The following is a 115,343-nucleotide window of genomic DNA, read 5'->3' on the forward strand; positions in this document are numbered from 1 at the left end:
ATGATGATGCAGGTGATCGAAGGGCATTTAACCGATCATGTGGTGAAAGAGCCTGAAGAAGCGCAGCGTGAAGCCGATCTTGGCGTGGTGTTGCGGGTGATGAAATCCTATCTTAAGTAGAGTGCATGCCGAGGTTATTTTCTGCCCAAAGAATAAATTCCGTCTTTGGCAGCGCTTTACTGTAAAACCATCCCTGACCGTACTGCACGCCGTGGCGGTGTAGCCAGGCGAGCTGTCCTGCGGTTTCGACGCCCTCCGCTACCATCGCCAGCTTCAGCGACTTCGCTATTTCAATGATGTGCGGCGTCACGTTTTTATACTCCAGCGCATCCACGAAAGATTTATCAATTTTTAGCGTGTCGACGTCCAGATCCTGCAGATAGCTCAGGCTGGAATAGCCCGTGCCAAAATCATCAATATAGACAGGGTGGCCCGAACGACGGAATGCGGCGATAGCCGGTGCGCTAATTTTGGGATCGGCAAAGCCGCGCTCGGTGAGCTCCAGGGCGATTTGCCGGGGGTGGATCTGCCACTTGTTCAGGAGCTGACTCAGCAGAGGCGGCAGGATGCCGGAGGTTAAATCGGCAGGGGCGAGGTTTATGGAGATATGCTGATCCGGATGACGCTGCAGCCAGTGTCCCATATCTTCAAACACCTTTTCGATGACGAGCTGCGTCAGCTGCGAGATGAGCCCCGTTTGCTCGGCAAGGGGGACAAAAATATCCGGCGAGAGGCTACTTCCGTCCGGCTGGGGCCAGCGCGTCAGCGCTTCTGCGCCCACGATTTTTCCGCTACAGAGTGCCACGATGGGCTGATAGTGAACCACAAAATCCCGGCTGTGAATGGCATCCAGCAGGCGATTGCGCGGCGACTGGATACGCCGCAGGATCCGCAGGACAAACAGTGCGGCGAGCAGGCTTATCAACATGCCGAACGGTAACCAGAAAAGAAGCTGCCGGTGCCAGGTTTCAGCCAGCGGTTTGAGCGTTGCCCATGCGACGACGGTAAATCCAAGCTCAGGTACAGACTTCATAACGTACATTGAACCGTTGTACTGCACGCTTTTCACACCCCGCTCCTGAACCATGTCGCGGATGTGAGAATCAAGCTTGCTGCTGCTGGCGAATATGCGGTGCGTTGTGCTTCCTACCAGGGCGGCATCAATCGCTATCTCGCCGAAAGGGATCACGTCCACCAGCGAGGCAGGATCGATCATGACAAGGTAGTGGCCTTTTCCCAGCACCGTCATGTAGCGGTTAAACCCAAGATCGTTTTGCGTGGTCAGCCACGCGCTGTAACCATCTTCGGTAATGCGCATTGGAGGGGGAAAAGGGGGCGCATGACTGGTCTGCTCCAGGGAGGAGCAGAGCGGTCGAAGGTTGTCGATATAAATTACTTCCTGGACATATCGCCACGAGAAAGCGACCCGGCGCATTTCCCTCAATTGCAAGGGGCTACATGGCACTCCCTCAAAAGCCTGCAGGTGATCGAGTGCTTCCTTTGCCTGGTCTACAACCCTGTCGGTGCGTACCAGCACGCGGGAGGCATAGTTATCCAGCGCATCGGCGAATTTATCTTCCGCCTGGCGGTGGGCCAGCCAGATGCTCAGGCAAATGGGGACCAGCACTGAAAAGATAAGTACGCCAGTCACCAGACTGACCAGATGTCGGGTTTTCATGCTGTCGTGTCCTTCCTCGTACACCCGTTCCTGGGCATTGAGTTCCCTGCCTGAAGAGAAAGATTTTACCGCGAAATGATATAGTTATAGCACGTGGTTGGCATGGTTTTCATTTTATCTCAGGCAAATGAGAAAATATCGCCAGGCGAGAGGGGGTTGTTTTTTCAAACTGGCCTGGATATTATTTTGTAATGTTATAACAAAACATAAAGGATTTACGATGAAACCCGATATCCACCCAGCCTATCGCACCGTGGTATTCCACGACACCAGTGCCAATGAATACTTTAAAGTAGGCTCAACCATTAAAACCGACCGCGAAATTGAACTCGACGGTGAAACGTATCCGTACATCACCATCGAGGTTTCTTCAAAATCGCACCCGTTTTATACCGGTAAGCAGAAAACGTTCTCCACGGACGGCAGCGCAGCGCGCTTCCGCAAGCGTTTTGGCGGTTTTCTCAATGCGAAGCGGGGCTAACCATGCAGGTACTTAACTCATTACGCAGTGCAAAGCAGCGTCACCCGGATTGCCAGATAGTCAAACGCAAGGGACGCTTATATGTGATTTGCAAATCCAATCCGCGCTTTAAGGCGGTTCAGGGACGTAAAAAAAGACGTTAAACGCGCGTTTCTCGCCAGCTTTCCAGGGATCTTTTCTGTTTGCCATCGGCAGTAAAATTGTCGGTGGCAAGCCAGCTTTCAAAGGCGTTAGCCAGCGCCGGCCACTCTTTGTCGAGAATCGAAAACCAGTCGGTATCCCGGTTACGGCCTTTTATGACCAGTGCCTGACGAAAGCGTCCCTCAAACTGAAAGCCCAGACGCAGCGCCGCTTTGCGGGAAGGCTCGTTCAGGCTATTGCACTTCCACTCATAGCGCCGGTACCCCAGGGTATCGAACACGTACCGCATCAGCAGATACTGCGCTTCTGTCGACCCTGGCGTGCGGCTTAACAGAGGAGAGAAGTGAACGTGCCCCACTTCCACGACCCCGTTTTTAGGATCGATCCGCATCAGGGAAAGCGTACCGACAGGAGACTGGGTCCGGTTATCCATAACGGTAAAGTGGATGGGATCGGATAACTCACTTACGCTCGCCACCCATTCGGCAAACTCCTCTGCGGTGGCATCGGGTTCACGCAGCAGCCACGTCCAGCTGCGGGTATCTTCGGCCAGGGAATAGGCGGAGAACAACGCGTGGGCATGCTCCACGCGCAGCGGCTCAAGCCGACAATAGTGACCCTGAAGGACCACTCGGGACGGGTGCTGACGAGGCTGCCAGTCGATAAGGGCTTCACCTACGGGCTGCCCAAACGCATTGAATGTATTCATCTTTATTTCCGTGACGTTGAAAAGATCTCCAGATTAGTGAATTGCTGGTTCCTTAAAAAGAACCACCAGGCTATGTTTTTCTGGTACCACAAGGAGGGAAGATGAATATACCGGGTGATGAGCTTTACGCTTTGCTCCATGCTGCGCTGAAAAAGCGTGGGCAAGAGACGCTCCAGCGCGCGCTCTATCTCGCTTTGCGGGAGGCCATACTGGGCGGAAGGCTTCGGTCCGGCAGCCAGCTGCCCGGTTCGCGAACGCTGGCGCAGCAGATCTCGGTTTCCCGAAACACCGTCAATGCGGCGCTGGATCAGCTCGCGCTCGAAGGCTATTTGCTGCGTAACCGTCAGGGTACGCGGGTGGGGCAATTCGCTCATCGTACGATTGCCCGGGCATTGCCGGATCCTGACGTCAGGCTGACAAAACGGGTTGCCCTGCTGTCCGCGCCCGTGCCGCGCGACACCCCGGTGATGGCGTTTACGCCGGGAACGCCTGCTATTAACTATTTCCCCTTGCCGCTGTGGCGGCGATTGTACGATCGCGTCCTGCGCGAGGAGGGGAGTGCCCTGTTAGGCTATGGCGACCCGACCGGCGAGCCGTCGCTGCGGGCCGCGATTGCCCGGCATCTCGCCCTGTCTCGCGGTATCGACTGCGACGCCAGCCAGATAGTGATAACCGAAGGAGCGCTTGAGGGCGTCAATCTCTGCACAATTCTGTTAAGCGAGTCTGGCGATGTCGCCTGGGTAGAAAACCCCGGCTATAGCGGGGCAAAGAGTGCGTTTGTTAAAACCGGCCTGTCAATGACGGGAATACCGGTAGATGACGAGGGAATGTGCTGGGAAGGGCTGGATGCGCCTGCTCCTTCACTGATTTTTACCTCACCTTCGCATCAGTTCCCTTACGGGAGCGTGCTCAGCGCGCGGCGGCGGCTGGCGCTGCTGGAGCTGGCCCGGCAGCACAACGCGTGGATCATTGAAGACGATTACGACAGCGAGTTCCGCTATGCCGGTGAGCCCGTACCGGCGATGCTGGGAATGGTCAATAATGCGCCCGTTGTATATCTGGGTACGTTCAGTAAAACGCTTTTTCCCTCGCTCAGAATGGGGTTCATGGTGTTACCGCCAGCGCTGGCGAAAGCGGCTCGCCCGGCCATCGGCTCGCTGCTGCGCGGGGGACATCGTGCGGAGCAGCGTACCCTGGCGCTGTTTATTGAAGAAGGTCATTACGCCCGTCATCTTGCCGCCATGCGTAGGCTCTACCGTAAGCGCTACCGCCAGCTGCGTGAGGTGCTGTGCGCAGAGCTTTATTCTCCGCACCGCATTCTGGCAGGCGAAGGGGGAATGCATCTGACGCTGGCGATAGACGGTATTGACGACCAGAGGCTGGTAGAGCAGGCGAGGGCGTTTCAGCTGGCACCCGCTGCGCTGAGCGGGTACTACCTGGAGGCGAAGCAGGGGCAAACCGGTCTGGTTTTAGGTTACGGCAATACCTCTGCTTCTCAGTTTGCGCCGGGGATCCGACGCCTGCAGACGTTAATTACGCAGCAGCAGGGCGGGAAAGGGTAAAGACATCATAGAAAGAGAGCTGACCTTTGGTGGAGACCATTTTCTGCAGTTTCTCTTTTTGCCCGGCTTCTACCGCCGGAGAGTGCATAATGTTTTCGATCAGCTCCTCTGGCACGTAACGCGTGTTGTACCATTCGCCGTTATAGCAGACCCGGAAATCGAGCACGTCGATATCTTCGTAACGGTAGCGCGGATTCACGTCGAAAAAGAAAAAGGCGTTAAAGACGACAAACAGTACAACCAGCAGCCAGACGGAGTCCACCAGCGTTTCGGACTTCAGCATCACAACAAGCGTCGCCAGCCAGGCGGCATACATGGCGACAAACAGTCCAGGATGTTTGCGAATAAAGCTAATGCTAAAGCGCGGGCGATTGTCGCGCTTTTCGCGGAGGTTAAGATCGTCGATGGTGGCGGTAAGCAGGCGCTGTATCTCGGTCATTTTTTGCCTTCATGAGAGTTGACAATACAGGGTATCTGCCAATTTTAGGGGAGCCATCAGGCTGAAAAAAGTAACAGTCTGGCGCTAAAAGACTATAACAGTTGACTCCCCGTAACCTCACAGCGTTTTGATGATTTTTGCCGGGTTGCCGCCAACGACGACGTTAGCCGGGACGTCTTTCGTCACGACGGCGCCGGAGGCCACGACCACATTATCACCAATGGTGACGCCAGGGTTAATGACCGCCCGGCCACCAATCCAGACGTTATTGCCAATATTGACAGGTTTTCCAAATTCCACGCCGCTGTTTCGTTCTTCCGCGTCCAGGGGATGGGTAGCCGTATAAATATGAACACCCGGCGCGAGCATGCAGTTATCGCCAATATGAACAGGGCAGACATCCAGCATCACGCAGTCGAAGTTTGCATAAAAGTTTTTGCCCAGATAAATGTTATATCCGTAGTCGCAGCGGAAGCTAGGCTCAATATAAGCTCCTGCGCTTTGTCCCAGAAGTTCCGCCAGAGTGTTCTGTCGTTCTGTTTTTTCATCAGGCGCGGTGTGGTTATAGCGGTAAACCAGATGGCGGGCCCGCAGTCGGTCAGCCCGTAACGTCTCATCGCCGGGGCGGTAATGTTCACCGGCAATCATTTTCTGTTTTTCTAAGCTCATTGGAAACCTCTCTGGATGTTATTACCGCAGGGTAATCGGAACCGGCCAGAAGGGGAACGTTCCCGAAAAGCCGTTGTGACTGTCGTCACAACATTGCTGCTGATGAACACGTTTTATACGGAGACCTGGCTTACGCACAGGGAGCATAACGGGACAGGTAAATACTCAGAACGAGGCGTAGAACTCTACAGACACCCTTCAAAGATTAACGGACAAATTTCCACACAGAAGTAGGGATTTTGTCATACAGCTTATTCATTGTCAGTTCAGCAAGACGATGGTCAGCGGCTGAATAAAATACCGCCAGTTCATTATCAGAAAGCTCGTATTTATTCTTTTCAATGACGCGCTCGAGCGTGTCAATTGACTGACAACGTCGTAAGCGCATCAAATAATCGATTTTTGTGAGTGGTTTATCAGACATAAATTCACCTTAGTAATTGTAATAATTTTAACAGGAAAGACTCACCGGGTTAGCTCTGCTCACGTTGACGAAACAGCGGAATAGCCGATTTCCCGATTTACGCCATTTTTGCAAATCCTGAGCGTTAATGCCGTAACTGCTGAACAACATAAAGGTGTCGTCCAGGTATTCATCAATTTGCTCAATGAGCTTATTATCTTCATTGTACTTAATTTTATAATTAAGTGCGAAGGTTGCGATATGCTCTATCAGCTCATTCAACTGTAAATTGATGGCAGACGTTGGGTCGTTTACCCAGCCATGGTTGCTTTCATCAAGATTGGCAAGGCAGTCATGGTACAAGGATTCGCAGAGAAATTTCAACTGCGCGATATCATGCCTTTTTGGCGAGTACTCGTCCATAGCGCATCCCCTTCTGAGTGATTTCTTACTCACCGAACATCATTGTCGGGATGGATACAACTGACTTAGCTACATGAGTGCTGTGTTCCTGATAACCTAACTATAAGCCACTCCTTCCTGGATTTCACCGCGCTATTACGAAAAATTACAAATAAAAACCGCAGGCTGGGAGCGTGTACGCAAATGGTCACCCTGGACTCAACGTTTTTATCCAAATTAACGACGGGGTTTTATCGCTTCCTTACGTTTCATCAGCTTAGCAAAAATGATAAGAAAAGTTCAGATTCAGACTTATCTTTGTAAGAACTTCTTATTAGGAATATTCCTAATACCTTAAGCGGGGAAATGAAATTAAAAAAATCCTGAATTCACCGATTAAGGTATCAGTTAATTATGATATGTCTATTTAAGATGGCAGAAAATAAATAGAGCCACAATAAGCGTAATTTATGATTTTTTCTGAAAATGAAAAAGGCCGCTAATGCGGCCTTTTTATCATGTGGAACCGGTATCAGTTAGGTTCTACCGAATGACTGTGCTCAATATCTTCATTTTTACGGCTGAAGCGGCGGCGAACCACCACGAAGAACACCGGTACGAAGAAGATAGCCAGTACGGTCGCGGTGATCATCCCACCCATAACGCCTGTACCTACCGCATTCTGCGCGCCGGAACCCGCACCGGAGCTGATAACCAGCGGCAGTACGCCGAGGATAAACGCCAGCGACGTCATCAGGATTGGGCGCAGACGCATACGAACCGCCTCAAGCGTCGCCTCAATAAGGCCTTTGCCTTCTTTCTCCATCAGATCTTTGGCGAATTCAACGATAAGTATCGCGTTCTTCGCCGACAAGCCAATGGTTGTCAGCAGGCCTACCTGGAAGTAAACGTCGTTGGTCAGTCCACGGAACGTTGCTGCAAGCAGCGCACCGATAACCCCGAGTGGAACCACCAGCATAACGGAGAACGGAATCGACCAGCTCTCGTACAGTGCCGCCAGACACAGGAAGACCACAATCAGTGAAATGGCGTACAGGGCAGGGGCCTGGTTACCGGACAGACGTTCCTGATAGGACATACCGGTCCAGTCGTAGCCGATACCCGCAGGCAGCTTGCTTGCCAGTTCTTCCATGAGGTTCATGGCTTCCCCGGTGCTTCGGCCCGGCGCTGCCTGACCCAGGATCTCCATTGATGGCAGACCGTTATAGCGTTCCAGACGCGGTGAACCGTATTCCCAGCGTGAGGTTGAGAACGCCGAGAATGGTACCATCTGACCATTGCTGCCGCGCACGAACCAGCTGTTGATATCGTTCGGCAACATACGGTACTGCGCCTCGGACATCACGTACACTTTCTTCACACGACCGCGGTCGATGAAGTCGTTAACGTAGCTACCGCCCCAGGCTGCGCCCAGCGTGGTGTTGATGTCACTGATGGATACGCCCAGCGCCTGGGCTTTCTCCTGGTCGATATCGATCTTGTACTGTGGCGTATCTTCCAGGCCGTTTGGACGCACGCCGACCAGCAGGTCAGGGTGTTTAGCGACTTCACCAAACAGCTGGTTACGCGCCTGCGTCAGTTTTTCGTGACCCAGACCGCCCTGGTCGATCAGCTGGAAGTCGAAGCCGGTTGCGGTACCCAGTTCAACAATCGCTGGCAGGTTAAAGGCGAATACCATCGCATCTTTAATCTGCGAGAAGGTGCCCATTGCACGGCCGGTGATGGCTTCAACCTTGTTCTCTTTGCCCGGACGTTCAGACCAGTCCTTCAGAGAGACGAAGGCAATACCGGTGTTCTGACCGCGACCCGCAAAGCCAAAGCCGTTAACCGCAAACACGGATTCAACGTTGGCTTTCTCTTTGGTGAGGTAGTAATCGGTCATCTCATCCAGCACTTTCTGGGTACGCTCTTGCGACGCACCCGCCGGAAGCTGAGCCATACTCAGGAACACGCCCTGATCTTCGTCCGGCAGGAAGGAGCTTGGCAGACGAACAAACAGGTAGGCCATGCCCACCACGATGATGATATAGAGCAGCAGGTAACGACCGGTGCTGCGCAGGATGTTGCCCACGCTGTCGGTGTAGTGGTGCGTGCTCTTGTCAAACATGCGGTTAAACCAGCCGAAGAAGCCTTTATGCTCGCCGTGACCGCCTTTCTGAATCGGCTTCAGCATGGTGGCACACAGGGCTGGCGTCAGGATCAACGCCACCAGTACCGACAGGGCCATCGCGGAAACGATGGTAATGGAGAACTGACGGTAAATCGCACCGGTAGAGCCTCCGAAGAAGGCCATCGGGATAAATACCGCAGACAGCACCATCGCGATACCGACCAGCGCGCCCTGGATCTGACCCATGGATTTACGGGTAGCTTCCTTCGGCGGCAGACCTTCCTCCGCCATCACACGCTCGACGTTCTCGACCACGACGATGGCGTCATCCACCAGCAGGCCGATGGCGAGCACCATCCCGAACATCGTCAGGGTGTTTATCGAGTAGCCAAATATCGACAGGATCGCAAAGGTCCCGAGCAGAACAACCGGCACGGCAATCGTTGGGATAAGCGTCGCGCGGAAGTTTTGCAGGAACAGGTACATCACCAGGAATACCAGGATGATGGCTTCGATCAGCGTCTTAACCACTTCATGAATCGAGATTTTGACGAACGGCGTGGTGTCGTACGGGTAAACGATTTTCAGACCTGACGGGAAGAACGGTTCCATTCTCTTCAGCTCTGCGCGGATCGCCGTGGCGGTGTCCAGGGCGTTAGCGCCTGTCGCCAGTTTGATACCCAGACCGGAAGCCGGCTTGCCGTTGTACTTCGCGATGATGTCGTAGTTCTCACCGCCCAGCTCAACTTTTGCCACGTCACGCAGGCGAACCTGCGAACCGTCCTGATTCACTTTCAGCAGAATTTTGCTGAACTCATCGGCTGAGGTCAGACGGGTCTGCGCGATGATCGAGGCGTTAAGCTGCTGGCCTTTCACCGGCGGTGTACCGCCTAACTGACCGGCCGCCACCTGGGCGTTCTGCGCTTTAATCGCACTGATCACGTCAACCGGTGTAAGCTGGAAGTTGTTCAGCTTGTTCGGATCCATCCAGATACGCATCGCGTACTGGGAACCGAACAGCTGCACGTCACCCACACCGGAAGTACGGCTAATAGCGTCCTTCATGTTGGCGCCCACGTAGTCAGAAATATCTTCCTGCGTCATGGTGCCGTTGGTGTTGATAACGCCGACAACCATCAGGAAGCTACTGGACGATTTCTCGACGCTCACACCCTGCTGTTGTACTTCCTGCGGCAGCAAAGGCATTGCCAGCTGCAGTTTGTTCTGCACCTGAACCTGCGCAATGTCAGCATCCGTACCTGACTGGAAGGTCAGGGTGATCTGAACCGTACCGGTGGAGTCACTGTTTGAGGACATGTACATCAGGTTATCGATACCGTTCATGTTCTGTTCGATAACCTGGGTAACGGTGTCCTGCACCGTTTTCGCATCAGCCCCCGGGTAGGTTGCGGAAATTGTCACCGCCGGTGGCGCAATCGTTGGATATTGCGCGACAGGCAGCTTCAGGATCGCAAGTCCCCCGGCCAGCATGATGATAATGGCGATCACCCACGCAAATATGGGGCGATCGATAAAGAAATTAGGCATGTCTTAACGGCTCCTGTTTAAGTTAAGACTTGGTTTGTTCTGACTGGCCAGCGGCCGAAGCTTGTTGTTTATCGTCAGATTTCACTTCCTGTGCTTTAACCTGCGCGCCAGGACGAACTTTTTGCAAACCAGTAACAATCACGCGATCGCCATCTTTCAGACCTTCCGTCACCAGCCATTTATCGCCAATCGCCTGGGTGGCGGTGATATTGCGCGTTTCGACTTTGTCGTCAGCCCCAACAACCAGCGCGCTCGCATCGCCGCGTGGCGTACGGGTGACACCCTGCTGTGGAACCAGAAGTGCGGTTGGATTCGTTCCTTCTTCCAGACGCGCGCGAACGAACATACCTGGCAGCAGATTTTTGTCAGGGTTCGGGAAAATCGCACGTAAGGTGATGGAACCGGTAGTCTGGTCGACCGTCACGTCAGAGAATTCCAGGGTACCTTCCTGCGGGAACTTGATACCGTCGTTGGTAATCAGCTCCACTTTGGCTTTGCCGTTTTCCTGTTTCAGGGTGCCGTTAGCCAGCTCCTGTTTCAGGCGCAGGAAATCGTTGCTGGACTGCGTCACGTCAACGTAGATCGGATCGAGCTGCTGCACGGTCGCCAGCGCAGTAGTTTGCCCGTTTTGCACCAGTGCCCCTTCCGTGACGGAAGATTTACCAATACGACCACTAATAGGGGAGGTCACTTTGGTATAGGCCAGGTTAATGCGCGCGGTTTCGACGGCCGCTTTGGCTGCCACCACGGCCGCGTTAGCCTGCTGTGCATCCGCCAGGGCAGTATCGTAATCCTGTTGGCTGATGTACTTCGTACCGAGCAGTTTTTGGTAACGGTTCAACGTCAGCTGAGCAATTTTGGCCGCTGCCTGTGCTTTCGCCAGGTCGCCTTTCGCACTTTCATAAGAGGCCTGATAGGTTGCTGGATCAATCTGATACAGAGACTCACCGGCCTTCACATCACCGCCTTCGGTGAAGTTACGCTTCAGGATAATGCCGCTAACCTGAGGACGCACTTCCGCAATGCGGTAAGCATTGGTACGGCCTGGTAATTCGGTGGTGATTTGTAGAGGTTCAGATTTGAGCGTCACGACGCCTACTTCTGGCGCCTGCTGAGCTCCTTGTTGAGCTGGTTTGTCGTCACATCCTGTTAGCGCTAAGCTGCCTGAGAGCATCAGAACGACCGCCAGAGGCGTTAACCCTCTGTTTTTGTTCATATGTAAACCTCGAGTGTCCGATTTCAAATTGATCAAGGGTCCTGAGTCTAAAAACCCATTGCTGCGTTTATATTATCGTCATGCTATGGTACATACATTCACAAATGTATGTAAATCTGACTCCTGTAAATTCACCCACCTATGGCACGAAAAACTAAACAACAAGCGCTGGAAACCCGACAACACATTCTGGATGTGGCAATACGTTTGTTCTCGCAGCAGGGTGTTTCATCCACCTCGCTGGCGCAGATTGCTCAGGCTGCCGGTGTGACGCGAGGAGCGATTTACTGGCATTTTAAAGATAAGTCAGATCTGTTCAGTGAAATCTGGGAGCTTTCAGAGTCCAGCATTAGCGATCTCGAGAGTGAGTATCGGGCAAAATTCCCTGACGATCCACTCTCAGTATTGAGAGAAATATTAGTATATATCCTTGAAGCAACGGTAGTTGAAGAACGTCGCAGATTAATGATGGAGATTATTTTTCATAAATGCGAGTTTGTGGGCGAGATGGCGGTGGTGCAGCAGGCGCAACGCAGCCTTAGCCTGGAGAGCTATGATCGTATTGAACAGAATCTTAACCTCTGTATGCAGGCAAAACTGTTACCGGCCAATCTCTTGACCCGACGGGCGGCAATCCTGATGCGCAGCTACATTTCAGGTCTGATGGAAAACTGGCTTTTCGCGCCGCAATCCTTTGATCTCAAAGAGGAAGCCCGCAGCTACGTGGCGATTTTACTGGAAATGCTACAGCTCTGCCCCACGCTGCGCAGCGACGCGCCTTCGCTAACGGCCTGATCCCTTTCCAGGATTTATCTCAGAGGATAATGTTCGCGCTATTCTGCTTTCAGCGAGCGTGATATTCTTCACGCCGGACTATTTTCGGTCATCTTCTGACATCATTCACAACTATGCTGCCCATCAATCGCTCGCAACATCCTGTTTTTGCATTGCTCTTTGCGATGCTGTTTTTCTTCGCTACGGCGCCGCTGACCTGGGCCCGCGCCGATAACAGCAACGATATTCCCTCGCGCGGCGATGTTCAGTCGCAGCTCGACACGCTGAACAAACAAAAAGATCTCTCCCCTCAGGAGAAACTCGTCCAGCAGGATCTGACGGAAACGCTGGAAACGCTGGATAAAATTGAACGCATCAAAGCGGAAACCGTCCAGCTTCGCCAGAAGGTGGCGCAGGCCCCTGAAAATATGCGTAAGGCCACCGACGCGCTGAATGCTCTCAGCGATGTGGATAACGACGACGAGACGCGTAAGACGCTCTCGACGCTCTCCTTACGTCAGCTGGAGTCCCGCGTCGCACAACTGCTCGACGACCTGCAAACCGCGCAGTCGGATCTTGCAACGTATAACAGCCAGCTTGTTTCTTTGCAGACCCAGCCCGAGCGCGTGCAAAACGCGATGTACGCCGCGTCTCAGCAGCTGCAGCAGATCCGCAACCGTCTGAACGGCACGACGGTAGGCGAGGGTACGCTGCGCCCGACGCAGCAAACGCTGCTGCTGGTTCAGCAGACCTTGCTCAATGCGCAAATCGAACAGCAGCGTAAAAGCCTGGAAGGGAATACGGTGCTGCAGGACACGCTTCAGAAACAGCGTGATTACGTCACCGCGAATATTAATCGCCTGGAACACCAGCTTCAGCTGTTGCAGGAGGCGGTAAACAGCAAACGCCTGACCCTGACGGAAAAAACCGCCCAGGAGGCCGTATCGCCTGACGAAACCGCCCGCATTCAGGCAAATCCTCTGGTGAAACAGGAGCTCGAGGCCAACCACCAGCTTAGCCAGCGCCTGATACTGGCGACGGAAAACGGCAACTCGCTGGTTCAGCAAAATATCAAAGTGAAGAACTGGCTGGATCGCGCGCTGCAGGCTGAGCGCAACATCAAAGAGCAGATTGCGGTCCTGAAGGGCAGCCTCCTGCTGTCGCGTATTCTCTACCAGCAGCAGCAGACGCTCCCTTCCGCCGATGAGCTGGAAGACATGACCAACCGCATTGCGGATTTACGTCTGGAACAGTTTGACGTCAACCAGCAGCGCGATGCCCTTTTCCAGAGCGATGCCTTTGTCGCCAAAATTGAAGAGGGGCATTCCAGCGACGTGAACCCTGAAGTGCACGACGCGCTGCTCCAGGTCGTCGATATGCGTCGCGAGCTGCTGGACCAGCTCAACAAACAGCTGGGCAACCAGCTGATGATGGCCATTAACCTGCAAATCAACCAGCAGCAGCTGGTGAGCGTCTCGAAAAGTCTGCAGGAGATCCTGACCCAGCAGATTTTCTGGGTAAACAGCAACAAGCCGATGGACTGGGACTGGGTCAAATCCTTCCCGGAGACGCTGAAAACGCAGATTAAGAGCATGAAGATCACCGTAAACTGGGAGAAAGCCTGGCCTGCGGTCATGATTGCTTTCCTGGCCGGTTTACCGCTGCTGCTGATTGCCGGTCTGATCCGCTGGCGTCTGGGCTGGCTGAAAAAATACCAGGCGAAGCTGGCCTCCGAAGTGGGGCAGCTGCGCAACGATAGCCAGCTCCATACGCCAAAAGCGATTCTCATCGATCTCATCCGCGCCCTGCCGGTGTGCCTGATTATTCTGGCTGTGGGCCTGATTCTGCTCACCATGCAGCTCAACGTCAGCGATCTGCTGTGGGCGTTCAGTAAAAAGCTGGCGCTGTTCTGGCTGGTGTTTGGCGTGTGCTGGAAGGTGCTGGAAAAAGACGGCGTGGCGGTGCGTCATTTCAACATGCCAGCGCAGCTGACCAGCCACTGGCGTCGTCAGATTGTGCGCATTAGCCTGGCGCTCCTGCCGCTGCACTTCTGGTCGGTTGTCTCTGAGCTTTCTCCGCTGCATCTGATGGATGACGTGTTGGGCCAGCTGGTCATCCTGCTGAACCTGCTGCTGATTGCGATCCTGATGTGGCCGATGTGCCGCGATAGCTGGCGTGATAAAGAGTCCCACAATATTCGTCTGGCCACCGTGACGGTGCTGGCGATCATTCCGCTGGCGCTGATGGTGCTGACGGCAACGGGCTACTTCTATACCACGCTGCGCCTGTCCGGGCGCTGGATTGAAACGGTCTATCTGGTGATCGTCTGGAACCTGCTCTATCAGACCGTGCTGCGCGGCCTGAGCGTGGCGGCTCGCCGCATTGCCTATCGCCGTGCCATCGCGCGTCGTCAGCATCAGGTGAAAGAAGGAGCCGAGGGCGCGGAGCCGCAGGAAGAGCCGACCATCGCGCTGGAGCAGGTTAACCAGCAGACGCTGCGCATCACCATGCTGGTGATGATCGCCCTGTTTGCGGTGATGTTCTGGGCTATCTGGTCCGATCTTATTACCGTTTTCGCCTATCTCGACAGTATTACCCTCTGGCAATACAACGGTACCGAAGCGGGCGCTGCGGTCATGAAAAGCGTGACCATGGGCAGCCTGCTGTTTGCGCTGGTGTCGTCGGTGGTTGCCTGGGCGCTGATTCGCAACCTGCCAGGCCTGCTTGAAGTGCTGCTCCTGTCACGTCTGAATCTCCGCCAGGGGGCGTCCTACGCCATTACTACGATCCTCAACTACGTGATCATTATTGTCGGGGCGATGACGGTCTTTGGCTCGCTTGGCGTCTCGTGGGATAAACTGCAGTGGCTGGCGGCCGCCCTCTCGGTCGGTCTTGGTTTTGGCCTGCAGGAGATCTTCGGTAACTTTGTGTCCGGCCTGATCATCCTGTTCGAACGTCCGGTACGAATCGGCGATACGGTTACCATCGGCACCTTCTCCGGTACGGTCAGTAAGATCCGTATCCGTGCCACCACCATCACCGACTTCGATCGCAAAGAGGTGATCATCCCGAACAAAGCGTTCGTGACCGAGCGCCTGATCAACTGGTCGCTCTCCGATACGGTGACGCGCGTGGTGATCCGCCTGGGCGTAGCCTATGGATCGGATCTGGAGAAGGTGAAAGAGGTGCTGCTGAAGGCGGCGTCAGAACATCCGAAAGTGATGCACGATCCGGCTCCGGCAGTCTTCTTCACCACCTTTGGGCCGAGCACGCTGGATCACGAGCTGCGTTTATACGTGCGCGAGCTGCGCGACCGCAGCTATACGGTGGATGAACTTAACCGCTCTATCGATCGTCTGTGTCGTGAAAACGATATTAATATCGCCTTCAACCAGCTTGAGGTTCACCTGCGCAACGAGAAGGGTGATGAGCATACGGAAGTGAAGCGCGACATTAAGGGTGACGATCCTACGCCTGCATAATCTATTTTCCCTCTGCCCTCAGGGGCGAGGGAACGATTTTCCCCCTCTCCCTCAGGGAGAGGGCCGGGGTGAGGGTAATTTACCTTCAAAATCCCGCCGTACAATCTCCAGCGCCTTAAGCACCGTTTCGGCGGGGATCTCATGATTCTCCAGCAGCATAATCAAATCGACGGCCAGCTTGACCTCATCGGGTGCATTTTCCAGCGACATGGGTGTGGCTCCTGTTAACGGGTCAAACGTTCAATGACGCGCTCAATCTCATCCAGCGCCTGACGGCAGCGGACGATGCGTCCTTCCAGCGCGCTAATCTCGCGCATCAATAGCTGCTGCTCTTCCAGCGTTTCGCTGTTGTTCAGCCGCGTCTCGCGCTCGCGCTTCATCTCAAACAGCCGGCGCTCAAACTCCTGATTCTCCAGCCGCTTGCGCTGCCATTTACCGAGCCCCGGCGAGGCGCTGTCCCAGGCGCGCAGCGGCCAGGCGGCGATTTCGCGATGCAGAGCGGTGATCTGCTCTGTGAGATGCTCCGCAAGCCACGCCACCTGTTCCTGCTGTTCACTCTCAACCGCATGGCGAAGCTCGTCGAGGTTGGTCTGCGCTTCTGCCAGATAATCCTGAATGACGGTGCTGCGGGTACGAAAAAGCTGCCGGTCAAAGCGCGGTTTCAGCGTGGCGTGGCCCATCAGCGGTGTAGCCTGCTCCCGCAGAGCAATGAGCTGATTTTGCAGCCTCTCAAGAAGCAGTGCTGTTTTCAAGGCGCTCTCCAGTGGTAAAGTAGCCGTTCAGTTTGATAACGATTCGCATTATGAAGCGTACTATTTTAATCATCATTGGCTGGCTCGCGGTAGTGCTTGGCACGCTGGGCGTGTTTTTACCCTTGCTGCCGACCACGCCGTTTATCCTGCTGGCGGCCTGGTGCTTCGCCCGCTCGTCGCCGCGTTTTCACCACTGGCTGCTCTATCGCTCATGGTTTGGCGGCTATCTGCGGCACTGGCAAAAACACCGGGCCATGCCGCCCGGCGCGAAGCCGCGCGCGATCGCTGCGATCCTCATTACCTTCGCTATTTCATTATGGCTGGTGAAAATGATGTGGGTACGTATTCTTCTGCTGGCGATCCTCTCCTGCCTGCTTATCTTCATGTGGCGGATCCCCGTGGTTGATGAAAAGCAACAAAAGCACTGAAGCCTTATCATGACTGTTGCAATTATTGCGCACAGCCAGTAAATTCGACCGTTTTCGAGCACAGGTGCGCCTGGTCAAAGGTTAAACAATTGTTGCCTTGGCCGACTCGTTGCGCGCTGTGAGTAACACTGTTTCATTTAGGCAAAACCGATGACCGCAACTGCACAGCAGCTTGAATATCTGAAAAACAGCATCAAAAGCATCCAGGACTATCCAAAGCCTGGCATTCTTTTCCGTGATGTCACCAGCTTGCTGGAAGACCCGAAAGCGTACGCGCTCAGCATTGAACTGCTGGTCGAGCGTTATAAAAACGCCGGGATCACCAAAGTAGTAGGTACCGAAGCCCGTGGCTTCCTGTTTGGCGCACCGGTTGCGCTGGCGATGGGCGTGGGTTTTGTGCCGGTGCGTAAGCCGCGCAAACTGCCGCGTGAAACCATTGCTGAGAGCTATGAACTGGAGTACGGCACCGATCAGCTGGAGATCCACGTTGATGCGATCAAGCCTGGCGACAAGGTGCTGGTGGTCGACGATCTGCTGGCAACCGGTGGTACCATCGAAGCGACCGTGAAGCTGATCCGTCGTCTGGGTGGTGAAGTGACCGACGCGGCATTCATCATCAACCTGTTCGATCTCGGCGGTGAACAGCGCCTGGAAAAACAGGGCATCACCAGCTACAGCCTGGTGCCTTTCCCGGGTCATTAATCCCGGTTTTCACAACCTCGCTCAATGGGTGAGGTTGTGATAGCATTCCCCTCCATAAATTCACCTTCCAGCGTTGCAGAGCCTGCCCATGAGTTATCAGGTGTTAGCCCGTAAATGGCGACCACAAACCTTTGCTGACGTTGTCGGTCAGGAACATGTGCTGACGGCCCTGGCGAACGGCTTGTCGCTAGGTCGCATCCATCACGCCTATCTTTTTTCCGGCACCCGCGGCGTCGGTAAGACCTCTATTGCCCGTTTGCTGGCAAAAGGTCTCAACTGCGAAACCGGGATCACCGCCACGCCGTGCGGCGTGTGTGATAACTGCCGGGAGATCGAGCAGGGGCGTTTTGTCGATCTGATCGAGATCGACGCCGCCTCGCGCACCAAAGTGGAAGATACCCGCGATCTGCTCGATAACGTACAGTACGCCCCGGCGCGCGGCCGCTTCAAGGTCTACCTGATCGATGAAGTGCACATGCTGTCACGCCACAGCTTCAACGCCCTGCTGAAAACGCTGGAAGAGCCGCCCGCGCACGTGAAGTTCCTGCTGGCGACCACCGATCCGCAAAAGCTGCCGGTCACGATCCTGTCGCGCTGCCTGCAGTTCCACCTTAAGGCGCTGGACGTTGAGCAGATCCGCGCGCAGCTTGAGCACATTCTTGATGAAGAGAAAATTGTCCACGAACCGCGCGCCCTGCAGCTGCTGGCCCGCGCGGCGGACGGCAGCCTGCGTGATGCGCTCAGCCTGACCGACCAGGCGATTGCCAGCGGTGACGGCAAGCTCTCCACCGAGGCGGTCAGCACCATGCTCGGCACGCTGGATGACGATCAGGCGCTGTCGCTTATCGAAGCGATGATCGCCGCCAACGGCGAACGCGTGATGTCGCAGGTGAACGCGGCCGCTGCCCGGGGTATCGAATGGGAAGGACTGCTGGTTGAGATGCTCAGCCTGCTGCACCGCGTGGCGATGCTGCAGCTTTCTCCGTCCGCCATCGGTGCGGATATGGCCGCTATTGAACAGCGGATGCGTGAGCTTGCCCGCACCGTGCCGCCTGCCGACGTGCAGCTGTATTACCAGACGCTGCTGATTGGCCGCAAAGAATTACCGTTCGCGCCGGATCCACGGATGGGCGTTGAAATGACGCTGCTGCGCGCGCTGGCATTCCATCCGCGCATGCCATTGCCGGAGCCGGAAGCGCCGCGGCAGTCTTTCGCGCCGGTCGCCCCTACGGCGGTGATGTCGCCGCAGCAGGTGCCGCCGCAGCCGACGCCGCCGCCACAGCAGAACGTTCCGCTGTCGGATGCCACCAGTTCGGTGCTTGCCGCACGCAGCCAGCTGCAGCGTGCGCAGGGAGTAACCAAACCAAAAAAGAGTGAACCGGCAGCGCCAGGAAGAGCGCGGCCGGTGAACAACGCCGCGCTTGAACGTCTGGCCTCGGTAACGGAGCGCGTACAGTCGCGTCCTGCACCGTCCGCGCTCGAGCAGAAAGCCCCGGTGAAAGAAGAGGCTTACCGCTGGAAGGCAACCACCATCACCGAAGCGGTGAAGGAAGAGGTCGCCACGCCGAAAGCGCTGAAAAAGGCGCTGGAGCATGAGAAAACGCCGGAGCTTTCCGCGAAGCTTGCCGAAGAGTCCATTGCGCGCGACGCCTGGGCCGCCGAGGTCAGCAAACTCCAGCTGCCGAAGCTGGTCGAGCAGGTCGCGCTGAATGCCTGGAAAGAGCAGGACGGCAATCAGGTGCGTTTGCACCTGCGTCCGGGTCAGCGGCACCTCAATTCCCCTGGCGCGCAAAAGGCGCTGGCGGAGGCGCTCACCGCATTACAGGGCGCACCGGTTGAATTGACTATCATTGAAGATGATAATCCGGCAGTGAAAACGCCGCTCGAGTGGCGCCAGGCCATTTATGAAGAAAAGCTCGCGCAGGCGCGCGAGGCGATTATTGCGGATAACAACATTCAGACCCTGCGCCGGTTCTTCGACGCCGATCTGGATGAAGAGAGTATTCGCCCCATTTGATCGTGAGTCTGACTTACGGTTGTAATCCTTAAACGTGAAAAAGAGAGAAGCCTATGTTTGGTGGAAAAGGCGGTCTGGGTGGCCTGATGAAGCAGGCTCAGCAGATGCAGGAAAAAATGCAGAAGATGCAGGAAGAGATCGCTCAGCTGGAAGTCACGGGTGAGTCCGGTGCCGGGCTGGTCAAAGTGACCATCAACGGTGCGCACAACTGCCGTCGCGTGGAAATCGACCCGAGCCTGCTCGAAGACGACAAAGAGATGCTGGAAGATCTGGTTGCAGCCGCGTTTAACGATGCCGCTCGCCGTATCGACGAAACTCAGAAAGAGAAAATGGCCTCTGTTTCCAGCGGTATGCAGCTGCCGCCTGGCTTCAAGATGCCATTCTGATGCAAACCAGTCCGCTGCTCACGCAGTTAATGGAAGCACTGCGCTGCCTGCCGGGCGTTGGCCCGAAGTCGGCGCAGCGCATGGCGTTTACGCTATTGCAGCGCGACCGCAGCGGCGGGATGCGCCTGGCGCAGGCTTTAACCCGCGCCATGTCAGAAATTGGTCACTGTGCGGATTGCCGCACTTTTACCGAGCAGGAGGTGTGTAACATCTGTACGAACCCGCGTCGTCAGGAAAACGGTCAGATTTGCGTGGTGGAGAGTCCGGCGGACATCTACGCCATCGAACAAACCGGGCAGTTTTCCGGCCGCTACTTCGTGCTGATGGGGCATCTTTCCCCGCTGGACGGTATTGGCCCGGATGATATCGGTCTTGACCGCCTTGAACAGCGTCTTGAGTCCGAAACCATCAAAGAGGTGATCCTCGCCACCAACCCAACGGTGGAAGGGGAGGCAACCGCCAACTACATCGCTGAACTGTGCTCGCAGTACGGCGTTGACGCCAGCCGCATTGCCCACGGCGTGCCGGTGGGCGGCGAGCTGGAAATGGTCGACGGCACCACGCTGTCGCACTCTCTGGCCGGGCGTCACAAGATTATTTTCTGACCAAACGGAGGCTGCGCGCGCGGCCTCCGCTTGAAAATTCCCCCCCTTATCCCCATCTCTCACTCAACGTTTTAAAACCCCATTAAATGGCATTGTTGAGGTCGACATAGATGAAAGGACAAGAAACCCGTGGTTTCCAGTCAGAAGTAAAACAGCTTCTGCACCTGATGATCCATTCCCTGTATTCCAACAAAGAAATTTTCCTGCGTGAGCTGATTTCCAACGCCTCGGACGCGGCGGACAAGCTGCGCTTCCGCGCGCTGTCTAACCCGGACCTGTACGAAGGCGACGGCGAGCTGCGCGTGCGCGTCTCGTTCAATAAAGAGAACCGCACCCTGACCATCGCCGATAACGGCATCGGGATGAACCGCGACGAGGTGATCGACCACCTCGGCACCATCGCCAAATCCGGCACCAAAGCGTTCCTCGAGTCCATGGGCTCTGACCAGGCGAAAGACAGCCAGCTCATCGGCCAGTTCGGCGTGGGCTTCTACTCGGCGTTTATCGTGGCCGACAAAGTCACCGTGCGCACCCGTGCGGCAGGCGACAGCGCCGAGAACGGCGTGCTGTGGGAATCCAAAGGGGAAGGCGAGTACACCGTTGATGACATCACCAAGGCGGATCGCGGGACCGAAATCACCCTGCACCTGCGCGAAGGGGAAGACGATTTCCTGAACGACTGGCGCGTGCGCTCCATCATCAGCAAATATTCCGATCACATCGCCCTGCCGGTAGAGATTGAAAAACAGGAAGAGAAAGACGGTGAAACCGTGGTCTCCTGGGAGAAGATCAACAAGGCGCAGGCGCTGTGGACGCGCAATAAGTCTGAAATTAAAGACGACGAATACAACGAGTTCTACAAGCACATCGCCCACGACTTTACCGACCCGCTGACATGGAGCCACAACCGCGTGGAAGGTAAGCAGGAGTACACCAGCCTGCTGTACATTCCGGCACAGGCGCCGTGGGACATGTGGAACCGCGATCACAAGCACGGCCTGAAGCTGTACGTGCAGCGCGTATTCATCATGGACGACGCCGAGCAGTTCATGCCGAACTACCTGCGCTTCGTGCGCGGTCTGATAGATTCCAACGATCTGCCGCTGAACGTCTCCCGTGAAATTCTGCAGGACAGCACCGTCACCCGTAACCTGCGCAACGCCCTGACCAAACGTGCGCTGCAGATGCTGGAAAAACTGGCGAAAGACGATGCGGAAAAATATCAGACCTTCTGGAAACAGTTCGGCCTGGTGCTGAAAGAAGGCCCGGCAGAAGACACCGCGAACGTTGAAACGATCGCCAAACTGCTGCGCTTCGCCTCTACGCATACCGACTCCTCCGCGCAGACCGTGTCGCTGGAAGAGTACATCTCCCGCATGAAAGAAGGGCAGGAAAAGATCTACTACATCACCGCCGACAGCTACGCGGCGGCGAAGAGCAGCCCGCACCTGGAGCTGCTGCGTAAGAAAGGCATCGAAGTGCTGCTGCTCTCTGACCGCATCGACGAGTGGATGATGAACTACCTGACCGAGTTCGACGGTAAGGCGTTCCAGTCCGTAGCCAAAGCCGACGAGTCCATCGACAAGCTGGCGGATGAAGTGGACGAAAGCGCGAAAGAAGCCGAGAAGGCGCTGGAGCCGTTCGTTGAGCGCGTGAAAACCCTGCTGGGCGAGCGCGTGAAAGAGGTGCGCTTCACGCACCGTCTGACCGACACTCCGGCCATTGTCACCACCGATGCGGACGAAATGAGCACCCAGATGGCGAAGCTGTTCGCTGCGGCGGGCCAGGCGGTACCGGAAGTGAAATATATCTTTGAGCTTAATCCGGATCATCCTCTGGTGAAACGCGCGGCGGATACCCAGGACGACGCCCGCTTTGCCGAGTGGGTTGAGCTGCTGCTGGATCAGTCCCTGCTGGCCGAGCGCGGCACGCTGGAAGATCCTAACCTCTTCATTAAACGTGTGAATGCGCTGCTGCTGGCGTAATTGACCACGCCTCCCCTGGTCTTCTCCCTCTCCCGTGGGAGAGGGCCGGGGTGAGGGCTCCAGACCGCACTAACCCAAATAATCTCCCTCCGTTAACCGTTTCAGCCTTCCCGCCTTCCTTGAGCGATGTCCGTTCTGGTGGTATTGTTTAGCGCTTTTGAAAAATTGAAACGACTTTTGAGGGGATTTTCGCAATGCGTATTATTCTGCTTGGCGCTCCGGGCGCGGGTAAAGGAACTCAGGCTCAGTTCATCATGGAGAAATACGGTATTCCGCAAATCTCCACCGGTGACATGCTGCGCGCCGCTGTAAAATCTGGCTCCGAGCTGGGTAAACAAGCGAAAGACATCATGGACGCAGGCAAGCTGGTGACCGACGAGCTGGTGATTGCTCTGGTCAAAGAGCGCATTGCTCAGGAAGACTGCCGTAACGGTTTCCTGCTGGACGGCTTCCCACGCACCATTCCTCAGGCTGACGCCATGAAAGAAGCGGGCATCAACGTGGACTACGTTCTGGAGTTCGACGTACCGGACGAGCTGATCGTTGACCGTATCGTTGGCCGTCGCGTACACGCTGCTTCTGGCCGCGTTTACCACATCAAATTCAACCCACCTAAGGTTGAAGGCAAAGACGATGTGACCGGCGAAGAGCTGACCACCCGTAAAGACGATCAGGAAGAGACCGTGCGTAAACGCCTGGTGGAATACCATCAGATGACCGCGCCGCTGATCGGCTACTACACCAAAGAAGCGCAGGCGGGTAACACCAAATACGCCAAAGTTGACGGCACCAAAGCCGTGGCTGACGTACGTGCAGAGCTGGAAAAAATCCTCGGCTAATCGCGCGCCTCTCACCCGGGCTCCCGGGTGAGAAATATTCTCATCTTACCTATTACAGCAATGGGTTTCGTTTAAACGCATTTCCGCTACAATTGACAACCTATCAAATGGTTAAGAGGCGTGAATGAGTCAGGCGAAAACCGGCATCCTGCTTGCCAATCTGGGCACTCCAGAAGCACCTACATCAGACGCGGTAAAACGCTACCTGCGACAATTTTTAAGCGACACGCGCGTCGTGGATTTCCCGAGACTGCTGTGGTGGCCGCTGCTGCGTGGCGTCATTCTGCCGATTCGTTCTCCGCGCGTCGCCAAACTCTATCAGTCCGTCTGGATGGAAGAGGGCTCGCCGCTGATGGTTTACAGCCGTCGCCAGGAAAAAGCGCTGGCCGCCCGCCTGCCGGATATGCCCGTCGCGCTCGGCATGAGCTACGGAAAACCGTCCCTGCAAAGCGCGGTGGAATCACTGCTGGCGCAGGGCGTGGACCATATCGTCGTGCTGGCGCTCTACCCGCAATACTCCTGCTCGACGGTGGCCGCCGTCTGGGACGAGCTGGCCCGCATTCTGGCGACCCGCCGCCGCATTCCGGGCGTGACCTTTATTCGCGACTATGCGGATAACGATCTCTACATCAAGGCGCTTGCCAACAGCGCGCGCGCGTCGTTTGAAAAGCACGGCGAGCCGGATCTGCTGCTCCTTTCCTATCACGGGATCCCGCAGCGTTTCGCCAATGAAGGGGATGATTATCCGCAGCGCTGCCGCGATACCACGCGCGAGCTGGTCTCCGCCCTTGGCCTGCCGCCGGAGAAGGTGATGATGACCTTCCAGTCGCGTTTCGGCCGCGAGCCGTGGCTGACGCCTTATACCGATGAAACCCTCAAAATGCTGGGTGAGAAGGGCGTGAAGCACATTCAGGTGATGTCGCCGGGCTTCTCGGCCGACTGTCTGGAAACGCTGGAGGAGATCGCGGTGCAAAACCGGGAATTTTTCCTTGAGGCTGGCGGCGAAAAGTACGAGTACATTCCGGCGCTTAACGACTCGCCTGAGCATATCGACATGATGGTCTCGCTGGTAACGAACAGCCGCTGATCGCACTCCGGGCCGGGTTTGTGCTACCATTCCCGGCCCATATTCTTCGTACAGTTCAGACCATGAAATTTCCCGGTAAACGCAAATCCAAACACTACTTCCCCGTCGATGCCCGCGATCCGCTCCTGCAGCAAATCCAGCCTGAAAACGAAACCAGCGCGGCATGGGTCGTCGGTATCGATCAGACGCTGGTGGACATTGAAGCGAAAGTGGATGATGCGTTTGTCGCCCGTTACGGTCTGAGCGCCGGTCACTCGCTGGTGATTGAGGACGACGTTGCCGAAGCGCTGTACCAGGAGCTGGTGCGCGAAAACCTGATTACCCATCAGTTCGCCGGTGGCACCATCGGCAATACCATGCATAACTACTCCGTGCTGGCCGACGACCGCTCGGTGCTGCTCGGCGTGATGTGCAGCAATATTGAAATCGGTGGCTATGCCTACCGCTATCTCTGCAACACCTCCAGCCGTACCGATCTGAACTACCTTCAGGGCGTCGACGGGCCTATTGGCCGTTGCTTTACGCTGATTAGCGATTCCGGCGAGCGTACTTTTGCCATCAGCCCGGGTCATATGAATAAGCTGCGCGCCGAGAGTATTCCGGAAGAGGTGATCGCGGGCGCCTCGGCGCTGGTGCTGACCTCCTACCTGGTGCGCTGTAAGCCGGGCGAGCCGATGCCGGAAGCGACCATGAAAGCGATTGAGTACGCGAAGAAATACAACGTGCCTGTCGTTCTGACGCTGGGCACGAAATTTGTTATCGCCGATAACCCGGAGTGGTGGCAGGCGTTTCTGAAAGAGCACGTCTCGATTCTGGCGATGAACGAAGAAGAGGCCGAAGCGTTGACCGGCGAAAGCGATCCGCTGCTGGCGTCTGACAAAGCGCTGGACTGGGTGGATCTGGTGCTCTGCACCGCGGGTCCAGTTGGGCTGTACATGGCGGGCTTCACGGAAGAAGAGAGCAAGCGCAAAACCCAGCACCCGCTGCTGCCCGGTGCGATTGCCGAGTTCAACCAGTACGAGTTCAGCCGCGGCATGCGCTACAAAGATTGTGTGAATCCGCTGCGTATCTACTCCCATATCGCGCCATACATGGGCGGACCGGAGAAGATCATGAACACCAACGGTGCGGGCGACGGCGCGCTGGCCGCACTGCTGCACGACATCACCGCTAACGCCTACCACAAAACCAACGTGCCGAACTCCAGCAAGCACAAGTTCAGCTGGCTGACCTATTCCTCACTGGCGCAGGTGTGTAAATATGCCAACCGCGTGAGCTATCAGGTGCTGAACCAGCACTCCCCACGCTTAACACGTGGCCTGCCGGAACGGGAAGACAGCCTCGAAGAGGCCTACTGGGACAGATAAAAGCAAAACGGTAACCCTGGTTGCCGTTTTTAGTGTTTGTTCCCTCTCCCCGAGGGAGAGTGCCTGGGTGAGGGCATCAGGCCGCACAAGGTAAAAGCAAAACGGCAACCTGTGGTTGCCGTTTTTAGTGTTTGTTCCCTCTCCCCGAGGGAGAGTGCCAGGGTGAGGGCATCAGGCCGCACAAGATAAAAGCAAAACGGCAACCTGTGGTTGCCGTTTTTAGTGTTTGTTCCCTCTCCCCGTGGGAGAGGGTCAGGGTGAGGGCATCAGGCCGCACCAACTTACCCCGTCACAGCCTCTTCAACCGGCGGTTTCTCCAGCAGCGTCAGCATGGTGTTGGCAATCTCGCGCTCGCCCATCACCACCTTATCTGCCCCGCGCTCGGTAATGTACTCCACCTCGTCGTCATAGTGCGCCCGGGCGATAATCTCAATCGTTGGGCACTTCGCGCGCGCGGAAGCCACAATCTCGCCCGCTTCATAGCCGTTAGGTATGGTCAGCAGCAGCCAGCGCGCGCAGTCCAGATGCGCCAGATTCATTATCTCTTCGTTTGCCGCATTGCCCAGCACCGCACGAATCCCGCGCTCGCGCAGCTCGTCGACGCGGGTGCGTGAGGTTTCAATCACCACCAGCGGAATGCCCTGCGCCATTAGTTTCTCACCGAGCAGGCTGCCCACGCGGCCAAAGCCGACCAGCAGGGCGTGATTGCAAATATCCACCGGGATCTGCTTCTCTTCTTCGATGGCCTCTTCGAGCGTCTGTTCTTCCAGCGTTTCGGTTTTATCGAGGTATTTTTCCAGCAGGGCAAACAGCACCGGGTTCAGCATAATCGACAGGATTGCCCCCGCCAGCACCAGGTTTTGTCCCGCCTGCGGCAGCAGGTTCAGGGCCATGCCCAGACCGGCCAGAATAAAGGCGAACTCACCGATCTGCGCCAGGCTGGCGGCGATGGTCAACGCCGTACGAGGGGAGTGGCCGAACATTCTCACCAGGAAGAAGGCGGCGAGCGACTTACCAAAGATGATGATCGCCAGCGTACCCAGCACGGCCAGCGGCTGGTGAATCAGGACCATCGGGTCAAACAGCATCCCGACGGAGACGAAGAACAGCACGGCGAAGGCATCGCGCAGCGGCAGCGTGTCGTGCGCCGCACGGTGGCTCAGCTCGGACTCGTTCAGCACCATCCCGGCGAAGAACGCGCCCAGGGCAAAGGAGACATCAAACAGCTCTACGGCACCAAAAGCGATACCCAGCGCCAGCGCCAGCACGGAGAGGGTAAACAGCTCGCGTGAGCCGGTTGCCGCGCTGCGGGACATGATCCACGGCACCAGACGGCGTCCCACCAGCATCATGATGGCGATAAACGCCACTACCTTACCGATGGTGATACTCATATCCAGCGCCAGCGAGGCCAGGCCGACGTTGTCTTTTTCCATCATCCCGGCGACGGCTGGCAGCAGCACCAGCGTCAGGACCATGACCAGGTCTTCCACAATCAGCCAGCCTATCGCGATTTGCCCGCGCTGGCTGTCTATCAGCTGTCTCTCTTCAAGCGCGCGCAGCAGCACCACGGTGCTGGCGGTTGAGAGACACAGCCCAAATACGATACCGGTCATTAACGACCAGCCCAGCACCGCCGAAAGCGCCATCCCCAGCAGCGTCGCCACCCCAATCTGGGCGATCGCTCCCGGTATGGCGATCGACTTTACCGCCATCAGATCCTTCAGGGAGAAGTGCAGGCCGACGCCAAACATCAGCAGAATCACGCCCAATTCCGCCAGCTCAGGGGCCAGCTTGGTATCCGCCACGAAGCCTGGCGTAAACGGTCCCGCCAGTACACCCGCTAACAGATAGCCGACAAGAGGAGAAATACGCAGCTTATTGGCAATCATGCCGAGGATAAAAGCGAGCACAAGTCCACCAACAATGGTGGTGATAAGCGGTGTGGCGTGGTGCATTCCGTCTCCTTTCGTTGTGGGTGTTCCTTTTTGGCGAAAACCAAAAAACCGAGTAATAGTTTATGACAATTTTTACCCTTATGTTTATGAATTATTGTTGAAGTTTGAATAAAACAGCAATATGTACGTAAAAAAGCGCGTTTTGATAAATTCAGCGAGGGGATGAAGAAGAAACCCTTATGGCATCAGGGTATCAGGTAGCCAAAGTTAAACTTTGGCTACCCGTAATTTACGCTTTGTGACGGTTATCAGGCAGGAATATGGTCAACATCCCAAGAAGCGGCAGGAAAGCGCAGATTTTATAAACCAGGAAGATGCTGGTGTGATCCGCCACCATCCCCAACACCGCCGCGCCCAGCCCGCCCATGCCGAAGGCGAAACCGAAAAAGAGCCCGGAAACCATACCGATACGGCCAGGCAGCAGCTCCTGGGCATAGACCAGAATGGCGGAAAAGGCGGATGCGAGGATAAAACCAATGATCACGGTTAAAATCCCCGTCCATTCAAGGCTGGCGTACGGCAAAATAAGGGTAAACGGCGCCACGCCGAGGATAGAGCCCCAAATGACATATTTACGCCCAATCTTATCACCCACAGGCCCGCCAATAAACGTACCGGCCGCGACGGCGAACAGGAAGGCAAACAGGTGGATCTGCGCATTCTGTACCGATAATCCGAATTTTTGCATCAGATAAAAGGTGTAATAGCTGCTGATGCTCGCCATATAGAAGTATTTCGAGAAAATCAGTACCAGCAGCACGGAAACCGCCAGGATAACCTTGTTGCGCGGCAGGGGATTGATAACCTTCGCTTTAGGTTTACCTTTATTCACGCGATGCTGAGCGGCATACCAGCGGCTTATCTGCGCCAGCACGATGATCGCCAGCAGCGCGGCCAGTACAAACCAGGCCACGTTGCCTTTACCATAAGGGGCAATAATCACCGCGGCCAGCAGCGGGCCGAGAGAGCTACCAAAGTTGCCGCCTACCTGGAAGAGAGACTGCGCCAGCCCGTGACGTCCCCCGGAGGCCATGCGCGCCACGCGGGAAGACTCCGGATGGAAAACGGACGAGCCGGTACCCACCAGCGCGGCGGCAATCAGCACGGCTTCAAAGCTCCCCGCCATGGCCAGCAGCACCAGCCCGCTTAGGGTGAAGCACATGCCTATCGGCAGCGACCACGGCATCGGGTATTTATCCGTCCAGTAGCCGACCACCGGCTGCAGCAGTGAGGAAGCCAGCTGAAAGGTCAGGGTGATCATCCCGATCTGCACGAAGGTGAGTGAGAACTCGGACTGCAGCAGCGGATAAATGGCCAGAATCAACGACTGGATCATGTCGTTGAGCAGGTGCGAGAGACTGATTGCGCCTAAGACTTTAAAGGAGGTGCGCGACGCCGGCGCGCCCGAAATGGGCTGGGTTGATTCACTGATTGCCATAGAGAGAAGTACCACGTTTTTCGTTATTAGAGATGCAGGGTGTAATTATTATCCGACTAACATACCCGCCCGGGACATTTGAAGAAAGTCGCAATTCTGAAAACTTATTTGTCTATTCTTGTTAGTCACTGTAATTTTTGCCTTTGTCTATTGGTCAGGGAGAGAGAAGATGAAGTTAATGAAGCGGGGCGTCGCGCTGGCGCTCATCGCCGCATGGGGCCTGGTAAGCCTGCCCGCGCAGGCGTATGAAAAAGACAAAACCTATAAAATCACCATTCTGCATACCAACGATCACCACGGTCATTTCTGGCGCAGCGAATACGGCGAATATGGCCTGTCGGCACAAAAAACGCTGGTGGACGGCATTCGTAAAGAGGTGGCGGCCCAGGGCGGCAGCGTGCTGCTGCTGTCGGGGGGGGATATCAATACCGGCGTGCCGGAATCCGATTTACAGGACGCGGAACCTGATTTTCGCGGCATGAACCTGATTGGCTACGACGCGATGGCCGTGGGTAACCACGAGTTCGATAATCCGCTGACCGTGCTGCGTCAGCAGGAAAAATGGGCCAAATTTCCCTTCCTCTCCGCCAATATTTACCAGAAAAGCACCGGCGAACGTCTGTTTAAGCCGTGGGCGCTGTTTAAGCGCCAGGATCTGAAAATTGCGGTCATCGGCTTAACCACTGACGATACGGCGAAAATTGGCAACCCCGAGTTCTTTACCGATATCGAATTCCGCAAACCGGCAGACGAAGCGAAGCTGGTAATTCAGGAGCTGCAGCAAAACGAGAAGCCGGACGTGATTATCGCCACCACGCACATGGGGCACTACGACAACGGCGAGCACGGCTCTAACGCGCCCGGCGACGTGGAAATGGCGCGCAGCCTGCCCGCGGGCTCGCTGGCAATGATTGTGGGCGGTCACTCACAGGATCCGGTGTGCATGGCCTCGGAGAACAAAAAGCAGGTGGACTACGTGCCGGGCACGCCGTGCGCGCCGGACCGTCAGAACGGTATCTGGATTGTTCAGGCGCACGAGTGGGGCAAATACGTCGGCCGGGCGGATTTCGAGTTCCGTAACGGCGAAATGAAGCTGGTTCATTATCAGCTCATCCCGGTCAACCTGAAGAAGAAAGTCACCTACCCGGACGGGAAAAGTGAGCGCGTACTCTTCACGCCAGAGATCGCTGAAAACCAGCAGATGCTCTCCCTGCTGACGCCGTTCCAGAACAAAGGCAAGGCGCAGCTGGACGTGAAAATCGGCACGCTGAACGGTCGTCTGGAGGGGGACCGCAGTAAAGTTCGCTTCGTGCAGACCAACATGGGGCACCTGGTGCTGGCGGCGCAAATGGCGCGTACCGGCGCTGACTTCGGCGTGATGAGCGGCGGCGGTATTCGTGATTCCATCGAGGGCGGAAACATTACCTATAAAGACGTCCTGAAGGTGCAGCCGTTCGGCAACGTGGTGGTCTATGCGGACATGAGCGGGAAAGAGGTGATTGACTACCTGACCGCCGTGGCGCAGATGAAGCCGGATTCCGGGGCCTATCCGCAGTTTGCTAACGTCAGCTTCGTCGCGAAAGACGGCAAGCTTAATGACCTGAAGATCAAAGGCGAACCGGTTGACCCGGCCAAGACTTACCGTCTGGCGACGTTAAGCTTTAACGCCACCGGCGGCGACGGCTATCCGCACATTGATAACAAACCGGGCTACGTAAATACCGGCTTTATTGATGCGGAAGTGCTGAAGCAGTTCATCGAGCAGAATTCGCCGATTGACGTGAATGCCTACGAGCCGAAAGGTGAGGTGAGCTGGCAGTAGTGGTGTGCGGCCTGATGCCCTCACCCCAACCCTCTCCCACCGGGAGAGGGTGCGAACACAAAAAACGGTAACGCCTGTTACCGTTTTGCTTTTACCTCGCAGCCGCTACCGGGCAATTTTCTCAATCCCGCCGCGCAATATCCGCAAACTTCGCGTCCAGCATTTTCGCCAGGTCGCCCGCCGCCAGCTCGATATCCAGCCCGCGTTTGCCGCCGGATATAAAGATGGTTTCAAACTCTTGTGAAGGGGCATCAATCAGCGTCGGCAGGCGTTTTTTCTGCCCGAGCGGACTGATCCCGCCCACCAGATAGCCCGTAGTGCGCTGCGCCACCATCGGATCCGCCATATCCACCTTCTTCGCCCCCAGCGCTTTGGCGACTTTCTTCAGATCCAGCTGCCCCGCCACCGGAGTAACCGCGACGGCGAGGTGTTTCATATCGCCATTCACCGCCACCAGCAGCGTTTTATAAACCTGGTCAGCATTCAGCCCCAGCTTGCGCACCACTTCATCACCAAAGTTAGTTTCATTCGGATCGTGATCGTAAGTGTGGATCCGGAAAGAAATGTTGTTTTTTTCGAGTAATTTAACGGCGGGAGTCATAGCTATCCTTCTTACGACAGACAAATCATGCCCACAGCATACGCCTGACGTTTGTCTAAAAAATAGCACCATCTTGCGCAATAGTATTGGCAGTGATGGTCACTTTGAGCGACAATCGGCTCAACCGAAGGTCTCCTTCGGCATAATAAAAACGATGAAATTCCTCTTTGACGGGCCAATAGAAATATTGGCCATTTTTTTATTTCAACAGTGACGGCAAATTCCCTTCCCCGTACAAATGTAACGCCCCAACCGCCACCACGTAATGCCCCGCGGGCAAAGCATGCAGCGTCTGCCGCCAGGCTTTGTTGCGCGCGTTCATCAGCACATCATACAGCGATTCGCTGAACGTCGACGGTAACGCCAGCTTGCCGTCCGCAGGCGGCGCGTCCAGCCACCAGCCAATCATGGTCTGCAGCAGGCGCGCGTTGGTGTGCCAGTGGGTCAACGTATCATCCAGCAGCATCAGGCCGTCGTCGGGAAGCTGTCGCAGAAGCGCAATCTGGCTGTCCGTCCCTTCCAGCTCGATGACGGGCAGGCTGCGCGCCCTTGCCGCGTTCAGCAGCTGATAATCAATGCCGTAGTCACCGCGCAGTCCCAGACGCTGCGCCTGCGTGGCCTGCAGCACCATCGCAATTTGCCAGAGCGGCAGGGTGTCAATCATGGAGAGCGACACGCCCGTCTCATCGGCGACGCGCGTAAGTTCCGCAAGCTGGGTTTCATTCAGGCGTTCCGCCAGACTGAGATCGCTTTCCAGCCCGGCAAACGGCGACTCCTGACCCGAAATGTCCGCCTCAACGACCAGCGCGTCGGCGCGTTTCAGCAGTTTAATCAGCCCGGGTGGCAGGGGAGACATATCCTGTGTACCCATATGGATGCTGCCGACCAGATGCAGGTGCTGCCCGCCGGGGAGAGAGATATCCAGACCGGGCCAGGCGTAACGGCGAGGAAAGAGGGCGCGAAACGATGCTTTTATACGATTAAACAGACCCATACGCGCTCCATGAATGGAAAGGTTCATGCTAGCGCGTACGGGTACAAGGTTCAATCCTTCGGTTTAAAGCGCAGCAGACGGTTGGCGTTGCTCACCACGGTAATGGAGGAGAGCGCCATCGCCGCGCCCGCGACCACCGGATTAAGCAGCGTGCCGGTCAGCGGCCATAAAATCCCGGCCGCGATTGGGATACCGAGGGTGTTATAGACGAACGCTCCCAGTAAGTTCTGCTTCATGTTGCGCAGCGTGGCTTTTGAAATGGCCAGCGCGTCGGCAACGCCCATCAGGCTATGGCGCATCAGCGTAATCGCAGCGGTTTCGATGGCGACATCGCTCCCGCCACCCATGGCAATCCCCACGTCCGCCTGGGCCAGCGCCGGGGCATCGTTGATGCCGTCGCCGACCATCGCCACCTGACGACCCTGACTTTGCAGCTTCTTGATGGCGTCCGCTTTACCGTCCGGCAGCACGCCTGCAATGACCTCATCAATTCCGGCTTCTTTCGCGATGGCGTTGGCCGTTGTCGGATTGTCCCCGGTCAGCATCACCAGACGATAGCCCGCACGGTGCAGACGCTGCAGGGCGTCCACGCTGTCCTGGCGAAGCGGATCGCGCACGGCCAGCAGCGCGGCGGCTTTGCCATCTATCGCCAGCAGAACCGGCGTGGCGCCCTGAGACGCCTGCGCCTTCAGCTCGCTTTCCAGCTCGGCGGTATCAATACCGTTTTCATTGAGCAATGCCTGGTTACCCAGCAGCAGCGCGTGGCCTTCTGCTTCACCGCTGACGCCGAGCCCGCGCAGGGTGCGGAAATTGCTCACCTGCGGCAGGGCAGATGCATTGGCTTTATCGAGAATGGCGCGCGCCAGAGGATGGCTGGAGCCTTGCTCCAGCGCGGCGGCGAGGCGCAGCGCCTCCTCTTTCGTAATGCCTGCGGTAGTGACGGCCACCACCTGCGGTTTGCCTTCGGTCAGCGTGCCGGTTTTATCAAACACCAGCGTGTCCAGGGTGCTGGCCCGCTGCAGCGCGTCCGCGTCCCGCACCAGTACGCCAAATTCGGCCGCGCGGCCTACGCCGGAGATAATTGACATCGGCGTCGCCAGGCCAAGGGCGCAAGGACAGGCGATGATCAGCACCGTGGTGGCGATCACCAGGGTGTAAACAATCTGCGGTGCCGGGCCGAAGAAATACCAGATCGCCGCGCTCAGCAGGGCAATGCCGACCACCACCGGCACAAAAATGGCCGAGATTTTGTCTGCAAGCTGGCCAATTTCCGGCTTGCTGCTCTGGGCCTGACGCACCATGCGGATAATACGCGACAGCGTCGTGTGGCTGCCGACGGCGCTGGCGGTAAACAGCACGCTGCCGTCCTGCACCACCGTACCCGCATGAACGGCGTCGCCGTCTGATTTCTGCTGGGGGATGGGCTCGCCGGTCAGCATCGCTTCATCCAGCCAGGCTTCGCCCTGGGTTATCTTGCCGTCAACGGGAACCCGGTCGCCGGTGGTCAGGCGCAGCGTCATGCCGGGCTGAACTTCCGCCAGCGGGACGCTTTTCTCCCCCTCGTCCGTGACCACGCGAGCCGTCGGCGGGGTTAAATCAAGCAATCTTTCCAGCGCTTTCGAGGAGCGCTGACGGGCGCGGGCTTCCAGCATATGGCCCAGGTTAATCAGGCCGATAATCATCGCGCTCGCTTCATAGTAGAGATGGCGCGCCTCCATTGGGAACCACTGGGGCCAGACGTTCACGCTCATCGAATAGAGCCACGCCGCGCCGGTACCGAGCGCCACCAGCGTATCCATCGTCGCGGTGCGGTTTTTCAGGCTCTTCCAGGCGCTAGTGTAAAAATGCCAGCCTGCAAACACCATCACCGCAAGGGTAATCAGGCCAATCACCAGCCACAGCGTGCGGTTGTCGTCGGTGACCATCATGTTGTCACCCATCATGCCCCACACCATCACCGGAATACCCACCAGCAGGGCGACAATCGCCTGCCAGCGGAAGCGCTTCATGGTGGCGATAGCCGTTTCCTGCTGGCGCTCGCGGCGTTCGGCATCATCTTCGATGGCCTCTGCGCCATAGCCCGCTTTCTCAACGGCCTGCACTAAATCTGCGGCGGAGGCGCTGCCCATCACCAGCGCAGTGCGCTCCGCGAGGTTTACCCGTGCCTGCGCGACGCCCGGTACCGCCTGCAAGGCGTTTTGTACCCGGGAGACGCAGCTGGCGCAGCTCATGCCGTTGATTAGCAGCTGTTGGCTGTCATCAATATCATCAGCTGCCGGAAGCTCAGGAGTGGCCGCTGTCAGCGCTTCCGACGGGGATGATGACTCTGCCAGCGGTTTAGCCTTTGGGTGGCTTAACTCCGCCCCGTAACCGGCCTGCTTGATGGTATCAATCAGCGCATCCGCGCTGGCGCTGCCGGTGACGGCTGCATGATCGATAGTCACGTCAGCGCTTTCAACGTCAGGGCGCTGTTCCAGGCTTTCTTTAACGCGTTTGACGCAGTGGCCGCATGAGAGGCCGTCCAGTGTCAGGTCGATAGTGTGAGACATAACAAAACTCCCGTATAATGATCTGGTCAGTTGTTGACCGATACAGTGCTTTTCACTGACTGTTATAAAGGTTAAACCTTCCATCAAGGGGAAGGTCAAGGGGGAAATGTGAATATCAGTGACGTGGCAAAAAAAACCGGCTTAACCAGCAAGGCAATCCGCTTTTATGAAGAGAAGGGGCTGGTGACGCCACCGCTGCGCAGCGAAAACGGCTACCGCAGCTACACGCAGCTGCATCTGGATGAACTGACGCTGCTGCGCCAGGCAAGACAGGTCGGTTTTAATCTGGAAGAGTGCGGCGAGCTGGTAAACCTGTTCAACGATCCGAAGCGTCACAGCGCCGACGTGAAAAAACGCACGCTGGAAAAAGTGGCCGAGATTGAACGCCACATCATTGAGCTGCAGGCGATGCGCGAACAGCTGCTGCAGCTCGCGGAATCCTGTCCGGGGGATGACAGCGCCGACTGCCCGATTATCGACAATCTTGCCGGCTGCTGTCATCGTAAGGCTTCTGCTTAGCAGGCTTTCACCCGCAGGGTAATGCCTTCCACAGCAATGACCTCAACCCGCGTGCCGGCGCTGAGGTCGTCGTCGGCGACCACCGGCCACGAGCTGTCGCCCACGCGCATATGCCCGCGCCCGTTTACCAGCGCGGTGTCGAGCGTAAAACGCTTGCCGACAATCTGCTGTCCGCGCTGGTTGAGGTGCGCGTCCAGCGGTTTTTGCTCGTTAACCCGCCGGTTTAGCCAGCGCCACCACAGCCACGCGGCCACCAGCGTGAGCACGGCAAACAGTGCGCCCTGCCACGCCCAGTCCAGGGGAAGGATCCAGACCAGAAGGCCCGTAATGACGGCGGCAACACCGCTCCAGAGCAGGTAGCCGTTGCCGCCCAGCATCTCCGCCGCCAGCAATAAGCCACCGAGGCTTAGCCAGAAGGCGTGAGGATGTGCAACAATCAGCTCAATCATTTTTTACGCTCGTTTCCGCTGTCTTTAATCAGCTCGGCAATACCGGCGATAGAGCCCATCAGGCTGCTGGCTTCCAGCGGCATCATCACCACTTTGCTGTTGTTCGCGGAGCCTATCTCTTTCAGCGCATCGGTATATTTTTGCGCGACAAAGTAGTTCACGGCCTGGATGTCACCTGCGGCAATCGCCTCAGACACCATCTGAGTGGCGCGGGCTTCCGCTTCGGCTGAACGTTCACGCGCTTCTGCCTGTAAGAACGCGGACTGACGATCGCCTTCCGCTTTCAGGATCTGCGACTGCTTTTCCCCTTCCGCTTTGAGGATCTCCGCCTGACGCACCCCTTCGGCTTCCAGAATATAGGCGCGCTTGGTTCGCTCGGCCTTCATCTGGGCGTTCATGGAGGCGATCAGCTCAGCCGGCGGACGCACGTCGCGGATCTCGATACGGGTGACTTTGATCCCCCACGGGTTGGTTGCCTCATCGACAATGTGCAGCAGGCGGGTATTGATGCTGTCGCGCTGGGAAAGCATCTCGTCCAGCTCCATCGAGCCGAGCACGGTACGGATGTTGGTCATCGTCAGGTTGACGATCGCCAGCTCAAGGTTGCTGACCTCATAGGCCGCTTTCGGCGCATCAATCACCTGAATAAAGCAGACGGCGTCGATGGTGACGTTGGCGTTATCCTTGGAGATGATCTCCTGAGACGGAATGTCCAGTACCTGTTCCATCATGTTGATCTTGCGACCAATCCGGTCCATGAACGGAACAATCAGGCTTAAGCCCGGCTGGAGGGTATTGGTGTAGCGACCGAAACGCTCGACGGTCCACTGATAACCCTGAGGGACAATTTTGACGCCTGCGCCCACGATAACCAGCGCAACGAAAATAAGGACAGGAACAACGATAAGCATAAAAACCTCCTGTTTTGCATGCTGTGACGAGTGAAAGTGTGTATTTATTGCTCGTAAGTATAGGTAAAGTCAGAGATGAATCCATCACCCGCTTCGGCAATGGCTTTCGATAATCCCTGGTAGTACTTCTCCAGCCCCAGCGCTTCGATACGCTGGATCTGTTCGCGGATAGGGGCGCAGAACAGAACGGCATTCCCCGCTTCTACGCGTTTGTTATTCGGTGGAAGATCGCCCGCGATGGCCTTGAACCACGTCCTGATACCCTGCTTTAAATTATGCGGCGCTTTAGTCAGGTTATCCATGCCCGTCAGGACCTGCAGAGTAGGAAACTCATCGGCCAGCACGGCGGTTTTCATGCGCGCAAAGAACTGGCTGAACAATTCAAACGATCCCAGATCGGTCACGCGCGGTTTGGTCGTTTTGCCGTTTTTATTGCCGATTTTCCCTGCGGCTGATGCTGCGGCCGGAACCGCATTCACCTTTTCCAGCTCCAGTCCGAATAACAAATTACAGTGCGCGCGGCGCTCTTTCAGCGGGTAGGACATCAGCACGTCAATGAATTGGGTGGCCTTTACATCCGCAAGATCGTGGTTGATAAGCCACTGGGTACGAGAAAATTCAGCCGGAGAGACGAACCAGTCGGGTACTTCATTGAAACGTTTTGATTTTCCCTTGCCGTCAAATTCCAGGAAGTGTGTCCCGTTGCCGAAGGCGAAATAGCAATTTTTGAAACTGCCAATCGTGGTGTTCACGATGAGCGCCTTCTTAACAAAATCCACCACCTCTGCACCAATGACAAAACGCGTGAGTTCCGAAGATTTGATGACTTCCATTAATGTTTCGACATCAGGAACACCAGGCTTCAGGGAAGGAAACTCATAAAAGATATGTGCCATGCTGCTTACTTCCTGTAGTGATGGTGGAGACAAATGACAAACAAAAAGTTTAACACTTGCTTTAGCGTGAGGCTATTCGCTCTGTGCGCACGAAAGGATTATGCTACAGGCGGTTATTACACGAAGCGGTTAACGGAAGCGTAATGAACGATAAAAAAGAACTATTACATCTCAGGGATATTGGATTTCGTGCCGGAGAAAACATTATTCTTCAGCACGTCGGGTTTAGCCTGTCGCCGGGCGAGTTTAAATTAATCACGGGCCCTTCAGGCTGCGGTAAAAGCACGCTGCTGAAAATTGTGGCCTCACTCCTCAGCCCGACGGAGGGCACCCTTCTGTTTGAAGGACAGGATATCGCAACACTGTCCCCGGAAAACTATCGCCAGCAGGTCTCCTACTGCGTGCAAACCCCCGCGCTTTTTGGCGATACGGTTTATGACAACCTGATTTTCCCGTGGCAAATCCGCAATAAAACGCCGGAGCCGGAAAAGTTTATCAGCGATCTTGCCCGCTTTGGTCTGGCGCAGGAGACGTTAACCAAATCCATCTCTGCGCTGTCGGGCGGAGAAAAGCAGCGCGTCTCGCTGATCCGCAACCTGCAGTTTTTACCGAAGGTGCTTTTGCTGGACGAAATTACCAGCGCGCTCGATGACGTCAACAAACGCAACGTTAACGAGATTATTCATCGCTACGCCCGGGAGCAGAATATTGCCGTGCTGTGGGTGACGCACGACGCTAATGAAATAACCCATGCGGATGATGTGATTACGCTTCAGCCGCACGGCGGGAAAATGCAGGAGGCTAACCGTGGGTGAGCATAACATTACCAATGAATCACTGGCGTTTTCGATGGTGCTGGTGCTGATTGCGATTGTAGTCAGCTACCGGGAAAAGCTGGGGCTGGAAAAAGATATTGTGTGGAGTATCTGCCGCGCGGTGGTTCAGCTCATCATCGTCGGCTATGTGCTGAAGTATATTTTCAACGTCAACCACGCTGTGCTGACGCTGCTGATGGTGCTCTTTATCTGTTTCAACGCGGCGTGGAATGCGAAAAAACGCAGTAAATATATAGATAAGGCGTTTATCTCTTCGTTTATCGCTATTACCACCGGGACGGCGCTCACGCTGGCGGTGCTGGTGCTCTCCGGCTCGATTGCCTTTACGCCGATGCAGGTTATCCCTATCTCAGGGATGATCGCGGGGAACGCCATGGTGGCCGTTGGGCTGTGTTATAACAATCTCGGCCAGCGCTTCAGCAGTGAACAGCAGCAGCTTCAGGAGAAGTTAAGCCTGGGAGCGACGCCTAAAGTGGCCTCGGCGCGGCTGATTCGTGAGAGCATTCGCTCATCGCTGATCCCAACGGTCGATTCAGCCAAAACGGTGGGGCTGGTGAGCCTGCCGGGCATGATGTCGGGGCTGATTTTTGCAGGTATCGATCCGGTAAAAGCGATTAAGTATCAGATCATGGTGACGTTTATGCTGCTTTCCACGGCAAGCCTGTCAACCATCATTGCCTGCTACCTGACCTATCGGAAGTTCTACAACGCGCGTCACCAGCTGGTGGTGACGCAATTAAAGAAAACGGATTAAGCCTGTTTTGTAGGCCCGGTAAGCGTTAGCGCCACCGGGCATTTTTTTGTTAGTACAGCAGCGCGTAAAGCTGACGGCGATACTTCGACGCCAGCGCGTCTCCGGTGCCCAGCGCGGCCAGAATTTCCTGGAACATCTTACGCACCTGACCGTCTGCGGCTGCCAGGTCTTTTTGCAGGTGGCTGAACAGCAGCTCCAGCGCCTCTTCGTTACGCCCGACCTGGTGCAGCTGCAGCGCCAGCTGGCTTGCCAGCGCAGCGTCGGCCGGGTTGTCGGCAACCTGCTGCTGCAGCTGCTGAATTTCCGGGGTGTCCGCGGCCTGTTTCAGCAGCTCAATCTGCGCGACCAGACCCTGATAGCGGGTGTCCTGATCCTGCAGCGGAACCGTCTTGAGTACGGCTTCCGCGTCTTCTGAACGGTGCAGGGCGATCTGCGTTTCCGCAAGCAGCAGGCCGATCTGGCTATTCTGATTCGACAGCTGCCACGCCTCTTTGAGCAGCGGCAGCGCTTCGTCGTATTTACCTTCCTGCATCAGCGCCATGCCTTCCTGCGCTTTCAGCTCTTCTTCGCGCGGCAGCACTTTATCCAGCAGGGCGCGAATCGCCTCTTCCGGCTGCGGCCCCTGGAAGCCATCAACGGGCTGACCGTTCTGGAACAGATAGACGGTAGGAATGGCGCGCAGACCAAACTGAGACGCCACCATCGGCTCGGCGTCACAGTCCAGCTTGGCGAGAATGAACTGACCGTTGTACTGGGCAGCAAGGCTTTCCAGCACCGGCGTCAGCTGCAGGCAGTGTTGGCTGCGTTCAGACCAGAAGTAGAACAGGATCGGTTTGGTCATCGACTGTTCAAGGGTCTGTTGCAGGTTAGCTTCTGTAATATTGACGATATTCTGTACGGACATGCGGCTTTCTCTTTTGTCGGTTTGTTCTTTACATGGGGATGAGCGTCGTCGCTTCAACTCAACCGTGCAAAATTTTGTCCATCATCCGGCCCGGCAGCAGGCGCTTTAACCAGCCTACGGCGTGGGTGACCAGCGTTACCGGATAGCGCATTTTGGGATGTTCGCTCTCAAAAGCATGGCGCACTTTGGCCACCACCGCCTCTGGCCCGAGGGTAAAACGTGCGGCGATGCCGGGGTTTTCGACCGGCTTATCTGCCTGCGTCTGGTTCACGTTTTCGGTAAAGCGGGTGCGGATCGGGCCGGGTTCAATCAGGCTGACCTTGATGCCGCTGTGGCGCAGCTCCATGCGCAGGGCGTCGGACCAGGCCTCCAGCGCATATTTGCTGGCGGCGTAGGCGCCGCGGCCGGGGGTGGAAATCAGCCCCATCACTGACGATGTCATCACGATGCGCCCTTCACCGTGCGGCAGCATCGCGGGGAGCAGACGCATGGTGAGCTGATGCACGCCGAAGAAGTTGGTCGAAAACTGTTTCTCCAGCGTTTCGCGGGAGAGCGTATCCAGCGGGCCATACACGCCGTAGCCGGCATTGTTAAAGAGCCCGTACAGACGATTGTCGGTCAGCGCGATCACTTCATCGGCGGCGCGTTCAACGCTCTCCGGCGAGTCCATATCCAGCAGCACGCCGGTAAAGCCCAGCCCGTTCATGCGTTCGACATCGTCGGGTTTGCGACAGGCCGCCAGCACCCGAAACCCCTGGCGCTTCAGTTCGAGCGCGCTTTCCAGGCCGATTCCACTGGAACATCCTGTAATTAAGACCGATTTTTGCATAACTTTACCTGTCAGGATCTCCGCTTAATCAGGAGTCATGTTTAACTAAAGGAGCCAGCCGCGTTGCCATCCAGTCGGCAATAAACGGCTGAGCATCGCGATTGGGGTGGATCCCGTCGTCTTGCATCCACTGGGGTTTGAGATACACCTCTTCCATGAAAAATGGCAGCAGCGGAATATCAAACTCTTTGGCAAGCTTAGGGTAGATCGCGCTAAAGGCTTCATTATACCGACGACCGTAGTTGGCCGGCAGGCGAATTTGCATCAGCAGCGGCTGGGCGTTTGCCGCCTTAATGTCCTGTAAAATGGTGCGCAGCGTTTGCTCGGTTTGCTGAGGCTGAAAACCGCGCAATCCATCGTTACCGCCAAGCTCCACCAGCACCCAGCGAGGCTGATGCTGTTTGAGCAGCGCAGGCAGGCGCGACAGGCCCTGCTGCGAGGTATCGCCGCTGATGCTGGCGTTGATTACCGACGTCTTGCTCTGCCATTTGTCGTTGAGCAGCGCGGGCCAGGCCGCGCTGGCCGCCATGCGATAGCCTGCGCTCAGGCTGTCGCCGAGAACCAGTAACGTGTCCGCTGCCGCCGCGCGGAAGGTCATCAGAATCAAAAACAGGAAGGGCAAATGCCAGCGGAAAACAGTGTTGAAGTTCATCATCTTAAGAAGTCCGTCGGTCAGGGGGAACACGAGCTTTCCATCCTTACTGGAGTTGAACTCGTTGTCAAACGCGCTGAAACCATCGCGCTGATTGGCGAATCCGGCTCCGGTAAGTCCACGCTGCTGGCGATTTTGGCCGGTCTGGACGACGGCAGCAGCGGCGAGGTCCATCTTGTCGGGCAACCGCTGCATCAGCTTGATGAAGAGGCGCGGGCCGCGCTGCGCGCGCGTCACGTTGGTTTTGTCTTCCAGTCCTTCATGCTGATCCCGACCCTGAACGCGCTGGAAAACGTCGAACTCCCGGCGCTGCTTCGCGGTGAAAACAGCCGTGAAAGCCGGGCGCACGCGAAGGCGCTGCTGGAGCAGCTCGGTCTGGGCAAGCGTCTCGACCATCTTCCCGCACAGCTTTCCGGCGGCGAGCAGCAGCGCGTGGCGCTGGCGCGGGCGTTTAACGGTCGTCCCGAAGTCCTGTTTGCCGATGAGCCCACCGGTAACCTTGACCGTAAAACCGGAGACCGGATTGCCGACCTGCTGTTTTCGCTCAACCGCGAGCACGGCACCACGCTGATCCTCGTGACCCACGATCCTCAGCTCGCCGCCCGCTGCGATCGCCGCCTGCGGCTGGTGAACGGTATTCTTCAGGAGGAGGCATGATTACCCGCTGGTTCTGGCGCGAGTGGCGTTCCCCCTCGCTGCTGATTGTCTGGCTGGCGCTAAGCCTGGCGGTGGCCTGCGTGCTGGCGCTCGGCAGCGTCAGCGACCGCATGGAAAAAGGGCTCAGCCAGCAGAGCCGGGAGTTTATGGCGGGGGACCGGGCGCTGCAAAGCTCCCGCCCGGTGCCGTCGGGCTGGATTGCAGAGGCGCGTAAAGAAGGGCTGAAGGTGGGGGAGCAGATAAGCTTCCAGACCATGACCTTTGCGGGCGACACGCCGCAGCTCGCCAGCGTTAAAGCCGTCGATGATATCTACCCGATGTACGGCGAACTGCAGACCAGCCCGCCCGGGCTGAAGCCCAAGCCCGGCACGGTGCTGCTGGCATCACGTCTGATGGCGCTTCTGAACCTGAAACCCGGCGACAGTATCGACGTCGGTGACGCCACGCTGAAAATCGCCGGGGAAGTGGTGCAGGAGCCTGACTCCGGCTTTAACCCCTTCCAGCTTGCGCCGCGCCTGCTGATGAACACCGCGGATGTTGCGGCAACCCATGCTGTTCAGCCGGGCAGCCGCGTCACCTGGCGCTATAAGTTTGGCGGCACGCCTGCCCAGCTTGACGCGTACGAAAAATGGCTTCTGCCGCAGCTCAAACCAGAGCACCGCTGGTACGGGCTGGAGCAGGACGAAGGGGCGCTCGGTAAATCTCTTGAGCGTTCTCAGCAGTTCCTGCTGCTTTCGGCACTGTTGACCCTGCTGCTGGCGGTGGCGGCGGTTGCCGTGGCGATGGGGCATTACTGCCGCAGCCGTTACGACCTGGTGGCGATCCTCAAAACCCTGGGGGCGGGCAGGGCGCAGCTGCGCAAGCTGATTGTCGGCCAGTGGCTGATGCTGCTGATTCTGTCCGCGCTGACCGGCGGAATAATGGGGCTGCTGTTTGAAAAACTGCTGATGGTGATGCTGAAGCCGGTGCTCCCGGCCGCCTTGCCGCCGGCCAGCCTCTGGCCGTGGCTGTGGGCAATGGGTGCAATGACGGTGATTTCTCTGCTGGTGGGGCTACGCCCCTACCGCCTGCTGCTCGCGACGCAGCCGCTACGCGTGCTTCGCAACGATGTTGTGGCGAACGTCTGGCCGCTGAAGTTCTACCTTCCGGTAATTATTGCCGTGGCGGTGGGGCTGCTGGCGTGGCTGATGGGGGGCAGCACGCTGCTGTGGGCGGTACTGGCCGGGGCGGTTGTGCTGGCGCTGCTGTGCGGCGTGCTGGGCTGGATACTGCTCAACGTCCTGAAGCGGCTCACGGTAAAATCGCTGCCCGTGCGCCTGGCGGTCAACCGCCTGCTGCATCAGCCGTGGTCAACGCTCAGCCAGCTGTCGGCGTTTTCGCTGTCGTTTATGCTGCTGGCGCTGCTGTTAGTGCTGCGCGGCGATCTGCTGGATCGCTGGCAGCAGCAGCTTCCCCCGGAAAGCCCGAACTATTTCCTGATCAACATTGCCCCTGAGCAGGTCACGCCGCTGAAGGGCTTCCTGTCGGAGCATCACATTATCCCTGAGTCGTTCTATCCCATCGTGCGCGCGCGTCTGACGCAGATCAACGGTCAGCCAACGGAGGGGAATAAGGACGAGTCGCTGAACCGCGAGCTGAACCTGACCTGGCAGGAGAAACGCCCTGACCATAACCCGATAACCGCCGGCACCTGGCCGCCGAAAGCGGGAGAAGTCTCGATGGAAGAGGGGCTGGCGACGCGGCTGAACGTGAAGCTCGGGGACAGCGTCACCTTTACCGGCGATACCCAGGATTTTACCGCGAAAGTCACCAGCCTGCGTAAAGTGGACTGGGAAAGCCTGCGGCCAAACTTCTTCTTTATCTTCCCGCCGGGCGCGCTGGACGGGCAGCCGCAGAGCTGGCTGACCAGCTTCCGCTGGGAAAACGGCAACGGCATGCTGACCCAGCTCAACCGGGAGTTTCCAACGGTCAGCCTGCTGGATATCGGGGCGATCCTGAAGCAGGTAGGGCAGGTGCTGGAGCAGGTGAGCCGCGCGCTGGAGGTCATGGTGGTGCTGGTGACGATCTGCGGCGTGCTGTTGCTGCTGGCTCAGGTACAGGTGGGCATGCGCCAGCGCCATCAGGAGCTGGTTGTCTACCGCACGCTAGGGGCCGGTAAGCGGCTGCTGCGAATGACGCTCTGGAGCGAGTTTGCGCTGCTGGGGCTGGTGGCGGGTCTGGTAGCGGCCATTGGCGCGGAAACGGCGCAGGCGGTGCTGCAGACAAAGGTCTTCGACTTCCCGTGGGAGCCTGACTGGCGTCTCTGGTTGACCCTGCCTCTGTGCGGCGCTGCGCTGCTTTCCCTCTGCGGCGGCTGGCTCGGCACGCGGCTGCTAAAGGGCAAAGCCCTGTTCCGTCAGTTTGCGAGTTGATTTAGAACTGTGATAGTTGCGCACCGGGTTTTAATGCCGGTGCGCAATGTTTAAATAGCACAAAGTGATAATACCCACTCATTTAGTAGCACAAAACATTAAAAACCCGACCCCACAGCCCGATTATTTCCAGTTAATATTCACCCGCTAAATATTTAGCAGCGTGTCTATTAAGGAAAAATAATGACTATAAAAAAATCAGCGCTGGCGGCAACGATCGGCGCGGCAGTGGCATTGACTACCTTCGCTTCTCAGGCGGAAATCACCGTTCTTAAGCAGGATCCTCAGGCGGGTAACCCGCTGAGCCGCCTGAACTTTACCGTTGGCGGCAGTATTCGTCCTCAGTTCCAGAACATGACCGGCGACGATGGTAAAAACAGCTACAAGCGTAACGGCTTTGACGGCGGCACCCGTTTCCGTTTCGCGGCTGATTACTATCTGTTTGATGACATCAGCTGGATCAGCTACTACGAGCTGGGTGTCAATATTCCTGCGCAGTTTAACTGGGATCATCACTACGCCGACGGCGCACACGACACCACGCGTCGTATGCTCTATACCGGTCTGAAGAGCGACACCTGGGGTACGCTGACCTTCGGTCAACAGAACAGCGTTTACTATGATGTGGTGGGCGCGAAAACCGATATCTGGGACTACGACATGATCGGCCAGGCTCCGGGTAACGGGATCAACGGCGATTACGACGGTTCTTACCGTTCACGCCAGATGCTGAAATATAAGAAAACCGTGGGTGATGCCGATATTTATGCATCCTACCTGTTTGAAGACAGCGAATACCTGCCGGGCAACGGCCTGCGCTACAAGCGTAAAGGCGGCGGCTCGCTGGGTCTGGATTACCACCTGACCACCGACCTGACCTGGGGCGCGGCGTGGAACTACACCCGCGCGGACATGCGTAACCCGGACAACGGCGACAGCAAAACCTACGACCAGAACATCCTCGGTACCGCGCTGAGCTGGACGCCGGACAACTGGACCTTCTCCGCTGGCGGCGGCTGGTACCAGAACTTCCTGACCACCAAAAAAGTGTCTGTTAACGACTACTTCGCCGGTGATGCATGGGGTATTGAATACTTTGCGGGCTACAAGTTCCCAATCGGTCAGTACGCGGTCAAATCCATCCAGCCTTACTTCATGGGTGACCGTATTGAGTACGTGAACGGCCGTAACTACCAGCGCATCGACAACGGCGTGGGTATCAGCTTCCAGCTGGATTACGGCTTCCGCGTGGATTACGAACACGTGTTCACATCCAGCACCGACAACCTGGGCGATATGAACCTGGTGCGTCTGCGTTACGACTTCTAAGTCGTTTTGTAGGGGGCGGCCTGATGCCCTCACCCTGACCCTCTCCCACGGGGAGAGGGAACAAACATTAAAAACGGCAACCCTGGTTGCCGTTTTGCTTTTACCTCGCCATCCGACTTTATTTTAGCGATCAAGCCATTCGGCAACGTCTTCAAACGTCCCGCGATACACAATCTTCTCCGCCTTTTTCTCCAGCTGATAGCCGTACATCGGGTCGTAATAGTCCTTCAGCAGCGGCGCAAGCCAGCTGAAGTGCGCCTCTGTGCTGCCGGAGCGTTGCTGTTCCAGCAGCGCGGAATCTAACAGCGCGGTGAATTCTGCATACCGCTGCAGCCCCAGACGGCGGCGAATGGCGAACAGGCCATGGTGCAAATACTCGCTGTATTCTTTCCAGCCCGCGTCTTCACCGTAGGCAGCCGAAAAATCCGCCCACATGTGATCGAAATACTCTTCGCGCAGGCGCTCAAGACGGACGTCAAACGGGTCTTCGACGACAACGATAGGGGCTTCAACCATGCGGTCGCGCAGGCACTCCGGCAGATGGTTGGAGCCAATCATCCGGCCTTCATCTTCCAGCACCCAGCGCGCGGCGTCTTTTTTCAGGAGCTCAGCCGCAAGGTGATTTTCAAAGCTCGCCTGGGAAAGCTGCGGCGTGAGCGTGCGGCCAAACGACGAACCGCGATGGTGCGCCAGCCCTTCCAGATCGATCCCCTGCGCGTGCTGCTTCACCAGCAGGGTTTTACCGTTTCCGGTACAGCCGCCAATAAGCACCATCGGCTTTTGTGACTGCTCGATGGTCACCTGAATCGCCGTCTGACGCAGGGCCTTATAGCCGCCGCGGATCAGCGGGTAGTCGATGCCCGCCTCTTTCAGCCAGGCCTGAGAGATATGCGAGCGCTGGCCGCCGCGCGCGCAGCAGAGAAAGCCCTCAGGATGGGCAAGGCTGGCCTCGCGCCAGGCGTTGATGCGTGCCTCACGCGTCTCGCCGCTCACCAGCTGATGGCCGAGCGCCAGCGCGGCTTCGGGGCCCTGGCGCTTATAGCAGGTGCCGACGGCGGCGCGCTCGTCGTCGTTCATTAAGGGCAGGTTGATCGCCGCAGGCATCGCGCCCTGGGCAAATTCGATCGGCGCGCGAACGTCGATTAAAGGGGTATCAGACGCGAGGATCGCGCGATAGTCCGTTCCATCGTTCATGGTTATTCCAGAAGAAAACTCAGCAGCAATGGGCGGGGATTGTACGCCGGGGAAGGGGAAGGTCAACTCCCCGGCGCAGATGTCTTACTTGAGCTTTGACTGTGCCCAGACAATACCGCTCGCATATTCCGGCGGCAGGAGCGGGATCATGGCTTCCAGGGTGGCGCTCAGGCGACCCGTGTCGCTGTCGTTCAGGTTCAGGTGACCGACCTTACGACCCGCGCGGACCTCTTTGTCATACCAGTGCAGATGCACGAGCGGCAGCTTCAGCCAGTCGTAGTTCAGATCGGTGCCGATCAGGTTGATCATCACCGACGGGCTGTTCACCACCGGCTGCGGCAGCGGCAGGTCGACGATCGCGCGCAGGTGCAGCTCGAACTGGCTGATGGACGCGCCGTTTTGCGTCCAGTGCCCGCTGTTGTGCACGCGCGGCGCAAGTTCGTTGATCAGCAGACCGGACGGGGTGATAAAGCACTCCATCGCCATGACGCCTACATACCCGAGTTCGTGCATGATGGCAGAGAGCATATCTTCCGCCTGCGCCTGCTGGTCAGCATTGGCGTGCGGGAAGGCGACGCTGGTGCGCAGAATGCCGTCCTGATGCAGGTTATGCGTCAGCGGATAAAAGACGGTATGCCCGTCTTGCCCGCGCGCGCCAACCAGCGACACTTCACCGCTGAAGTTAATGCCCTGCTCAACGATGCACTCGCCGTAGCAGTCGTCCGGCAGTTCTGCCGTTTCATCTGCACGCAGGCGCCACTGGCCGCGGCCGTCGTAACCGCCCACGCGGCGCTTCACGATTGCCAGCTCGCCCAGCATCGCGAAAACGTCATTCCACTCGCTTTTATCGGACAGGAGCTGCCACGGCGCGGTCGGCAGACCGAGCTTGTCGAACAGCTGCTTTTGCGTCAGACGGTCGGCGATGATCGGGAACACGTCGCGGTTAACGAAGGCGTTATGACGCGCCAGCTCGCGGGTCAGAGCCGTTTCCGGCCAGCGTTCGATCTCGGCGGTGATCACGCTCTGGTGGAACGGTACGGCTTCCGGTTCGGCGTCCAGCCCGACGGGCCAGACGGCAATACCCAGCGGCTCACCGGCCTGACGCAGCATGCGGCCTAGCTGGCCGTTACCGAGGACGCAAACCTGCTTCATGCCGCACCCCGCGGGTCCGGATTGTCCAGCACCTCGTCGGTCTGGGCTTTACGCCACTCCGCCAGACGCTGGTGTAATGCTTTATCGTGCGTCGCAAGAATTTGCGCCGCCAGCAGGGCGGCATTGGCAGCACCCGCTTTACCAATCGCCAGCGTGCCGACAGGAATACCGCGCGGCATCTGGACGATGGAGTAGAGGCTATCCACACCGCTTAACGCGGCGCTTTGGACCGGAACGCCCAGTACCGGCACCAGGGTTTTGGCGGCAATCATGCCTGGCAGATGTGCTGCGCCGCCCGCACCGGCAACGATCACCTCATAACCGTTCTCTTCGGCGCTTTCGGCGAAGCTGAACAGTTTGTCCGGTGTACGGTGCGCGGAGACCACTTCAACGTGGTGCGGAACATTCAGGATTTCAAAGATTTCGGCGGCGAACTGCATGGTAGCCCAGTCGCTTTTGGACCCCATCACGATGGCGACACGCGCCGGATTATTGCGGGAAGACATGCGTCTTAAAACTCCTGTGGTGCGAAACACACTGCTTTCGAGGGCACAGAGAATAGCATGTTATACGGGCAAGGAAAACGGTTGCGCGGTTAAAAGGTGAGCAGTTATGGCGAGAAAGCGATAACAAAAAAGACCGCACGATGGCGGTCTTTTGTGTGATGTTACTGAAGATCCCCTGCGGACAGGTTCTCGTTGTCGAACGCGCGGCTGACATCGATATGATTTACCATGCTGGTGTCGGCATTCGAGCCTGATTTTGGCACGGAGAAGCGATTCTCCGCGGCCTGTGCGCCTGTGGACACCACGACTGCCAGCAGCAGGGTACTTACGATGCTGATGTTTTTCATTCTCTGTTCCTTCCTCATCGTATTGTCGCTGTCGCACGTCGTAGCTGGCGGCACGGCAATCAGGGTTTTTATTTAGTCAGTTCTGCGGTCATGTACACGCGGTTGTTGACCTTCGCGCTCGTGATTTTATAAGAGGCATTCTGCTCGGCGGCCTGCGCGGCAATTTTCGCTTCTGCGCGGTCAAGGGTAGAGGCGGTTGCGCTCACGCTTTGAGCGAAAGAACCGAAAGAAACCAGGGAAAGAGCGGCAACTGCAACGAAAGTTTTGATGGATTTCATGGTCGTATTCCTTAAGTATTTTATCTGGGATAGGGCGTGTTGCCCTGATGTGATAAATAATAAGCCGACCACGGGCTGATTAAAATCGAAACAATTTGCCGATATTGTTCAAAAAAATAGAATGATAGTGTGAGGGGTTAGAACGGAAACGCGATCAGCTCCACGCCCTCTGGCGTGACTTTGACCATGGAGCCTTCGGTGTGCCAGGCACCCAACACCACGCGATGGGCCGCTTCGCCGTTGGCGATAAGGGAATGGACGTCAGGACGGTGCGTATGACCGTGGATCAACCACTGAACGCCATGCTTTTCCATCACGCTCACCACGGCCTGCGGGTTCACGTCCATGATGGTCATGGATTTGCTGCTGTTGGCGGCTTTACTGCCCGCGCGCATTCTGGCTGCGATGCGGTTGCGGATAAACAGCGGCAGCGCAAGGAACACCTTTTGGATCCACGGGGTGTGGACTTTGGCGCGAAACGCCAGGTAGCCGGTATCGTCGGTGCAGAGCGTGTCGCCGTGCATGATCAGGACCCTGCGGCCATAGAGATCGAGCACCTGCTCTTCCGGCAGCAGCGTCATGCCGCTTTCGCGGGCGTAGCGCTTGCCGATCAGGAAATCACGGTTGCCGTGAATGAAGTAGCAGGGAACGCCGGAATCCACGAGGGCGTGAATGGCGGCTGCCATTTCACGGTGCAGCGGGTTAGGGTCGTCGTCGCCAATCCAGGCTTCAAAGAGGTCGCCCAGGATGTACAGCGCATCGGCGCTTTTCGCTTCACCGCGTAAAAAACGCAGAAAACCGGCGGTTATCGCCGGTTCTTCTGTTTGCAGATGCAGATCCGCAATAAAGAGTGTCGCCACGAATTACTCGCTGACGGTCACGCTTGTAATCACAACGTCTTCTTTAGGAACGTCCTGGTGCATACCGCTGCGGCCAGTAGCGACGGCTTTGATCTTGTCAACCACGTCCATACCTTCAACCACTTCTGCGAATACGCAGTAGCCCCAACCCTGCAGGCTTTCGCCCGAGAAGTTCAGGAAGTCGTTATCAGCCACGTTGATGAAGAACTGCGCGGTGGCAGAGTGCGGAGCCTGAGTACGGGCCATTGCCAGCGTACCGCGGGTGTTTTTCAGACCGTTGTTCGCTTCGTTTTTGATCGCTTCTTTGGTCTCTTTCTGGTTCATGCCAGGTTCAAAACCGCCGCCCTGGATCATAAAGCCGTTGATCACGCGGTGGAAAATGGTGTTGTTGTAGAAACCTTCGCGGCAGTAGTCCAGGAAGTTTTTAACTGTTTCAGGCGCTTTGTCATCAAAGGTTTTGATTACGATATCGCCATGATTAGTGTGGAAAGTAACCATTTTTGCATCCTGTTCCGTTATTGTGGTACGTCGACCCGCGTTCGGGTCATCTATAGGGGCTTGTTATAGCATAACCACAGGATGCGATCACCTTGCATTGTGTGCTGCTTCGGGTTTGAATTACGGGTAGAATAGCCGGTTTTCAACCACACACGTGTTTACATGGAATCTTCGATGTTAAAAATCTTTAATACAATGACGCGCCAGAAAGAGGAATTTAAACCTATCCATGCCGGGGAAGTCGGCATGTACGTGTGTGGTATTACGGTTTACGATCTCTGTCACATTGGCCATGGCCGTACCTTTGTCGCTTTTGACGTGGTGTCACGCTACCTGCGTTTTCTGGGCTATACCCTTAAATACGTGCGTAACATCACCGACATCGACGACAAAATCATCAAGCGCGCAAATGAAAACGGCGAAAGCTTCGTTGCGCTGGTCGATCGCATGATCGTCGAGATGCATAAAGATTTTGACGCCCTGAATATTCAGCGCCCGGACAGCGAGCCGCGCGCGACCCACCACATTCACGAAATTATTGAGATCACCGAAAAGCTGATCGCACGCGGCCACGCGTACGTTGCGGACAACGGTGACGTGATGTTCTCCGTGCCGACGGACCCAACCTACGGTGCGCTTTCCCGTCAGGATCTGGATCAGCTGCAGGCCGGGGCGCGCGTTGACGTAGTTGACGTGAAGCGTAACCCGATGGACTTCGTACTGTGGAAAATGTCCAAAGAGGGCGAGCCAAGCTGGCCATCCCCGTGGGGCGAAGGCCGTCCGGGCTGGCACATTGAATGTTCCGCGATGAACTGCAAGCAGCTGGGCAAGCACTTCGATATTCACGGCGGCGGTTCGGACCTGATGTTCCCGCACCATGAAAATGAAATCGCGCAGTCCACCTGCGCCCACGGCGGCGAGTACGTTAACTACTGGATGCACTCCGGGATGGTAATGGTTGACCGCGAGAAAATGTCTAAATCGCTGGGTAACTTCTTCACCGTGCGCGACGTGCTGAAGTATTACGATGCGGAAACCGTGCGCTACTTCCTGATGTCCGGCCACTATCGCAGCCAGCTGAACTACAGCGAAGAGAACCTGAAACAGGCACGCTCGGCGCTGGAGCGTCTGTATACCGCGCTGCGCGGTACCGACAGGTCTGTTCCTGCTGCTGGCGGCGAAGCGTTCGAAGCCCGCTTTGTTGAGGTGATGAACGACGACTTCAACACCCCGGAAGCGTACTCCGTGCTGTTCGACATGGCGCGCGAAGTAAACCGCCTGAAGTCAGAAGATATGGCCGCGGCGAATGCGCTGGCATCCCATCTGCGTAAGCTCTCCTCCGTGCTCGGCCTGCTGGAGCAGGATCCGGACGCGTTCCTGCAGAGCGGTGCGCAGGCGGACGACGGTGAAGTGGCGGAAATTGAAGCGTTGATCAAAGCGCGTCTGGAAGCGCGTCAGGCAAAAGACTGGGCGGCGGCAGATGCGGCGCGCAACCGTCTGACCGAGATGGGCATCATTCTGGAAGATGGCCCGCAGGGCACCACCTGGCGCCGTAAGTAATTTTCCCCTCACCCTAACCCTCTCCCGCAGGGAGAGGGAATTGTTAGGTTTTCTCCCTCTCCCCGTGGGAGAGGGCCGGGGTGAGGGCATCAGCGCGCACGTTTCCTCCACCACAGCAACCCCATCAGCACGACTCCCGGCAGCCACACCCACAGCAGTTCTGACACGATCACCTGATGCCCGTACGGCGTGGTATAGCGCGACAGCGCAAACGGCGCGACCTTAATGACCTGCCACGGCGCAAAGAAGCGTTCATCTGACCACGGCCACAGCCAGCCGACGCCTTTCCCGCCCGTGGTAATCGAATCCAGCAGGCTGTGCGACAGCAAAGACACGGTTAAAAACAGCCAGCACCGCGCCAGGCTGGCCCGGAACCATCGTCGGCCAATCAGCACGCAGAGTATCGGCACCACAAAGGCGAACAGCAGGGAGTGGGTAAAGCCGCGATGGCCGAAAACATTGCCGTACGCGACGCCGAACTTGAACGCCAGCACGTCGGCATCCGGCAGCATGGCGAGGACAATCCCGGCAAACAGCAGGCGGGGAGGAATCACTTTGGTTCCGAGGCCTAAGCCCAGACAAAGCGGAACAGCAGCGTGCGTAATAACGGTAGGCATTGCGATTATCCATGGCAAATCATGGAAATATAGCAGCAATCCCGCGCCGGCAGATCCGCGTCAAATTCTTATTTTTACGCCGACTCGCGTGCGATAAGCTGCCCGGAAAGCGTAATGCGCTGGGTTTGCAGCGTCGGCTCCTTCAGCGTACGAATAATCAGCCCGGCAGCCTGACGCCCGGTCTCTTCGCTGGCGGACGACACGTAGGTGAATGACGGCGAGGTGAGGTTAACGTGGAGCATATCTTCGAAACCGACCAGCGCGACCTGCTGCGTCAGAAACACATCTTTACCCACCGTTCGTCCCACCTGATGAATACCGGAGATGGAGCCGATCATGGCATCCGGAGAGTGGCAGAGCAGGGCGGTGATGGTGTTGTTTTTTTCCAGCAGCTGGCGGGTGGCGAAACCCGCAGCCAGGGTGTCATCGCTGCAGGACGGAGAATATTCATCGCGCCAGACCAGCCCGTTCTGCGTCATCGCGCTGCGAAAACCGAGCAGGCGCTGTTCGCGAATAAGGCAGCCTTCACGTCCGCCTATGTAGGCGATATTGCGATGGCCGCGCTCGATAAGATAACGCACCGCCAGATTTGCCGCCTGACGGTTATCGCGCATCACCAGATTGCATTTTTCATCCAGCAGCGACTGCGAGACCACCACCAGCGGCAGCGGGCAGCGGCGAATCTGCTCCGGCAGGGTAGACGTGCGGGTATCGGAGGCCAGATAGATAACCCCGGCGACGCCCTGCTGCTTAAACGACAGCAGGCAGCGCTCAAGATGGTCATGGTCGTTCTGGGGCTGGCCGAGAAAAACCATATACCCCTGTTTTTCAAGATCCTGGACGATGCTCGCCATCACCTTGATGGAGAAACTGTCGCTAAAGTCACGGAGGATCAGGCCAATCAGATTGGACGTATTGGCGCGGAGATTGGCAGCGGCAACGTTATGAACATAGCCCAGGGTATTGATGGCAGCGTTGACCTTCTCGATCGTTGCCTCTGAGATTTTCCCTTTCTGGCGCAAAACCAGCGAGACGGTTGAGACCGACACGCCCGCGTGCTTTGCGACATCAATAATGCTGACTTTCTTCAAAACCGCTCCCTGAAATTCACCGATTATCAGTCAGATACGACAATGCGTCTCCCAGACTACAGGAGACGCGTCGTTCAGGCATCTTATTATTTGCCGATCATGGTGGACATGGTCTGGGCGATAAACTGTGCTCTGGCACCGAAAATCACCTGAATACCGTTGTCGCCGACGAAGACCACGCCGCGCGCGCCGAGTCCGTTCAGGCCGTCTCTGTCTACCACCTCGCTTTTTGCGACTTCCAGGCGCAGGCGGGTGATACACGAGCCGACGGAGTCGATGTTATGCGCCCCGCCCAGCAGGGTAATGATCTCGGTCGCGAGTTCTGAATCAGACTTATCATCCGCGTTGGCGGTCACTTCAGTGCGGCCCGGCGTTTTCACGTCGAAACGACGGATCACAAAGCGGAACGTGAAGTAATAAATCAGGCCCATTGGAATGCCGATGATAATCGCATTCAGGAAGTTGGTCTGATAACCGTTAAAGGACGGCAGGATCCCGAATGACAGATAGTCGATAAAGCCCGCGGAGAAGGACTTGGCGATATGCGCATGCAGCAGATACATGGTCATGTAGGCCAGGCCCGCCATGATGGCGTTAAAGACGTACAGAATCGGCGCCACGAAGATAAAGGTAAACTCGACCGGTTCGGTGATCCCCGTCAGGAAGCAGGTCAGCGCCGCAGAGAACAGAATACCGGCGGCGATTTTCTTATTCTTCGTATGGGCTTCGTGATACATCGCCAGGCACGCGGCGGGCAGCGCGAACAGCATCAGCGGGAATTCGCCCTGCATGAATTTACCGGCATTCTGGTAGGTGTCGCTGCTGAAGGATTTCACTCCTTCTTCCAGCATCTTGAACCAGATGGTCTGGTCGCCGTGGATCACCTGTCCTGCCTGGGTGGTGTAATCCCCGAACGAATACCAGAAGGACGGATACCAGATGTGGTGCAGGCCGAGCGGGATCAGCGCGCGCTCAACCAGACCGAAGATAAAGGTCGATGCCGCCTGATTATCGCCGTTAACCACCACGGAGAGCGCGTCGATACCGGCCTGGATATGCTGCCACACGTATGGTAGCAGCAGCCCCATCAGGAACGACAGAAACGCCGTTGCAATGGCCACGAAGCGCTTGCCGGAGAAAAAGCCCAGGAACTCCGGCAGCTGCATGGTGTGGAAACGGTTATAGCACCAGGCCGCGAGAATACCGCAGATCAGGCCGCCGAAGACGCCCATCTGCAGCGTCGGGATGCCGACGACCATGGCGTATTTCCCTCCCTGGGAGGCCATTTCCGGCGTGATGCTCAGCACGGTGCTGATGGTGATATTCGTGACAAACACCGACACCGCCGCAGACAGCGCGGCGATACCGGATTCTGACGCCAGACCCACGGCGGAGCCAATGGCAAACAGCATCGGCAGGTTATCAAAGATAACCCCGCCCGCGTTCATCATCAGCGGCAGATGGAACTTATCGCCGAAGGCCAGCAGCAGGCCCGCAGCGGGAAGCAGTGAAATTGGCAGCATTAAGGCGCGACCAATCATCGATAACTTAGACAGCGATTTAACAAACCCTGATATCAGACTCATGCTGATTTCCCCCGAGTAGCGCTTTTTTGGCGCTGTTATTGTAAGTATAACGTTTTAGTAGAACGTTATACTTATCGTGGGCAAAGAGTGAAAAACGCGCAACAGAATTTTCATATTTCAACAGATGAAATAGTGATTATTTGAAGTTGATCGATAAATAACCGTGATGGGTGTGAGGGGATTTAATATTCCCTCTCCCTGTGGGAGAGGGTTGGGATGAGGGCATCAGACGGCTCAGGCCGTAACGGTTACGCTCTGTCCTTCAAAGCTCACGGTCTGACCCGCGACAATCTTGCAGCGCTTGCGCGTTTCTACCACGCCGTCGACTAAAACCCGCCCGTCGGCGATAACGATTTTCGCCTGCGCGCCGCTTTCGCTCCAGCCTTCCAGCTTCAGCAGATCGCACAGCTCAACGTGCGGGTGTTTACCTAATGAAAATGTGGTCATCTTATGCTTCCTCTACGTCGTGGTACTCTTCGCACGCCTGCAGCGTGTTCTGAATCAGCGTTGCTACGGTCATCGGGCCCACGCCGCCCGGGACTGGCGTAATGTATGAGGCGCGCGCCGCGGCATCTTCGTACACCACGTCGCCGACCACTTTTCCGTTTTCCAGACGGTTAATCCCGACGTCCACGACAATCGCGCCCTCTTTGATCCACTCGCCCGGAATAAAGCCCGGCTTGCCGACCGCGACGATCAGCAGATCGGCGTTCTCGACGTGGTGACGCAGGTTTTTGGTGAAGCGGTGGGTCACGGTGGTGGTGCAGCCCGCCAGCAGCAGCTCCATGCTCATCGGGCGGCCCACGATGTTGGACGCACCGATAACCACGGCGTTCAGACCGTAGGTGTCGATGTTATAGCGCTCCAGCAGCGTCACAATGCCGCGCGGCGTGCACGGGCGCAGACGCGGCGCGCGCTGGCACAGACGGCCAACGTTGTACGGATGGAAACCGTCCACGTCTTTATCCGGTGCGATACGCTCCAGCACCTTCACGTTGTCGATACCCGCCGGCAGCGGCAGCTGAACCAGAATACCGTCGATCTCTTTGTCGGCATTCAGGGTGTCAATAAGTTCCAGCAGCTCTGCTTCGCTGGTGGTTTCCGGCAAATCGTAAGAGCGGGAGACGAAGCCCACCTCTTCACACGCTTTGCGCTTGCTGCCGACATAAATCTGCGATGCCGGGTTGCTGCCAACCAGCACAACGGCCAGCCCGGGGGCGCGTTTTCCGGCAGCTTTACGCGCCTTCACTTTTTCCGCGACCTCAGAGCGCACCTGCTGCGCAATCGTTTTACCGTCAATAATCTTTGCTGCCATCAGAGAGAAGATTCCGTCTGTAACGTTTGAAAGGGGGGATGGCGTGTATTTTGTCAGAAGCGAGCGTCGCTGTCAGTCACCCTTTACGCGTTTTTATCAGGGAGACGCAAAAACCCTTCTTAGGGGATGGTCAATTTCTTAGGCGGTATTAGGATGTGACCTGGCGAAATGGCAGCGTTTTGACATATTTAAAAAACGCGTCCTGAGCTACTTTGTCTCCTCCGAAATAAGCTTTCAATTAATCAATTGAACGTATTTCTTATTCCCGATTATTCGCGGGAAGGGTTATTTACATTTTAAAGGAATAGACATGAAACTCAGCAACATTGCTTCTACTGTTATTGCTACTTTGGCCCTGGTTGCAGGTGCCGCAAATGCAGCAGATCCTGCTGCGCCGGTTTCCGTTAATGGCGGTACCGTACATTTTAAAGGTGAGCTGGTTAATGCGGCTTGTTCAGTAAATACTGATTCTTCCGAGCAGACCGTTAATCTGGGCCAGTATCGTACCGCGAAATTTACCAAAGTGGGCGACACCACCTCTAATATTCCATTCAACATTGAACTGAATGATTGCGATCCGCTGGTTGCCAAAACTGCCGCTGTTGCGTTCACCGGTCAGATCGACCCAACCGACAAAACCCTGCTGGCCGTGACCTCCGGTAACAACGACAACACCGCGAAAGGCGTGGGTATCGAGATCCTCGACAGCAAATCCAGCGTTCTGACCCCAGACGGCGCGACCTTCTCTGCTGCGCAGACGCTGATCGAAGGGACCAACACCCTGAAGTTCACCGCGCGTTACAAATCAACGGCTGCCACCACTGAGCCAGGCCAGGCGAACGCTGACGCCACCTTCGTAATGAAATACGAGTAATTCCTCCGCACAGGGATGTTCAGGCCTCAGGGACGAGGCCCGTCATACGCAAATGCCAGGAACGAAGGATGACAAGGACTGGAACACTACTGCTGTTAACCCTTGCGATGGCTTGCCCGGCATCGGCGCATACCGTGGTGATCGAAGGTGGCAAGGTTCATCTCCGGGGTGAACTGGTGAACGGCGGCTGTGCCGTGGCGCCCGACAGCCAGAATATGCGCATCGACATGGGGCAGTACCGAACCAATTCATTTTCCGGTGTGGGCAGTTTTTCCACGGTTAACGTGCCTTTTACCGTGCGGCTGCTGGACTGCAGCGTTGATGTTTCGCGCACCGTGGGGATCCAGTTTCAGGGCGTGACGCCCGCAGAAGATCCGCAGGTCTTTCTGGCGACATCGCGGCCGGGGGAAACGCCTGTCAGCAGCGGCGTGGGGCTGGCGCTCTTTGACGAACAGCAGCGTCAGATTATCCCAAACGCCACGGCCGTCAGCTGGCTGCCGATCGATACCCGCGAGCTCGCGTTCCATTTTAGCGCCCGCTATCGGGCTATTTCCGAACACCTCGAGCCAGGCAAAATTCAGTCGGATGTCTGGTTTACGTTGATTTATCCATAACACCTGCGAACACATTATTAAAGGTACGGTTGTGATGAATACCCTAATTAAACCAGGACTTTTTTTATCGTTTATTTTGATGATGGTTTCTGCCTGCGCAAATGCTTCCGGCGGTATTGCGCTGGGGGCCACGCGCGTTATTTATCCCGCAGAGGCGAAGCAAACGTCGCTGGCGATCACCAACAGCAACAAACAGGAACGCTATTTAATTAACGCGTGGATCGAAAATGCGAGCGGGCAAAAAGAAAAAACCTTTGCCGTCACTCCCCCCCTGTTTGTCAGCGAGCCGAACAGTGAAAACACGCTGCGTATTATTTACGCCGGGCCAGCGCTGCCAGCCGATCGTGAATCGCTCTTTTACATGAACGTGAAGGCGATCCCGTCGGTGAACAAAGCGAAAACGGAAAACAATAACGTGCTGCAGCTGGCGATCCTCTCACGCATCAAGCTGTTTGTGCGCCCGAACAACCTGGCGATGCAGCCGGAAGAGGCGCTTTCCCAGCTGCGGTTTGAGCGCGCGGGCAGCCATCTCAAGGTCAGCAACGCATCCCCGTATTACATCACCCTCGTCAATCTGAAGATGGGCGGGCAGACGCTGGAAAACCTGATGGTTGCGCCGAAAAGCTCGGCACAGCAGGTGCTGCCAGCCGGTGCCAGCGGCACGCTTTCCTGGCAGAGCGTGAATGACTACGGTGCCATCACTCCGGCGCGTAGCGTTAACCTGTGAGCAGAGTCAGGGCGATGAAAAACCACCAGGGACGTTACTGCCCGGTTGCGCTGGCGTTGATGGCTGCGCTCTGGCCGCAGGCTGGCTGGAGCGAAAGTTATTTCAACCCGGCCTTCTTGTCCGACGACACCGCCAGCGTGGCGGATTTGTCGCGTTTTGAACAAGGACACCAGCAGGCACCCGGCGTTTATCGCGTGGATATCTGGCGTAACGATGAGTTTATCGGTACCCAGGACGTGCGTTTTGAGCAGGCCGAGAACACGCCGCCGGTGGCGGGCGGTTTGTCGGCCTGCATTACGCGCGCGATGCTCGATCGCTTTGGCGTCAACGTCGCGGCGTTTCCCGAGCTGGCTAAGGTACAGGGCGACACCTGCGTTCCGTTGACCACGGCCATACCCGGCAGCGAAACGGTATTCAACTTTGCCTCCCAGCGTCTGGACGTCAGCCTGCCGCAGGTGGCGTTGCAAAACAGCGCCCGGGGCTACATTCCGCCTGAACAGTGGGATGAAGGCATTCCCGCCGCGCTGGTGAACTACAGCTTCACCGGTAACCGGGGAAGCGAAGACGACAGCTATTATCTGAACCTGCAGAGCGGGTTGAACTATGGCGCCTGGCGTTTACGTAACAACGGCGCATGGCGGTACACGCAGAATAACGGGCAGCGGCACAGCGAGTGGCAGAATATCGGCACCTGGGCGCAGCGCACCGTCATCCCGCTTAAAAGCGAACTGGTGCTGGGCGACAGCAATACCGGGAATGACGTCTTCGACAGCATGGGTTTTCGCGGCGGGCGGCTCTTCTCGTCTGACAGCATGTACCCGGACAGCCTGCAGGGCTACGCGCCGACCGTGCGCGGGATTGCCCGTACGCCAGCAAAAGTGGTAGTTCGCCAGAACGGCTACGTTATCTATCAAAGCTATGTGCAGCCGGGCGCATTTGCGATTACCGATCTTAACCCGACCTCCTCAAGCGGTGACCTGGAAGTCACGGTCGAAGAGAAAGACGGTACCCAGCAGCGCTATACCGTGCCGTACTCCACCGTCCCGCTTCTGCAGCGTGAAGGGCGCTGGAAGTATGATCTCGTTGCCGGGGATTACCGCAGCGGTAACAGCGAGCAGGATACGCCGTTCTTCACTCAGGGCACCCTGATTACCGGTCTTGCCAACGGTTACACGCTCTACGGCGGTACGCAGCTGGCGTCACGCTATACCGCGGTGGCCGTAGGGGCCGGAAAAAACCTGGGCGACTGGGGCGCGGTCTCGCTCGATATCACCCACGCCCGCAGCCAGCTCGCGGACGACAGCAAGCATGAAGGCCAGTCTCTGCGCTTCCTCTACGCGAAATCCCTTAACGGCTTCGGCACCAACTTCCAGCTGCTGGGCTACCGCTACTCCACAAAAGGGTTTTACACCCTCGACGATGTCGCCTGGCGCTCAATGGAGGGCTATCAGTATGCCGATAGCCAGAACGATAACGATGTGCCGGACGTGCAGAGCTATCACAACCTGACGTGGAATAAAAAAGGCCGTTTCCAGCTCAACGTTTCTCAGTCTCTCGGGGACTACGGCTCGGTCTATATCTCCGGCAGCGAGCAGACCTACTGGGGAACAGACGAGACGAACCTCTGGTACCAGCTGGGCTACGCGGGCGGCGTGAAGGGGATCAACTACTCCGTCTCGTGGTCGTGGAACAAATCCGTGGGGATAGACGGTACCGATCGGATCGCGTCGTTTAACGTCTCCGTGCCGTTCAGCCTCTTTACCCGCCAGGGCTATCGCCGGGACAGCGCGATTGACCGCGCCTACGCTACGGCATCCGCCAGTCGAAACAGCGATGGCGACACAAGTTGGCAAACCGGCGTCAGCGGAACGCTGCTGGAGGACCGCAACCTGAACTACAGCGTGACCCAGGGACACGCCAGCACCAACGGCGCAAGCGGAAGCGCCAGCGCCAACTGGCAGGCGACCTACGGCACGCTGGGCGTGGGCTACAACTATTCCCGCGACCAGCACGATCTCAACTGGCAGCTCTCCGGCGGGGTGGTCGGCCACGCCGACGGCGTGACCTTCAGCCAGCCGCTGGGCGACACCAACGTGCTGATCAAAGCGCCGGGGGCATCGGGCGTCAGTATTGAAAACCAGACCGGCGTGAAAACCGACTGGCGAGGCTACGCGGTGATGCCGTATGCCACCGTCTATCGCTACAACCGCGTGGCGCTGGATACCAACACCATGAGCAACAACACCGATATCGAAAACAACGTGAGCAGCGTGGTGCCGACTAAAGGCGCGCTGGTACGCGCCAGCTTTGATACCCGCATTGGCGTGCGCGCCCTGCTGACGGTAACGCGCGGCAACCAGCCCGTGCCGTTCGGCGCGGTGGTGCGTGAGACCAAAAGCGGCGTCACCAGCATGGTGGGGGATGACGGGCAAATTTACCTGAGTGGGCTGCCGCTGGAAGGTGAACTGCTGATCCAGTGGGGCGACGGGGCGCAGTCCCAGTGTCGCGCACCTTACAGCTTGTCTGAACAGAGCCTGCAACAGGCAATCACACTGAAGGGGATTCGCTGTGAATAAAACCCAACTCTTTGCCTTGTCGCTTCTGGCGTTACTGCCCGCGACAAACGCGTTAGCCACCGTGTGCGTCAATGAAAAAGGCGTACCGACGGAGGTGCATTACGACCTGACGGATAAATTCAACAGCTCGAACAATCACATTGGGCAAGTGGTGACGCTCAACGAGAAGACGCAGTGGGTCGGGGTGAATGCCGTCTGCCCGAAGGGGACGACCGGAAATACCACCAAGCGCAGCTATGTCACCGATTATCCGGTAACGGGAACGAGCGATGGCTATCAATATCTGAAGCTTAACGACTATCTGGACGGGGCGATGAAAATCACCGACAGCTATGCTGGCGCGTTTTATCCGCCCAAAAGCTATATCCAGATGGGGAGCCATCCTAACGTTTCAAAAAACAAACCGTTTGGCGTTCAGGACTCCAGCCTGGTCTTCCGTCTTAAGGTTACCCGGCGTTTTATCAACATGGTGGTGATCCCGCGTGCCACCATGTTCCGCGTTTACGTCACCACGACTTCTTCCGATCCGCTCACCACGCCGGTCTATACCATTAGCTACAGCGGAACCATTCAGGTGCCGCAAAGCTGCGCCATTAATGCCGGTAACGTGGTGGAGTTTGATTTCGGCGACATCGGCGCCTCTTTGTTCAGCAAGGCGGGCGTGGGTAACAAGCCGGAAGGCGTCTCATCGCAAAGCAAAACCATCGCCATCAAATGCACCAACGTGGAGGCGAACGCCATGCTGACGATGCGCGTCGAGGCGGAAAAAGTCTCTGATAATGTGCTGGTGTCGGATAACCCGGACGTGGGGTTCATCATTGCCAACGAGAGCGGGGTGCCGCTGACGCCCAACAACCTGACGAGCAAAATTCCGTTCCGCCTTGACGACAGCGCGCAGGCGCAGGTGGGGATCCGGGTATGGCCGGTGAGCGTGACGGGCAATAAGCCAGCGGAAGGGCGCTTCACCTCGCGCGGGTATTTGCGCGTGGATTACGACTAAGGAGCCGATATGCGAAACGGGATCCGTTTTATCACCGTGGCGCTCTTTGCGCTTTGCACACAGGCTCAGGCGGACACCGCCCTGGGCGAGATTAACATTCGGCTTTACGGCAATATCGTCGATTTTACCTGCGTTGCCGAGGGCAGCGACAGCGACAAGGCCGTCCCGCTGGGCACCTGGCCCACGAAACAGCTCAGCACCACCGGGAGCCGCACGCAGCCTATGCCGTTTACGCTGAAGCTGACCGGCTGCCCGCCGGGCGCGGCGTCCATTACGTTTTCGGGTAAAGCAGACGGGAGCAATAGCGGCCTGCTGGCGCTGAATGACGCCAGTACAGCAAGCCATGTCGCCGTTGAGATCAGGGATGCGGATAAAACTCGCCTGGCGCTTCAGCAGGCCAGCCAGCCGGTCTCGGTTGATGCGCAGGGAAATGCGATTCTGTCATTTTATGCCAATTATATTGCCACTGCCGATAACCCTCAGCCCGGACGGGCCGATGCGGATGCCACCTTCATGATTAATTATAATTAGCACTGACCGCACTCCCTGCAGCTCAGATAAGCTGCGGGGAGTGAATTCAGGTTATAGCAGCTCGTGGGCTTTAGCGTAATCAATTAATTCCACGATGCTTTGTACACCCAGCTTGGAATAAATATTGGATTTATGTGCGCTAATGGTCTTGTTGCTTAATAGCAGCTGTTCAGCAATTTCCTTGTTGGATAATCCATTCGCCAGATACCGTAATACCGTGACCTCGCGATTCGATAATGGCATATCTACTGCCATCCCTTTCCCGGAACCCAGGTGGTTTATAAAGTTCAGGGTTTCTGACGGGAAAAAGGAATAGCCCATCAGGATCATTTCTACGGCGTTGTAGATCTCACCCAAATCTTTTCGTTTACTGACGAAGCCATTTGCCCCGGCGCGAATGGCGCGACCCGCGTAAAATAACTCTGATTTAGACGAGAGGAACAAAACCTTAATGTTCTTGTTTAAGTTTCTGATTCTCTTAAGTAAAGCGAAAGCATCCGTGCCCGTGAGTTCAATGTCAAGGATCACCAGATCGATAGGGTGATTGCGGATACAGTCAAGGACTTCATGGCTATCGCCAGACTTGAGCTTGACTGTGATATTCTTATTTTTCTGTAGCAGGACTTCTATCGACATTCTGACGATAGGATGTTCGTCCATAATGATAACGGATGCCGGTTTCATTTTTAATGCCTCAGATTGTTAAAAGCGTTATGCAGAGTTTGTTAAAACTCTCGAAATGCCGGAAGGATATAATGTGCAGATCCCTATACCGTAGTATTTCCCTGGAAAGAGCGAAAGCATCCTTGTTTACGTAATGAAAAGAACTATGCCTCAGCGCGGTCATCTCATTAGGCTGGTGTTGGCAAAAAGGTTTTTCTTATTCATATTTGATACGCATCTTATTATACAGGGTAAGTTTTTTCCGAAAACCCTGTAAATTAATATGAGGGTATTGGTTTGTATTATCTTCTGGATCTGAATCGCTATTTTTTTAAAATTAGCGGAAATGTCCTGTTATCTCATTTACCGCATATTTTCATCTTTATGTAATAACAAAAAATAACAGATATCTCTGTATGTTGATTAATTGTTAACAAAAATACACCTCTTTTAAAGGGACAAACCCGCAAAGGTGAGGTTAAAAATTGCCCTCGCAGGCCGTCAGACCTTCATCTGAAAGCGCCCAGGTTTACCCGAAGGCCCGCATCTCCTGTACAGGAGAACATGCTATCCGCTTCGCTTTTTACTCCTGGCAGTTGTCGTTAAGCTGCTTGTTTTTACATCATTATCATCTTGTTAACGCCTTCTGCATTCGCTTAACGGATGGAGGAAAGTGCTGCCGTTCCGCTAATTTGTGGCATTTCACAAGGTTCGCGCCCATAAATTAGGAATAGTTATAAATTCGATTTTATTGTTAAAAATTAACATTTTCGCAACGCAAGTGGTAAGTAAATTCTTAAACCGCTTTAGGAAATAAGGGGTTAGGTGGTGAGTGAAAACGTGCAGTCTGAGAGGTTATTAAGAAGATGGAGCAATTCCTGGCGATGGCTTAGCCCCAGCTTTAAGAGGATGCAGCTGAGACGATAGATAATGCGGCTATAGGGGCGATTCTGCATAAGGGCAATTTGACGCAATGTCTTGCCCCGGGAAAGCTCCTGCAGGATGGGCCATTCGTTGCGCGAGAACCAGTCTTTCTCGGTACCCAGCTGAGGTAGGGTATCCAACAGGCTGTGCTGGAGCGCAGCGGCGCTCAGCTGACGTTCGAGCACATGAAAGGGACCCGCCGCTTTGCAGAAGAGGCGGGTATCGTAATTATCGGCCCGGACCAGCAGCCAGGGCGTCAGGAACGGAGGAAACAGGCTATGCCGTCTCAACTGATCCAGTTTCTCCAGAAGCCCCGTGGACCGGCTTTCAATATCCACGACCAGGCGAGCTGAAGGCCACTGCGTTTGAGCGATAAGGGCGTCGTCCAGCGTGGCGTAGTCGCAGCAGCTGCTCAGGGGAAACTGGGCGTTGAGAAAACCGGTGCGCAGGTAGTGATCCTCCGTCACCAGAAGGATAAACGGGGCGTCGGTTTTGCGGGGCTGGCTGATAGACTGGCTCAAAAATTCGAGCCGGTCGAAAAAGGGGGGGGCAAAAGGTGAGCGCGTAAATCCCAGTGCATCACTTCCTGTACGCCGCCGCCGGTAACGGCGCACTGTCATTCGCATGGTCTCCCTCCTGGAAATGGCTTTTTAATCCTCCGGCCATGTCCAGGACGGCCAGTAATATCCCTGGCCGAGGTCTGCGCCTGCCTGCAGTGCCCAGGTACGATCGCGTTCAGTCTCAATACCTTCAATAAGCACTTTCCCGGCAAGCTGAAAGCAAAGGGAAACCAGTTGCCTCAACTCAGGGGTGTCGCGTAAACGCCAGAATGCTTCCTTATCTATTTTGATGCCGCTTAACGGGAGTCGAAAGGATAAAAACGACTGCACTAAGACGTCATCGATGTCGTCCAGCCAGATTGCGTGCCCTCGTCTGCTCAACTGATGGAGATTCTGAACCACGAACTGCTTCTGTGCGACGGAAAGCGCCAAAATGGACGCGGGGTCGACAAACTCAATATTGAGCGGCACGCAGGATAATCTTATAAGTCGCTGAAAAGACGTGGGCTCTGTCAGAACGGTTATCGGCAGATTAATAAAAAGGTTATGACCGTGCGGCGTATTTTTTAACGTGGCAAGCTGCGCTTCAAGCAGCGTTATCGACCAGTCTGCGGGCCGATCGCAAAAAAAGTCCTCACTGTGCCGCGTGTCGGCCAGAACGCTAAGTACCTCGACGCCAACCTGACGCAATGAGGTAAGGGCGACGATGGGCTCAAGCTTAATGCCGACGATGTCCTGAGATATGTACTGTAACCGGGGGGGCGTATCGATCAGGTTTTGCTCTGTCACTCCATTGTCCTGTTGTCTGTCAGCCTCCAGGCGGCCGGGATACCTGACTCTAGTGTGACGAGCTGACGTTCGGGAAAACAGCAGGCGTTACTTAAATGCAACTAAGCCTTTTCGCAGCGCTAAATTTTACGGTGAAACAGGACAAAATGTTGAGAAAATAGCCGTATTTACAATCGACTAGCGGTAATTGACTCTGAAAACGGAAAAGGCATTGACTCACCTGCCATTGACCGTATAATTCTTCGCGTTTCACCACCGCGAAGTACACACTTCTCAGTGCGCCCTTAGCTCAGTTGGATAGAGCAACGGCCTTCTAAGCCGTAGGTCGTAGGTTCGAATCCTACAGGGCGTGCCATTTAATTTCATAGAGTTATGCCTCCTTCACATCCTCCTGATTTCCATTGTGGGACATATTTGGGACATCACCCCTAAAATTTACCGGTCATGAAGGACATTTATGTGGTATCTACTCGCAACTTCGCTTGCCGCACTCTCTCTTAATAAAAGCCTGGCTTACCTGATGCTGGGATTAACGGCATTTCTCGGCTGGAAACAGAGTATTCTTGACGCCCCGGCGCTGCTGGTTATTGCAACCATCGTTGTTGGCTGGTCTGCTGTTGAATGGCTACGGAATAAAAATAATAAATATACATATTTGGTCGAAGGCCTGTGCGTGGCCATCGCCGTTGCGCTGGTTTTACATGTGATCCCGGGTTTTCATAACCCCAGGGTGCTGGATGCTGTCGTCGTTGGTCCGCAAAGCATACCGTTCAGTATGTACTTTAATATGGACAAGGCAGTGGTGCCGTTCTTTTTAATCACGTGCATGCCAACGTTATTCGTAGCAAAACCCCTCTATAAAGCGGGCAAGGTTGGATGGGGAATATTGATTCTTGCGATACCCGCGCTGTTACTTCTGGCTGTTGCATTAGGTGGGCTGAGAATTGAGCCGCATGCGCCAGAATGGTTCGCTCAATTTGCCCTTGCGAATATTTTTTTCGTCTCTTTGGCCGAGGAAGCCTTGTTCAGAGGCTACCTGCAGCAACGCTTGTCCCGGATCGTTCATCCTGTTGTAGCGCTGTTGATTGCCTCAGTCATCTTTGGGCTGATGCATTATAGCGGCGGTTTACTACTGATTATTTTTGCCAGCCTCTCCGGCATTATTTACGGCCTGGCGTGGATGTGGAGCGGCAGGCTCTGGGTTGCAACGTTATTCCATTTTGGGCTGAACTGCGTGCATTTATTGTTCTTCACCTATCCGATGTATGCCTCTCACGCAGCGATGTGATGCGTTTTAAAATAGTAGCCTTATAAATTGGGCTACTTCCGGATAAGCATAAAAAGCCCCGAAATACTGGGGCTTTTTATATATAACGGGCGCATGAATAACTGATTTACCTTCGCGTCATAATGAATAGAAGGCTAATGAATTTCATTACAGGCAGGCTTAAGGTTTTCTTAATCTAAAAATTATCTCTCATTAAAATTTGGATTTTTATCATTCTAAAATCTTCTAAAAAGAAATTTTACACTTTTACGCCTAAACTGGATTGATACTAATTATCATTAGCGTTGTTGTATGCTTTAATCCTGTCCCACAAAGCTATGAGTCGTTAATCCCGTTGGTCTATTAAGGATGTGTTCATGAATTCTCGCCTGCTGTCCTGCTTCTCGCTTGCCTTGTTGTCTTCATCCCTTTTCCTTTCCACACAAGCGGTTGCCGCCGATAACAACGAAGGTATCGTTGTTTATAACGCGCAGCACGAAAACCTGGTGAAGTCGTGGGTGGACGGTTTTACTAAAGAAACCGGCATTAAAGTCACTCTGCGTAATGGCGATGACAGCGAGCTGGGTAACCAGCTGGTTCAGGAAGGCAGCGCGTCACCGGCAGACGTGTTCCTGACGGAGAACTCGCCTTCAATGGTGCTGGTGGATAATGCCAACCTGTTTGCGCCGCTGGATGCAGACACCCTGAAGCAGGTACCGGCAGAATATCGTCCGGCGCACGGCCGCTGGATTGGCATCGCGGCCCGCAGCACGGTGTTTGTGTATAACCCGGAAAAACTGAACGAACAGCAGCTGCCTGAATCGTTGATGGATCTGGCAAAGCCCGAGTGGAAAGGCCGCTGGGCGGCATCACCGTCAGGCGCGGATTTCCAGGCCATCGTGAGCGCGATGCTGGCGCTGAAAGGCGAGAAGGCCACGCTGGAATGGCTCAAGGCGATGAAAGCCAATTTCGTTGCCTATAAAGGCAACAGCACCGTGATGAAAGCGGTCAATGCCGGTCAGATTGATGGCGGCGTGATTTATCACTACTACCGTTTTGTCGATCAGTCCAAAACCGGTGAAAACAGCAAAAACACCCAGCTCTACTACTTCAAACACCAGGATCCGGGCGCGTTTGTGAGCCTCTCCGGCGGCGGCGTGCTGGCATCCAGCAAGCATAAAGCGCAGGCGCAGGCCTTCATCAAATACATTACCGGTAAAGAAGGTCAGGAAAGCCTGCGTACCAACAACGCCTTTGAGTATGCGGTGGGCGTGAACGCGGCCTCAAACCCAAAACTGGTCCCGCTAAAAGATCTTGATGCACCGAAAGTTGAACCTTCGACGCTTAACAGTAAAAAAGTTATCGAGCTGATGACGCAAGCCGGCCTGCTGTGATCCTGAGAGTAAAGTGAACGTCTTATGTCTGGTCTGAGTCTCGACATCGGAAAAAACAGAGTGCAGGAGCCTGCCCGCAGGCGTCCTGCACTGCCGATGGTGGCGTTAGCTGTGTTGTTTTCATTAATGGCGCTTCTGCCTCTGGGTTTTATCATTGCCATTGGCATTGAGACCGGCTGGGAAACCATTAAGGCGCTGGTGTTTCGCCAGCATGTTGCTGAGCTGCTCAGCAACACGCTGTGGCTGACGGCTTTAGCGGTTCCGCTGTGTATCGTGACGGGCGTGGCAATCGCCTGGCTCACGGAGCGCACGCAGCTTGCCGGGCGAGGGATCTGGTCCGCACTGGCGGTCGCCCCGCTGGCGATCCCCGCGTTTGTGCAAAGCTATGCCTGGGTGAGCGCTGTCCCGTCCATGCACGGGCTCTCCGCGGGCGTGTTCCTCTCCGTACTTGCCTACTATCCGTTTATCTATATGCCGGTTGCGGCGGTGCTGCGTCGCCTTGACCCGACGCTTGAAGATGTCGCCGCTTCGCTGGGTACGCCGCCGTGGCGGGTCTTTTTCCGCGTGGTGCTGCCCCAGCTCAAGCTGGCTATCTGCGGCGGCGCGCTGCTGGTGGCGCTGCACCTGCTGGCGGAATATGGCCTGTACGTGATGATCCGCTTTGATACCTTCACCACGGCAATTTATGACCAGTTCCAGTCTACCTTCAGCGGCCCGGCGGCGAACATGCTGGCGGGCGTGCTGGCCTTGTGCTGTCTGGCTATATTAATGCTGGAGGGCGTGACGCGCGGAAAAGCACGCTACGCGCGCATTGGCGCCGGGGCAGCGCGTGAACAGAAACGCTGGCCGCTTACGCCTGCGGCTGCCGCGCTGGGCCAGCTGTTCTTCATCGTGCTAATCGTTCTGGCGCTGGGCGTGCCGCTAGTTGTCCTGTGTCGCTGGATTTGGCTCGGCGGCGTACAAAACTGGATGAGTGCCGATCTCTGGCATTCGCTGCGCCAGACGCTGATGCTCGGCGTGGGCGGTGCGCTTCTGACGACCGCGTGCGTGATCCCCATCGCTTGGCTGGGTATCCGCTATCCGCACCGCATCTTCCGGATGCTGGAAGGGTGCATCTATATCACCAGCTCGCTGCCGGGTATCGTCACGGCGCTGGCGCTGGTCACCGTCACCATTCATTACGCTCGTCCCATTTACCAGACGGAAATTACCCTGTTCCTTGCCTACCTGCTGATGTTTATGCCCCGCGCGCTCATCAACCTGCGGGCGGGGATTGCGCAGGCGCCGGTTGAGCTGGAAAACGTGGCGCGCAGCCTGGGCAGCACGCCCGCGAAGGCGCTCTGGAGCGTGACGATGCGGCTGGCCGCGCCGGGCGCGGCGGCGGGTGCCGCGCTGGTTTTCCTCGGCGTCAGCAACGAGTTGACCGCCACGCTGCTGCTCTCTCCGCTGGGCACGCGCACGCTCTCCACTGGATTCTGGGCGCTGACCAGTGAAATTGACTATGTTGCCGCCGCGCCTTACGCGATGCTGATGATCCTAATTTCACTCCCGCTGACCGCCATTCTCTATATGCAGTCGAAAAAAATTGCAGGGCTATGACATGCTTGAATTAACCGCCATTTCTAAATCGTTTTCTGATGTGCAGGTGCTCGACAGCTTAAACCTGAGCGTGGCGCCGGGGAGCAGGACGGCGATTGTCGGGCCGTCCGGGTCGGGGAAAACCACGCTGCTGCGTATTCTTGCCGGGTTCGAAACGCCTGACACCGGGCGCATTGTCATGCAGGGGAGAACGCTGTTCGATGAAAACAGTTTTGTTCCCGCCCACCTGCGCCGGATTGGTTTTGTGCCTCAGGAGGGTGCGCTGTTCCCGCACCTCAATGTGGCAGACAACATCGCCTGGGGGCTGGACGGCACCCGGCACGAGAAACGCCAGCGCGTTGAGGCGCTGATGGAGATGGTTTCTCTGGACAGGCAGCTCGCAACGCACTGGCCCCACGAGATTTCCGGCGGACAGCAGCAGCGCGTGTCCCTTGCCCGTGCGCTGGCCCAGCGGCCTTCACTGATGCTGCTGGATGAACCGTTCTCGGCTCTGGATACCGGCCTGCGCGCCACGACGCGTAAGGCAACGGCCGATCTGCTGGCCGAAGCGGGCGTGGCCTCGATTCTGGTCACCCACGATCAGAACGAAGCGTTGTCCTTTGCCACGCAGGTTGCCGTCATGCGCTCCGGGCGCTTCACGCAGGTCGGTACGCCTTATGACGTTTACACCCGTCCCGTTGACGAAGAGACGGCGCTGTTTCTTGGCGATGCCGTGATCCTGCCTGCTCAGCTCGCTGCCGGGTATGCCGTGTGCGCGCTGGGTGAAGTGCCGACGGACAACGCGCATGCGACAGGAAAGGGCAGGGTAATGATGCGCCCTGAACAATTACGCGTGACGGCATGTGCAGCGCATGAAAGTCCGATCTCGATTCTCGACGTGGACTTCACCGGCCAGCTGTCGACGCTCACCCTGGGATTGGCCGGACAGCAGCAGCCGGTGATTCTGAAGACCGTAAGCCAGCCAGGATGGAACCCGGGCACGGCGGTACGCGTTGATATTGCTGGCACCGCGCGGGTATTCGAATATTCTTAATATTCGTTAGTAATTTCATGCAACGGGTTGTTATAAAAGATTTTTCCCGAACGTATGGCAATTCCTGAGATTCTCTACCATGCTCATAAAACCTCACCACACTGCGTGAGGTTTTTCGTAATTGCTGATTAATCTCAAGGAAAAAGGTTATGAAAAAGACGACTGCTATTTTGTTGGGAACGGCGTTACTGTTTACGACCAATGCTTTTGCTGCACAGCTACTTACTAAAAGCGAGTTCAAAAAAGTTGCATCTCAATATAAAAAAATCGGTACGGTAAACACCTCGAATGAAGTTTCGGTGGATGATGCGAAAAAAGAACTGATTGAGAAAGCCGATAAGAAAGGCGCGGATGTTCTGGTGCTCACGTCAGGGAACACCAACAATAAAATTCACGGCACGGCCAATATCTACAAGAAAAAATAACGTCATTGCAGCCACCCCCGAAGCGGGGTGGCCGTTCCCCCTCTTATCTCGCCAATTCTCCTCATGAACGCGGTTACACTTGCTAATGCATGGATAATGCGTATAGTTCTCATTTGCATTGCATTCAACATATTCTAAGGCCCGACAACGGGTCATTTTTGCGCGCACTTTAAAATGAGTTAACGATGAACAACACCATCATGCACAAAACGCTGCTGGCGCTCGCCGTTGGCGCGGCGACACATTCCGCCATTGCGGCGGACGATCAAAAAGAGGACACCCTCGTTGTCCAGGCTGCACCAGCCAGCGATTTCAAACCCGGCGGCGACCAGCTGGTACCGGCCTTCCTTGACGGACAGGTGGCGAACGGCGGGCGCATGGGGATGCTGGGCCAGCAGAACGCCATGGACGTGCCGTTCAACATCATCAGCTACACCTCGAAGCTGGTGGAAGATCAGCAGGCGAAAACCATTGCGGATGTCGTCGCGAACGACGCGGGCGTGCAGTTCGTTCAGGGATACGGCAACAGCGCGGAGACCTACCGCATCCGCGGCCTGAAGTTCGACGGCGACGACATGACATTTGGCGGTCTGTCCGGCGTGCTGCCGCGCCAGGTGGTGGATACCCAGATGGTTGACCGCATCGAGATCTTCAAAGGGGCCAACTCGCTGATGAACGGCGCGGCAAGCTCCGGCGTGGGCGGGATGATCAACCTTGAGCCAAAACACGCGGGCGAACTCCCGCAGGCCAAAGTCGGCATGGACTACACCTCGGATTCCCAGATTGGAACTACGCTTGATGCGGGCCGTCGCTACGGCGACAGCGACCAGTTCGGCGCGCGGGTGAACCTGGTTCATCGCGAAGGGGAAACCGGCATACCGAATGACCGCCGCCGCACCACGCTGCTCTCTACGGGCCTGGATTACGCTGGCGACCGCTTCCGCACCTCGCTGGATCTGGGCTATCAGAAGAAAACCTTCCACGGCAGCCCGACCAGCGTCAATATTTCCGCGGTGGATTTCGTTCCCGAGCCGCCGAAAAACGATCGTAACTTCTCGCAGAAGTGGGCCTACAGCAATATCGAAAACGAATTTGGGATGTGGCGCAGCGAGTACGACATCACCGACGGCTGGACGGCCTATACCGGTCTTGGCGCGCAGCACGCGCACGAGGAAGGCATCTACAGCGCGCCGAAGCTGGTGGATAAAAGCGGCAAGGCAACGGTCAGCCGTCTTGATACCAACCGCATCAGCGATTCCGTCAGCGGCATGGCGGGCGTTCGCGGTAACTTCACTACGGGCTTCGTCTCGCACAAGGTCAACGTTGGCTATTCGGCGATGACCAAAAACGAAAAAATCGCGTGGAAAATGTCGGCGGCGAAGGATAATCCGACCACCAACATCTACCACAACACCGGCGTCGATATGCCGGACAGCACCAACCTGAACGGCTCTGGCGGGAAGTACAGCGATCCGCTGACCAGCGGACGCACGCGTACCCAGGGCTGGCTGCTTAGCGATACGCTGGGCGTGCTGGACGACAAGCTGCTGTTCACCGCAGGCGCCCGCCATCAGAAAGTGGTCGTTCGCGGATATAACAAAGTTACCGGTGCGGAAAACGCGGCGGACGGCTTCGACGGCAGCCGCTGGATGCCCACCTACGGCGTGGTCTACAAGCCGTGGGAGGAGATTTCCCTCTATGCAAACCACACCGAAGCGCTGCAGCCGGGCAAAACTGCACCTAACACCGCCACCAACTACGGCCAGAGCACCGGTATCATTCACTCTAAGCAGAACGAAGTGGGCGTGAAGGCGGACTTCGGCCGCGTGGGCGGATCGCTTGCGCTGTTTGAGATCAAAATGCCGTCGGCGATCCTCGACGACAGCGGCCATTACGGCCTGGATGCCGAGCAGCGAAACCGTGGCGTGGAGCTGAACGTCTTCGGCGAGCCCGCGCTGGGGATGCGCCTGAACGCCAGCGCCACCTGGCTGCAGGCCGAGCTGACCAAAACCAAAAATGGCGTGAATCAGGGTAACGATGCGATCGGGATTCCGAACTTTTACGCCGTGCTGGGTGCAGAGTACGATATCAAGCCGGTTGACGGCCTGACCGCCACCGCCCGCGTGAACCATTCCGGCGCGCAGTACGCTGACCTGGCAAACACCAAAAAGCTGGACAGCTACACCACGCTGGATCTGGGAGTGCGCTATCGCTTCGCGGTGAACCGCAATGAAAACCAGATGACGGTTCGCGCGGGCATCGACAACGTCACCAATGAAAACTACTGGGCCAGCGTGGACGATTCCGGTACCTATATTACGCAGGGCGAACCGCGCACCTTTAAGGTCTCGGTTGGCTACGCGTTTTAAGCGTTCCATCTCGTTATCCGGGGCAGGGATGCCCCAATCCCTTGCTACCTCCAGCATGAAGTGTTAAAACGTGCCCCTTCTAAAAAAGAGACAGGGGTAGGACGTGAAAGACGCGTCATCCGCTTCAGGCCATGGTAGCGCTGAAGCCTCGTCGGATCAGAATCCGACGCTGCAACGTGGTTTGCAAAATCGACATATTCAGTTAATTGCCCTTGGCGGCGCGATCGGTACCGGGCTGTTTCTCGGCATCGGCCCCGCTATTCAGATGGCTGGCCCGGCGGTGCTGCTGGGTTACGGTATCGCCGGGGTTATCGCCTTCCTGATCATGCGCCAGCTTGGCGAGATGGTTGTTGAAGAGCCGGTTTCAGGCTCCTTCGCGCACTTTGCTTATAAATACTGGGGCCCGTTTGCAGGATTCCTCTCCGGCTGGAACTACTGGGTGATGTTCGTGCTGGTGGGGATGGCAGAGCTGACCGCCGCAGGCATTTACATGCAGTACTGGCTGCCGGACGTCCCGACGTGGATCTGGGCGGCGGCCTTCTTCATCATTATTAACGCCGTTAACCTCGTCAACGTGCGCCTGTATGGCGAAACCGAGTTCTGGTTTGCGCTGATCAAGGTGCTGGCGATTATCGGGATGATCGGCTTTGGCCTGTGGCTGCTGTTCTCCGGCCACGGCGGCGAGCGCGCCACGATCGACAACCTGTGGCAGCACGGCGGCTTCCTCGCCACCGGCTGGAAAGGGCTGATTCTCTCCCTGGCGGTGATCATGTTCTCCTTCGGAGGATTAGAGCTGATTGGCATTACCGCCGCGGAAGCGCGCGACCCGCATAAAAGCATTCCAAAAGCGGTCAACCAGGTGGTATACCGTATTCTGCTGTTCTACATCGGCTCGCTGGTGGTGCTGCTGGCGCTCTATCCGTGGGTGGAAGTGAAGTCCGACAGCAGCCCGTTCGTGATGATTTTCCACGATCTGAACAGCAACGTGGTGGCCTCGGCGCTGAACTTCGTCATTCTGGTGGCGTCTCTGTCGGTCTATAACAGCGGCGTTTACTCCAACAGCCGCATGCTGTTCGGCCTCTCCGTGCAGGGCAACGCGCCGAAGTTCCTCACCCGCGTCAGCCGTCGCGGCGTACCGGTGAATTCCTTGTTCCTTTCTGGTGCTATCACCTCGCTGGTGGTGCTGATTAACTATCTGCTGCCGAAAGAGGCCTTTGGCCTGCTGATGGCGCTGGTTGTCGCTACGCTGCTGCTGAACTGGATCATGATTTGCCTGGCGCACCTGCGCTTTCGCGCCGCGATGCGCCGCAAGGGACGCGATACGCAGTTCAAAGCGCTGCTCTATCCGGCGGGGAACTATATCTGTATCGCTTTCCTGGGGCTGATTCTGGTGCTGATGTGCACCATGGATGAGATGCGCCTTTCGGCGATGCTGCTGCCGGTGTGGGTTATCTTCCTCTTTGTGGCGTTTAAGCTTTCCCGCAAAAAGTAGCGCGGTTTTCTCCCTCTCCCTGTGGGAGAGGACCGGGGTGAGGGCACCAGACTGCACCTGCCTTCACGCCCGGCAACCCACCTTACCGATGCTGTAGGGTCAACGAGCGAATATCGTTCCCGGTCGGGGACTGGTGAATACGCAGCCCAAATTCATCCACCACCGCGAAAATATGGTCGAAGATGTCGGCCTGAATCTCCTCATATTCTGCCCAGACCACCGTGTTGGTGAAGGCGTATATTTCAATCGGCAAACCATTCGCATCAGGCGCTAGCTGGCGCACCATCAGCGTCATATCTTTGCGAATACGCGGATGGTTGCGCAGATATTCATTCAGGTAGGCGCGGAAGGTACCAATATTGGTCATCTTACGCAGGTTTAATACCGACTCCCCTTCACCGTTCTTCTGATTCCACAGACTAATTTCCTCATGTCGCGCGGCCAGATAGGGCTTCAGCAGCTTCGCCTGAATGAGTTTCTGCTGTTCCTGCTCGTCGAGAAAATGAATGCTGGTGGTATCAATATTCAGGCTGCGCTTAATGCGTCGCCCGCCGGAGGCCGACATGCCGCTCCAGTTGATAAAGGCGTCGGAGACCAGGGCCCACGTCGGAATGGTTGTAATCGTATTATCGAAATTGCGTACTTTAACGGTGGTCAGACCGATGTCCGTCACCGTGCCGTTGGCACCGTATTTCGGCATCTCCAGCCAGTCGCCGAGCTTGAGCATATCGTTGGCGGAAAGCTGAATCCCTGCCACAAGACCGAGTATCGGGTCTTTAAACACCAGCATCAGAACGGCGGCCATGGCGCCCAGACCGCTGATCAGAATCGCCGGGGACTGGCCGATCAGCAGAGAGATAATCAGTATTCCCACCAGGATGGCGCTCACCAGCTTGATGCCCTGGAAGATCCCCTTCAGCGGCAGCTGTGATGCGGTGGCCATTTTCTGCGACAGATTAAAAATCACGTCCAGCAGCGAGAAGAAGGAGAGCAGGGCATACACCATGACCCACAGCTTTGCGCAAGTTGTGAGAATTTCCGCCGCTTCGCTGCCTTTTTGCAGCCACAGTACCGCCTGGACGTTGACGATTATCCCCTGAAGGGTGAAGGCCAGACGGTGAAATAATTTATTCTGGGTAATGATCTGCAGCCACAAATGGCTGCTGGCCTGCGCGCGTTTTTCGAAAGCGCGAAGCACCACTTTGTGCAGAATAAAATGAACGATGATGGCGGTAAGAAAAATAATACCAAAGATAATCACTAAAGAGGTGGTGTGATTAATTTCAATGCCTAACTCTTCAACCTGAGCAATTAATTCCTGCATAACGTCTCCTGTATTGATGCAGCCCCATAATGGCGGCTGCGGATCTATTATGCAAATTCACTGGCTTATTTGGTGGCCTGGCAGACCTTTACCACCGGCAGGCACAGGCGGTGGCGGATGCACAGCGTCGCCAGGGCGAGCACCACCATCATCGCCGTTTCCACCATCAGGAAGACGTTCACCGCCTGGGTGTAATCCCCGTGATGGTTCTGCAGCGCGTGGAGCAAAATCGCGCCGAAAATGGCCGGGCCAAGCCCCAGCGCGGCCTGCTGCAGCGTGCTGAGAATGGCGCTCGCGGCCCCCGCGTCGTCAGGCTGAATATCGCGCATCCCGATGCGGTAGAAGCTGTTCACAATCAGCGCCTGCCCGTAGCCGACCAGCCCGGTCGCGGGCGCCAGCGTCAGGGCGGTATTCTCCATTCCCCAGACGCGGAACGTGGCGATCAGCGCCAGCAGGCCGGCAATCTGGATCGCCAGACCCGTCAGCAGAATGGTACTGGTGCTGTAGCGAGCAATCAGCCTCGGCGCGAACCACGCCGAAATAAAGTAGGTAACGCCCAGCGCGATAAAACTGTTTCCGGACTGCCATGGGGCCATCCCCAGACCGGTTTGCATGGTGAGCGCCATACAGAACATAAACCCGGACCAGACGCTGAAAAAGAGCATCGCAATCAGAATGCCAAAGCGAACGCTGCGAAGCTGCAGCAGGCGCGGCGGGATCAGCGGATGGGCATTCTCACGCTCCTTTTTGCGCGCATTCAGCGCCGTCAGCCAGCCCAGCGGAATAATGGCGAGAAGCATAACCTTCAGCGGCCACGACCAGTCCCACTGTGGGCCGAGCGCCATCGGGAACAGCAGGCAGCAAAGAATGATCGCCAGCAGCACGGTTCCGGTCCAGTCGATGCGTGACGGCGTCTCGCGACGGGTTTCGGGTACGAAATGGCGACTTAGCGCCAGCACCACCAGACAGATCGGCACGTTGATAAAGAAGGCGTTACGCCAGCCCAGCCCGGCGATATCCGCCGACACCAGCCAGCCGCCGCCCATCTGGCCGACGATAAACGCAATCCCGCCGATGCCGCCAAACAGGCTGATGGCCTTAGCGTGCGCCGTACCTTTCAGCGTCACGTGCAGGGTGGCAAGAATCTGCGGCACGATCAGTGCGGCTCCCGCCCCCTGAACGATGCGCGCGGCCAGCAGTTGTTCAATGTTCCCCGCCATCCCGCAGAGCAGCGAGGCCAGGCCAAAGCTCGCGACGCCCCACATGAACAAACGCCGGCGGCCAAAGTTGTCCCCCAGCTTGCTGCCGAGCGCGAGGCAGACGGCGAAGGCCACGCCATAAAGCGCGACGATGAGCTCCAGTTCGGTAGCGGTAGCGTGCAGCGAATGGGTGATGGCGTCCAGCGCGACGTTGGTGATTGAGGTATCAATCATCGGCAGCATCTGGCCGGTTAGCAGCAATATCAGGCCAGCGCGGCCCGGTGAAACAACTGACGTATTCATGGTAACTCCATTGCGTCATTCAACAGATGGTCGTAGCATCAACCATCTGATAAACGGGTACCAGTTCTTGCTTATACTGGTACTGGCACTACCATGCAGGGGGATTTATGGCCTTGATGTCTGAACCCGTCGTCTCACTTCAGGATGACACCCGAAAACAGCTGGGGGCATTTTTGCGCGCACGACGTGAAAGCCTCGATCCGCAGCGTCTCGGCCTGCCGCGCAGCGGTCGCCGCCGCACGCCGGGTCTGCGCCGGGAAGAGGTGGCGATGCTCGCGGACGTGGGCGTGACCTGGTACACCTGGCTGGAGCAGGGCAGGGACGTCAATCCGTCCAGCGCGGTGATGGCCGCTGTGGCAAAAGCGCTGCAGTGCACCCCTACCGAGGCCCGACACCTGTTTCTGCTAGCGGGGTTACCGCCGGGCGAAGCGCCGCAGGCGGTCTGCTGCGAGGGCATCAGCGAAGGCACGCGCCGCCTGCTGGATACGCTGATGCCGAAACCCGCCAGCATTCAGAAACCGAACTTCGATATCGTGGCCTGGAACGACAGCTTCGGGCATCTGATGGGCGTCGATTTCAATGACATTCCTCCCGAAGACCGCAACTGTATTTATTTGTTCCTCACGCATCCTGCGTGGCGCGCGCGCCTCGGCAGGCGCGACGACGTGCTGCCCATCTTTGTCTCCTATTTCCGGGCGGCGATGGCCGAACACCGGGGCGACCCGCTGTGGGAGGCCAAACTGGCGCGCTTCTTTGCGGTATCCGAAGAGTTTAAAACCCTGTGGCACCAGCGCAACGACGTGCGCGGCGTGGAGAACCAGCTCAAGCTGTTTACCCATCCCGAGCTGGGGGATTTTACGCTGCAGCAGATGTACTGGTATTCCGCGCCGCGAAACGGCTCGCGGCTGCTGGTGTATCTCCCGGTGGATGAAGCGGGGGAGCGGGCGATGGCGTGGCTGGCAGAGAAAAGTCGGTCATAATACTCATCGCCCGAGGGGGACTATTTCACTGTGCTCTTAGTACTGCCATTGTACCGAAAACCCAAGCGTGACGGGACTGGTATGCATCTCATCCGGTTTTACCAATGGCACACCTGCAAAAAGGTCATATCCCACGTGTCCTTTCACCCCGCGCACGCCTGCGGCCGCACCGAGAATGTGGGCCCCGCTCCAGTAATCATTTTCTGAGCCGCTGACTTCGCCGTAGTCTGCGCCAATATACGGCTGCATTCCCCATACCGGCAGATTCAGATTGATATCATTACGTAGATACCAGCCTTTGTCGGCATACAATGAGGACTCTCCGTCAAAGCCGCGTACCGTCCAGCGGTTGCCGATGGTGAACTTATCGGGCTGGGTAAGCCTGTCCGGAGTGGTCTGTTGTTTGAAATGCGGTTCATAGCTGAGGGCGAACTTGCCCAGTTTGAAAGGGAAACTACCGTCTGCGCTCAGCGTAATGATGCGCGCCTGCGCGTCGGCATTGCCCACTACCTCTTCAGCATCGGCTTCTTCACCAAACCACGGTGCGGCATGTTGATAACCTAAGCTTGCCGTAAGTTGACCAAATGGAAGATAGGCTAAGTGTTCCAGGCTAAGCAGCCAACTGCTGGTGTCCCGGTGCTGAACCTCCACTTCCATGTCGTTAAGATCGTAGCGGGTATCACGCTTGATCCCTTTAAAGCCCAGCGTGGTTTTCTGGCTCGCGCTGCGGTAAACCACGCGGTTAAGCGCGGCGGTCATTAACTTTTGATCGCTACTGTACCGGTAATCAAAATCACCGCTATGGATAGTCTGCGTCGTTCTGTACTGGCTGGCATAAAGTTCCAGCGCCCAGTATCCCCAGGGAACGGAGTAAAACGCCGAGGTATTATCGTTACGCTTGCCGTTTTCATTTTTGAAACCGCCGCCATACGCTACATAAAACATATCGTTGAGCGAGGTGGGGTTATCCAAATACAGTACCAGTCCGCCCTGATACCGTCCGGTATATTTACTACCAGAATCATCAAACCAGCTGCCCAGTCGCCAGACTTTACGCTGGTCGCGCTTGATCTCTACGCGGCTATCGCCGGGATTTTCCCCCGGCACCAGACGAATACTCGCCTGCGAACCGGGAATACGCTGCAGGTTTTCCAGCCCCTGTTCCAGACCGCGTAAATCGAGGAGGTCGCCCGCCCCTTGCGGGATGTTATTCCAGCGATGAACGGGGAGCCCACTTTGATCCTGAATAATGACATCACTGACACGTCCAGGCAGAATTCGCAGGGTTAACGTTCCCTTAAGCAAATTTTGCTCCGGTATTAATACACGGGTAGTAATAAATCCGTGGGATATTAATCGATTCTGCACGGCTGTATATATGGCTTTAATTCCTTTCACGCCGATACAGTTATTCTCAGCCTGACGAATAAAATCGCGAAAGGTGAGCCAGTTTGGAAGCGACTCCGTATTGTCGATCCTCACATGGAGAATGTCGTAGCAAACAGACTCTTTCGGAAGAACAAGAGCGTCGCCATGAGATGTACTTTCAGCTGTAAGCAGCAGCTTACCCGGAGGGGCGAGTTGTTCGTGTCGGGCTTGGTCCTGCTGCTGTATTGTTGCTGGTTCGGCATGAAGTAGAGAGGATTGCATTAAGCATAAGGACAAAAAAAGGAAGCTGAGAGCCGCTTGATAAATTTTCATTATAATTTAAAATTTCCGGAAATACCCATCACAGAAACATAGTTTGGGAATAAAGCCTCACGAAGGTGTGAGGCTTTATTATTTAAATGGAATTACGCTGCGATAGTGATGAAATAGCCGCCAGGATAATAAATAATGTCCTGAACAACATGGCCGTAATACTTATCACCAGGTTGATAGACAACTCCGTTTTCCCAAACACCATTACCTTCAGGGGTACCATTTGGCTTAATTGTGGTATTTCCACTATTATTCGCAGTGGCATTCGAACCTGGGTTGGTATTGATGTCATCAGCAGTGTTATTATCTGTACCTTGATTTGCTGCACCGGTCTCGTTAATAACGCCCATATTATTGACGTAGCCTGTGGTGTACACGCGATTGCCGGTAATATTACCGCTGGCTTCGTTGTTAACGCCGTTGGCTGTATTCAACGTAATATCACTTGTGCTAGTGATGTTACCACTGTTAGTCAGGTAGTTACTGATCAGAGTAATACCGTTATCGGCGGACAGCGTTCCCCCGTTGATGAGTGTTACCCGCTCCATCTGTGCGTTCAGTTTATTACCCGCCTTCATCGTTCCGAAGTTATACGCGGTACCTTGAGACCAGCCGTAGCTGCCCATTACGTTGAGATTAATGTCATGTGCCGCACGGATATCACCATTGTTGTCCAGGTTGTTCATCACGAACAGCGTGGCATCAGAACCAGCGTTGATCTGGCTACCTGCATCAGTCATTAGATAAGAGGTGGTGACGCTGATGTTATGGTCGGCGCTCATCACGCCCTTACCCCGGTTTTCCAGGCTCGTGGTGTTCAGATTGATATCATTCTTGCTGGCGATCGAACCGCTGTTAGACAGGTCTGCCAGTTGAAGATCCATCTGATTAGCGGTAATGTCGCCGCTGTTGTCGAACAGACTGCTGTTCATCTGCAGCGCCAGGCGACCCTCAGCCGAGATGGAACCGCTGTTCTGCGCGGGACCGCCATAGCTATACCAGCCAGTAGAACCGATGTTTAACATCATATTCTGACCCGCCTTAACGGTTCCGGCGTTCTGGAACGTGCCGGTCACGGTCATGTCGATATTGCCGGCAGCTTCCATCTTACTGGCAAGGTCAGAATAGTAGGACGTGCCGTACATAAAGAGGTCTTTATCGGCAGTGATGGTTCCGGACATATTATCCAGCGCACCATTAATTGAAACATAGCCGTTGCTGTGGATTAATCCATTGCGGTTAGAGAGCATGTTGTTGCCGCTCACCTGAATCTGGCTGTCAGATCCCACAGCCTGAATCACGCCGTTATCGTTATTCAGCATGGAGGCGCTGATCATGTTCCAGCCGTCCCCTGCTGAGATAAGACCATTATCGTTCGTCAGCGTGTCGACATTGATTGTCATCGCACCATCGGTTTCTACGCGGCCAGTGGAGTTGTTAAGGCTGGCAGCGTCAATATTGAGGGCCCCCTTAGCATTAATGCGGCCATGGGTATTATTCACGCCCTGCGCGTTGTAATTCCAGGAGGCGCGGCTGATAGTCAAATCACCATTGCTGATAATTTCACCGTCGCTATTGTCCAGCGAGTCAGCGATAATAAAGGTATTCTGGCTGCCCTGGATGGAGCCATGGTTGTTAACGGTATCTTTGCCGGATAGATTGACCTTTGCAGCTTTAATGACACCGGTAGTGTTGTCCAGCGTGTGGTCTGCGGCAACGGACACCATACCCTCTGAGGTAATTTGACCATTATGGTTCAGGACATCACCACCCATTACGGTAGCTGCATTTTTACCGCTGATATGTCCACCGTTGTTTTCGACCACACCATCAACGTTAATTGACAACGCGTCGGATGCCGTCAGGTCAGCATGATCGATATGTACGCCAACGCCGGTATCTGTGCCTTCCATAAAAATTTTATTCGCATACATGGAGCCCAGAGCAGAGACATCCAGCGCTACGTCAGGGGTATTGCTGCTGTCATACTTCTTCTGCACATGACCATTTTTATCGATGCGGTTGTTACCCGTTATGATGTTCAGTTCGTTAGCCTGAAGTTTCGCATTGACTTTCACTGAACGGGCAATAATGTCGGTGTACTGCGTAGAGCGGGTATCCATCCCTTTACCGGTGATGGTCACCTGACCTTTGCTTACATCAAGACCGTTAACATTACCCTTGTTATCGTATGTGGCAGTACCGGTAGTCAGTGTAGCGTGGTTGGTATTGATAAATCCGCAACCGTCACAGGTGATGCCTGATGGGTTGGCGATAATCACCTGGGCGGATTGGCCTGCCACTTCGACCATGCCGTTCAGCTGGCTCGGATCGGATGAGCGCACTTCGTTTAGGATCACCTTAGCGCTGCCGCTGGCCATATTAGCGTTGCCATCGATCTGACCAGCTAATTGGGTGTTGGTTACTGTGCCGCTGTTGTTAAGGATCACGCCTTTGCTGTCGACGTTAAATTCGGAATAAACGTTATGGGAAACCCCACCAGCGCTCGCCTTGTTGATATCTACGATGGTTGCGCCGCTTGCATCCGTATGGATAAGCGGTTTATCGGTATTACCTGCCACGATGGCTGCCTGAGCAGGCATGATCATGCCAAGTGCAAACATAGTCGCAAAGCAGGTTGGTGCCAGTTTGGCGTGCAATACCTTTGAATTAGAATGAGTGCTCACTGCATCTTTTTTTTTCATATATCTATCCTTGTAATTCCTTGAAAAATTTTTCCCATTCCCTTTCATGCGAAATGGGCACACATAAAAACATGCAGAATCTCGCTTCCAGAAATAGACATGTAACAATTCATGTAAAGTGCGTATTACTTAATGATGTTTAAGAGTGAAATAATTAGCGTAAGCACGAGGGAAAATAAGCGGGTATATTTATGAGGCTTATAAATTAGGATAGTGTGAGTTAATAACTGATTGATCTGAACTGGAAGGAAACATTTTATGATTATAAAATTATATGAAAAAATTCTGATGTAAGTATTTCTGTAGTGTTACAAATTATTTGACTTGTAACGGGGTGAATCTATACATAAAGACTAACTTAGGTAGCGGACATTGATGTTCCACGCTGAGTGATACGCTTCAAAGAGAGGCGGCGTTATGGCAATAGCATGATGGTCTGACGCGTGCTCAAACTCAAAGCGAAAAGGGTTCAGAATCCTGAGAGTATGCTGTATTGAAAGCAGGCACGCCGAAGCCCAGCGTGCCAGAGGAGATCAGCACTCGGTCAGAATCGTGCTCAGCGGCAGGCGAGACTTCGGCAGCGTTGCGTTGAAATCTTCAACGCTGTGATGCCCAACCGGCACCACCACCAGGCTGGTGAAGCCTTTCTCTTTCAGACCAAACTCTTCGTCGAGGATCGCGGCGTCGAAACCTTCAATCGGTACTGCGTCCAGGCCAAGCGCAGCAACGCCCAGCAGGAAATTGCCGACGTTCAGGTAAACCTGCTTCGCCATCCACTGGTCGTCATCTTTCAGATCCACGCGGTGCATGTCGGCGAAATAGGTGCGGCCCTTATGGTTTGCGGCTTTGGCTTCCGGCGTGTTGAAACGGCCATCGGCCTCTTCCTGATCCACGACGCGCTCCAGCCAGGCGTCATCCATCGCGGTTTTCGCGCAGAACACCACCACGTGAGAAGCATCCAGCATTTTGCGTTCGTTGAACACGTAGGTACCCGCGGCAGATTTCGCCACGCGCGCTTTACCTTCCTCGGTGCTGGCCACAATGAAGTGCCACGGCTGGGAGTTGGTGCTGGACGGGCTGTACTGCAGCAGGGTTTTGATTTTTTCCGCTTCTTCTGCGGTCAGTTTTTTGGCTGGGTCGAACGCCTTGGTAGAGTGGCGTTTCAGGGCGACAGAAATGATATCCATAACAACTCCTGGTGATGAAATTCGCCCGCTCTCGGGCGCGAAAGGAATGCAGATTACAGCGGGACGCGGAAAAAGATAAGTGCAATTCGAGCGCTTAATCTGTTCGTCTCAGACGAACAATCAGACCGGCCGGATCCACTTCTGGTCTTTTTTCGGCAGCTTATCGACCACCAGATTCCACGAATCCGCTATCAGGTCGGCGACCAGTTCAGGTGTGATGTCGTCAGTGCCGTAAAGCGAAATCCAGTGTTTTTTATTGAGGTGATAGCCCGGCTCAACGCCGCGGTAAATTTGCTGATTTAACAGGGATTTTTCTGGGTCTGACTTCAGGCTGACGTGCGGTCGTCCGCGTACGGTGGCCATCAGCATAAAAATTTTCCCGCTTACCTTAAAAACGTCGTACTCGGGGCCGAACGGCCAGCAGTGTTCGGTGAACGGCAGCTCCAGCGCCACGCGTTTTGCATGCTCCTGCAATGCTTTACTGTCCATCGTTCTCTTCCTGGGCAAGCCCGCGCCACATCACCTCAAAGCCGAGCGCTTTAAAATCAACGGCGCGGGAAGGGTCGCGAGTGGCAAATTCCATCGTAGATTCGGCCAGCGATAAGAAAAGCGCATCGCCAAACGTTTTAAATTCATCTGACATAAACACCTGACGCACCGAGCGGCGGCAGAGCTCATGCAGCTCCGGGAACATCTCTTTCACCGCCTGTTCCGTTTCGGCGCTCAGCTTTTCACTGACGCCAATCTGGCGGATAGCAGCATGGGCCACGGGGTTACGAATACCCCAGTCCACATAGCTGTTCCAGATATTGCGGGTATGTTCTTTTGGCAGCGTAATGGTGCGATCGAGGTTTGCCAGCATGGCCTGGCAGAGATCCTGCTTCAGGTGCAGATAGAGGGCATTCAGCAGATCGTCTTTGGTAGCAAAGTAGCGGAACAGGGTGCCTTCGGCGACACCCGCCTTGCGGGCAATTAACGCCGTTGAGGCGGCAATACCTGACTGTGCAAACGCCACCGTTGCGGCTTCCAGTAAGGCCTGTTTTTTATCTTCACTCTTCGGACGTGCCACTAAATTTTTCCCCCTGTCAATTATAAAAACCCTGATTGAAACACGTGCTTTGACACGCTGCAACGCGGAATGTCAAAGATCGAAAACGTCTTGACGACTTTATCATCATATCTATAATGAGTGCTTACTCACTCATAATCAAGTTTACCCCGCGCAAACTATCGGATGGGGCGCGTTTTCGGGTCTGGATATGAAAAAACCTCTCTTCATCTGCGTGGTGTTAATCATGATCATAGCTTCAGCTGCGAGTTTACCGTTTGTTCTGAATGCCGGATTCGGCCAGCCACCGCAGGGTGAGCAGCTCACTGAAGTGGAGGCCTCTCCCCAGTATCGCGACGGGAAATTCCACAATACGCTGCCGACGCCGGGCTATAACGGCGACAAAAATATGCTGGTCGCGACGTGGGATTTTCTGACCAAAAAAACCGAAAACGCGCGACCGGCCCAGCCGCTGCCGCTGGTGAAAACCGATCTTGCGAGCCTGCCGCTGGAGCAGGACACCCTGGTGTGGCTCGGCCACTCCTCGTGGTACCTGCAGCTCGCGGGCAAACGCATCCTGATTGACCCGGTGCTCAGCAACTATGCCGCGCCGTTCTCGTTTCTGAATAAAGCCTTTGCCGGGGAGTATCCGTGGCGCGCTGAAAGCATGCCGGAAATCGACCTGCTGATTATCTCGCACGATCACTACGATCATCTGGATTACGCCACCATCCGGGCGCTACTGCCGAAGGTGAAGCGCGTGGTGACGCCGCTGGGCGTGGGATCCCATCTTCGCTACTGGGGGATGAAGCCAGAGATTATTGCCGAGCGCGACTGGAACCAGTCGGTGCGCATCAGCGATGAACTGACGGTGCATGTTCTGCCGGCGCGCCACTTCTCCGGGCGCGGCATCAAGCGCGATAGAACCCTGTGGGGCAGCTTTATGTTCGTCACGCCAGAGCAGAAGGTTTATTACAGCGGGGATTCCGGCTACGGCCCGCACTTTAAGGCCATCGGCGAGCAGTTTGATGGCGTGGATGTCGCCATCATGGAAAACGGCCAGTACGACCAGGACTGGAAGTACATCCACATGCTCCCGGAGGAAACGGCGCAGGCCTCGGTGGATCTGAACGCGAAAGCCGTGGTGCCCGGGCATAACGGACGCTTCGTGCTGGCGAAACACGCCTGGAACGATCCGCTGATCCAGCTGGCGCGCGCCAGCAAGGACAAAAATTATCGGCTGCTGACGCCGGAACTGGGTGAGCCCGTGCGGGTGAGTGACACCGCGCAAACCTTTCGCGCGTGGTGGGAATAATGTTTAAGCGAGAAGCAGAGGGGGACAGCAGTATGACCATTTCCGCTCAAGTCATCGACACTATCGTCGAATGGATCGACGACAATCTGCACCAGCCATTACGTATAGAAGAGATTGCCCGCCACGCGGGCTACTCGAAGTGGCACCTGCAGCGGCTGTTTATGCAGTACAAAGGGGAGAGCCTGGGGCGCTATATCCGTGAACGCAAGCTGCTGCTGGCGGCGCGCGATCTGCGTGAATCCGACGCCCGGGTGTACGACATCTGCCTGCGTTACGGGTTTGACTCGCAGCAGACGTTTACCCGAATCTTCACCCGCACGTTCAACCAGCCGCCTGGTGCGTACCGCAAGGAGAACCACAGTCAGCCGCACTGAGCTGTTTTCCGCCCTGGCGGGTCAGGAAAATTGCCATCACAGGCCGGGTAAGGCGAAGTCGCCACCCGGCTTTTTTATTGGCTTACGACGCCAGTGAAAACCAGCGGCGCCAGACGAAACGCAGGACGAAGAATTCGATGGCCCCCAGCAGTAAAAACCACACGCAGAACAGAATGGTGTAAAGCTGGTTCAGATCGACCATGTGAAAGGTCTGAACCAGCTTCTGCGCCAGCACCAGACCCAGCGACGGCGCGGGTAACAGCAGGCAGGAGAGCAGGGCCAGCAATAAAATGCCGCCTGCCGTAAGCAGCGATTCTAACGGGTGTTTCATCGTAATGTTAATCGTCAGTTAAAAATGTCATTGTCCGGCATCCTGTAACGTAAAGCAATATCAGCGATTCAGGCGTTATTGAATAAAACGAAGATATTATTTAGCGAATAAATAACAAAATACGACCCGGCATTTATATTAATATCGCGTTATGTAAATAAACGTCTTTATCAGGAAAATAATTTTACAAATGTATAAGTGCTATAACCAATTAACGTGGCAATAACAATGGCTGCGATAATGTATAACGCCAGGCGACGCCCGCGATAAATACCAAACATGGATCCTCCTCGTTTAGATTTGGTTTAGAAATATTTTGTAAAAATTGGCTCATCAAAATAGTTTTAAGCAGTTTTGAATAACCGAGAAGTCATTATATTGCGGTAGATCAATTTTACCCGCAAGACTTTAAAATGAATTTATTTATGCCCGAAAGGAATTCAGGCTTCTTTTCACCGGATATTGAAGGAAAAATACGATGACCGAGAAAAAATTATCCCCAAACGTGCCGCCTTCCGGCGGGCTGGCATATCAGCAGACCACAGAGCAGGTGCTTGCTCACATGAAGAGCCAGGCCAGCGGTCTGGACCGTGCAGAGGCGCAGGCGCGTCTGCAAAAACATGGCCCCAATGCGCTGCCGGAGAAAAAAGGCAAGCCTGCCTGGCTGCGTTTTTTGGCCCATTTTAATGATGTCCTGATTTATGTCCTGCTGGCCGCCGCCGTATTAACGGCAATCATGGGCCACTGGGTTGATACGCTGGTTATTCTGGGCGTGGCGGTAATCAATGCTTTAATTGGTCATATCCAGGAAAGCAACGCGGAAAAATCCCTGAAGAGTATTCGCAATATGCTCTCCAGCGAGGCGCGCGTTATTCGTAACGGCAACCACGAAACGATACCTACAACTGAAATAGTCCCGGGCGATATTATTGTATTACGCGCGGGAGATCGTATTCCGGCGGATATGCGTTTAATCGAAGCGCATAATTTACGCGTGGAAGAGGCGATTCTGACCGGTGAATCCACCGTGGTGGATAAACACGTTAATCCGCTGAGCGGTGAACTGCCGCTGGGCGATCGGACCAATATGGTCTTCTCCGGGACGACCGTAAGCGCGGGCGGCGGCGTAGGCGTGGTCACCGCGACCGGTAAGGATACGGAGCTTGGCCACATCAACCAGATGATGGCGGGCATCGAAAAGCACCGCACGCCGCTGCTGGTGCAGATGGACAAGCTGGGTAAAGCGATCTTCGCCATTATCCTGGCGATGATGGCCGCGCTGTTTGTCTTCAGCCTGGCGTTCCGCGAGATCCCGATGGGCGAGCTGCTGCTCTCCCTGATTAGCCTGGCGGTGGCCTCCGTGCCGGAAGGCCTGCCGGCGATTATCTCCATCATCCTCTCCCTGGGCGTGCAGGCGATGGCGCGCAAGCGGGCAATTATCCGCAAGCTGCCGACGGTGGAAACCCTGGGCGCGATGACCGTGGTCTGCTCGGATAAAACCGGCACCCTGACCATGAACGAGATGACGGTCAAAGCCATTATCACCGCTGACGCCTGCTACCGCGTGGACGGCAACAGCTACGAGCCGGTAGGCAATATCTACCTGGAAGGCAGCGATGAGCCGATCCACATCCAGCCGGGCGCCGTGCTGGAGCAGTACCTGCGCACCATCGACCTGTGTAACGACAGCCAGCTGATCCAGGACGAGCGCGGCCTGTGGGGCATCACCGGTGGGCCGACCGAGGGCGCGCTGAAGGTGCTGGCGGCGAAGGCCAGCCTTGAGCCGGTCATGACCACGCTGGTTAACAAGATCCCGTTCGACTCGCAGTACAAGTACATGAGCACCCACTACCAGATTGGCGGTGAGGAGCAGATCCTGATCACCGGCGCGCCGGACGTGATTTTCGCCCTGTGCAACGAGCAGCAGACCCGCAACGGCGTGGAAGCCTTCAACCGCGCGTACTGGGAAAGCGAGATGGAGCGCTATGCGCGTCAGGGGCTGCGCATGGTCGCCGCGGCGTTCAAGCCGGCGAACGGTGAGCAGGAACTGACGCACGACGACCTGAGCCACGGCCTGATCTTCCTCGGTATCGCCGGGATGATGGATCCGCCGCGTCCGGAAGCCATTGATGCGATTAACGCCTGCCAGCAGGCGGGGATCCGCGTGAAGATGATCACCGGGGATCACCCGCAGACGGCGATGAGCATCGGCAAGATGCTGGGGATCACCAACAGCGAGCAGGCGGTCACCGGCTACGAGCTGGAGAAAATGGACGACGCCGCGCTGGCGGAAGCGGCGGTGAAGTATGACATCTTCGCCCGTACCAGCCCGGAGCATAAGCTGCGCCTGGTGAAAGCGCTGCAGGACAAAGGCGAAATCGTCGGCATGACCGGCGACGGCGTGAACGATGCCCCGGCGCTGCGTCAGGCTGACGTCGGCATCGCGATGGGCATCAAGGGCACGGAAGTGACCAAAGAGGCGGCGGACATGGTCCTGACGGACGATAACTTCGCCACCATCGCCAGCGCGGTGAAAGAGGGGCGTCGCGTTTACGACAACCTGAAGAAGACCATCCTGTTCATCATGCCGACCAACCTCGCGCAGGGTCTGCTGATTGTGATTGCGCTGCTGGCGGGGAACATCATTCCGCTGACGCCGGTGCTGATTCTGTGGATGAACATGGCCACCTCCGCCACGCTCTCCTTCGGCCTGGCCTTTGAGGCCGCCGAGCGCAACATCATGCGCCGTCCGCCGCGTCAGACCGGGCAGCACGTGATGGACGCCTACGCCGTGTGGCGCGTGGCCTTCGTCGGCACCATGATTGCCATTGCCGCCTTTGCGCTGGAAGCCTGGCTGGCCCCGCGCGGCCACAGCGCGGAGTTCATCCGCACCGTGCTGCTGCAGATGCTGGTCTGCGCCCAGTGGGTGTACATGATTAACTGCCGCAACACCGAAGGGTTCTCCCTGAACCGCGGCCTGCTGGCGAATAAAGGGATCTGGCTGGTGACGGGCGTGTTGTTCCTGCTCCAGGCGGCGATTATCTACCTGCCGTTGATGCAGATGTTGTTCGGCACCGAAGCGCTGCCGCTGCGCTACTGGTTTGTGACTCTGGCGGTGGCGGGCGTGATGTTCTTCGTCGTCGAAGTCGAGAAGCGACTGACCCGCAGGTTCCGTCAGGCTGCATAACCTTTTGCCCTCACCCTAACCCTCTCCCACAGGGAGAGGGGACTCTGACCTCCCTCTCCCTGTGGGAGAGGGCCGGGGTGAGGGGAGAAACAACGCTGAGGTACTCCCATGAAACGCCCACTCCTGTTCGCACTTCTCGCCTGCACCCTGCAACCCGTAGTCGCCGCCGCCATCCCCGTTCGCGTCGCCACCGTGGAGCAGACCGCCCACGCCGCCGAGCGCCAGATCCCTGGCCGCATCGAAGCCATCCACACCGTTGAGCTGCGCGCGCGTACCGAAGGCGCGATCGCCAAAATCCACTTCCGCGACGGGCAGTACGTGAAAAAAGGCGACCTGCTGTTCGAGCTGGACGACGCCGAGCCGCGCGCCGCCCTGCGCCTGGCGCAGGCCGAGGTAAGAAGCGCCGAAGCCACGCTGCGCCAGGCGCAGCAGCAGTTTTCCCGCTTTGAAAGCCTGGGCAGCAGCAACGCCATCAGCCGTCACGACGTGGACAACGCCCGCATGCAGCGGGACGTGGCGAGCGCCGCGCTGGAGCAGGCAAAAGCCCGGCTCGAAACCCGTAATGTCACTCTGAACTACACCCGCATCACCTCGCCGATCGACGGTCGCGTGGGGCACAGCCGGTTCCACGTCGGCAGCCTGGTCAACCCTGCCAGCGGCGTACTGGTGGAGGTGGTGCAGCTCGACCCCATCCGCATCGCCTTTGCGCTGGAAGAGGGGGCGTTTGCCACCAAAGCTGGACAGCATGTGGATATCAGCGCCATGAAGCAGGCCTGGCAGGCGTTAATTGACAGCAACGGCCAGCGCGTCAGCGGTGAGCTGACCTCCGTGGACAACCGCATCGATCCGCGCACCGCCAGCGTGATGCTGCGCGCCGAGTTTGCCAACCCGCGCCATCAGCTGTTGCCCGGCGGCAGCGTGAACGTGACGCTGCGCCCGGCCAGCGAGCAGCCGGTTCTGACCCTGCCCGCGGCGGCGGTCCAGCAGAACGGCGACGGGTTCTTTGCCTGGGTGGTTAACGCCGACGGAAAAGCCGAAATGCGGCCGCTGAAGATCGCCGGACAGATCGGCCAGCAGTTCCGGATTACCTCCGGCGTGAAGTCCGGTGAGCGAGCGATTACTGACGGCGTGCAGCGCGTGCAGCCAGGCGCTGCCGTCCAGATACTGAATTAAGGAGCCATCATGCTGACGTTTTTCATCAAACGCCCGCGCTTCGCGATGGTGATTGCGCTGGTCATCACCCTGCTGGGGGCCATTGCGCTGAGGATTATCCCGGTGGAGCAGTACCCGCAGATCGCGCCGCCGGTGGTGAATGTGTCTGCCAGCTGGCCGGGCGCCAGCTCGGCTGACGTGGCGGAGGCTATCGCCACGCCGCTGGAGACCCAGCTGAACGGCGTGGATCACATGCTCTACATGGAGTCCACCAGCTCGGACGAAGGCTCGTACAGCCTGAACATTACCTTTGCGGCGGGCACCGATCCGGACCTCGCCGCCATCGACGTGCAAAACCGCGTGGCGCAGGCCGTGGCGCAGCTCCCGACCGAAGCGCAGCAAAACGGCGTGCAGGTGCGCAAGCGCGCCACCAACCTGATGATGGGGGTAAGTCTTTACTCACCGAACAACACCCATACGCCGCTGTTCGTCAGCAACTACGCCAGCACCCAGGTGCGCGAGGCGCTGTCCCGCCTGCCGGGCGTCGGGCAGGTGCAGATGTTTGGCGCGCGCGACTACAGTATGCGCATCTGGCTGCGTCCGGACCGCATGAACGCCCTGAACGTCACCACCGACGACGTGGCGCAGGCGCTGCGCGAGCAGAACGTGCAGGGGGCGGCAGGCCAGGTCGGTACGCCGCCGGTGTTTAACGGCCAGCAGCAGACTCTGACCATCAACGGGCTGGGACGCTTAAGCCAGGCCGAAGACTTTGCCGATATCATCATCCGCGCGGGCGAGATGGGCCAGCTGGTGCGTCTGAAGGACGTCGCAACCATCGAGCTCGGCTCGCGAAGCTACAGCTCCGGCGCGCAGCTGAACGGGCACGACTCCGCCTATCTCGGCATCTACCCGACGCCGTCCGCCAACGCCCTGCGCGTGGCCGACGCGGTGCGCGCGGAGCTGGAACGCCTCTCGACGCGCTTCCCGGACGACCTGGTCTACGAGGTGAAATTCGACACCACCTCATTTGTGGCCGCTACCATTAAAGAGATCGGCGTCTCGCTGGCGCTCACCCTGCTGGCGGTGGTGGTCGTGGTGTCCCTGTTCCTGCAAAGCTGGCGCGCGACGCTGATTGTCGCGCTCGCCATTCCGGTATCGCTGGTGGGCACCTTCGCTGTGCTCTACACGCTCGGCTACTCCGCCAACACCCTCAGCCTGTTCGCCATTATTCTGGCGCTGACCATGGTGGTGGATGACGCCATCGTGGTGGTGGAGAGCGTCGAAACGCTGATGGCGGAAGGGCAGAGCCGCACGGCGGCGACCGCGCTGGCGCTGCGCCAGATCGCCGGGCCGGTCATCGCCACGACGCTGGTGCTGCTGGCGGTGTTTGTGCCGGTAGCGCTCCTGCCGGGGATTGTCGGCGAGCTGTACCGCCAGTTTGCGGTGACGCTTTCCACTGCGGTGACGCTCTCAAGCCTGGTGGCGCTGATCCTCACTCCTGCGCTCTGTGCCCTGCTGCTGCGCCCGCGCCCGGCGCAGCCCGCGGCAATTTTCCGTGGGTTCAACCGGGGACTGGAGGCCACGCGTGGCGTCTACACCCGCATCGTGACTATCTTCAACCTTCGCCCGTGGCTGGCGCTGCTGGCCACCGCAGGCGCGGCGGCCGTGGTGGCGTTCAGCTTTACGTCGATGCCTAAAAGCTTCCTGCCGCAGGAGGATCAGGGCTACTTCTTTGCCAGCGTTCAGCTGCCGGAGGCGGCCTCGCTGGAGCGCACCGAAGCGGTGATGAACACGGCACGCGAACTCATCGCTAAAAATCCGGCGTTTGAAGACGTGATTCAGGTCTCCGGATTTAACATTCTCAACGGCACCAGCGCCTCCAACGGCGGGTTTATCTCCATCATGCTCAAAGACTGGAGCGAGCGTCCGCCGCTGGATGAGGTGATGGGTACCCTGCAGCGCCAGCTGCTGGCCCTGCCGGAAGCGACCATCATGACCTTTGCCCCGCCGACGCTGCCGGGGCTGGGCAACGCCTCCGGCTTCGACCTGCGCATCCAGGCGCAGGCGGGGCAGAGCCCGGCAGAGCTGGAGCGCGTGACGCGTGAAGTGCTGGCGAAAGCCAACCAGCATCCGCAGCTGAGCCGCGTGTTCACCACCTGGAGCAGCAACGTGCCGCAGCTGACGCTGACCGTTGACCGCGAGCGCGCCGCGCGCCTCGACGTGCCGGTGTCGCGCATCTTCAGCAGCCTGCAAACCGCCTTTGGCGGCACGCGCGCCGGGGATTTCAGCGTCAACAACCGCGTCTACCACGTAGTGATGCAGAACGAGATGCAGTGGCGCGAGCGCGCCGAGCAGATCGGCGAGCTGTTCGTGCGCAGCAACAGCGGCGAGCGGGTGCGCCTGAGCAACCTAGTCACCATTACGCCGACCGTCGGCGCGCCGTTCCTGCAGCAGTACAACCAGTTCCCGTCCGTGTCGGTGAGCGGCTCGGCGGCGGAAGGAGTGAGCAGCAGCACCGCGATGGCGGCGATGGGCGAGATTCTGGCGGAAAACTTGCCGGCCGGGTACGACTATGCCTGGAGCGGCATGTCGTATCAGGAGCAGCAGACCGGCAATCAGGCGATATGGATTGTGCTGGCGGCGGTGGTGATGGCGTGGCTGTTCCTCGTTGCCCAGTACGAGAGCTGGACGCTCCCGGCGAGCGTGATGCTCTCGGTGCTTTTCGCCATCGGCGGGGCGCTGGTCTGGCTGTGGTTGGCGGGCTACGCCAACGACGTGTACGTGCAGATTGGTCTGGTGCTGTTGATAGCCCTTGCCGCCAAGAACGCGATCCTGATCGTGGAGTTCGCTCGCGCGCGGCGCATGGACGGAATGGCGATTGTCGATGCCGCGCGGGAAGGGGCATCGCGCCGCTTCCGCGCGGTGATGATGACCGCCGTGTCGTTCATTATCGGCGTATTGCCCATGATGCTGGCGACCGGGGCGGGTGCCCAGAGCCGCCGCATCATCGGCACCACGGTGTTCAGCGGCATGCTGGTGGCGACCGTGGTGGGGATTGTGTTTATCCCCGCGCTGTTCGTGCTGTTCCAGCGCCTGCGCGAGTGGGGCCACGGACTTACGGACTCGTCGCCCACAGCTCGCAGTGCTTCTGAACCAGAGAAATCAGCGAGCCACCGTCGGCGATAAACTCCCGCATGCGCTGCGCCTCGCTTTTGCCCTGCTTTAACAGCAGGGCAATTTCATTGATTGCGCTTGTGGCACCGAGCTTATCAGCCGACGGCGCAACCTGCTCCAGCAGCCACGCAATGTCTTCCGCCACGGTTTTGTGCTCGCCGGTGTGCACGTCCGTCAGGATCCCCTCCAGCCCGTAGCGACAGGCCTGAAAACGGTTAAAGCGGTACAGCAGAAAATCTTTTTCCTGATGCTTATACGGCCGCGCGGTCAGCAGCCAGTGCGAGGTCGCCTGGATAAGCCCGGCGATGTTAATCGCGTGGCCGAGCGTCAGCGGCGTATCCATCACCCGCACCTCCACGGTGCCAAAATGTGGGCTGGGGCGAATATCCCAGTGCAGATCTTTGATGCTGTCGATCATGCTGGTGGCGCTCAGGCGGCGGAACAGCCCTTCAAACTCCTGCCAGCTGTTGACCCACGGCATCTGTCCGTTATCCGGGAACCCGGAGAAGATATTGAGCCGCGACGAGGAGAACTTTGTGTCGGTGCCCTGCATGTAAGGCGAGGCGGCCGCCAGGGCAATAAAGTGCGGCACAAAGCGCGACAGGCCGTGCAGCAGGTAAATGGCATCATCCCCGGTCCGGCAGCCGACGTGAACGTGCTGACCGAACACCGTCGCCTGCAAAATCAGATAGCCAAAGCGCTCCAGCGTGACGTTATAGCGCTCGTCGTCGCACACCTCCTGGCGCTGCCACTTCTGGAACGGATGCGTCCCGCCGCCGCAGATCTGGATATGCTGCTCTGCCGCCGCGCGCAGGATGCTCTGCTGCATCACCGAGAACTGCGCCGCCGCCTGGTCGATGTTCTGGCATACGCCGGTGGCGATTTCGAGCATGCTTTCGGTGATGTCGTGTTTGACCTCGCCGCCTTTGATGTCGCCTTTGACGGCGGCGATAAGCGCGGAGGAGTCCTGGCTCAGATCATAGCCCGGCGGGTTAACCACCTGCAGTTCGAGTTCGATGCCGAGGGTGAAGGGTTCAGAGGACTTGAAATCGGGTAAAGGCATGGCGCACTCCGTTGTCTGTTGTGTGTTGAGTATAGACAACGACGTGGCGCTCACTTTTCAGGATGGTATAACTGTTAGCAGGCTTAGCGAAAAGGGGAGTTAACCATGTCTGACAATCCAACCATTGCGCTGATTGGGCCTGGCGCAATTGGGACCACCATCGCAGCGGTGCTGCATGACGCCGGGCGCACGCCGCTGCTGTGCGGGCGCACCGCGCATCCGGAATTACGCCTGCGCCATGACGAGGGGGAAACGGTGGTGCCCGGTCCGGTATTAACCGATCAGGCCGTCATCACGCGCCCCGTCGATCTCGTTTTTGTGGCGGTAAAAACGACGCAAAATGCCGACAGCGCCGGGTGGCTGCGGGCCCTGTGCGATGAAAACACCGTGGTCTGCGCGCTGCAAAACGGCGTGGAGCAAAAAGCCCAGCTTGAGCCGTGGGTAAACGGCGCGACGGTGCTGCCGTCGGTGGTGTGGTTCCCGGCCCAGCGCGAGCCGGATGCCTCCGTGTGGCTGCGGGCAAAGCCGCGCCTGACGCTGCCAGACGTGCCGCAGGCGCAGCGGGTGGTGCAGGTGCTTCACGGAACGCGCTGTGAAGTTGAGCTCTCGGCAGATTTCCCTACCGTCGCCTGGCGCAAGCTGCTGCAAAACGCGGTCGCCGGGCTGATGGTGCTCGCCAATCGCCGCGCCGGAATGTTCAGGCGCGAGGATATTAGCGAACTTTCGCTGGCCTACCTGCGCGAGGGGCTGGCCGTCGCCCGCGCCGAAGGGGCGAAGCTGAACGATGACGTGGCGCAGGAGATTCTGGCGAACTTTCAGCGCGCGCCCGTGGACCTGGGTACGTCGATTCTGGCTGACCGTCAGGCGGATCGCCCGATGGAGTGGGATATCCGCAACGGCGTCATCCAGCGCTACGGCCGCAAACACGGCATTGCGGTGCTCATCAGCGACGTGGTGGTACCGCTGCTGGCGGCGGGGAGCGAGGGGCCGGGTTAACGGTTACTGTTTTTCCGTTCGGCAAAGTAATGGGCGGGCGTGCTGCCCATCGCTTTTCTGAACATGGTGATAAACGCGTTCACCGATTCGTACCCGAGCGTTGTCGCCACGTTCTGGACGGGCACGCCGCTTGCCAGCTCCCGCAGGGCAATAATCAAATGCAGCTGCTGGCGCCATCGCCCGAAGCTCAGCCCGGTTTCGCGCTGCATCAGGCGGGCAAACGAGCGCTCGCTGAGGGCGAGCCGTTTCGCCCACTCCTTCAGGGTGCCTCTGTCCTCAGGGCGGCTGACCAGCGCGTCCGCCATGGCGCGAATTTTCGGATCGGTTGAGACCGGCAGGCTTAGCTTCTGCTGCGGCATGCTGGCGAGCTCGTCAAGCGTGACCCGGGTCAGCCTGGCGACGTGGCCGTCGGCGGGATAATCCACGCTTTCGCGCGTCAGACGATCGACCAGCTCCTTAATCAGCGGCGAGATCGCCAGCGTGCAACACTTCTCCGGCAGCGCCGCCGCGCCGGGCTCAATAAACAGATAGTTGAGATGCGCGTTCCAGGTTGCTTTGGCGCTGTGCGGGATCCCGCCTGGGATCCAGACGGCGCAGTCCGGCGGCACAATCCAGATATCATTCTCCGCGTAACAGCTGACCGCACCGTATCGGGCAATAATCAGCTGCCCCTTGCGGTGGGTATGCACCGGCACTTCCGCGGTGTAGTCCACGAAGTCCAGATGACGCGCCACCGCCGGGCTGGCGGTAGAGTCGGGGTCATACAGCGTAGTAGCAGGTTGAGGCTTCACGATTATGGCAATATTTAGGTATTTTTTGACAGAATAGAGTATTTAAGCGGATCTGCAAGCCGGTAATAATCCCGGCATGAAAAACATTTTCTCTCATCCCGTGCGTCTCCCCGCCGCGCTGCGAAACGATGCGGGCGCGCTGATCTATTCCGCGAAGAGTTTTGCCGCGGCGATGCTGGCTTATTACCTCGCGCTGTCGATCGGTCTTGAGCGTCCCTCGTGGGCCATTATTACGGTTTACATCGTGTCGCAGACGTCGGTCGGGGCATCGCTGAGCAGAAGCCTCTACCGGCTGGCCGGTACCGTGGCGGGTGCCAGCGCGACCGTTGTGATTGTGCCTGCCTTCGCGAATACGCCAGTCCTGTGCAGCGTGGTGCTGACGGGCTGGATCGTATTCTGCCTGTGGCTATCCCTGCTGGAACGCACGCCCCGGGCGTACGCCTTTGTGCTGGCGGGCTACACCGCGAGCCTGATTGGTTTTCCGGCGGTGTCCGATCCCGGCGGCATTTTTAACGTCGCCATCGTCCGCGTGCAGGAGATCGCGATTGGGATTTTCTGCGCCGCGCTGATCCACCGCTACGTGCTGCCCGCGCGCGTATCAGGCCAGTTCAACACTAAATTATCCCAGACGCTACAGGCCGCGCGAGGGCGGGTGGCGGACACCTTAGCGGGCAAACCCGACGCGGCTTCCGGCCCCCTGCATCTGGCTCTGGCGCTGCAGTTCCTGCAGGGCATCAGCCACCATATTCCGTATGATTTTGCCCTTTCAGCCCCGGTGCGGCAGGCCAGAAAAGCGATTCACGATCGGCTGGCGCGGCTGGTTATCGTCAACTGTGAACTGCGCGATCGCCTGCCAGCGATCGGAACCCTGCCCGCCGACGTGCAGGCATTTCTGGGCGACGTTCAGGCCTGGCTGGCCGCTGAAGGCGCTGGTGCCAGCAGCACGGCAGACGCGCTGCGGCTCCGCTGTGCGCTTCTCATCGATCGGTATGCCGCGCAGGCGCAGACGTTTGACGACGCGCTGCAGGTCAGCTTTATCCGCTACCTCTCGGAGGCGGTCGCGCTTCTGCAGCAGTGCGAACGTCTTTCCGGGGCCATCCACCATGCAAAACCCGTATTTGGGGAGATGCAAACCCGCGCGGCGAAAGGGTACGTTTTCCACCGCGATCCTCTTACCGCCGCCCGCACGGCGATGGGGGCTTTCGCCATCATCCTGAGCGGCTGTCTGGTCTGGATCTTCTCGGCGTGGCCGGATGGCGGCACGGCGGTGTCTATTCTGGGGGTCTGCTGCACGCTGTTTGGCAGCTTCGATACCCCGGCGCCGCACATCGTGAAATACATCATTGGCTCGTTCTGGGGCGTGGTCATTAGCCTGTTCTACAGCTTTGCGCTGCTCCCGCTGGTGAGCGATTTCCCGGTGCTGGTGGCGGTGCTTGCCCCGGCGTATCTGCTGGCCGGGTCGCTTCAGGCGCGCCCGCCCACCACGTTTATGGCGATGGGGATCACCCTGACGCTGCCCATTCTGTGCGAGCTGGGGGCGCACTACAGCGGAGACTTCGCCGTTGCGGTCAACACCGCCATCGCGCTCTTTGCCGCGACCGGTTTTGCCGTCATCAGCATGAGCCTGCTGCAAACCGTGCAGGCGGATGGCGCCATCACGCGTCTGCTGAACCTCTGCCAGCGCGACATTCGGCGCAGCGTGAAGGGCACGCTGCGGGTTGATGAAACGCACTGGATCAACCTGATGATGGACCGAACCGCCCTGTTGCTGCCGCGCCTGCAGCGCAGCGCGCGCGCGCCGGAGCAGGCGCTCAATCGGCTATTACACGCGCTGCGTCTGGGGCTGTCGGTCATGCATTTACGCCGCAGTAACACACCGTCCGGCAGGGAGGTTGACGCGCTTTTTCATCGGTTAAACGCCGCGGACCGCAACGCCTTGCGCGAACGCATTGCCGCCCTTATCGAGCGCCATCTGCCTGCGGCAGATGAGCATACGCGCCAGTTGGTCTTCAGGCTGGTGGATCTGCACTGTGCATTACGGGGGCCAGACCATGGTTAACGATCTCAATATCGGCGGGGTTTTTATTCCGGGGCTGCTGATGGTCGCCCTCGCGGCGCTGGTCTGCACGCTTAGCCTCGTCGCGCTTTTCTCTCTCAGCAGGCTCTACCGGCGCTTGCCGTTTCGCCCGCTGATGGATGTTTCAACCTGGATTGTCACCTTTTTCCTGCTGATGCAGGGCCTGACCGCGTTGGGGTTATTGTCATGAAATCACTGCTCTCTTTACTGGCTCGCTATGCGCTGACGTTGAGCGTCGTCGCGGCGGCCACGCTTCTGGCCTTTATGATGTGGAAACACTACGCGCAAACGCCGTGGACCCGCGACGGCCGCGTGCGGGCGGACGTGGTGCAGATTGCGCCGGACGTCTCCGGGCCGGTCATCAGCGTAGCCGTGCGGGACAACCAGTGGGTGAACCGGGGCGATGTGCTTTACACCATCGATCCGCGCTGGCTTAAGCTGGCGGTGGTCAGCGCGCAGGCTGATGTGGAATCGAAACGCCATGAGATGCTGATGCGCCAGGACGCGGCCCATCGCCGCACGCTGATTAAAAACGCCATCTCGAGCGAGGATTTGCAGCAAACCGGCAGCGCGGCGAACGTCGCGGCGGCCAATTATCACGGCGCGCTGGCCGCGCTGGATCTGGCAGAGCTGAATCTGGCGCACGCCACCGTGCGCGCGCCGGTCTCGGGGTACGTCACGCACCTGCGGCTTCGCCCCGGAGACTACGCGACGGCGGGGGAGACGAAGGTCGCCATCGTCGATGCGCACAGCTTCTGGGTGGTGGGGTACTTTGAGGAGACCAAGCTGCGCCATATTCGCGTCGGGGATGCCGCGCAGGTGGTGCTGATGGGCTACGAGCCGGTCATCACGGGTCACGTGGAGAGCATCGGGCATGGGATCGGGGACAGCAACGATGAGGCGGGCGGGCTGGGCCTGCCCGACGTCGAGCCCACCTTTAGCTGGGTGCGGCTGGCGCAGCGCGTACCGGTGCGCATTCATATCGACAGGCTGCCGGAGGGCGTTGAGCTGGTGGCGGGGCTGTCGGCGAGCGTGGCGGTGGGGCAATAATCTGGGGATAGTCAGCCTTAAACACATATGCGAAACTTACCGCTTCTGAAAAAATGTGGTGGGACCCGCTCAATGTCAGAACAACATTCGCAGTGCCTGTTCAGTGAAGGACAGATCACCTTTCCTGAGGGTTATCAGGATCGTACCGTCAACGTATTCGCGCCGCCTGCAGCGGATTCGCCGGCGTTCAACATCTCCCGCGATGCCCTCAATCCCGGCGAAGCGCTTGCCGCGTATATCGATCGCCAGCTCGCCCTGATGGCAAAACACATCAAGGCCTGGAAGCAGGGTGAGCGCAGCGCCGCTACGCTTGGCGACAACCTTTCACAGGGTGAAATTGTCCATGCCAGCTACCTGCGCGACGGGAAACGCATCTGGCAGCAGCAGGCCGTCTTTAATACCAACAGCGATAAAGTCCTGGTCTTCACCATGACCTGCACCCGCGCGCCGGGCGATGCTGACGGCGCGCTGTTTGGCGAACTTCTCAGGAGCTTCCGCTTCCACCATTAACACCAGGGACCGTTGTTATGTTTGAAGCAGCACGCGTTGGTGATGATATCGGCCACTCCGGTGCGCTGGCCGGGATGATTGCCGGAACGATTGTCGGTGGCCAGATTGCCGCCGCCGGGGGCATTCTGGCAGGGGCCATGTTTATTGCCGGTCTCGGCGCATCCTGTCTTGGCGTGGGCGTCCTGCTCGTCGGCGCCAGCCTGGCCGTGGGGTATTATACCGGGGAGCTGGCGACCGCCGCCCGGGACAGCATCGCGGACGCCGGGGCATCCAGCATGACGAAGAAAGGCGTCATCACCTCCGGCTCGCCGAACGTGTTTATCAACGGTAAACCCGCCGCGCTTGCCACCGATAGCATCGTCGACTGTTCTGACGACGGCTCGCAGCAGATGGCCGAAGGCTCTAAGCGCGTCTCCATTAACAGCCAGCCAGCCTCCCGCATCGGGGATCGCACCACCTGCGACGCGAAGGTGATGACCGGTTCGAACAACGTCATTATCGGCGGCGACCCGCAGCAAACCCTGCCCATTCAGTCTGAAGTGCCCGAGTGGCTCTACAAAGTCTCCGATCTTACCCTGCTGTTCGCCGGGCTTATCGGCGGCTGGGGCGGGGCCGCTGGAAAAGTCGGGGCGCTCTCTAATCTGCTGGGCAAAATCCCCGGTATCAACAAGCTGGCCCGTATCGCCTGTCGCGCCGGCACGCTGATGACCGGCGTGGCGGCCGCGGGGATCATCGCCCGCCCGGTGGATATCGTCAGCGGACAGAAGTTTCTCAGCGGGGATGATGAGCTGGACTTCGTCCTGCCTTCCCGTCTTCCGGTGCGCTGGCAGCGCTACTGGCGCAGCGGCAACCCCGGCGACAGCGTGCTGGGCCGCGGCTGGAGCCTGTTCTGGGAAAGCCGCCTGGAGCCGTATCAGGACGGCCTGGTGTGGCGCGCGCCGTCCGGCGATTACGTCGCCTTCCCGAAGGTCCCGAAAGGTCTGCGCAGCTACTGCGAAAGCGAAAAAAACTGGCTTGAACATCACCAGGACGACAGCTGGTCGGTGTATGACGTCAGCGGCGAGCGCTGGCACTATGCGCCGCTGCGGGAGGATGCCCCGTCGCTGCTCCAGCGCATCTCAGAACCCTGCGGCAACGATATCCTCTTCGAGTGGAACGCGGATAATACCCTGCATGCCCTGACCGACAGCGCGGGCCAGCGCGTGGTCTGCCGCTATGACCGCGACAGGCTCACCGGCGCCTGGCTGGATGACGAGATCTGCCTGGTCAGTTACGCTTATGATGAACAGCGCCAGCTGGTCTGTGTGACCGGCCGGGGCGGTAGCGTGCGCCGACGCTTCCGCTGGCAGGACGGGCTGATGAGCGCCCACGAGGACGCCAACGGCCTGCTGAGCGAATACCGCTGGCGGGAGATTGACGGCCTGCCGCGCGTGGTCGGCTTCCGCCACAGCGGCGGCGAACAGCTGACGTTCGAATACGATTTTGATAACGGCACCCGCCGCGCGACCCGCGAAGACGGCGCGCAGGCGCACTGGCTGGTGGATGACGACGACAACGTCGCGCGCTTCACGGATTACGACGGCCACCAGACGACGTTTTTCTACTGCGACGGCGAGCTCTGCGACGTCATCCTGCCCGGCGGTGCGATGCGCCGCAGCACGTGGGACAAATACGGCCGCATGACCAGCGAGACGGACCCGGCGGGCCGCCGCACGGAGTATCACTGGCATCGCCTGACCGACCGCATCACCCGCACGGTATACCCGGACGGCACCTCATCGCAGGCCATGTACGACCTTCGCGGTCGCCTGCTGTCGGAAACCGACCCGGCCGGTAGCACCACCGCGTATCGCTATCCCGATGATGAAGAAAACCTGCCGGAGAGCATCACCGACGCCATCGGCGGCGTGGTGCGCCTGGTCTGGAACCACCAGGGGCTGCTGACGCAGCGCACCGACTGCTCCGGCAGCGTGACCCGCTTTACCTACGACCGATTCGGGCAGCTGGTTGCCAGCAAGGATGCGGAAGGGAATATCACGCGCCGGGAGTGGAACAACGCCGGGCTGCTGAGCGCCGTGATCCATCCGGACGGCAGCCGAGAGTCGCTGGTGTGGAACGAACGCGGCCAGCTCACGGGCTGGCGCGACCCGCTGGAAAGCGAAGTGACCTGGGCCTATAACGCGCTCGGCCTCCCGGTCAGCCTCACCGACCGTATTGGCCGCGTGCGCCAGTGGCGCTACGACCCGCGCGGTAACCTGCTGCGGCTTGATAACGGCAACGGGGCGGAATACCGCTTCACCTACGACGCCGTGGGCCGCCCGCTCAGCGAAACGCGCCCGGACGAGACCGTGCGCCATATGGAATGGGATGCGCGAGGGTTCCTCTGCGCGCTCGAAGAAAACGGCCGACCTGCCGCCGACGGCGGCATCGCCCGTCGCGTCCAGCAGTTCAGCTATGACGACAGCGGGCTGCTGATCGGGCGCACTCAGCGCCACGCGGAGTACCGCTACTTCCGCGACCTGAGCGGCCAGATTACCCGCATCCGCCGTACGCCGACGGCGGAAGGCGTTGCCCTGGGTATCGAAAGCGATGAGATCGCTTACCGCCACGACGCCGCCGGGCGCATGCTGAGCGAGTCCGGCATTAACGGCGCGGTGGGTTACGAATGGGATGCCCTGAGCAACCTGACCGGCCTGACACTGCCCGGTGAGCAAAAGCTGGCCTGGCTGCACTACGGCTCCGGCCACGTCAGCGCCATCCGCTTCGGGAAGCAGCTGGTGACCGAGTTCACCCGCGACCGCCTGCACCGCGAGGTGCGCCGCACCCAGGGCGCGCGCGAGCAGATTCGCCAGTATGACAGTCTCGGCAGACGCACCCTGCAGCGCAGCGAATTGAGCACGGACGTTACCCTGCCGGAGCAGGCGATACTGGAACGCCTTTACCGCTACACCGCGCGCGGCGAGCTTTCCGGCGTCAGCGACACCCTGCGCGGTGAGGTGGACTACGGCTACGACGCCGAAGGGCGTCTGCTAAAGCACTACGAGGCCCGCCAGGGGCACAGCCGCGCGCAGTTCAGCTATGACGCCGCGGATAACCTCGCCGCCAATGACGATGCGGAACCGGTCACGGATAACCGCCTGCAGCACTGGCAGGCGCTGTTTATGAAATACGACTCCTGGGGCAACCTGGTCAGCCGCCGGAACGGGCTGTATGAACAGCATTATGCGTATGACGCCGAGAACCGTCTGGTGTCCGCCCGGGGAACCGGGCCGGAAGGGCGGTTTGAGGCGCGCTATCACTACGACGCTCTGGGCCGCCGTACGCGCAAAATCGTCACTACGACGCACGGCACCACAGAAACGCGCTTCCTGTGGCAGGGCTACCGCCTGCTGCAGGAGCTGCAGGAGAGCGGGCTGTGCAGCACCTATGTTTACGATCCGAATGAGGCCTGGAGCCCGCTGGCGCGGGTGGATCACCTTCGAGACCAGAGCAGCGGTGAGATTTACTGGTTCAACACCGACCTGAACGGCGCGCCGCTGGAGGTCACAGACGAGCGCGGCGCGGTGCGCTGGAGCGGCCAGTTCGACAGCTTTGGCGAGGTACGCCACCAGAGCGAAGGGTTCTCACGGGTTGTGAACCGTACGGCGATGCCACACCAGCCGCTTCGCTATGCCGGGCAGTACGCTGACGGTGAAACGGGATTGCACTATAACCTGTTCCGCTACTACGACCCGCAGGTCGGGCGGTTTATTGTGCAGGACCCGATTGGGTTGAATGGTGGGTGGAACCTTTATCAGTATGCGCCAAATCCGTTGGGGTGGATTGATCCGTGGGGACTCTCTGCGCAAGGTTTAGTTCGTTATAAACCAGATCCCACCCTTAGCGCGCAACCGGGAGCTAGGGCGACAGCAATAAGCCGAGCATGGGGAGAAGAAAGGGAACTAGTTGCGGCTGGTGGTGGAAGCCGAGACTGGACGGCCGCTGAACGCGAAGTAATATTAAGCACAAAAAATAATCGCCAATTATCGTCGGTTATGTCCGAAATGGGTTATACAGGCCATCATATCAATAGTGTGAAAGGTAATGGTGTTCTGGGAGGGAAATGGCAAGGTGATCCAAGGAATATTGTATTTCTCCAGAATGCTAATCATCCAAGCGGCTATGATGAGCATTTACATGGTCTACAAGGTCACCGTGGCAGCTATGAGACTCCAGGTAAAGGACGATTGATAGACCGTAATCTTACCCGTAAGAATTTGAAGAGCTGTCAATAATATCAATGAATATGCTGAATGTGAGGTATTGTTATGAGTGAAATTGAAGAGTCTTTAAAAAAACTTGTTGCTGTTTGCAAAAAATTTTCGCTGTCAGGGAATTTTAATACAATCAATGACTTGGATAATGCTTTCCCGTCCAGCTTACCTCGTTCAACAGATGTTGATTACTTATATAAAAATTATAATCCTGAAAAGTTAAAGATTGAAACAGGCTTCACGCCAATTAAAATTCATTCTGTCAGTGAGCTCTCGAAGGCTCAAAGTGGTTATGAATACTTACCAAACAATTATCTTGTTTTTGGTGATGATTTAGGTGGAGGTAAACCTATAATTGCGGTTATCGATGAAGGGAATACCTCTGTCTATGCTAGTTATGATGTAATTGAACCATTTAAAATAGCTGGCAGTCTCTCTGGATTTATATTTTCATTAGCTGAGCTTATTGATTTGGTATATGGTCAATACGATATCTTTGATATAGCAGATGATAATGACGAAGTGAAAGATGACTTTATTGATGAGTTGCGGAAAAGAATTGTGCCTCTTATCGGTAATGAAAGTTTTAATGCATTCTATGATTATTTTTATGGCTAGGGCACATGTTTTTTTATTTAGATAAATGAATGGAATATGCCGGAAACCATTAAGTTCCGGCTTTAATTACTACCATCGATTTTTCCATAATAGAGGTGGAGTATCTAAGATCACTAGGTCATGACCTTAGCAAGGAGAGCTTATGCCTATTTCATATGGTAAACCTGCAAATAAAGATGAAATTAAGGTTTTGGAGAGAAAATTCAAAATCAGTTTACCTGAAGATTATAAAGAATTTCTCAGGTTGAAAAATGGCTTTGTTGTAAAATCTCCGGATTTTTGTGAGTTGGAGTATGAAGGTGTCGATGACGGGGTTATCGCTTTTTATGCCCTTTTTGGAATAAATATGAAAAATCCAAACCACGACATTTTTCGTCAAAATGAAAATTTTTTAAATGAACTTGATTTCATTGATGCTAAGTTAATTATTGGTGATGATCCTGGAGGTAACTTTTACCTTATATTAAATGGCAGTGAAAGCCAAGGTGTATATTATTGGGACAGAACACATCTACATGCAGAGGATGATATCCAACTGTTTGAAACCCCTGAGCAAAATGGGTGCGGCAATATCTATAAAATTACAAATAGCTTTACTGAATTTTACAAGGAAATTTGTGAGGCATATCCTGATGCAGGAATGAATTTAACTGTTGATTTATGATATTTCACAAATAAGCTATAATCAGAATATGATCATGGCTTGTTTTTTTACATTTGGATGTTAGTAAATAGATAAATATTAATAAAAAGAATGTCAGGTATGCTTGTATTTTACCATTGGTAATAATGCCATTGCATAGAAAAAAGACCTTACACAGGAAGGGCTCAGAATTTGTTAAGGGAAAAGATGCACACTCCACATTATCTGATTGCGAATACCCTAATTCTTCTGCTGAGAGATCTTCATGCCAACGTGCCCCATATTGGCTACGAATAAGATATATGGAGGAAAGAACATTGTTGAATAAATTAGAGCGCTTTGGAGCGAAATCGACACCATTACCATTAGATGAACTGAAAAAGAGTTTAAATACATTAGAAACATCAATAGGGCTAATCCCTGAAAGTTATCGTGCCTATTTACTTCATTTTGGCGCTTCTGTTCTTTTTAATATAAATATTGTTTTCAAAGTGTTACAACCATCTCCATGGTCTGATGAGCAAGGAAACGATACGCTTGAGTCTTTGTACGGCCTTGCAGAATCGGGTAAAGAGTATACTGTGTTTTAAATGGCTGATACATACCGGAATGATTTTCTCGATCTTTAAAATAGTAATGCTATGTATTTATTTAAGTGGAATTAATCATGATGCATGAAAAGGAAAGGGATTGTATGCAAACTACGCGAGTAATGGGAGAAGGATATGAACCTTACGTTGAGAAATTAGGTGACAAACTGATTTATTCATTACCTGTTGAATCGGGATTTGTCAGTTTTCATTTTGAGTTTGATATTCTTCAGACCGATCTTGACGTCCTGCTGTCCGATCATTACCGGCGGGCCGTCCTGGAAGTGTCCGCACACACTTTGCTCCAGCGCTCGACGTTAAAGGGACATAAACATTTTACTCAGAACGATTTTGATAACCTTATTGCCACTACCCTTCATGCATCGCAAGAGCATCTTAACGCATTCATTTCTAAGATTAATCGTGAGCACAATATTTCGATTGAACATTATGTTAATGACATAGTGAATAGACGCTTAACTAAAGGATGAATTTACCGATCCCACATAAGGTCGATATTATTGTCAAAATCACGCTGGATCGATAGCTCTTTTCAATCTCGTGCTGCCCAAAGTGGTCAAAATCGATTTTTTTCGTGATAAGCGCTCAGGTGGTTCTTTTTTTCATGGAGAAGCTTTCCATAAACGCTTATCTGTCGGTGTCGTCGTGATGCCTATCTTTTACCTTGCTAAACATTTTTCCGGGAGCTGGAGGCAGGTAAGGAAACAGAATCAGGATGAGCTAGCGTATTGTGACGCTTTATCTCATTGCCTGGCGCTCTTCATTGCATCCTGCTTCCCCGGGTTGCATTGCTTTTTTGTACCGGGAAGATAAAAATGCCCCGATGGATCCGGACTTGTTCCGCCCGGACAACCCGCCCGGCCATTAGATGAGGCGGTCCCATCAGAACCGTTTCCGCCATCAGAGCCATTTCCTCCATCACCACCCTTACCGCCATTAGCTGCATTTACAGCGAATGCACTGAGTAAGAGCAAACAGGCAATAGTACGCTTATTCATCAAAACCTCCATTGTTCAAACCATAAACGTTCAGGAAAATATTCCCGCGAGTTTCCCTTTCGGAACATTTCACAGGTACATCTCACGTCTGACTTTCAATATTCGCTCTGACCGCCTTCAGCGTCCTTTTACGGATCCAGCCGCTGCCCGCCCGGATTACCAGCCAGTAAGCTGTCATCCTTAGCCGAGTGCTTCTGTCCGGACAATAGACGAACGTTTCCGTGCAGAGTTCATGTTGCCCTGGCGCCAGTTCCGTTATCCGATAGCGAAGTAACAGTTTCGCACTGCCCGGTGCGGCTGCCGTCTGAAAAGCACTGGCATCCGGCACGTCTTCCAGACCGAAATCAGTTCGCCAGAATTGCCCAATTAAGCCATAGCACAGCTCAGATGCTGAGCATTTCAAACGGGTAAAGCTGTGCAAACCAAAGTCGCCGATCGCGTTAGACTGCCGGTTGCGCAGAAATTTCTGCGGTATTTGACGTAATGACATTAGCCGCCGAATCACGGGGTCTTGCCGGACGTCAAAGTTAGCAATCAATGGCAGAATAGTTTCAGGGTGAGCAGTATGAATGACCGTTCGATGTTTCTCATGGAATTGAAACCGGGGTAGAAAAGCGGGAACGTCCCGCCAGTGAGTAAGTGCTTTGCGGGTAACGAATCCTGGATTCAGCATCTCTCATCCTTGTCATCCTTTGAGCCCAGCCAGAGTAACAGATGCTTTGATATAGACAATTACCAGGAAAAGAGAGGGGTATGTGGCCGAAATCCTCGCCCGTCCGCAGCAGCAGAATCCCGGCCACCCATCACCCGCCTCAGTGCGCCGCGATATACGGCTCCTTCACAAACTCCGCCAGCAACCAGACCATATCATGCAGTAGCCCAGTGAGTTCTTTCGCCACGCTCGCAGGCAGTGTCCCGCCCATCACCGCCAGCGTTAATGCCACAGCATAATCCACCTGCAACGCTGTTTCCTGCCAGCAGTCCGGCACGCAGGAAACGATCTTCTCCCCCGCGATGAGCCGTTCAACCAGATGCGGGGGAAGTTCCGTATCGCAATGTTCACGCAGGCGTTTAAGCAGTTCCAGCAAGCGCTCGCAAAGTATGGTAAACGTCACCGCGTCGTCAGTTTCCACCAGTACGCTGACATACGCGGCGCAGGTGTCAGCCAGTTCGAAGAGATCTGCGGAATCGCAAAGTTGAAGATTGATGAGGTGATGAACAGCGCTTTCTTCAGAGAGCGCATAAGAAAACTCAGGGACAGTAGCCATTTAGCATCCTCGTTGTGCAAAAAAACGTCATGTTATGCTAACGGGTTCCTACGCCCGGTTACGGATGTGCCGCAACGCAGGCACTTTACGACCGTGAAGAAAGGATGAAAAGGGATGCCCCTGAATTACATAAGGTTGCTTGCAGGTTTGCGAGGCGGCTTCCAGAACGACATTGCCGGGTGGCGGCTACGCCTTACCCGGCTTACAAAAAACACCAACCAAACCGGCCGCTACCCCTCGCTCATCATCGCCAGAAACCGCTTCACCGTCCGCGAGCGTTCAAAGCGCCGCCAGCAGAGCGCGATATCGGTGTAAAGCTCCGGCGAGCTCAGCGCGTGGTAGGTGACATTCGGCGGAGAAATGGCCGCCATGGATTTCGGCACCAGCGCAAACCCGCCGCCGGCGGAAACCATGCTCAGGGAGGACGAAAGCTGTGACGACTGCAGCGCGTGCTGCACGTCGATCCCGGCCCGTTCGCAGCAGCCGTGAACCCGGTCGTACAGGCCGGGCGCGACCTCCTGCGGGAAGAGCACCACCGGCGTATCCCGGAGTTGATCCAGCGCCAGATCGCCGCTTCCAGCCAGCGGATGGTCGCGATGCAGCGCCACCACCATCGGCTCTCGGTCGAGGATGGTTAACTCGAACGCCTTGCTGCTCTCGCACGGCAGGCGCACGAAGGCGATATCCAGTTCACCCTCCGCCAGCATCGTCGTCAGCGACGACATATTGGCTTCCACCTGGTGAACCTGCACCGCCATGTTCTGCACCTGAAACTGGCGAATCAGCGCGAAAATTTTGGGATGAAAAGCGTCGGAGCTGGTGATGCCAATCGACAGATTGCCGTTCAGCCCGCGCGCGATGCCGCGGGCTTTCTCCAGCGCGGCGTCGCTCAGCGCCAGGATCTTGCAGGCGTCCTCGTAGAAGGCTTCTCCCGCCTCGGTCAGCTCCACGCCCCGCGTCAGGCGCCTGAACAACGGCGTGCCCACTTCCTCTTCGAGCCGTTTGATCTGCTGACTCAGAGGAGGCTGTGAAATACCCAGCGCTTCGGCCGCCCTGGTGAAGTGTCGCTCGCGTGCTACCGCGACAAAATACCGCAGATAACGAAGTTCCATATCTAAAACGTCTCAAACCAGCATGGTTTCTATATTGGAACTCTCTGCTGAATCGGGTCAACATTTATTTAACCTTTCTAAATAAAGTTGAAGAGGACGAGCATGATGGTGCATTCATCTGCCTGCGACTGTGAAGCCAGCTTGTGCGAGACCCTGCGCGGGTTCTCCGCCCAGCATCCTGACAGTGTGATCTATCAGACATCGCTAATGAGCGCCCTGTTAAGCGGCGTGTATGAAGGAGAGACCACCATCGCCGATCTGCTGGCACACGGTGATTTTGGTCTGGGCACCTTTAACGAGCTGGACGGCGAAATGATTGCCTTCAGCAGCCAGGTGTACCAGCTGCGCGCCGACGGCAGCGCCCGGGCGGCGAAGCCGGAGCAGAAAACGCCGTTCGCGGTGATGACCTGGTTCCAGCCGCAGTACCGTAAAACCTTCGACGCGCCGGTCAGCCGTCAGCAGATCCACGACGTCATCGACCAGCAGATCCCCTCCGATAACCTGTTCTGCGCGCTGCGCATTGACGGCAACTTCCGCCATGCCCACACCCGCACCGTACCGCGCCAGAAGCCGCCGTACCGTGCGATGACCGACGTGCTGGACGACCAGCCGGTGTTCCGCTTTAACCAGCGCGAAGGGGTGCTGGTCGGGTTCCGCACGCCGCAGCATATGCAGGGGATCAACGTGGCGGGCTACCACGAACACTTCATTACCGACGACCGTCAGGGCGGGGGCCATCTGCTTGACTACCAGCTGGAGAGCGGCGTGCTCACCTTCGGTGAAATTCACAAGCTGATGATTGACCTGCCCGCCGACAGCGCGTTTTTACAGGCCAACCTTCACCCCAGCAATCTTGATGCAGCGATCCGTTCCGTCGAAAACTAACAGGAGAACTACCGTGAACAGTGAGAAACAGTCACGTCAGTGGGCGCACGGCGCCGATATGGTTGTCGGCCAGCTGGAAGCGCAGGGCGTGAAGCAGGTGTTTGGGATCCCGGGTGCGAAAATCGACAAGGTCTTTGACTCCCTGCTGGACTCCTCCATCGAGATTATTCCGGTGCGCCACGAAGCGAACGCGGCGTTTATGGCGGCGGCGGTAGGGCGTCTGACCGGCAAGGCCGGGGTAGCGCTGGTTACCTCCGGGCCGGGCTGTTCTAACCTGATCACCGGCATCGCCACCGCCAACAGCGAAGGCGACCCGGTGGTGGCGCTGGGCGGGGCGGTGAAGCGGGCGGATAAAGCCAAGCTGGTACACCAGAGCATGGACACCGTCGCCATGTTCAGCCCGGTCACCAAATACGCCGTGGAGGTCAGTTCACCGGACGCGATTGCCGAGGTGGTTTCCAACGCGTTTCGCGCCGCCGAGCACGGCAGGCCGGGGGGCGCATTCGTCAGCCTGCCGCAGGATATCGTCGACCAGCCCGCGACGGGGGCCATTTTACCCGCCAGCGGCCCGGCGCTGATGGGCCCGGCACCGGAGTCGGCGATTAACGACGTGGCGAAGCTTATCGAAAACGCCAAAAATCCGGTCATTTTACTCGGCCTGATGGCCAGCCAGCCCGCAAACAGCGCCGCGCTGCGCAAGCTGCTGGAAAAAAGCCGCATTCCGGTGACCAGCACCTATCAGGCCGCCGGGGCGGTAAACCAGGAACACTTCACCCGCTTCGCCGGCCGCGTCGGCCTGTTCAATAACCAGGCGGGCGATCGGCTGCTGCATCTGGCGGACCTGATTATCTGCATCGGCTACAGCCCGGTGGAGTACGAGCCGTCCATGTGGAACAGCGGCGACGCTACGCTGGTGCACATCGATGTGCTGCCTGCCTATGAAGAGCGTAACTACGTGCCGGATCTGGAGCTGGTGGGGGACATCGCCGAAACGCTGAACCTGCTCGCTAACCGGATCGATCGTAAGCTCGAGCTGAGCCAGCGGGCCTCCGAAATTCTGGTCGATCGCCAGCATCAGCGCGATCTGCTCGACCGCCGCGGCGCCTCGCTTAACCAGTTTGCCCTGCACCCGCTGCGCATCGTGCGCGCCATGCAGGACATCGTGAATAACGACGTGACGCTCACCGTCGACATGGGCAGCTTTCACATCTGGATCGCCCGCTACCTCTATAGCTTCCGGGCGCGTCAGGTGATGATCTCCAACGGTCAGCAGACCATGGGCGTTGCTCTGCCGTGGGCGATTGGTGCGTGGCTGGTGAACCCGGGCCGCAAGGTGGTTTCAGTCTCCGGCGACGGCGGCTTCCTGCAGTCAAGCATGGAGCTGGAAACCGCGGTGCGCCTCAACGCTAACGTGCTGCACATCATCTGGGTGGATAACGGCTACAACATGGTTGCCATTCAGGAAGAGAAAAAATACCAGCGTCTTTCCGGCGTCGAGTTCGGCCCGGTCGATTTCAAAGTCTATGCCGACGCCTTCGGTGCGAAAGGCTTTGCCGTGGAGAGCGCCGAGGCGCTTGAGCCGACGCTGCGTGCGGCGATGGATGTGGATGGCCCGGCCGTGGTGGCCATTCCCGTCGACTACAGCGATAACCCGCTGCTGATGGGCCAGCTCCATCTCAGCCAGATTTTGTGACTCACGATAAGGACAGAGAAATGCAAAAAGTTGCTCTCGTAACAGGCTCAGGCCAGGGGATTGGTAAAGCGATCGCGCTTCGCCTGGTGAAAGACGGTTTTGCCGTCGCCATCGCCGACTATAACGTTGAGACGGCAAGAGCCGTCGCCGATGAAATCATCCGTAACGGCGGTAACGCCGTCGCCGTGAAGGTCGATGTCTCTGACCGCGAACAGGTATTTGCGGCGGTGGAGAAAGCGCGCACCGCGCTGGGCGGCTTTAACGTGATCGTGAATAACGCCGGGATTGCGCCGTCTACCCCCATCGAATCCATCACGCCGGAGATTGTCGACAAGGTTTACAACATCAACGTGAAAGGGGTGATCTGGGGGATTCAGGCCGCGATTGACGCCTTCCGCAAAGAGGGGCACGGCGGCAAGATCATCAACGCCTGCTCCCAGGCGGGCCACACCGGCAACCCGGAACTGGCGGTCTACAGTTCCAGTAAATTCGCGGTGCGCGGCCTAACCCAGACCGCGGCACGGGATCTTGCTCCGCTGGGGATCACCGTTAACGCCTACTGCCCGGGCATCGTCAAAACGCCGATGTGGGCGGAAATCGACCGTCAGGTCTCCGAGGCGGCGGGTAAACCGCTCGGCTACG

104 protein-coding genes, 1 tRNA gene, 1 pseudogene and 1 other annotated feature (2 of these 107 only partly in view) are annotated in these 115,343 nt (G+C 56.7%); of the genes and pseudogenes, 56 read left to right on the plus strand and 50 right to left on the minus strand.

Translation table 11 applies throughout. The features are described 5' to 3' along the window. Window positions 1–120, plus strand: partial view of a metal-sensing transcriptional repressor gene (locus SPG90_RS00820; protein WP_023310594.1) — the 3' portion only. It extends 153 nt beyond the left edge of the window; the window shows 120 of its 273 coding nt (coding positions 154–273); its start codon lies off the left edge, out of view; it ends in the stop codon at window positions 118–120. Here the strand turns inward: SPG90_RS00820 and SPG90_RS00825 are convergent. Continuing rightward, window positions 113–1,678, minus strand: coding sequence for an EAL domain-containing protein (locus SPG90_RS00825; protein WP_248161544.1), 1,566 nt, complete (start codon window positions 1,676–1,678; stop codon window positions 113–115). The two genes, SPG90_RS00820 and SPG90_RS00825, sit on opposite strands and share 8 nt — an antisense overlap. A gap of 220 nt (window positions 1,679–1,898) precedes the next feature. Between SPG90_RS00825 and SPG90_RS00830 the strand changes: the two genes are divergently transcribed. Continuing rightward, window positions 1,899–2,159 carry a type B 50S ribosomal protein L31 gene (locus SPG90_RS00830; RefSeq protein ID WP_010428154.1) on the plus strand — a complete coding sequence of 87 codons (261 nt, stop codon included), beginning with the start codon at window positions 1,899–1,901 and terminating at the stop codon, window positions 2,157–2,159. 2 nt (window positions 2,160–2,161) lie between these two features. Further along, complete coding sequence (ykgO, locus tag SPG90_RS00835; RefSeq protein WP_003859006.1) at window positions 2,162–2,302, plus strand: type B 50S ribosomal protein L36; 141 nt, start codon at window positions 2,162–2,164, stop codon at window positions 2,300–2,302. Here ykgO and SPG90_RS00840 read toward each other — a convergent pair. Further along, entirely contained in the window at window positions 2,299–3,009 is a 711-nt protein-coding gene (locus tag SPG90_RS00840; protein ID WP_023310596.1) for a GNAT family N-acetyltransferase, read from the minus strand. The two genes, ykgO and SPG90_RS00840, sit on opposite strands and share 4 nt — an antisense overlap. A gap of 101 nt (window positions 3,010–3,110) precedes the next feature. On the opposite strand from SPG90_RS00840, the gene SPG90_RS00845 reads away from it, so the two are divergent. After that, window positions 3,111–4,571: a PLP-dependent aminotransferase family protein gene (locus SPG90_RS00845; protein WP_163353518.1), complete on the plus strand. Its 1,461-nt coding sequence runs from the start codon at window positions 3,111–3,113 to the stop codon at window positions 4,569–4,571. Here the strand turns inward: SPG90_RS00845 and SPG90_RS00850 are convergent. The 6 genes from SPG90_RS00850 to acrA all read right to left on the minus strand — a co-directional run bounded on the left by SPG90_RS00850 (window position 4,543) and on the right by acrA (window position 11,379). Beyond that, window positions 4,543–5,010, minus strand: a complete 468-nt coding sequence (locus SPG90_RS00850) for a YlaC family protein (RefSeq protein WP_045400719.1) — start codon at window positions 5,008–5,010, stop codon at window positions 4,543–4,545. The genes SPG90_RS00845 and SPG90_RS00850 overlap by 29 nt on opposite strands. Before the next feature lie 117 nt (window positions 5,011–5,127). After that, a complete protein-coding gene (gene maa / locus SPG90_RS00855; RefSeq protein ID WP_126302949.1) occupies window positions 5,128–5,679 on the minus strand; it encodes a maltose O-acetyltransferase in 552 nt (183 codons plus the stop codon). Window positions 5,680–5,884: 205 nt separating this feature from the next. After that, on the minus strand, window positions 5,885–6,103 hold the full coding sequence (locus SPG90_RS00860) for an HHA domain-containing protein (RefSeq protein WP_008499287.1): 219 nt from the start codon (window positions 6,101–6,103) through the stop codon (window positions 5,885–5,887). Between the two features lie 27 nt (window positions 6,104–6,130). Beyond that, on the minus strand, window positions 6,131–6,505 hold the full coding sequence (gene tomB / locus SPG90_RS00865; protein WP_008499288.1) for an Hha toxicity modulator TomB: 375 nt from the start codon (window positions 6,503–6,505) through the stop codon (window positions 6,131–6,133). 511 nt (window positions 6,506–7,016) lie between these two features. Further along, window positions 7,017–10,163, minus strand: a complete 3,147-nt coding sequence (acrB, locus tag SPG90_RS00870) for a multidrug efflux RND transporter permease subunit AcrB (RefSeq protein WP_126302948.1) — start codon at window positions 10,161–10,163, stop codon at window positions 7,017–7,019. Between the two features lie 22 nt (window positions 10,164–10,185). Continuing rightward, window positions 10,186–11,379, minus strand: a complete 1,194-nt coding sequence (gene acrA, locus SPG90_RS00875) for a multidrug efflux RND transporter periplasmic adaptor subunit AcrA (protein WP_023310601.1) — start codon at window positions 11,377–11,379, stop codon at window positions 10,186–10,188. Window positions 11,380–11,520: 141 nt separating this feature from the next. On the opposite strand from acrA, the gene acrR reads away from it, so the two are divergent. Together acrR and mscK are read left to right on the plus strand one after the other, a co-directional pair. Beyond that, window positions 11,521–12,174 carry a multidrug efflux transporter transcriptional repressor AcrR gene (gene acrR, locus SPG90_RS00880; protein ID WP_023310602.1) on the plus strand — a complete coding sequence of 218 codons (654 nt, stop codon included), beginning with the start codon at window positions 11,521–11,523 and terminating at the stop codon, window positions 12,172–12,174. A gap of 113 nt (window positions 12,175–12,287) precedes the next feature. Next, entirely contained in the window at window positions 12,288–15,635 is a 3,348-nt protein-coding gene (gene mscK, locus SPG90_RS00885) for a mechanosensitive channel MscK (protein WP_045400726.1), read from the plus strand. Window positions 15,636–15,676: 41 nt separating this feature from the next. Here mscK and rsmS read toward each other — a convergent pair. Both rsmS and priC read right to left on the minus strand, forming a co-directional pair. Then, window positions 15,677–15,845, minus strand: a pseudogene (rsmS, locus tag SPG90_RS00890) (pleiotropic regulatory protein RsmS); the annotation flags it as partial. A 14-nt stretch (window positions 15,846–15,859) separates the two neighbouring features. Next, a complete protein-coding gene (priC, locus tag SPG90_RS00895) occupies window positions 15,860–16,387 on the minus strand; it encodes a primosomal replication protein N'' (RefSeq protein WP_163353519.1) in 528 nt (175 codons plus the stop codon). Window positions 16,388–16,437: 50 nt separating this feature from the next. Here priC and SPG90_RS00900 point away from each other — a divergent pair, with 50 nt between their 5' ends. The 9 genes from SPG90_RS00900 to SPG90_RS00940 all read left to right on the plus strand — a co-directional run bounded on the left by SPG90_RS00900 (window position 16,438) and on the right by SPG90_RS00940 (window position 25,803). Then, window positions 16,438–16,815 carry a DUF454 family protein gene (locus tag SPG90_RS00900; protein WP_163353520.1) on the plus strand — a complete coding sequence of 126 codons (378 nt, stop codon included), beginning with the start codon at window positions 16,438–16,440 and terminating at the stop codon, window positions 16,813–16,815. A 150-nt stretch (window positions 16,816–16,965) separates the two neighbouring features. Next, window positions 16,966–17,517 carry an adenine phosphoribosyltransferase gene (gene apt, locus SPG90_RS00905; RefSeq protein WP_000127359.1) on the plus strand — a complete coding sequence of 184 codons (552 nt, stop codon included), beginning with the start codon at window positions 16,966–16,968 and terminating at the stop codon, window positions 17,515–17,517. A gap of 88 nt (window positions 17,518–17,605) precedes the next feature. Further along, window positions 17,606–19,534 (plus strand): DNA polymerase III subunit gamma/tau, encoded by a 1,929-nt coding sequence (dnaX, locus tag SPG90_RS00910; protein ID WP_047173826.1) that lies wholly within the window; start codon window positions 17,606–17,608, stop codon window positions 19,532–19,534. Further along, window positions 18,864–18,928: a sequence feature (DnaX frameshifting element), on the plus strand. Its footprint overlaps the gene before it by 65 nt. Window positions 19,535–19,587: 53 nt before the next feature. Then, window positions 19,588–19,920 carry a YbaB/EbfC family nucleoid-associated protein gene (locus tag SPG90_RS00915; RefSeq protein WP_003858972.1) on the plus strand — a complete coding sequence of 111 codons (333 nt, stop codon included), beginning with the start codon at window positions 19,588–19,590 and terminating at the stop codon, window positions 19,918–19,920. Then, window positions 19,920–20,525 carry a recombination mediator RecR gene (gene recR, locus SPG90_RS00920; RefSeq protein ID WP_023310608.1) on the plus strand — a complete coding sequence of 202 codons (606 nt, stop codon included), beginning with the start codon at window positions 19,920–19,922 and terminating at the stop codon, window positions 20,523–20,525. The genes SPG90_RS00915 and recR overlap by 1 nt, the downstream gene beginning before the upstream one ends. Window positions 20,526–20,635: 110 nt before the next feature. Next, window positions 20,636–22,510, plus strand: coding sequence for a molecular chaperone HtpG (htpG, locus tag SPG90_RS00925; protein ID WP_126302947.1), 1,875 nt, complete (start codon window positions 20,636–20,638; stop codon window positions 22,508–22,510). Between the two features lie 194 nt (window positions 22,511–22,704). Further along, window positions 22,705–23,349, plus strand: coding sequence for an adenylate kinase (gene adk / locus SPG90_RS00930; RefSeq protein WP_006809841.1), 645 nt, complete (start codon window positions 22,705–22,707; stop codon window positions 23,347–23,349). Window positions 23,350–23,473: 124 nt separating this feature from the next. After that, window positions 23,474–24,436 (plus strand): ferrochelatase, encoded by a 963-nt coding sequence (hemH, locus tag SPG90_RS00935; protein WP_023310610.1) that lies wholly within the window; start codon window positions 23,474–23,476, stop codon window positions 24,434–24,436. Between the two features lie 62 nt (window positions 24,437–24,498). Then, complete coding sequence (locus SPG90_RS00940; RefSeq protein WP_029741032.1) at window positions 24,499–25,803, plus strand: inosine/guanosine kinase; 1,305 nt, start codon at window positions 24,499–24,501, stop codon at window positions 25,801–25,803. 281 nt (window positions 25,804–26,084) lie between these two features. Here SPG90_RS00940 and ybaL read toward each other — a convergent pair whose 3' ends face one another. Beyond that, entirely contained in the window at window positions 26,085–27,761 is a 1,677-nt protein-coding gene (ybaL, locus tag SPG90_RS00945; RefSeq protein ID WP_059446552.1) for a YbaL family putative K(+) efflux transporter, read from the minus strand. 229 nt (window positions 27,762–27,990) lie between these two features. Then, window positions 27,991–29,199, minus strand: coding sequence for an MFS transporter (locus tag SPG90_RS00950; RefSeq protein WP_126302946.1), 1,209 nt, complete (start codon window positions 29,197–29,199; stop codon window positions 27,991–27,993). A 169-nt stretch (window positions 29,200–29,368) separates the two neighbouring features. Here SPG90_RS00950 and ushA point away from each other — a divergent pair, with 169 nt between their 5' ends. After that, the gene (gene ushA / locus SPG90_RS00955) at window positions 29,369–31,021 is read left to right on the plus strand and encodes a bifunctional UDP-sugar hydrolase/5'-nucleotidase UshA (protein ID WP_045400745.1); all 1,653 of its coding nucleotides are present in this window, start codon (window positions 29,369–29,371) and stop codon (window positions 31,019–31,021) included. Window positions 31,022–31,142: 121 nt separating this feature from the next. Here the strand turns inward: ushA and ybaK are convergent, their stop codons facing one another. The 3 genes from ybaK to copA all read right to left on the minus strand — a co-directional run bounded on the left by ybaK (window position 31,143) and on the right by copA (window position 35,165). Continuing rightward, on the minus strand, window positions 31,143–31,622 hold the full coding sequence (ybaK, locus tag SPG90_RS00960) for a Cys-tRNA(Pro)/Cys-tRNA(Cys) deacylase YbaK (protein ID WP_023310615.1): 480 nt from the start codon (window positions 31,620–31,622) through the stop codon (window positions 31,143–31,145). Between the two features lie 199 nt (window positions 31,623–31,821). Next, window positions 31,822–32,616: a TraB/GumN family protein gene (locus tag SPG90_RS00965; RefSeq protein ID WP_126302945.1), complete on the minus strand. Its 795-nt coding sequence runs from the start codon at window positions 32,614–32,616 to the stop codon at window positions 31,822–31,824. A gap of 50 nt (window positions 32,617–32,666) precedes the next feature. Then, window positions 32,667–35,165, minus strand: coding sequence for a copper-exporting P-type ATPase CopA (gene copA, locus SPG90_RS00970; protein ID WP_126302944.1), 2,499 nt, complete (start codon window positions 35,163–35,165; stop codon window positions 32,667–32,669). 108 nt (window positions 35,166–35,273) lie between these two features. On the opposite strand from copA, the gene cueR reads away from it, so the two are divergent. Further along, window positions 35,274–35,684: a Cu(I)-responsive transcriptional regulator gene (gene cueR, locus SPG90_RS00975; protein WP_023310618.1), complete on the plus strand. Its 411-nt coding sequence runs from the start codon at window positions 35,274–35,276 to the stop codon at window positions 35,682–35,684. Here the strand turns inward: cueR and SPG90_RS00980 are convergent. From SPG90_RS00980 to SPG90_RS00990, 3 genes are read right to left on the minus strand one after another with little or no spacing between them, the layout of a single operon-like run. After that, window positions 35,681–36,133 carry an NfeD family protein gene (locus SPG90_RS00980; protein ID WP_032661457.1) on the minus strand — a complete coding sequence of 151 codons (453 nt, stop codon included), beginning with the start codon at window positions 36,131–36,133 and terminating at the stop codon, window positions 35,681–35,683. The genes cueR and SPG90_RS00980 overlap by 4 nt on opposite strands. Further along, a complete protein-coding gene (locus tag SPG90_RS00985) occupies window positions 36,130–37,044 on the minus strand; it encodes an SPFH domain-containing protein (protein ID WP_032661456.1) in 915 nt (304 codons plus the stop codon). Before SPG90_RS00985 ends, SPG90_RS00980 begins: the two co-directional genes overlap by 4 nt. A 44-nt stretch (window positions 37,045–37,088) precedes the next feature. Further along, complete coding sequence (locus tag SPG90_RS00990) at window positions 37,089–37,940, minus strand: hypothetical protein (RefSeq protein ID WP_023310621.1); 852 nt, start codon at window positions 37,938–37,940, stop codon at window positions 37,089–37,091. Between the two features lie 143 nt (window positions 37,941–38,083). On the opposite strand from SPG90_RS00990, the gene fetA reads away from it, so the two are divergent. Next, a complete protein-coding gene (fetA, locus tag SPG90_RS00995) occupies window positions 38,084–38,755 on the plus strand; it encodes an iron efflux ABC transporter ATP-binding subunit FetA (protein WP_045400753.1) in 672 nt (223 codons plus the stop codon). Next, on the plus strand, window positions 38,748–39,530 hold the full coding sequence (fetB, locus tag SPG90_RS01000) for an iron efflux ABC transporter permease subunit FetB (RefSeq protein WP_126302942.1): 783 nt from the start codon (window positions 38,748–38,750) through the stop codon (window positions 39,528–39,530). The genes fetA and fetB overlap by 8 nt, the downstream gene beginning before the upstream one ends. Window positions 39,531–39,579: 49 nt before the next feature. Here fetB and SPG90_RS01005 read toward each other — a convergent pair whose 3' ends face one another. Genes SPG90_RS01005 through tesA form a run of 3 tightly spaced genes read right to left on the minus strand, consistent with a single transcriptional unit; the run spans window position 39,580 to window position 41,915 of the window. Continuing rightward, window positions 39,580–40,434, minus strand: a complete 855-nt coding sequence (locus SPG90_RS01005) for a co-chaperone YbbN (protein ID WP_126302941.1) — start codon at window positions 40,432–40,434, stop codon at window positions 39,580–39,582. 58 nt (window positions 40,435–40,492) lie between these two features. Beyond that, complete coding sequence (locus SPG90_RS01010; protein ID WP_014882827.1) at window positions 40,493–41,263, minus strand: SDR family oxidoreductase; 771 nt, start codon at window positions 41,261–41,263, stop codon at window positions 40,493–40,495. A 28-nt stretch (window positions 41,264–41,291) separates the two neighbouring features. Then, complete coding sequence (gene tesA / locus SPG90_RS01015) at window positions 41,292–41,915, minus strand: multifunctional acyl-CoA thioesterase I/protease I/lysophospholipase L1 (protein WP_032661743.1); 624 nt, start codon at window positions 41,913–41,915, stop codon at window positions 41,292–41,294. Here tesA and ybbA point away from each other — a divergent pair. The 3 genes from ybbA (at window position 41,886) to SPG90_RS01030 (ending at window position 46,312) form a co-directional block, all read left to right on the plus strand. Next, the gene (gene ybbA / locus SPG90_RS01020) at window positions 41,886–42,572 is read left to right on the plus strand and encodes a putative ABC transporter ATP-binding protein YbbA (protein WP_023617272.1); all 687 of its coding nucleotides are present in this window, start codon (window positions 41,886–41,888) and stop codon (window positions 42,570–42,572) included. The two genes, tesA and ybbA, sit on opposite strands and share 30 nt — an antisense overlap. Further along, complete coding sequence (ybbP, locus tag SPG90_RS01025) at window positions 42,569–44,983, plus strand: putative ABC transporter permease subunit YbbP (RefSeq protein ID WP_322407841.1); 2,415 nt, start codon at window positions 42,569–42,571, stop codon at window positions 44,981–44,983. The genes ybbA and ybbP overlap by 4 nt, the downstream gene beginning before the upstream one ends. Before the next feature lie 183 nt (window positions 44,984–45,166). Beyond that, window positions 45,167–46,312 carry a porin gene (locus SPG90_RS01030; RefSeq protein WP_023310628.1) on the plus strand — a complete coding sequence of 382 codons (1,146 nt, stop codon included), beginning with the start codon at window positions 45,167–45,169 and terminating at the stop codon, window positions 46,310–46,312. Between the two features lie 123 nt (window positions 46,313–46,435). On the opposite strand, the gene mnmH is transcribed toward SPG90_RS01030, so the two are convergent. From mnmH to ppiB, 7 genes are all read right to left on the minus strand, one after another. Continuing rightward, window positions 46,436–47,506 carry a tRNA 2-selenouridine(34) synthase MnmH gene (gene mnmH / locus SPG90_RS01035; RefSeq protein WP_126302940.1) on the minus strand — a complete coding sequence of 357 codons (1,071 nt, stop codon included), beginning with the start codon at window positions 47,504–47,506 and terminating at the stop codon, window positions 46,436–46,438. A gap of 84 nt (window positions 47,507–47,590) precedes the next feature. Further along, window positions 47,591–48,658: a 5-(carboxyamino)imidazole ribonucleotide synthase gene (purK, locus tag SPG90_RS01040; protein ID WP_126302939.1), complete on the minus strand. Its 1,068-nt coding sequence runs from the start codon at window positions 48,656–48,658 to the stop codon at window positions 47,591–47,593. Beyond that, window positions 48,655–49,164, minus strand: coding sequence for a 5-(carboxyamino)imidazole ribonucleotide mutase (gene purE / locus SPG90_RS01045; RefSeq protein ID WP_023310631.1), 510 nt, complete (start codon window positions 49,162–49,164; stop codon window positions 48,655–48,657). Before purE ends, purK begins: the two co-directional genes overlap by 4 nt. A 161-nt stretch (window positions 49,165–49,325) precedes the next feature. Then, window positions 49,326–49,511, minus strand: a complete 186-nt coding sequence (locus tag SPG90_RS01050) for a hypothetical protein (protein WP_029741050.1) — start codon at window positions 49,509–49,511, stop codon at window positions 49,326–49,328. Between the two features lie 68 nt (window positions 49,512–49,579). Beyond that, window positions 49,580–49,789 carry a YdgH/BhsA/McbA-like domain containing protein gene (locus tag SPG90_RS01055; protein ID WP_023310633.1) on the minus strand — a complete coding sequence of 70 codons (210 nt, stop codon included), beginning with the start codon at window positions 49,787–49,789 and terminating at the stop codon, window positions 49,580–49,582. A gap of 137 nt (window positions 49,790–49,926) precedes the next feature. Continuing rightward, a complete protein-coding gene (gene lpxH, locus SPG90_RS01060; RefSeq protein ID WP_023310634.1) occupies window positions 49,927–50,649 on the minus strand; it encodes a UDP-2,3-diacylglucosamine diphosphatase in 723 nt (240 codons plus the stop codon). Between the two features lie 3 nt (window positions 50,650–50,652). Next, on the minus strand, window positions 50,653–51,147 hold the full coding sequence (gene ppiB, locus SPG90_RS01065; RefSeq protein ID WP_023310635.1) for a peptidylprolyl isomerase B: 495 nt from the start codon (window positions 51,145–51,147) through the stop codon (window positions 50,653–50,655). 174 nt (window positions 51,148–51,321) lie between these two features. Here ppiB and cysS point away from each other — a divergent pair, with 174 nt between their 5' ends. After that, window positions 51,322–52,707 carry a cysteine--tRNA ligase gene (gene cysS / locus SPG90_RS01070; RefSeq protein WP_045400770.1) on the plus strand — a complete coding sequence of 462 codons (1,386 nt, stop codon included), beginning with the start codon at window positions 51,322–51,324 and terminating at the stop codon, window positions 52,705–52,707. A gap of 89 nt (window positions 52,708–52,796) precedes the next feature. On the opposite strand, the gene SPG90_RS01075 is transcribed toward cysS, so the two are convergent. From SPG90_RS01075 to folD, 5 genes are all read right to left on the minus strand, one after another. Then, window positions 52,797–53,324: a metal-dependent hydrolase gene (locus SPG90_RS01075; protein ID WP_045400772.1), complete on the minus strand. Its 528-nt coding sequence runs from the start codon at window positions 53,322–53,324 to the stop codon at window positions 52,797–52,799. A 74-nt stretch (window positions 53,325–53,398) separates the two neighbouring features. After that, on the minus strand, window positions 53,399–54,415 hold the full coding sequence (gene malI / locus SPG90_RS01080) for a Mal regulon transcriptional regulator MalI (RefSeq protein ID WP_126302938.1): 1,017 nt from the start codon (window positions 54,413–54,415) through the stop codon (window positions 53,399–53,401). Window positions 54,416–54,501: 86 nt separating this feature from the next. Further along, window positions 54,502–56,001, minus strand: coding sequence for a PTS transporter subunit EIIC (locus tag SPG90_RS01085; protein WP_023310639.1), 1,500 nt, complete (start codon window positions 55,999–56,001; stop codon window positions 54,502–54,504). Between the two features lie 234 nt (window positions 56,002–56,235). Further along, window positions 56,236–56,448 carry a ribosome-associated protein YbcJ gene (gene ybcJ, locus SPG90_RS01090; protein ID WP_126302937.1) on the minus strand — a complete coding sequence of 71 codons (213 nt, stop codon included), beginning with the start codon at window positions 56,446–56,448 and terminating at the stop codon, window positions 56,236–56,238. Between the two features lies 1 nt (window position 56,449). Continuing rightward, window positions 56,450–57,316 carry a bifunctional methylenetetrahydrofolate dehydrogenase/methenyltetrahydrofolate cyclohydrolase FolD gene (gene folD, locus SPG90_RS01095; RefSeq protein WP_028012225.1) on the minus strand — a complete coding sequence of 289 codons (867 nt, stop codon included), beginning with the start codon at window positions 57,314–57,316 and terminating at the stop codon, window positions 56,450–56,452. A gap of 310 nt (window positions 57,317–57,626) precedes the next feature. Between folD and fimA the strand changes: the two genes are divergently transcribed. The 6 genes from fimA (at window position 57,627) to sfmF (ending at window position 63,638) form a co-directional block, all read left to right on the plus strand. Then, complete coding sequence (fimA, locus tag SPG90_RS01100) at window positions 57,627–58,190, plus strand: type 1 fimbrial major subunit FimA (RefSeq protein WP_023310641.1); 564 nt, start codon at window positions 57,627–57,629, stop codon at window positions 58,188–58,190. 68 nt (window positions 58,191–58,258) lie between these two features. Further along, window positions 58,259–58,804, plus strand: a complete 546-nt coding sequence (gene fimI / locus SPG90_RS01105) for a type 1 fimbrial protein subunit FimI (RefSeq protein ID WP_023310642.1) — start codon at window positions 58,259–58,261, stop codon at window positions 58,802–58,804. Window positions 58,805–58,838: 34 nt separating this feature from the next. After that, the gene (fimC, locus tag SPG90_RS01110; protein WP_023310643.1) at window positions 58,839–59,531 is read left to right on the plus strand and encodes a type 1 fimbria chaperone FimC; all 693 of its coding nucleotides are present in this window, start codon (window positions 58,839–58,841) and stop codon (window positions 59,529–59,531) included. A gap of 14 nt (window positions 59,532–59,545) precedes the next feature. Then, window positions 59,546–62,107, plus strand: a complete 2,562-nt coding sequence (locus SPG90_RS01115; protein ID WP_047173833.1) for a fimbrial biogenesis usher protein — start codon at window positions 59,546–59,548, stop codon at window positions 62,105–62,107. After that, window positions 62,100–63,107 carry a type 1 fimbria D-mannose specific adhesin FimH gene (gene fimH, locus SPG90_RS01120; protein WP_045400785.1) on the plus strand — a complete coding sequence of 336 codons (1,008 nt, stop codon included), beginning with the start codon at window positions 62,100–62,102 and terminating at the stop codon, window positions 63,105–63,107. Before SPG90_RS01115 ends, fimH begins: the two co-directional genes overlap by 8 nt. Window positions 63,108–63,116: 9 nt before the next feature. Next, window positions 63,117–63,638, plus strand: a complete 522-nt coding sequence (gene sfmF / locus SPG90_RS01125; RefSeq protein ID WP_045620360.1) for a fimbria assembly protein — start codon at window positions 63,117–63,119, stop codon at window positions 63,636–63,638. 51 nt (window positions 63,639–63,689) lie between these two features. On the opposite strand, the gene fimZ is transcribed toward sfmF, so the two are convergent. From fimZ to SPG90_RS01140, 3 genes are all read right to left on the minus strand, one after another. Beyond that, a complete protein-coding gene (fimZ, locus tag SPG90_RS01130; protein ID WP_033144828.1) occupies window positions 63,690–64,322 on the minus strand; it encodes a fimbria biosynthesis transcriptional regulator FimZ in 633 nt (210 codons plus the stop codon). 800 nt (window positions 64,323–65,122) lie between these two features. Beyond that, window positions 65,123–65,851, minus strand: a complete 729-nt coding sequence (locus SPG90_RS01135; protein WP_322407843.1) for a DNA-binding response regulator — start codon at window positions 65,849–65,851, stop codon at window positions 65,123–65,125. Between the two features lie 24 nt (window positions 65,852–65,875). Beyond that, window positions 65,876–66,574: an EAL domain-containing protein gene (locus tag SPG90_RS01140; RefSeq protein WP_248168810.1), complete on the minus strand. Its 699-nt coding sequence runs from the start codon at window positions 66,572–66,574 to the stop codon at window positions 65,876–65,878. A 278-nt stretch (window positions 66,575–66,852) separates the two neighbouring features. On the opposite strand from SPG90_RS01140, the gene SPG90_RS01145 reads away from it, so the two are divergent. The 8 genes from SPG90_RS01145 to pheP all read left to right on the plus strand — a co-directional run bounded on the left by SPG90_RS01145 (window position 66,853) and on the right by pheP (window position 76,153). Then, a tRNA-Arg gene (locus tag SPG90_RS01145) sits at window positions 66,853–66,929 on the plus strand. Window positions 66,930–67,031: 102 nt separating this feature from the next. Beyond that, window positions 67,032–67,862 (plus strand): CPBP family intramembrane glutamic endopeptidase, encoded by an 831-nt coding sequence (locus SPG90_RS01150; protein WP_248201265.1) that lies wholly within the window; start codon window positions 67,032–67,034, stop codon window positions 67,860–67,862. Window positions 67,863–68,218: 356 nt separating this feature from the next. Then, window positions 68,219–69,235: an iron ABC transporter substrate-binding protein gene (locus SPG90_RS01155; RefSeq protein ID WP_033144832.1), complete on the plus strand. Its 1,017-nt coding sequence runs from the start codon at window positions 68,219–68,221 to the stop codon at window positions 69,233–69,235. A 24-nt stretch (window positions 69,236–69,259) separates the two neighbouring features. Further along, window positions 69,260–70,834 (plus strand): iron ABC transporter permease, encoded by a 1,575-nt coding sequence (locus SPG90_RS01160; RefSeq protein ID WP_322407844.1) that lies wholly within the window; start codon window positions 69,260–69,262, stop codon window positions 70,832–70,834. Window position 70,835: 1 nt separating this feature from the next. Then, window positions 70,836–71,867 (plus strand): ABC transporter ATP-binding protein, encoded by a 1,032-nt coding sequence (locus SPG90_RS01165; protein ID WP_126302934.1) that lies wholly within the window; start codon window positions 70,836–70,838, stop codon window positions 71,865–71,867. Window positions 71,868–72,016: 149 nt separating this feature from the next. Further along, window positions 72,017–72,292 carry a DUF1471 family periplasmic protein YahO gene (gene yahO / locus SPG90_RS01170; protein WP_023310654.1) on the plus strand — a complete coding sequence of 92 codons (276 nt, stop codon included), beginning with the start codon at window positions 72,017–72,019 and terminating at the stop codon, window positions 72,290–72,292. A gap of 185 nt (window positions 72,293–72,477) precedes the next feature. Continuing rightward, on the plus strand, window positions 72,478–74,661 hold the full coding sequence (locus SPG90_RS01175; protein WP_322407845.1) for a TonB-dependent siderophore receptor: 2,184 nt from the start codon (window positions 72,478–72,480) through the stop codon (window positions 74,659–74,661). A 103-nt stretch (window positions 74,662–74,764) separates the two neighbouring features. Beyond that, complete coding sequence (gene pheP / locus SPG90_RS01180; RefSeq protein ID WP_322407846.1) at window positions 74,765–76,153, plus strand: phenylalanine transporter; 1,389 nt, start codon at window positions 74,765–74,767, stop codon at window positions 76,151–76,153. Between the two features lie 82 nt (window positions 76,154–76,235). On the opposite strand, the gene SPG90_RS01185 is transcribed toward pheP, so the two are convergent. Together SPG90_RS01185 and SPG90_RS01190 are read right to left on the minus strand one after the other, a co-directional pair. Continuing rightward, complete coding sequence (locus tag SPG90_RS01185; protein WP_033144837.1) at window positions 76,236–77,477, minus strand: mechanosensitive ion channel family protein; 1,242 nt, start codon at window positions 77,475–77,477, stop codon at window positions 76,236–76,238. A 65-nt stretch (window positions 77,478–77,542) separates the two neighbouring features. After that, the gene (locus SPG90_RS01190) at window positions 77,543–78,979 is read right to left on the minus strand and encodes an MFS transporter (RefSeq protein ID WP_322407847.1); all 1,437 of its coding nucleotides are present in this window, start codon (window positions 78,977–78,979) and stop codon (window positions 77,543–77,545) included. A gap of 107 nt (window positions 78,980–79,086) precedes the next feature. On the opposite strand from SPG90_RS01190, the gene SPG90_RS01195 reads away from it, so the two are divergent. Then, window positions 79,087–79,959, plus strand: a complete 873-nt coding sequence (locus tag SPG90_RS01195) for a helix-turn-helix transcriptional regulator (protein ID WP_045400818.1) — start codon at window positions 79,087–79,089, stop codon at window positions 79,957–79,959. 36 nt (window positions 79,960–79,995) lie between these two features. Here SPG90_RS01195 and SPG90_RS01200 read toward each other — a convergent pair whose 3' ends face one another. From SPG90_RS01200 to SPG90_RS01220, 5 genes are all read right to left on the minus strand, one after another. Continuing rightward, window positions 79,996–81,660 (minus strand): ShlB/FhaC/HecB family hemolysin secretion/activation protein, encoded by a 1,665-nt coding sequence (locus SPG90_RS01200; protein ID WP_322407848.1) that lies wholly within the window; start codon window positions 81,658–81,660, stop codon window positions 79,996–79,998. Window positions 81,661–81,752: 92 nt separating this feature from the next. Next, entirely contained in the window at window positions 81,753–84,365 is a 2,613-nt protein-coding gene (locus SPG90_RS01205) for a filamentous hemagglutinin N-terminal domain-containing protein (RefSeq protein ID WP_248168821.1), read from the minus strand. A gap of 533 nt (window positions 84,366–84,898) precedes the next feature. Further along, window positions 84,899–85,552: an oxygen-insensitive NAD(P)H nitroreductase gene (gene nfsB / locus SPG90_RS01210; RefSeq protein ID WP_248161505.1), complete on the minus strand. Its 654-nt coding sequence runs from the start codon at window positions 85,550–85,552 to the stop codon at window positions 84,899–84,901. Window positions 85,553–85,672: 120 nt separating this feature from the next. Further along, window positions 85,673–86,041, minus strand: a complete 369-nt coding sequence (locus SPG90_RS01215; protein WP_239632046.1) for an MmcQ/YjbR family DNA-binding protein — start codon at window positions 86,039–86,041, stop codon at window positions 85,673–85,675. Then, the gene (locus SPG90_RS01220) at window positions 86,031–86,621 is read right to left on the minus strand and encodes a TetR/AcrR family transcriptional regulator (RefSeq protein ID WP_126302930.1); all 591 of its coding nucleotides are present in this window, start codon (window positions 86,619–86,621) and stop codon (window positions 86,031–86,033) included. The genes SPG90_RS01215 and SPG90_RS01220 overlap by 11 nt, the downstream gene beginning before the upstream one ends. 190 nt (window positions 86,622–86,811) lie before the next feature. Between SPG90_RS01220 and SPG90_RS01225 the strand changes: the two genes are divergently transcribed. Both SPG90_RS01225 and SPG90_RS01230 read left to right on the plus strand, forming a co-directional pair. Further along, window positions 86,812–87,915, plus strand: a complete 1,104-nt coding sequence (locus tag SPG90_RS01225) for an MBL fold metallo-hydrolase (protein WP_322407849.1) — start codon at window positions 86,812–86,814, stop codon at window positions 87,913–87,915. Between the two features lie 32 nt (window positions 87,916–87,947). Continuing rightward, a complete protein-coding gene (locus SPG90_RS01230) occupies window positions 87,948–88,289 on the plus strand; it encodes a RamA family antibiotic efflux transcriptional regulator (RefSeq protein WP_032668308.1) in 342 nt (113 codons plus the stop codon). A gap of 82 nt (window positions 88,290–88,371) precedes the next feature. On the opposite strand, the gene SPG90_RS01235 is transcribed toward SPG90_RS01230, so the two are convergent. Next, window positions 88,372–88,620, minus strand: a complete 249-nt coding sequence (locus tag SPG90_RS01235; RefSeq protein WP_013097677.1) for a DUF1158 domain-containing protein — start codon at window positions 88,618–88,620, stop codon at window positions 88,372–88,374. A 478-nt stretch (window positions 88,621–89,098) separates the two neighbouring features. Here SPG90_RS01235 and SPG90_RS01240 point away from each other — a divergent pair, with 478 nt between their 5' ends. From SPG90_RS01240 to SPG90_RS01250, 3 genes are all read left to right on the plus strand, one after another. After that, window positions 89,099–91,807, plus strand: a complete 2,709-nt coding sequence (locus SPG90_RS01240) for a cation-transporting P-type ATPase (RefSeq protein ID WP_322407850.1) — start codon at window positions 89,099–89,101, stop codon at window positions 91,805–91,807. A 108-nt stretch (window positions 91,808–91,915) separates the two neighbouring features. Further along, window positions 91,916–92,980, plus strand: a complete 1,065-nt coding sequence (locus tag SPG90_RS01245; protein WP_322407851.1) for an efflux RND transporter periplasmic adaptor subunit — start codon at window positions 91,916–91,918, stop codon at window positions 92,978–92,980. Window positions 92,981–92,989: 9 nt separating this feature from the next. Next, window positions 92,990–96,145: an efflux RND transporter permease subunit gene (locus SPG90_RS01250; protein WP_322407852.1), complete on the plus strand. Its 3,156-nt coding sequence runs from the start codon at window positions 92,990–92,992 to the stop codon at window positions 96,143–96,145. Here SPG90_RS01250 and SPG90_RS01255 read toward each other — a convergent pair. Continuing rightward, window positions 96,075–97,196, minus strand: coding sequence for a YbdK family carboxylate-amine ligase (locus SPG90_RS01255; RefSeq protein ID WP_322407853.1), 1,122 nt, complete (start codon window positions 97,194–97,196; stop codon window positions 96,075–96,077). The genes SPG90_RS01250 and SPG90_RS01255 overlap by 71 nt on opposite strands. 105 nt (window positions 97,197–97,301) lie before the next feature. Here SPG90_RS01255 and SPG90_RS01260 point away from each other — a divergent pair, with 105 nt between their 5' ends. Next, complete coding sequence (locus SPG90_RS01260) at window positions 97,302–98,192, plus strand: oxidoreductase (RefSeq protein ID WP_322407854.1); 891 nt, start codon at window positions 97,302–97,304, stop codon at window positions 98,190–98,192. On the opposite strand, the gene SPG90_RS01265 is transcribed toward SPG90_RS01260, so the two are convergent. Beyond that, window positions 98,189–98,983 (minus strand): AraC family transcriptional regulator, encoded by a 795-nt coding sequence (locus SPG90_RS01265; RefSeq protein ID WP_213750958.1) that lies wholly within the window; start codon window positions 98,981–98,983, stop codon window positions 98,189–98,191. The two genes, SPG90_RS01260 and SPG90_RS01265, sit on opposite strands and share 4 nt — an antisense overlap. A gap of 76 nt (window positions 98,984–99,059) precedes the next feature. On the opposite strand from SPG90_RS01265, the gene SPG90_RS01270 reads away from it, so the two are divergent. The 9 genes from SPG90_RS01270 (at window position 99,060) to SPG90_RS01310 (ending at window position 109,215) form a co-directional block, all read left to right on the plus strand. Then, complete coding sequence (locus tag SPG90_RS01270; protein WP_248161495.1) at window positions 99,060–101,042, plus strand: FUSC family protein; 1,983 nt, start codon at window positions 99,060–99,062, stop codon at window positions 101,040–101,042. Beyond that, entirely contained in the window at window positions 101,035–101,250 is a 216-nt protein-coding gene (locus SPG90_RS01275; protein ID WP_109844937.1) for a DUF1656 domain-containing protein, read from the plus strand. Before SPG90_RS01270 ends, SPG90_RS01275 begins: the two co-directional genes overlap by 8 nt. Further along, window positions 101,247–102,110, plus strand: coding sequence for an HlyD family secretion protein (locus tag SPG90_RS01280; protein WP_045401980.1), 864 nt, complete (start codon window positions 101,247–101,249; stop codon window positions 102,108–102,110). The genes SPG90_RS01275 and SPG90_RS01280 overlap by 4 nt, the downstream gene beginning before the upstream one ends. A 72-nt stretch (window positions 102,111–102,182) precedes the next feature. Beyond that, window positions 102,183–102,620, plus strand: a complete 438-nt coding sequence (locus tag SPG90_RS01285; RefSeq protein WP_023619098.1) for a DcrB-related protein — start codon at window positions 102,183–102,185, stop codon at window positions 102,618–102,620. A 17-nt stretch (window positions 102,621–102,637) separates the two neighbouring features. Continuing rightward, window positions 102,638–106,894 carry an RHS repeat-associated core domain-containing protein gene (locus SPG90_RS01290; protein WP_322407856.1) on the plus strand — a complete coding sequence of 1,419 codons (4,257 nt, stop codon included), beginning with the start codon at window positions 102,638–102,640 and terminating at the stop codon, window positions 106,892–106,894. Window positions 106,895–106,927: 33 nt separating this feature from the next. Further along, window positions 106,928–107,491 (plus strand): hypothetical protein, encoded by a 564-nt coding sequence (locus SPG90_RS01295; protein WP_045401990.1) that lies wholly within the window; start codon window positions 106,928–106,930, stop codon window positions 107,489–107,491. A gap of 142 nt (window positions 107,492–107,633) precedes the next feature. After that, a complete protein-coding gene (locus SPG90_RS01300; RefSeq protein ID WP_045401994.1) occupies window positions 107,634–108,155 on the plus strand; it encodes an SMI1/KNR4 family protein in 522 nt (173 codons plus the stop codon). A gap of 296 nt (window positions 108,156–108,451) precedes the next feature. Beyond that, on the plus strand, window positions 108,452–108,724 hold the full coding sequence (locus SPG90_RS01305) for a hypothetical protein (RefSeq protein ID WP_163353540.1): 273 nt from the start codon (window positions 108,452–108,454) through the stop codon (window positions 108,722–108,724). 104 nt (window positions 108,725–108,828) lie between these two features. Continuing rightward, window positions 108,829–109,215 (plus strand): hypothetical protein, encoded by a 387-nt coding sequence (locus SPG90_RS01310; RefSeq protein ID WP_045402226.1) that lies wholly within the window; start codon window positions 108,829–108,831, stop codon window positions 109,213–109,215. Between the two features lie 273 nt (window positions 109,216–109,488). Here the strand turns inward: SPG90_RS01310 and SPG90_RS01315 are convergent, their stop codons facing one another. From SPG90_RS01315 to SPG90_RS01330, 4 genes are all read right to left on the minus strand, one after another. Continuing rightward, window positions 109,489–109,743, minus strand: coding sequence for a hypothetical protein (locus tag SPG90_RS01315; RefSeq protein ID WP_071957344.1), 255 nt, complete (start codon window positions 109,741–109,743; stop codon window positions 109,489–109,491). Window positions 109,744–109,825: 82 nt separating this feature from the next. Then, on the minus strand, window positions 109,826–110,416 hold the full coding sequence (locus SPG90_RS01320; protein ID WP_023618869.1) for a hypothetical protein: 591 nt from the start codon (window positions 110,414–110,416) through the stop codon (window positions 109,826–109,828). A 139-nt stretch (window positions 110,417–110,555) separates the two neighbouring features. Then, the gene (locus SPG90_RS01325) at window positions 110,556–111,011 is read right to left on the minus strand and encodes a hypothetical protein (RefSeq protein ID WP_045401997.1); all 456 of its coding nucleotides are present in this window, start codon (window positions 111,009–111,011) and stop codon (window positions 110,556–110,558) included. A gap of 230 nt (window positions 111,012–111,241) precedes the next feature. Beyond that, complete coding sequence (locus SPG90_RS01330; protein WP_163353541.1) at window positions 111,242–112,123, minus strand: LysR family transcriptional regulator; 882 nt, start codon at window positions 112,121–112,123, stop codon at window positions 111,242–111,244. A gap of 105 nt (window positions 112,124–112,228) precedes the next feature. Between SPG90_RS01330 and budA the strand changes: the two genes are divergently transcribed. The 3 genes in view from budA to SPG90_RS01345 are tightly spaced (at most 20 nt apart) and all read left to right on the plus strand, a layout consistent with a single transcriptional unit that may run on beyond the window. Further along, window positions 112,229–113,008 (plus strand): acetolactate decarboxylase, encoded by a 780-nt coding sequence (gene budA / locus SPG90_RS01335; protein ID WP_126547810.1) that lies wholly within the window; start codon window positions 112,229–112,231, stop codon window positions 113,006–113,008. After that, window positions 112,980–114,701, plus strand: a complete 1,722-nt coding sequence (gene alsS / locus SPG90_RS01340) for an acetolactate synthase AlsS (protein ID WP_205422081.1) — start codon at window positions 112,980–112,982, stop codon at window positions 114,699–114,701. The genes budA and alsS overlap by 29 nt, the downstream gene beginning before the upstream one ends. A gap of 20 nt (window positions 114,702–114,721) precedes the next feature. Continuing rightward, a protein-coding gene (locus SPG90_RS01345) for a (S)-acetoin forming diacetyl reductase (RefSeq protein WP_045402003.1) crosses the window boundary here: on the plus strand, window positions 114,722–115,343 show its 5' portion. The gene runs 149 nt beyond the window's last position; 622 of the gene's 771 nt are visible here — the first part of the coding sequence; its start codon is at window positions 114,722–114,724; its stop codon lies beyond the right edge, outside the window.

This window comes from Enterobacter sp. D2 (assembly GCF_034427575.1).
Taxonomy (GTDB): domain Bacteria; phylum Pseudomonadota; class Gammaproteobacteria; order Enterobacterales; family Enterobacteriaceae; genus Enterobacter; species Enterobacter cloacae_M.

Coding starts and splice junctions, on each gene's coding strand:
- SPG90_RS00825 (WP_248161544.1), bottom strand. CDS start 1,678: ATGAAAACCCGACATCTGGTCAGTCTGGTGACTGGCGTACTTATCTTT.
- SPG90_RS01325 (WP_045401997.1), bottom strand. CDS start 111,011: ATGGCTACTGTCCCTGAGTTTTCTTATGCGCTCTCTGAAGAAAGCGCT.
- SPG90_RS00965 (WP_126302945.1), bottom strand. CDS start 32,616: ATGGGTCTGTTTAATCGTATAAAAGCATCGTTTCGCGCCCTCTTTCCT.
- SPG90_RS01320 (WP_023618869.1), bottom strand. CDS start 110,416: ATGCTGAATCCAGGATTCGTTACCCGCAAAGCACTTACTCACTGGCGG.
- SPG90_RS00850 (WP_045400719.1), bottom strand. CDS start 5,010: ATGACCGAGATACAGCGCCTGCTTACCGCCACCATCGACGATCTTAAC.
- SPG90_RS01255 (WP_322407853.1), bottom strand. CDS start 97,196: ATGCCTTTACCCGATTTCAAGTCCTCTGAACCCTTCACCCTCGGCATC.
- ybcJ (WP_126302937.1), bottom strand. CDS start 56,448: ATGACCACATTTTCATTAGGTAAACACCCGCACGTTGAGCTGTGCGAT.
- SPG90_RS01290 (WP_322407856.1), top strand. CDS start 102,638: ATGTTTGAAGCAGCACGCGTTGGTGATGATATCGGCCACTCCGGTGCG.
- budA (WP_126547810.1), top strand. CDS start 112,229: ATGGTGCATTCATCTGCCTGCGACTGTGAAGCCAGCTTGTGCGAGACC.
- SPG90_RS00840 (WP_023310596.1), bottom strand. CDS start 3,009: ATGAATACATTCAATGCGTTTGGGCAGCCCGTAGGTGAAGCCCTTATC.
- apt (WP_000127359.1), top strand. CDS start 16,966: ATGACCGCAACTGCACAGCAGCTTGAATATCTGAAAAACAGCATCAAA.
- fimZ (WP_033144828.1), bottom strand. CDS start 64,322: ATGAAACCGGCATCCGTTATCATTATGGACGAACATCCTATCGTCAGA.
- SPG90_RS01175 (WP_322407845.1), top strand. CDS start 72,478: ATGAACAACACCATCATGCACAAAACGCTGCTGGCGCTCGCCGTTGGC.
- fimI (WP_023310642.1), top strand. CDS start 58,259: ATGACAAGGACTGGAACACTACTGCTGTTAACCCTTGCGATGGCTTGC.
- SPG90_RS00915 (WP_003858972.1), top strand. CDS start 19,588: ATGTTTGGTGGAAAAGGCGGTCTGGGTGGCCTGATGAAGCAGGCTCAG.
- SPG90_RS01085 (WP_023310639.1), bottom strand. CDS start 56,001: ATGAGTCTGATATCAGGGTTTGTTAAATCGCTGTCTAAGTTATCGATG.
- SPG90_RS01315 (WP_071957344.1), bottom strand. CDS start 109,743: ATGAATAAGCGTACTATTGCCTGTTTGCTCTTACTCAGTGCATTCGCT.
- tomB (WP_008499288.1), bottom strand. CDS start 6,505: ATGGACGAGTACTCGCCAAAAAGGCATGATATCGCGCAGTTGAAATTT.
- adk (WP_006809841.1), top strand. CDS start 22,705: ATGCGTATTATTCTGCTTGGCGCTCCGGGCGCGGGTAAAGGAACTCAG.
- SPG90_RS01280 (WP_045401980.1), top strand. CDS start 101,247: ATGAAATCACTGCTCTCTTTACTGGCTCGCTATGCGCTGACGTTGAGC.
- cysS (WP_045400770.1), top strand. CDS start 51,322: ATGTTAAAAATCTTTAATACAATGACGCGCCAGAAAGAGGAATTTAAA.
- SPG90_RS01205 (WP_248168821.1), bottom strand. CDS start 84,365: ATGAAAAAAAAAGATGCAGTGAGCACTCATTCTAATTCAAAGGTATTG.
- SPG90_RS00980 (WP_032661457.1), bottom strand. CDS start 36,133: ATGATTGAGCTGATTGTTGCACATCCTCACGCCTTCTGGCTAAGCCTC.
- fimC (WP_023310643.1), top strand. CDS start 58,839: ATGAATACCCTAATTAAACCAGGACTTTTTTTATCGTTTATTTTGATG.
- SPG90_RS01165 (WP_126302934.1), top strand. CDS start 70,836: ATGCTTGAATTAACCGCCATTTCTAAATCGTTTTCTGATGTGCAGGTG.
- ybaL (WP_059446552.1), bottom strand. CDS start 27,761: ATGCACCACGCCACACCGCTTATCACCACCATTGTTGGTGGACTTGTG.
- SPG90_RS00845 (WP_163353518.1), top strand. CDS start 3,111: ATGAATATACCGGGTGATGAGCTTTACGCTTTGCTCCATGCTGCGCTG.
- sfmF (WP_045620360.1), top strand. CDS start 63,117: ATGCGAAACGGGATCCGTTTTATCACCGTGGCGCTCTTTGCGCTTTGC.
- SPG90_RS01010 (WP_014882827.1), bottom strand. CDS start 41,263: ATGCAAAAATCGGTCTTAATTACAGGATGTTCCAGTGGAATCGGCCTG.
- SPG90_RS00985 (WP_032661456.1), bottom strand. CDS start 37,044: ATGCTTATCGTTGTTCCTGTCCTTATTTTCGTTGCGCTGGTTATCGTG.
- SPG90_RS01300 (WP_045401994.1), top strand. CDS start 107,634: ATGCCTATTTCATATGGTAAACCTGCAAATAAAGATGAAATTAAGGTT.
- SPG90_RS00900 (WP_163353520.1), top strand. CDS start 16,438: ATGAAGCGTACTATTTTAATCATCATTGGCTGGCTCGCGGTAGTGCTT.
- SPG90_RS01115 (WP_047173833.1), top strand. CDS start 59,546: ATGAAAAACCACCAGGGACGTTACTGCCCGGTTGCGCTGGCGTTGATG.
- yahO (WP_023310654.1), top strand. CDS start 72,017: ATGAAAAAGACGACTGCTATTTTGTTGGGAACGGCGTTACTGTTTACG.
- SPG90_RS01150 (WP_248201265.1), top strand. CDS start 67,032: ATGTGGTATCTACTCGCAACTTCGCTTGCCGCACTCTCTCTTAATAAA.
- SPG90_RS01260 (WP_322407854.1), top strand. CDS start 97,302: ATGTCTGACAATCCAACCATTGCGCTGATTGGGCCTGGCGCAATTGGG.
- dnaX (WP_047173826.1), top strand. CDS start 17,606: ATGAGTTATCAGGTGTTAGCCCGTAAATGGCGACCACAAACCTTTGCT.
- SPG90_RS00830 (WP_010428154.1), top strand. CDS start 1,899: ATGAAACCCGATATCCACCCAGCCTATCGCACCGTGGTATTCCACGAC.
- SPG90_RS01160 (WP_322407844.1), top strand. CDS start 69,260: ATGTCTGGTCTGAGTCTCGACATCGGAAAAAACAGAGTGCAGGAGCCT.
- ushA (WP_045400745.1), top strand. CDS start 29,369: ATGAAGTTAATGAAGCGGGGCGTCGCGCTGGCGCTCATCGCCGCATGG.
- ykgO (WP_003859006.1), top strand. CDS start 2,162: ATGCAGGTACTTAACTCATTACGCAGTGCAAAGCAGCGTCACCCGGAT.
- acrR (WP_023310602.1), top strand. CDS start 11,521: ATGGCACGAAAAACTAAACAACAAGCGCTGGAAACCCGACAACACATT.
- acrB (WP_126302948.1), bottom strand. CDS start 10,163: ATGCCTAATTTCTTTATCGATCGCCCCATATTTGCGTGGGTGATCGCC.
- acrA (WP_023310601.1), bottom strand. CDS start 11,379: ATGAACAAAAACAGAGGGTTAACGCCTCTGGCGGTCGTTCTGATGCTC.
- SPG90_RS01075 (WP_045400772.1), bottom strand. CDS start 53,324: ATGCCTACCGTTATTACGCACGCTGCTGTTCCGCTTTGTCTGGGCTTA.
- SPG90_RS01250 (WP_322407852.1), top strand. CDS start 92,990: ATGCTGACGTTTTTCATCAAACGCCCGCGCTTCGCGATGGTGATTGCG.
- SPG90_RS00940 (WP_029741032.1), top strand. CDS start 24,499: ATGAAATTTCCCGGTAAACGCAAATCCAAACACTACTTCCCCGTCGAT.
- mscK (WP_045400726.1), top strand. CDS start 12,288: ATGCTGCCCATCAATCGCTCGCAACATCCTGTTTTTGCATTGCTCTTT.
- SPG90_RS01030 (WP_023310628.1), top strand. CDS start 45,167: ATGACTATAAAAAAATCAGCGCTGGCGGCAACGATCGGCGCGGCAGTG.
- SPG90_RS01055 (WP_023310633.1), bottom strand. CDS start 49,789: ATGAAATCCATCAAAACTTTCGTTGCAGTTGCCGCTCTTTCCCTGGTT.
- SPG90_RS00990 (WP_023310621.1), bottom strand. CDS start 37,940: ATGGCACATATCTTTTATGAGTTTCCTTCCCTGAAGCCTGGTGTTCCT.
- nfsB (WP_248161505.1), bottom strand. CDS start 85,552: ATGGATATCATTTCTGTCGCCCTGAAACGCCACTCTACCAAGGCGTTC.
- tesA (WP_032661743.1), bottom strand. CDS start 41,915: ATGAACTTCAACACTGTTTTCCGCTGGCATTTGCCCTTCCTGTTTTTG.
- ybaK (WP_023310615.1), bottom strand. CDS start 31,622: ATGACTCCCGCCGTTAAATTACTCGAAAAAAACAACATTTCTTTCCGG.
- SPG90_RS01275 (WP_109844937.1), top strand. CDS start 101,035: ATGGTTAACGATCTCAATATCGGCGGGGTTTTTATTCCGGGGCTGCTG.
- SPG90_RS01245 (WP_322407851.1), top strand. CDS start 91,916: ATGAAACGCCCACTCCTGTTCGCACTTCTCGCCTGCACCCTGCAACCC.
- SPG90_RS01200 (WP_322407848.1), bottom strand. CDS start 81,660: ATGAAAATTTATCAAGCGGCTCTCAGCTTCCTTTTTTTGTCCTTATGC.
- ybbP (WP_322407841.1), top strand. CDS start 42,569: ATGATTACCCGCTGGTTCTGGCGCGAGTGGCGTTCCCCCTCGCTGCTG.
- SPG90_RS01310 (WP_045402226.1), top strand. CDS start 108,829: ATGCAAACTACGCGAGTAATGGGAGAAGGATATGAACCTTACGTTGAG.
- SPG90_RS01225 (WP_322407849.1), top strand. CDS start 86,812: ATGAAAAAACCTCTCTTCATCTGCGTGGTGTTAATCATGATCATAGCT.
- SPG90_RS01190 (WP_322407847.1), bottom strand. CDS start 78,979: ATGAATACGTCAGTTGTTTCACCGGGCCGCGCTGGCCTGATATTGCTG.
- ppiB (WP_023310635.1), bottom strand. CDS start 51,147: ATGGTTACTTTCCACACTAATCATGGCGATATCGTAATCAAAACCTTT.
- SPG90_RS01295 (WP_045401990.1), top strand. CDS start 106,928: ATGAGTGAAATTGAAGAGTCTTTAAAAAAACTTGTTGCTGTTTGCAAA.
- maa (WP_126302949.1), bottom strand. CDS start 5,679: ATGAGCTTAGAAAAACAGAAAATGATTGCCGGTGAACATTACCGCCCC.
- recR (WP_023310608.1), top strand. CDS start 19,920: ATGCAAACCAGTCCGCTGCTCACGCAGTTAATGGAAGCACTGCGCTGC.
- SPG90_RS00860 (WP_008499287.1), bottom strand. CDS start 6,103: ATGTCTGATAAACCACTCACAAAAATCGATTATTTGATGCGCTTACGA.
- hemH (WP_023310610.1), top strand. CDS start 23,474: ATGAGTCAGGCGAAAACCGGCATCCTGCTTGCCAATCTGGGCACTCCA.
- alsS (WP_205422081.1), top strand. CDS start 112,980: ATGCAGCGATCCGTTCCGTCGAAAACTAACAGGAGAACTACCGTGAAC.
- purE (WP_023310631.1), bottom strand. CDS start 49,164: ATGTCTTCCCGCAATAATCCGGCGCGTGTCGCCATCGTGATGGGGTCC.
- SPG90_RS01215 (WP_239632046.1), bottom strand. CDS start 86,041: ATGGACAGTAAAGCATTGCAGGAGCATGCAAAACGCGTGGCGCTGGAG.
- SPG90_RS01155 (WP_033144832.1), top strand. CDS start 68,219: ATGAATTCTCGCCTGCTGTCCTGCTTCTCGCTTGCCTTGTTGTCTTCA.
- SPG90_RS01285 (WP_023619098.1), top strand. CDS start 102,183: ATGTCAGAACAACATTCGCAGTGCCTGTTCAGTGAAGGACAGATCACC.
- SPG90_RS01230 (WP_032668308.1), top strand. CDS start 87,948: ATGACCATTTCCGCTCAAGTCATCGACACTATCGTCGAATGGATCGAC.
- ybbA (WP_023617272.1), top strand. CDS start 41,886: ATGCCAGCGGAAAACAGTGTTGAAGTTCATCATCTTAAGAAGTCCGTC.
- SPG90_RS01005 (WP_126302941.1), bottom strand. CDS start 40,434: ATGTCCGTACAGAATATCGTCAATATTACAGAAGCTAACCTGCAACAG.
- SPG90_RS01330 (WP_163353541.1), bottom strand. CDS start 112,123: ATGGAACTTCGTTATCTGCGGTATTTTGTCGCGGTAGCACGCGAGCGA.
- SPG90_RS01185 (WP_033144837.1), bottom strand. CDS start 77,477: ATGCAGGAATTAATTGCTCAGGTTGAAGAGTTAGGCATTGAAATTAAT.
- SPG90_RS01235 (WP_013097677.1), bottom strand. CDS start 88,620: ATGAAACACCCGTTAGAATCGCTGCTTACGGCAGGCGGCATTTTATTG.
- copA (WP_126302944.1), bottom strand. CDS start 35,165: ATGTCTCACACTATCGACCTGACACTGGACGGCCTCTCATGCGGCCAC.
- folD (WP_028012225.1), bottom strand. CDS start 57,316: ATGGCAGCAAAGATTATTGACGGTAAAACGATTGCGCAGCAGGTGCGC.
- htpG (WP_126302947.1), top strand. CDS start 20,636: ATGAAAGGACAAGAAACCCGTGGTTTCCAGTCAGAAGTAAAACAGCTT.
- purK (WP_126302939.1), bottom strand. CDS start 48,658: ATGAAGCAGGTTTGCGTCCTCGGTAACGGCCAGCTAGGCCGCATGCTG.
- SPG90_RS01135 (WP_322407843.1), bottom strand. CDS start 65,851: ATGCGAATGACAGTGCGCCGTTACCGGCGGCGGCGTACAGGAAGTGAT.
- fimA (WP_023310641.1), top strand. CDS start 57,627: ATGAAACTCAGCAACATTGCTTCTACTGTTATTGCTACTTTGGCCCTG.
- SPG90_RS01270 (WP_248161495.1), top strand. CDS start 99,060: ATGAAAAACATTTTCTCTCATCCCGTGCGTCTCCCCGCCGCGCTGCGA.
- mnmH (WP_126302940.1), bottom strand. CDS start 47,506: ATGAACGATGGAACGGACTATCGCGCGATCCTCGCGTCTGATACCCCT.
- SPG90_RS01240 (WP_322407850.1), top strand. CDS start 89,099: ATGACCGAGAAAAAATTATCCCCAAACGTGCCGCCTTCCGGCGGGCTG.
- SPG90_RS00950 (WP_126302946.1), bottom strand. CDS start 29,199: ATGGCAATCAGTGAATCAACCCAGCCCATTTCGGGCGCGCCGGCGTCG.
- SPG90_RS01195 (WP_045400818.1), top strand. CDS start 79,087: ATGGCCTTGATGTCTGAACCCGTCGTCTCACTTCAGGATGACACCCGA.
- fetA (WP_045400753.1), top strand. CDS start 38,084: ATGAACGATAAAAAAGAACTATTACATCTCAGGGATATTGGATTTCGT.
- SPG90_RS01050 (WP_029741050.1), bottom strand. CDS start 49,511: ATGAAAAACATCAGCATCGTAAGTACCCTGCTGCTGGCAGTCGTGGTG.